Origin of the sequence: Borrelia duttonii Ly, from assembly GCF_000019685.1 — a bacterium.
GTDB lineage: Bacteria > Spirochaetota > Spirochaetia > Borreliales > Borreliaceae > Borrelia > Borrelia duttonii.
Genome location: NC_011229.1, coordinates 461,372 through 576,714, shown reverse-complemented (window position 1 = coordinate 576,714; position 115,343 = coordinate 461,372). Strand labels below are relative to the sequence as shown.

The window sequence follows — 115,343 nt, the reverse complement described above, 5'->3', positions numbered from 1 at the left end:
ATTAATGTCTACACTAAATTTTGAAGATGGTGGGGATATTTCAAATAACCTATTCTCAATATACTCCTTTTTAAATAAAACATTAGAAAGTGTTACATTAGAAAAAAATATAGATAATATCCAAGAAGTCTTAAAGCACCTCAAAAATCTTCACACAGCTTGGAAAGCATTACTTAAAAAAGATAATAATATTATCATTAAAAAGAAATTAGGAATAAATATTGTCGGATAATACAAATGTAATCTTAAAAAAATATTTACAAGATCTAATACTTGAACTAAAAAAATTAAAAGCTATCTTAGAATTTGAAAATACAAAAATCACTCAAGAAATAATAGATATATTAGAAATCACAAATCCTAAAAAAGATCTAATTGTAAATTCAATCAACAACTATTATACAACCATAAATTCATGGTTAAAAACACAAGAACAAATACAAGAAGAAATTAACAAATTAATTAAAGATACTTTATCATTAAAAGAAATGATATACACTCAATATAAAAATACATATAAAATGTTAAAAAAAATATTTGCTCAAAAAAAAGCAATACCAAAAATACAATTTTTCAAAAGTTCATTTAACCATAAAGAACCAATTTTATTAGATGTTATAATATGAAAGAAATTTACTTAATAGATGCATTAAACATAATTTTTAGAAACTATCACGTTATGAAAAACAATCCTTTAACAAATAGTAAAGGAGAAAATGTCAGCGCATTTATTGGTTTTTTTAAAACTCTTTTCTTTATCATAAAGGAAAAAAAACCAGAAAATCTAATTGTCACTTTTGATTCAGAAACACAAACATTTAGACAAAAACAATACCCAAGTTACAAAGCAACAAGAGATGCTCCTCCAGACAACCTAATTCCACAAATTCATTGGATAAAAGAAGGATTAATAAAAGCAAATATCCCAATGTTTGAACTACAAGGATATGAAGCTGATGATCTTATAGCCAGTTTTACAAAAAAGGCAGAACAAAACAATTACTTGACTTATATTATCTCTCCAGATAAAGACTTATTACAATTAATATCAAATCAAACCAAAATATTTAAAATTGAAAATAGTAGCTTTTTAGAAATGAACAATGATTATGTTATAAAAAAATTTGGAATAAATAAATCTCAAATCAAAGACTATTTATCCATTGTTGGAGACCCCTCAGACAACATCCCAGGAATTAAAGGAATTGGACAAAAAGGTGCTTCTAAATTATTAAATGAATTTCACACATTAAATGGAATATATGAAAACTTATCTTTAATAAATAATAAATACAGAGAAATCTTACTACGAGAAAAAGAAAATGCTTTTTTAAGTTATAAACTTATAAGTCTTGTAGAAGATCTAGAATTACCATCACTTGAAACATTTAGACTAGAAAATTTAAAAGAAGATATTATTTTACTATTTGAAGAATATTCTGCAACAACCCTCATTAAATCTTACAAATCTCTATTAAAGAAAAAAAATATTATAAATACAATGCAAAAATCAATCTTTGATATCAATAAAACAAAAGCAAATAAAGAAAATACAAAAGATTTACAATCAACAACATTATATGCAAATACTCTTAAGACAATACAAGAAGAAAATGTCAAATATAAAACAATATTAAAAAAAGAAGAACTGGATTTACTAATAGAACAACTAAAAAAAGCAAGCTATATAGCAATAGACACAGAAACAACTTCTATTAATGTTTATGAATCAAATATAATTGGAATTTCAGTTTCATTTAAAGAATTTGAAAGTTACTATATTCCCATAGAAACCAAAGAAAAAAATTCTATTGGAAAAGAGTACATAATACAAAAATTTAATGAATTGTTTAACTCACAACCAAAATTAATTGGTCAAAATTATAAATTTGATTACAAAGTACTAAAAAGACATGGATTTAATGTCATCTCTGCATATTTCGATACAATGATAGCAGCATATGTTATTGATCCAAACACAAAAGTATCTCTTGACTTTTTAGCAGCAAAATATCTAATGCATAAAAACATTAAATACGAAGAAATAGTACCACAACATAGTACTCTTAAAGATATACCACTTGAAATAGCATCCAACTATGCTGCTGAAGATGCTGACATTACCTTCAGATTATTTAATATCTTGAGAAAAAAGCTCAAAGAAGACAATCTTGAAAGCCTAATGAAAAACATAGAAATGCCATTTAGCAATGTCATTATAGAAATGGAAGAAAATGGCATTTACCTTGACAGCAATTACTTAACACAATATGGCCATGAACTTGAACAAGAATTAAAAACAATTGAGAATGAAGTAATACAAAGTATAGGCATTGAATTTAATCTAAATTCAAGCAAACAATTACATACGATTTTATTTGAAAAATTAAATATTATAGTACCAAAAAATGTTAAGCAAGATTCAACAGATATCAAGGTGCTAGAGACAATAAAAGATCAGCATGAATCTATAGAAAAACTCATAAACTACAGACAACTTGCAAAACTAAAAAATACATATACCGATAATTTAATAGAATTTATAAACGAAAAAACAAACAAAATACATACGAACTTTATACAAACAAAAACAGCAACGGGACGAATTTCAAGTACTGCACCCAATCTACAAAACATACCAATCAAAAATGAAAGAGGAAGAAAAATAAGAGCAGCATTCAAACCTACTAAAGGCAATATTTTCATATCTGCAGATTATTCACAAATAGAACTTGTAATATTAGCACATCTCTCAGAAGACGAATCACTAATTGAAGCTTTTACACATAAAAAAGATATTCACATACAAACAGCATCAAAACTCTTTAAGGTAGATGAAGCCAACATAACACCTTCAATGAGAAGAATAGCAAAATCAATTAATTTTGGAATAATTTATAGAATGTCAGCTTTTAGACTTTCACAAGAGTTATCCATTAAAAGAGAGGAAGCACAAAATTTTATCGATTCATATTTTAATCTTTATTCTAAAATAAAAACTTTTATACAAAATCAAATAGATTTTGTAAAGCAAAATGGATACAGTGAAACCCTTTTAAAGAGAAGAAGATACATAAGAGAAATTAATAGTCAAAATTATTTAGAAAGAACAGGTGCTGAACGAATGGCAATAAATAGTATAATTCAAGGAAGTGCATCTGATATAATGAAAATTGCAATGATTAAAGTATATAATGAATTTAAAAATAACAATCTAAAATCAAAAATACTCTTACAAGTACACGATGAAATGTTAATTGAATCACCAGAAGAAGAATGTGAAAAGGCACAAATAATAATAAAAGAAATGATGGAAAATGCTTATCCTTTAAAGATTCCTTTAAAAACAAATATTGAAACTGGAAAATCATGGGGAGACATTCATCAATAATTGGAATAACTGGTAGAATATCAACCGGAAAAGACACTGTGTCAAAAATCATTAGTAACGAATATGATTTTTATGAAATTAATGCAGATAAAATAGGTCATATCATTTTAGAAGAAAAAAAAAATACAATAATTAAAACTTTTGGCAATAAAATATTAAATAATATAAATGAAATAGACAGAATAAAACTTCGCAATATAGTCTTTTATGATAAAGAAAAGCTACAAATATTAGAAAAAATAACACATCCCATCATACATCAAAAAATAGAACAAATAATATTAACAAATAAGTCTAACAAAATTATAATCAATGCCGCACTACTTTTTAAACTAGACCTTGCAAAATTTTGTAAACACATATTTATAATAAAAGCAAATGATGAGATAATAAAAAATAGGCTAAAATTAAATCGCAATATTGATGACAAATTAATTATAAACATACTTAAATGGCAAAAAGATATTTTTTTCAATAAAAATATTATAAATTCAAAAATAATAAATATAATTAACAATAAGAGTTATGAATATTTAAAAAGAAAAATTAGGGCTAAGATGAGAGAGGTAACATAATGAGAGATTTCAATAACAATAATAACAAAGGATTCTTAGTAGCATTAACTTCAATTGTAACTGTTTGTGCAATTATATTTCTTGGAATAATTATTTTTTTCCCAAATAAAAATTTGGCCTCTGACATTGCAGGCAAAAATATTATTTTGCAAGAAACAAAAAATGAAAAATCTACAGAAAATGAAAATAATCAAGATACTCTATCAATAACTGACAAACCAAATGAAATCATAATTGACCTTACAAAAACCAATAAAGAAGACACAAATTTCAATAATAATATGGATAAAAATAATAAAGAAATTATTCACAAAAAAGAAGCACAAATTGTAAAACCAAATATACCAAAAAAAACACAAACACAAGCAAAAACACTCAAACCAAAAAAAATTAATGCAAAGGCAAGTCAAGAAATCAAAAAAAAACAAAATTATAATAAACTTGAAAGCAAATATGATCCTCAAAAGGAATATTATATACAATTTGCATCGCTCTCAGATCCAATTACTGCTGACAATAATATCCAAGAACTAATGAAATATAAAATAAATGCAAAAATATATTCAGCAACAATAAATGACAAAGACACCTATAGGGTCAGATCTGGACCATATAAAACTATATCAGAAGCAAAGATTGATCTTAAAAAAATATCAAATTCAAATGAATTTAAGGATGCTTACATATTAACTATTAACAAATAGATTAAAATTAGAAACATAATTATGATATTTTTCCAAATAAATCTCATGCATATTGGCATTAAAGGACACAATACGCTTTATTTTAACAAGTTTTTTAAATGCATCCTCTAAATTATCAAATTCTTTCAAACAACAAAATGCCAAAATTGCATTACCAGCAATCTCAGAATGTTTAAATTCAAAAATTTTTAAATCTTTCCCAATAATATTAGCTTTAAGCTTATTTAAAAATAAATTATCTGAATTAGTCCCACTTACAAAAATATCTAAGATATCTCTTTTACAAGACTTAAGATTAAGCATCCTATTATAAAATGAAAAATAAGAAGACTCAAGAATTGCAATTCCTATCTGTAAAGGATCATCTAACTTTCCCACAATGCCTTCATTTAAATTATTCTTTATTTGTGGATCTATTAAAATATAATCACAAAAAAGTTCTTTTTTATTTAAATAAAAATAAATATTACTTGGCGTATATATTGCAGAAATTTTTTCAAGAAATTCTCCAAATGATTTTTCCTTCTGAAACAATCTATCTTTAAGTAATTGCAATAAATATCCAGAAGGAACTATTCTTCCAATAATAAACAAATTATCTAAGAAATAAGGATATATCAAAGAAAAATCTAATAAATACGTATCTGAGACAAAATTAAAACCTTCGCTAGTACCCATTCTATTTGATACTATTCCAGAAAAAAAAGCTCCACTTCCAATAAGAACACTTAAATAATCAATTCCAGCATTAATTACATTAATGCCACTATTAATACCAAATTCAATACTAGCACGCTTAGTAACCTGCCCAACAATTTCTCCCATTCTTAAAAAAGGAGGGAATTTACTTGTATCAAGATTATATTCTTTAAGTTCAATATTATTCCAAATAAAAGGAATATAAGACAAACTAGGATAGCTTGTAACCAAATTACCTGTAAGTAAATAAATTAAATATTCAAAACACGAAACGAAATATCTAACTTTATCATAAATTCCTCTTTCAAATGTACTAAGAACAAAGGGCAAAAAAGTTGATTTTCCTTTATAATTTTTAACTACTTTAGAAGAATTCCAATGTAACACTTCTAAAGGAATTAAATTTGAATCAAGAGCTATTAAACATGGAGAGATACCACTAATAGAAATACAATCAATTTTTCTATACATAAAATGAGACATTATTTTCTTTAAAGCAAAGATCCATATTTTATAATCAAAATTTTCAAAATTTACATTAAAATAATCAAAATAATTTATATCAAGACACCCTAAAATCCCATAATGAGAATTTATTAAAGCAGATTTTAAAGTACTAGTACCAACATCAATACTGAGTACATTCATAAAATTAACTCTTAGAAATCAAATTTTGAATGTCATGGCTTCTATCAAGAATTCTTTGCAAACTAACTCTATTATGAATTGCAAAAATTGCACCTGCAAAAAGATGTGCAACATTAGCTTCATAGTACCAAGGTTTACTAAGAAGTTTATCATCATGATAAACAGCATTTGTTCCAATTATCTTATAAAAATAACCTTCCTCATAGGCTTTATCAAAATACCTAATGGCATCTCCATTAAAAAATGGTAAACTTACTGCACATATAATCTTTTTAGCTCCCATACTTTTTAACAATTTCACTGCTTTAATAAAAGTACCACCAGTAGCCAAAATATCATCACTCATAAAAACATTTTTACCCTCAACATCTCCCAACAATTTAGTAACAGAAATGTTTGAATCAGTAACATTATGCGTTACCTTTGAGTAATCTCTCTCTTTATAAAGCAAAGCCAAGGGTCTCTTAAGATTAGATGCAAAAAACTTATTTCGATTAACAGCTCCTGTATCAGGAGATACAACTACTAAGTTAGAATCTCTAATATCTATAAGTTCAGCTAAAGCATCAAAAATTTCATAAGATGCATTCAAATTTTCAAAATACGACTTTCTAAAGACATTTTCAATAGCCTTTGAATGAATATCCAATGTTAAAATATGTTTTACTCTCAATTCTTCCAAAAATCTTCCAAAAAGACTTGCTGTGAGCCCTTCTCGTGAATGTTTTTTATCTTGCCTTGAGTAAGGATAAGAAGGAACAATAACACTAACAGAATTGGCCTTAGCCTGCATGCACGCGTCTACTGTAGTCATTAAGTTCATCAAATGATCATTAACTGTCATCACTACTTCTTCATTATTATTTACAGTAACTGGATAAGTATTAGAAACATCTTGTACAATAAAAATATCTTTATTTCTGATAGTTTTTAAAATCTCTGACTTAAACTCACCATTAGCAAATTTAACAAAATTTACAGGAATTTCCATAGTCTCATCAAACCTTAAATTAGAAAATTCAAGTCCCTCTAAAAAAGGAGATAAAATTCCTTCAAATTTCAAAACATCTTCCTTTGAACAATTAGAAGTTTGCGAAATTTGTTCAATAACTTTATTCTCAGCATCTAAAAATATTGTATTAAGTTCTGCCATTATTTTCTCTGCAAATACCCGACCTCCAGGACATGCAATAATTCCTATTGACTTTTTCATAAGCAAGCTCAATGTTAAAACTCCCTATTCAAACAGAAAATCTTTACTTTATTGTACATTAATATAAATAATTCATACAAGTTTAAAAAAATTTTCAAAAATAACAATCTCCATTACAAATAAAAAATACCCAAATTCTATCAATATTTATTAAAAATAAGAATTAACTATATAATGCCCTAAACAACGCCAAACTCAAGACCTACACCAAATTTAAAATCAGAAAATTTATTATTCAGAATATTCCAACAATAATATCCTTCAATTGTCAAAAAAGCACATGTAGCTCTTGCTCCCAAATCCCAACCAAAAATTCCAAATTCAGCTAAAATAGAATCTTGGATAGCAGTAGCAATATTAACCCTAGGTCCAGTAAAAAATGTAACAGCTCCTATAAAGAAATCTAATCTTGTATAAAATTTAGGTTCAATAGCTGAAACAAATGAAAGCAGATTATGCAATCGTCCTTTACTATTAATACTTCTAAATACATTAAAATCAAGTCCAAGTTCAAAACCAAGTGAACAAAAATCATCAAATTTTGCTCCCATTTGCACGTATCCTCCATAAGTCAAACCTGATTTAGAAATATTAACCATATCTGCAAAATTTCTAATAATCTTAGCTTTCTTTAAAATAGACATAGTGCTTTCAAGTTCTCTACCCACATCCAAAGCTGTTTTATAAAAATTTGAAATAGTGCTAACTGGAAAATCAAACCCAAAACCTAAGTTAAGTTCAAAATCAACACTTGACAAAACATTTACTGTAACAAATATCCACAAACTTAAAAACAAAAATTTTATTTTCATGACATTAAACCCTCCAAAATATCTAAATGAATTCACACATTAAGATCATGGAATATAGACATCAAAAGTAGTAAAAAAAGATCTCTAACCCTAATCCTTTAAAATAGAAGAAACTATATCACTAGCATTAGAAGGCACAGAATATTTAAATTCTTGATATTTTAAGATATATTTCTTCGCATTTTCCATGTCTTTATTCAAATGATAAATATAAAAAACATTAAATAACGCTTCTTGATTAGCAGGCGCTATTTCTAAAGTCTTTAAATATAATTTTAAAGCCTCTTCCAAATTATCTTTCTTAAAAAATAAATAGGCTTTTAAATTAATTAACAAAATATTATCTTTATCATTCTCCAATAAAGATCCAAGCTTTAATTCGGCCTCTTCATATCTCTTTAAATTAACGTAAGCCAAAATAAAATTGTAACCAGAAGCAGCATTTATATTAGAATCAAATTTAATAGCTTGTTCATAAAGCTCAACAGATGTTTGATTATTACCAAGTTCTTCATTTAACTTTGCAAGCTTATAATACTCATCTGCTATAGTTTGATAATCTTTATCAAAAGTTTTACAAGACAAAACAAAATAGAGTAGACAAAAGAACAACCCCTTATACATTAAAGCAAAACCTAAAACTAGCTTAAAAGCTAAATTAATAACATAGATAGCAACTATAGATATACATCATCAATAAAAAATATTTACGTATCTATATACCCATAAACAATGATGCTATTATCTAAATAATTATTGGTATTTCAAACCCAAGCCCAACTCTTAAGTCTCTATATTTAAAATCATTAATAGAAAATAACACTGATGATTCAAAATTAAGAAAAGCTAACCTTAATCTCAGACCCGTTTCAATAACACTAAAAGGATTGGTTATCTTATTCTTACTTGCTAAATTTCCCACATAAATAGGATCTACAACTAAAGACCTATCACCAAAACCTGAAAACAGAGTAGCTGCCAAATAGTAAATATCATATTTAACAAACAATCTTGGCATAATGCCCATTCCCAACTTAACAGGATAAGAAGATTCTAAAAGTCTTAAATGTGGCACAATAAGCCTTCCAAGATTCATCCCAAATCCAAGTTCGAAACCATAATAAAAATCACTTTGAAAAATAGGAAGTCCAACTTGAAAATAACCTTGAAATCCGCTACTAAACAAAGGTGACAATTTCTGTCTTAAAGCATCATTCAAATTAGTTCCAGGAGTGGAAATTTCATTCCATATCTTCATCAAGTCATCTTGATTATAGACTCCAAATTCATTTAATTGAGCAAACAGAGAATCCTTAAGACTAAGAGCCTGTTTTGCAGTATTTTCTAAATCCACGATAAGCTCTTTCAAATGCGAGCCACTTTCACCTAACTTCCTAAAAGTACCGTTGAGATGTAATTTACGCAATTCAATTAAAAATGATCTCAAATCATGAGTACTATTTAAAAGCGGTCCAAGTCCATCAAGATCAGAATCATTCATATTTTCTACCTGTCCAGTACCGCTTTTCCTGTTTTTATACAATTGAACAAAAAGAGATAAACTTTTTTGAAAAGAATTATGCAACTTATGTGCACTACTTTCAAATTCTTTTATCTGATTAAACAAATTAACCCTAATATTTTTCAATATAGGAAACAATTCAGAACTCATCAATTTATCCAATATTGTACCTGTTTTTTTCCCAAAAAAAGAAAGTGATTCAAGACTAATTTGTGTACTAAATCCTGCTGAAAAATATATAACTTTGGCATAAGATGTACTAAAAAGTGAAACTAATAATAATGTTATAAAAATTAATTTTTTCCTCATCTCTTACAGCCCCCATATAAATAAGTAATAGGTCACCAAATAACTTAAATTACATGATAAACTTTATTACAAAAAAAAGCAAATACAACCTTTCCTTCTTTAAAGAAACTATAAAGTAACATAATTGAAAAAAAAGATTTCTATACTAAGAAGGATTTTCATAACAAATCCTTCTTAGCCAATTAAAAAATAAACTTAAAATCTAAAGCCTTTCTTGATCATACTTGTTAAATATATGTTCGGTTAAATATTTCCCAACTGATTTTTTTTCTTGTACAAGTTTAGATATTATGTTAAAATGTCTTGGCTCAATTTTAAAATACTTATAAGCTCTTCCGTCTTTAAAAAATACAGAAAGTTCAGACAAAGCAGAATCATAATCAACCTGACATATCTTACTCAATTCATGAGATATTGTTAAAGTATTCAAACTTATATCCTCCAATAGTTATTCTTAGGAGTATAAAATATAAAGTAAAGAAAGAGTAAATTCATTAAATAATGTTAAGTATTTTTAATCAATAAAATCAAAATTTACTAAATGATATATTCCTTATAATTAAATGTATACGTTTAACACAACTTAGTCAAGCAAATCTCAATATAACAAACTTTCTTTACAAACTAACTTTTATAAAAGTATAAAACAGATATAATACCTAACAAAAAAATAAAACAAAATAATTCTTAACATCAAAAATCTTGTAATAACTTAACAAATAACATTAACACTCTCATAGTTTATACATTAGATAATATATGTAAATGTTAATATGAAAACTTTTGTGAAACAAAATCAATTTAAAATAGAAACATACCTAATTTATACTTCAATTAAAGTTATTTACTTATCTTAAAATAAAACTCTCTCAAGTCAAAGGCAACTTGAAGAGTTTAAAATAGACTTTTCTAAAAAAATCATGTAAAATACTAAAGACAATTAATGTTCTAAGTAATACACGCTCAGGAGGAAAATATTCCATGGACTACAAAAAATTGCGCAACATAGGTATTAGTGCCCATATCGACTCAGGGAAAACCACACTTACAGAACGTATTCTATTTTATTGTAACAAAATTCACGCTATTCATGAAGTTAAGGGAAAAGATGGTGTTGGAGCAACAATGGATTCAATGGAACTTGAAAAAGAACGAGGTATCACAATTGCATCAGCCGCAACTCATGTTGAATGGAAAAATCATCCAATCAATATTATTGATACTCCGGGTCACGTTGATTTCACAATTGAAGTTGAACGTTCACTTAGAGTTTTAGATGGAGCAATACTTATTCTTGATTCCGTTGCAGGTGTCCAATCTCAATCAATTACAGTTGACAGACAATTAAAAAGATATAATGTACCACGACTTGCTTTTGTGAATAAATGTGATAAGACCGGAGCAAATCCTAGTAACGTAAAAGATCAACTTAAAGATAAACTTGGCTTAAATTCAGTTTTAATGCAAATTCCAATTGGACTTGAAGATAAACACATGGGAGTTGTTGATCTTGTTGTTATGAAAGCCTATTACTTTGAAGGTAAAGATGGAACAGAAATTATAGAAAAAGAAATCCCTGCTGAATTGTTAAATGAGGCTGAAGAAAAGCGAAAAATAATGCTTGATGCCTTATCTGATTTTAATGATGAACTTATGGAACTACATATGGAAGGAAAAAATGTGGCTCTTGAGACAATATACGACGCAATTAGGACAGGAACCTTATCTTTAAAACTTTGTCCAGTATTTATGGGTTCTGCATATAAAAACAAAGGAGTACAACTTTTACTTGATGCTGTAAATAAATTTTTACCTTCACCTCATGATATTCAAAACATAGCACTTGACTTAAATGCAAATGAAAAAGAAATTAAACTTAAAACTGACGAAACATTACCAACTGTAGCATTAGCTTTCAAACTAGAAGACGGACAATACGGACAATTAACTTATGTCAGGATATATCAAGGAGTTTTAAAAAAAGGACAAGAATTAATAAATTCAAGAACTTCTAAAAAGTTTAAAGTTGGAAGACTCATTAGAATGCATGCCAATAATACTGAAGACATTGAATTTGGAAGCAGTGGCGATATTGTAGCTTTATTTGGAATAGAATGCGCATCAGGAGATACATTCTGTGACCCTTCTATTAATTACTCAATGACATCAATGTATATCCCAGAACCAGTAATATCTCTATCAATCAAACCCAAAGATAAAAAATCAGCTGACAATATGGCAAAAGCTCTTGGACGATTTACTAAAGAAGATCCTACATTTAAAACTTATGTAGATAATGAATCAAAAGAAACAATAATACAAGGAATGGGTGAATTACACTTAGAAGTTTATATTGAGAGAATGAAACGAGAATTTAAAGCCGAAGTTGAAACAGGAATGCCCCAAGTAGCATATAGAGAAACCATTACAGAAAAAGCAGAATTTAATTATACTCATAAAAAACAATCAGGTGGTGCAGGTCAATTTGGAAGAGTTGCCGGATTTATGGAACCACTTGATACAGAAGAACAAACTTACGAATTTGTCAATCTTATAAAAGGTGGAGTAATTCCAACAGAATATATTCCATCATGTGATAAAGGATTTCAAAAGGCTATGGAAAAGGGAACCTTAATTGGATTCCCAATCGTTGGAGTCAAAATTACAATTAATGATGGACAATACCATATTGTTGATTCATCAGATATTGCATTTCAATTAGCAGCAATTGGAGCATTTAGAGAAGCTTATAATAAGGCAAAACCTACAATACTAGAACCAATTATGAAAGTAACTCTTGAAGGACCAACAGAATTCCAAGGAAATATGTTTGGCCTACTCAATCAAAGAAGAGGAATAATTTTAGGTTCTTCTGAAGAAGGCACTTTCTCAAAGGTCGAAGCCGAAGTACCGCTAAGTGAAATGTTTGGATTTTCAACTGTTTTAAGATCATCTACACAAGGAAAAGCTGAATTTTCAATGGAATTTTTAAGATATGGTAAAGTTCCAAATGCAACATTTAATGAACTATGTAAAAAATTTAACGAACAAAACAATAAATAAGGAGGAATAATAATGCTTGAATTAACGCAAGATAAACAAGAAATAAAAATAAAAAATAAATTTTTGGCTCATGTTTTTGGATTAATGTCAGTTGGGCTTTTAATATCTGCAATATTTGCATACACAACATCTGAAAATGCAATAATTAGAGCCATAATATTCACAAATCCAATGTCATATATAGCCATAATACTTATACAATTCGGATTTGTTTATGCAATAAGTGGTGCAATTAATAGAATATCAAGTGGAACAGCAACAGCCCTTTTTCTCATGTACTCAGCTTTAACAGGAGTAACACTATCTTCTATATTTATGATATATACTCAAGGTTCAATATTTTATACATTTGGAATTACTTCTTTAACTTTCCTTGCAATGTCATTTTATGGACACACAACAAGTACAGATCTTACAAAAATGGGTAGCTATTTTATGATGGGATTATGGGGCATCATCATCGCATCTATACTTAACATGTTCTTTAGAAGTTCAGGGCTTAATTTTCTAATCTCAATTTTAGGTGTCATTTTATTTACAGGTTTAACAGCCTATGATGTTCAAAATATTTCTAAAATGGATAATATGTTAGAAGATGGTACTGAAATCAAAAATAGAATGGCAGTAGTAGCTTCTTTAAAACTTTACTTAGATTTCATAAATTTATTTTTATACTTACTAAGATTTTTGGGACAAAGAAGAGATTAAAATCTAAAAATCAATAAATTAAAATTTAAATGTAAAATAAAAAATGAATGCTTAAAATAAAAATAAGCATTCATTTTTAGGAGAAACATTGAGCATAGATACCCTAGAATTTGAAGAAAACAGTACCCAAAATGTCATAAAGAGTAATTTTAACTTTGAAGGATATATAGAAAGTAGTAAGCCTATAATCATTGATGGCATACTCAAAGGATTTATAAATTCTACAAGTTCAATATATCTAAGAGAAAAAGCCCATGTAGAAGCAGAAATTAAATGTAATAATTTTCTCAATCATGGTACAATGAAAGGAAATGTAGAGGCTTTAGAGACAATCAAAATTTATAAAACTGGTAAATTAATTGGCAACATAACAACAAAAGAACTATTCATAGAAGCAGGAGCCTCATTTAATGGAAATTGTGAAATGGAGAAAAATGACAAATAAACATTTTGACTCAAAATTAAGAATAATCCTTTTCTTGCCACTTTTGTGCCTAACAATCAAAATACAAGCACAAGTGAAAGAAGACTCCCTTTTACTCTACAGGCAAGGCAAATTTCAAGAAGCAATTATAAATACTCAAAATGAAATAAAAAACAATTCAAATAATTTAGATGCAAGAGTAATACTTATATGGAGCTTAATAGCAACAGGAGAATATAAAAAAGCTGAACTAGAATCTATTAAAGGACTTGAAATAAAAAAACATGATTCAAGAATAATTCAAGCATTAGGAGAAGCTTACTTTTTTCAAGGACAATATAAAAATGCTCTCAAACATTTTCAAAAATATATCGGACTTGATGCTAATGGAGCTCGAATAGCTAAAGTATATATCCTAACTGCAGATTCTTTTTATAAACTTGAGAGATATAATGAAGCTGATTTTGCATATGAAAACGCTTTAAGATTTTTCCCAAACAATCAAAATATACTATTAAAACTTGCAAAGTCAAGAATTAATGCAAAGAATAAAATTCTAGCAAAAGAAACTTTAACAAAACTGTTGACATTAAATCCTAATCATTTAGAAGCAAAAAATTTACTACAAAAGATAGAAAAAAATAATCACAATTCTTGACATTATGTCTTGAAGTATTTATTCTATTTAGTAGTTCATATAAACTACGGGCTGCTAGCTCAGGTGGTAAGAGCAGCGGATTCTTAACCCGCTGGTCACAGGTTCGAGTCCTGTGCAGCTCATTAAAATAATGATAGTGTTGCCCATCCTAAGGTGTTGACATTATTTAATATAAATGGTATAATTAGTTTTGATAAACTTGATTTTGTTTTCGGGCTCATAGCTCAGTTGGTAGAGCATCGCCCTTTTAAGGCGAGAGTCGTAGGTTCGAGTCCTACTGAGCTCAATTTTTTGTCCTCTTCGTCTAGTGGCCTAGGACTCCAGGTTTTCATCCTGGCAACAGGGGTTCGATTCCCCTAGAGGATGTAAAAAATTTGCTTAAATTTTCATTTATCACATTCTTTTCATTATAATATAGTATGTAATGAAAAGAATTTTAATGATGTTAATCTTCTTGACAAGGCTTTATGCAATCAATGAAACTAATAATCAAAAAAAATGCATAACAATCAACAATAATAAAAAAATAGTATACTGTCATAACGAAAAAATAGATCATCTCATATTAAATCTAAAAAGCAACAAAAATGCAAATATAAAAATTAACACCCAATACAAAAGTCACTCATACAATATCCCAACAATCATTAATCAAGATCAAACAATGATATTAGAAATCAAAATAAATAATATCAAATCTATCAATTTCAATAACATTGAAATACAAAAATCCAGTATACAAACAACAAAAACAGATCTCCAAAAATTTAAAATATTCATTGATAAGGATGGATATTCTATCAATTTTAATCTCAATAAAAACATGTTTCCAATAATAGGCTTTAAATCAAAAGAAACAATATTAAATCCCATAATAACAAATTTATATTCAAAAAAAGAATCACAAAAAATAGTACTATCAAATCTCATCAAGTACACATCACTAGAAAATCACAATGATGAAATAAAATCTACCAAAAACGACAATATGATTCAAATTAATGAAATTGGATACATTAATATGAATGATTATTATGAAATCAATAAACCAATAAATGCTGACTTAAAACTTATTTTCAATTATACAAAAAAAAATTACAGAAGAGATTCTTTTGAATTCTTTAATTTCATAGCAAATCCTAATGTATACATAATAAAATTTAAAACATTGCACGATCAAGCCTTAATGTTAAAAAGAATGGCATTCTTTCTCGAAAAAAAAGAATTTAGAGGAAGATTATTATCAAATACTGAACTAGAAAATAAAGTAGGATGGGGTGGTCATGATTATAGACTCCAAGATATAATTACATTTTTTAATGAAGCACAAAAATCAAATATTAAATTAAATAAAGAAGAAATAACTTTAAAAAACTTAATTATAGCCAACAAATTAGCATATATTGAAAATAACATAATAAAAATTAAAAACAAATCAAAAAACATTGCATTTGCAACTTACTCCGAAGATGAAATTATGTCAAAAACAGACCAAATGAGAATCTTTATGCATGAAATGCTACACATGTATTTTTTTACAGACAATAATTTCAATAAAGAAATTGTTAATTTTTGGAATAAAAATATTTCACCAAATAACAAAAAATCTTGGATTAATTTTTTAGATAACATAGGTTATGATGTCACATTTAATTATTTAGTAATGAATGAATTTTATGCATATACAACCGCGCTCCCAAAAGAAAATATAGCAAATTATTTAATTAACACCAATTACTTCTCCAAAACTGAATTTAAAGAATATGAACAATGGGCCATAAAATTAGAAAAATTATTATGGCAAACAAAAGGATTAATACCGGGAGAACTATTAATCCTTTTTAAAGACAACAGCAATTAAAAACAAAACAATATAATGAAAATTAATTATCATTACTTGGAATTAATACAATCTCTGTTCCTTGCTTAAAATCGATCTTCTTAAATAACATATTTATTGTATCTTTATTTAAATTATCATCAACAAATTTATTACTAAAAGTATCTATAATAGAATCATGCCACAAAACCGAATTTAATATCACTGAACTCCAATAACCATTGGACTCAGAAGCAATATTATTATTTTTAATAATATTTTTCTTAATATAATCAAAATCAGTATCTACAAAATCTATTTTTTGTCTCTCCAAAATATATTCATTAACAGATTTTAAAACACTATCTAAAGCCTTAGGCTCAACTGTAAAAGACACAACAATAAAACCATCTGAATCAGAATGCTTTCTAAAATAGTGATCAAAAGACGCATCTATTCCATAAACACTAGACTGTTCTCTTCTAATAGCTTTAACAAGACCTTCACTCAAAAGAGATGCCAACGCCCTATAATTTAGGACTTTTTCAGGTGTATAATTAAACGTGAAAGGATATGCAACATATACAGTACTACTTGCAGCATCCTCTTTTTTACCAACAACTATTCTTTTCGTATTTTTTTTATAAGAATAATCTAAATCTCTAAATTCATTTAGCTTTTTAGAATTTAAATTACCTAAATATTTACTTGAAAATTTTTTTATTGTATCTAAGTCAATATCTCCCACAAAAATAAATTTGAAATTGTCTGCATAAGTAAATCTCTTTTTATAAAAATCCAAAAGAATATCTTTTGATATATTTTGCAAATCAGATTCTTGAATATCTCTTAAACGATAATCATCATTATTATAAAATTTTTTAATAGCATTAGAAAAAAGATAATTAGAACTATTTTTCCTAGCCTTAATTGTTGCACTCATATCATCAATAGTAGTCTGCAAAACAACATCATCTATCTTGGCTTCATTAAATGTAAAATATATAAGCTTAAATAAAGTTTCAAGATCTTTAGCCTCAGCACCACCATTAATACGTGAACTTCTCTCAGAAACCGATGGCATCAATGTTACCAATTTATTTGATAAATATTTTTCAATTTGAAGCTTAGAATAATCCCCATATCCTGATTTAGAAACTATACTTGGAGCCAAAGATAAAACAGGAATCAATTCAGGATCCTCACTTAATAAACCACCCCAAGAAATTGCAGTAAAGTCAACTATATTTTTCTTATTTTCATTATGTTTAAAATAAACTTCAACGCCATTCTCCAAAGTAAAAGATGAAATTTCATTTATAAATTCTTTTTCATCAACAATATTTTTACTTTGCAAAGATTTTTTGAAGAATTCGCCCTGAATTGACACATCATCATAAGGTTTAATTTCTTTATTTAAAGCAATATCACGAAATTTTTGCAACTCTTCAAAAGTTAAATTAGAATGTAATTTTTTAGAATACTTATAAATAACAGTCATATTATCTATAAAGGCCTCACTACTAGCAAGAGCTGATATTGTATCTGGGCTAATATTATTCAAACATTTAATAGCAACGTCAAAAACTTCATTACCATCAAGCAAGTGAAAATTCGATGAAGCAACACCCACCAAATGATCTGCAATGATGGAAGACTTTTGTTTCTTAAGATTCTCTTTATCAACAGTATAAGAAGTTATCATTTCGGACTTAATTTTATCAATCTCTCCTTTCGTAAAACCAAACTTCCTGATTCTCTCAATTTCATAAAAAAACCCTTCAAAAGCTTCCTTAAAATGCTCTGGATCGATAGTTAAAGAAATATTTTTAATCAAAATATAATTATTATCTGATTTATAATTCGAACCAAATTTATTAAATGATCTAAAATAATTTGTTCCAATAACCTTTAATTCATAAAATCTATTTATAAAAAGACTATTTAATAGATTTTTCTCGATATATCTCTTAAGATCCCCAACAGTAACAATACCTCCTTTGGTCTCTTCTTTACAAATAAACTCAATACTAGGAAATAAGGTTTCATCATCATCTATACTTACAAATTTTTTATCAATTACAGTATCTAAATTTATTACAACTTTTTCAGGCTCATCTAATGGTTTCTTAAAAGATGCAAACAATTTTTTTATCTTCTCTTCAATGTCTTTTGGATCAATATCTCCAACAATAATGACACTGGTCAAATCTGGTCTATACCACTTATTATAAAATTTTTTAAAGTCCTCTGATTTAAAAGATAAAATCCTCTCTTCAATACCAATAGGAGATCGAATAAAATATCTACTATTACCTCCAACAACCTCAAACATTTTTTTGGACATTCTAGAAGAATAATTATCTCTATATTTTTTTTCTTCAATAATAACATTACGTTCTTTATCTATTTCTAAGTCATCAAACTTAATTTGAAAAGCCCAATTTTTCAATACATTTAAAGCTTCATCAACTTCACTCTCCTGACCACCATCTGGCAAATCAAGATAATAGTAAGTTTTATCAAAAGTAGTATAAGCATTAAGATCAGCTCCAAATTTCATTCCAAATTTTTTGAGAATTTCCAAAATATCTTCACTACCAGGATAATCCTCTGTACCTTTAAAAGCCATATGTTCAAGATAATGGGCTAAACCCCTTTCATTTTCCTCTTCGTTTAAAGAACCAACATTAAACAAAATTCCCATATGAACAAATTTACTTGGAATTTGATTTTTATAAATATAATATTTAAGTCCATTTTTAAGTTGACCATTTACTAAGTTTTTATCCAAACTTAACTTAGAAGATGAACAAGATAAAATAATAAAACTCAAAACAAAAAAAACAACTTTTAATATAGTAATATTATTAATGCGTTTACATCTCATTTTAATTTCCTTGAATTAATTCTTGTATTATAAACTTTTTTAATTTCTCTAATAATAGACGTAAATCCAAAATCATACCAATCCTTTATACCCTTTAATCTAGAAATAGGAAACAATTCATAAAATAAAAATAAAAGTTCCCCTTTAGACAATTTTACAATATCATTAAAATAAATTTTTTTATTTAATTCCCCAATATAAACAAAAAATCCCAATTTGTCTAAAATAAGTTTATTAAAATCAGGATTTAGAATACTTTTCTCATAAATTTCAATAGTAGAATGTTCACTTGCAACATTATCATAACCTTTAAAAGAAACCTGATCTAAGATAACAAAATTACCATCACTAAAACTTACTCTACGACCATCTAATGTTTTTAAAAACCCATCAATATCATCAAAAAACACAAAAATATTTAACGCCTTAGATGCTTGCAAGACAAACTTTGAACTATTATAATTATCCAGATTATCTCGTTGCAAAGAATTAATAAGTTGCATATCATCCAATTTATCATTGCCACCCAAAACCTGTGTACCTTTCTCAATCAAAGCCTGATTGGCTAAATCAATATATGTAAAGAGTTCATCCTTTTGATTTAAATATTTTTCACGTTCTAATAAATGAATTATAAATAATAAATCCTGCTTCTCAAGACTGCGATAAAAATCAATACTTTCTAAATTAATCAACTTTATTCCAAAAATCAGATTATGAATACACAAAAACAAAACCATTACAAAATACCGACTCATACATAACTCCCATACATATTAATCTATTGCTTTAATTTTAAAAAAACAGGACAATGATCACTACCCATTACCTTATTTAAAATTAAAGCATCTTTTACTTTAGATTGAAAAGCCTTATTTATAACAAAATAGTCAATTCTCCATCCTACATTACGTTCCCTAGCTCTCGTCTTATAATCCCACCAAGTATAATTACCTGGCTCCTTATTAAACATTCTAAATGTATCCACATAACCTCTATTTAAAAAATTATCCATCCAATTGGTTTCTTCAACATAAAAGCCAGCAGATTCTCTGCTAGTCTTAGGATTGGACAAATCAATTTCCGTATGTGCAATATTAAAATCCCCACAAACAATAAGATTTTTTCCAGAAGTTACAAATGAATTTGCAATAGATTCAAGACTCATCAAAAATTCAAGCTTATAATTAAGTCTTTTTCTTAAAGACTGTGAATTAGGAAAATATGCATTAATCAGAATAAAATCATGATAATGAGCAATAATGCATCTCCCTTCTCTATCAAATATTTCAATATTCATATTTTCCAATTTAATAGGTTCAATTTTTGAATAAATAGCAACACCACTATAACCTTTGATTATGGATTTTGAAAAATATGAATAATATCCCTCAATATCAATAAGTTCCCTAGGTAACTGTTCTTTTAAAGCCTTGGTTTCCTGCAAACACAAAATATCAGGACTATATTCTGCAATAAAATTAAGAAAACCCTTATTAGAAACAGCTCTTATTCCATTAACATTCCAAGAAATCAAATTCATCATTATATACCAATCTAAATATATATTTGTAAGCCATCATAAGCTAAATAAATATTATCCCTCCTCAAATAATCAAATTCATCATGCATAATATCATGTGCAATATGAGTGAAATAAGCAATTTTAGGATTGATCTTTTTAACTTCAAGAATAGCATCATCAAAATTTAAATGACCTGGATGAGGTTTAATTCTCAAAGCATCTATCACCAATACATCTAATCCCTCTAAATAACTATAAGAAATCTCGGGAATAGACTTAACATCAGTAAGATATGCTAAATTATTTATTCTATACCCCAAACTAATTATATCTCCATGTAGTAAAGGAATTGGAATTATCTTTATTCCTTTAAAAAAAATTTGCTCAAAATCAACTGCTAATCTAGGAAGAATATTGGCTTTTCCACTGATAGACATTCTTGATGAAAAATTATGTGGAAATGCATTTTTAATATGATGCATAGTAGTCTCTCGGGCATAAATAGGTAAAGGAACACACCTTGTATAAAATTTAATATCATCAAGTCCCATAATATGATCATAATGTTCATGAGTATACAATACCAAATCCAATTTCAAAATATTTTCCCTTAAAAGCTGTGTTCTAATATCAGGTCCCGTATCAATCAATAAGTTAAGACCACACAAACTTAACAAAAATGCACTTCTAAGTCTTTTATTTTTACAAAAATCTGAATTACATACTCTACAATTACAATTCAACATAGGAACACCACTTGATGCACCAGTTCCTAAAAATATTCCTAACATGTATTACCATTACCCCTTAAGAACCCCAATTATATCATAATAAAATTAAACGATAAAAGAAAAACCCTGGCTATATCATTAAAAGCTCAATGCAACTCAATAAATTATTTTGTAAATAAAGTTTTTATGCTTATAATTAGTTAAGGAAAAAATATTTTTTATGTACGAACAATCTTATGAAACAATATTTTTATTAAGTTTTGGTATATTTTTAATAATAAATTTATTTAATTTTAAAAAAGAATTTTCTTATGAAGATTATTTCATCATATTCCCAGGAACCTTCTTCATAATTACGCTATATCTTATAGAAGCAAGACCATTAATGTTATATACCGGCTCCATATTCCTATTTTTCTTAATAATAACTACTATTAAAACCATAAAAACAATCATTCTTAGAAGACAAAAACAAAGGAAACAAAACAACAAACTCAAAAGAATAATTTTCACTATTCCTTTTAAAATAATGATAGTAATACCATCAATAATAATAATATTTATTGCAACAATATTTTCATATCTCAGTTTCTTTATCAATTATCCAAAAGACATAAATGCAAACTATAAAATAGGATTTACAAAAATCAAAGATCACAAAAATAACTTAAATCTATCAGTCTGGTATCCAATTAATCTCACATTAGGACTAAAACGTCAAAACCCTTTTTTTTATTATGATTTTAATCCTTTTTTTATAAATGAAATGAATTATCTTCCAACATATGAAAATGTATATAAAGACGCACCAATTAGCACCAATCAAAAACTATATGACAGTATCCTAATTATTCTACCTTCTTATTCTCATGACTCAATGTTTAAATCACTTGTAAACAGACTAGTTAAAAAAGGAAATATTGTATATCTATATTCTCCAATATACAAACATATAAACATCCATAACTTTATTAAAAATAACAATACAACTTTACTAACACATATTTCAAACTCAATGATTAAATATTTGGTAGAACCAATCAAAATTTTCAGTCAAAGAAAAGACAAAACATCCGATATTACAGAAATTCAAAATGTAATAGAACTTGTAAAATCAAGTCAAAAATTAAAATTTTTAGATTCAAGAATGGATATAAATCAATTGGTCTTAATTACAATGGGAAATCAAATAAACATTGCAAATGAAATCATAAATCAAAATCAACAAATAAAAAAATATATAAATATTGGGGGTAAACCTCAAAAATTTAAAATCAAAACGTTACAATTATTAATAAAACAAGATGAAAATGAATGGCAACAAACAGAATCGGATATATCTTCTATAAAAATAATCAACATGAATCATATTGGTGAGATTTCTGATTTCATTTTTAGTAGAAGTTATTTATCAAGTTTCAACTTATTTAAAAATCAAGAATTAACATTACCAAGATTTGATTTCATGATAAATGAAATTGATCAATTTATTGAAGATAAAGGACATTAAAAATGCACAAGAAGTTTATACTGTTATTAATATCACAAATATTATTAACAGTAAAGAGTTACTGCATTGAAGAAATAATTGAAATAAACACCTCAACACAAAAAGAAAAATATATTCCCTTTTTACTAAGTAAAGGAAAAAGTCAAGTAGAGAATATTGTAAAATATACATTAAAAATGAATCCTTATCTTGAAGCAGAATATGTCAAAACAATTGCACAAATTTACATAGAAGAAGCTATAATTGAAGGAATAAATTATGATATTGCCTATGCCCAAATGTTACTTGAAACAGGCATTTTAAAATTTAATGGGATAGTATCAAAAGAACAACATAATTTTTCAGGATTAGGAGCCACTGACAATTTTACAAAGGGAAATTCTTTTTCTAATATGCAAGAAGGAATAAGAGCACACATTCAACATTTAAAAGCCTATGCCTCAAGCCAAGATATAAACTCAAATATGGTTGATCCTAGATTTTATTTCGTCAAAAGAGGATCTGCCCCAACAATATATGATCTCACTGGAAAATGGGCAACAGACAAACTTTATGATAAAAAATTAAAAAAAATATTGTTAGGGTTGTTAGAATTTGAGAATGCAAAAAAATAAGGATAACATATCAGAAATATTAGAATTTATATACAGTAAATATAATAAACGAGAATTTGTTCATCCAGACCCATTAGAATTTTTATATAAATATACAGAAAAAGAAGACATTGAACTTGTAGGTTTAATTAGCTCATCACTAGCATTAGGAAGAGTTGAGAGAATATTATCAGCAATTGAGTACATTTTAAAACCACTTGGAAAACAACCTTCAAAAACACTCAAAACATTTACAAGAAAAGATTTAAATGAAATATATAAAGACTTTACATACAGGTTTTTTACAACAGAAGACATTGTTAAATTATTAATGTCTATTAAAACAATAAAAGAAAAATATCTATCAATTGAAAATTTATTTCATAACATCTACAAAAAAAACAAAAACTTTATAGCAAGTTTAGACGAGCTTATAACACAAATGGAAAATGTTAATAAAGAGCCATTTGGAATGATACTCCCCAAACCATCAAAAGGAAGCGCTTGTAAAAGACTATTTTTATTCTTAAGATGGATGATAAGAAAAGACAATGTTGATTTGGGAATTTGGAATAAAATTAATCCATCAAATTTAATAATTCCAATGGATACTCATATGAGAGATATTTCAGCAAAACTATTTAATCTTCAAAATACAAAGAATGTAAGTCTCAAAAGAGCAATAGAAGTTACAAAATATTTTTTAAAACAAAACAAAGATGATCCTGTAAAATATGATTTTTCATTAACTAGATTTGGAATAAACAAAAGCTTCAACAAAAAAGAACTATTTACAAACATTTTTAATTTTAAGACAAATGATTTTCTTTAAAAGCATTTCCCAAAATTCTAATGCCTTCAAGCGTCAAATATAAATTAAATATAAAATCTACACTTATTAAAGGTAAAATCAAATTAGAATTTCCCCCCGTAATTATTAATTTAAATTCTCTATCATAATTACGAATAAGATCATGATAAACACCTTCTATTAAATACTTATACTGATAAATTACACCGCTATTGACACTATCAATAGTTGACAAACCCAATAAATTTTGAGGCACTACAAGATTAAAATCCTTTAAAAGATATGCATTTTCAATTAATGCAGTCAAACTTGTGAAAGGTCCACCATTAATTAAACCTCCAAGTATGCCATCTTTTCTACTAACTGCAAAAATAGTACAAGCTGTGCCAAGATCTGCAATCAAAGCATCATTAATATTATAATATTCAATAGCTCCAATAAGATTTGCAAAAACATCTGATCCTAAAATAAACTTACGACCATTATAAAATTCAAAACTTAAATCATAACTTAAATCATAACCAATAAATAAAGGAGTCACATTATAAAGAAAAATAATTGCATCAATAAGCACTTTATCGATAACTGGTACAACACTACTTACAAATACTTTACTAACTTTAAAGTTAAATTTGAGTTTAAGAAAGTTACAAAGCTCTCTAAAACTTAAATCAAGTTTTGTTTTAAGTTTACAAAATATTTGCATGCCTCCAACATCATATAACGCAAAAGATATACTTGTATTTCCAATATCAACAATTAACTGAGTTGAATCAACAATTTTACTCATCAATATCCCTAAATCCCATTATATTATCAAATCTTAAAAAAATTTTTGTATCATCGAGTTTTTTAGGTGTTATTTTTAAAACCAATGTTTTATCTCCAGCATAATATCTCCACCCATCAGAATATATATAAAATTGAATATCTGTAAACCAATTAATATTTCTAAATCTAACTAAAGTAGGACGTTCAACACCTTTAAAAAAGAAATATCCAGGAGAATTTAAATCACGATCAAATTCAATAGAATAAAAAGACTGAGAAAAATTAAAATTTACAATCTTTGACGAACTATATATCCAATGTCCAATTCCAAGATTGGGAAATAAATTAAATTTTGGAATATAATCATTATCAACAATATCAGCATAATAATTCTCATATGGAATACTATTACCATCAGAGTTCATCAAAGAATAGTAAATAGCATTACAAGCAAACTCCAATATTAAATTAGAATTTAACTTAGAAGCAAGTCTTTTAAGTAATCCAGCAATTTTAAGTGTATACTCAATATCCCAAGACAAATCCTTTTTATTCTCAGAAACATAAGCCTCTCCATCATTAGTTACAAAAAACAATGTAGAAATAAATTTTATTAACTCTTCTCTCAACTTATCCAATATAAAACTATCATTATCAAACTGCAAGAATATAATATAATTAGAGAGAATATTATAGGCTTGTGTTAAATCAAACCCAGAGCTTAATATTACTTCTGGAGTCCTTAAAATATTTAACGATTCATTTAAAATAGAAACATTTTCAGATAAAAAAATCTTTTCTAAAAGATACGCATCTTCCTTTAAATATTTCAAAATTTTATCTGGTTCAAGAGAATTAATAAAAGTCTTATTTACAGAGAGATAATGAAAAAACATATCTATTTTTTCAGCATCAACATAATAACTTGAACTTAAATAAGTTAAACTATCTTCATTAAGACTGATTAAAGGTTTAAGTTTTGGAAATATATCCTCATAGTTATGCCTTGTTAAAGATTCTGCCAAATAATAAATAAATATATCCTCATCAAAAGAATATACATTACCCTTACGCCATCCACCCTTTTTAATGCTAAAATTTGAACTGCTACTCCATGCATCATAAACTTTATCTCTAAATTTCATTAAGACTGAATCAAAATTTTTTTTACTTATCTTCTTAATTAATGAATAAACAGCAGAAAAATTCATATTCAAAGGAATATCTTTAGATACTACTTCATTTGCGATTTGAGGTTTTGCAACTAAATTTCCAATTTGAAAAACTTCTTGAGGACTAATTAAAATTTCCCTCTCTTTTAGTTTACTATGTTTGCCTAAAGAAACATCGAAATGGTTATTTGTAGAATCATTCACAATAATATTTTTGTCAAATAAAATTTTATAATCGCTCTCAATTTCATAACTTATTAAAAATTTTTTAGAAAGATTGGAACTAATCTGAAAATTATTATTTAAATCAAATACAAATAATAAAAAAATATTATTTTCAAAATAAACATAAATTGAATTATCTTGTACTTTATAAGAAATTGGATATAGCTTAAGACTATTTTCAGGAATAATAATAGGATAAGTTTTAGATAAATTTATCTTAATACCTCTTATATTAAGAACAAGATTATCTAAAACATAATGACTATCTTCAACTTTATTATTAACGAAAAATTTTAAATCATTTAATAAAAATATATTTAAACTCAAGTTTCTAAATTGAATCAATATGATTATAAATAAAAATAAAATACCAATTAACAAGTAAAAAAAACTCAAACTCAAATATCTCTTCATATCATTCAATATTAATAATAAAGAATTAAAATATCAATATTGGTTGTATAAAAGCAAAAAACTTAATAAAATTAATAAAAGCACACAGCAAATATAAAATAGGAGTAACAAGATAGATGAAAATTCCAAAAAATTATATTCCAGGAACAAACCCTTACAAATCTCTTCCTAAAAAGCCTATTATAGAATCAACAAAAAAAATATCAAAAAAACAAGAACAAATTAATGCAGAAATAATGAATTCACAAGAAAAAATACTAAAATTATACATGAGAAGACTACAAAAGAAAGAACAAATGATGCTTCAAACCTTCATTGTAGAAGGACATAAAGTTGGGTCTAAAATTTTTAACAATTTGCCAAAAAGCTTAAAAGAAATAATAACTATAATGAATATAGAATCTTTCAAGATATTACTTAAAAATACAAAAAACCCTATAAAAAAACTTTATATTAAATTTTCAAGCTGGACATTAAATAAACTTTTAAAATCTATCGACAATTCAAGCATCAAACAAGACAAAAAAACATCTATAAAAAATACACAAAAACAGAAAACCAAAAACAAATAATAAATCTTTTTATAAATAACTTAAAGAAAAATACACATAATTTCTATAAAAATAGAAATTATATCATCCCATTTAATGATTAAAGTTTAATACAAAACAACAATCAAAAACATATGCTATATTTAATTATATAAGAAGACCAAAACAGCTACTAATAAATAATAAACTCTAAAATAGAAAAATCATCTCTAAATACATTATATTTTGACAAATTTAACATTTTATTATACAAACGCTCTAAAACAAAGCTATCTAGATTTAATGTATTTTTTTTTAATATTTTATAAAAATCATCAATAGACATTATTATATCCTGATTATTTTCAATCTCATAAACACCATCACTAAAAAGTAACAGATGTGAAAATTTATTCAAATAACATTCACTCTCCTTGCAAGGATACATTTCTTCAATTCCAAGAATGGCACCTTTAGTCTTAAGATAAACATTACCTTTTTCACTCAAAACAACAGCAGGAGGTGCCCCTGCTGATGCAAATCTTAAATGTTTAGTCTTTACATTTAAAACACCATACCATAGCGTAATAAACATATCACTTCTGAATTTTACAAAATAAGTATTAACATAATTTAATACCTTATAAGGACTAATGTCATTATTATTCATAACATAAGAATTAATAACACTTGAAACATTAAGGGATAAGAGTGCAGAACCCACTCCATGCCCAGAAATATCTATTAAATAAATTATTAAATTATCATCATTAACAAAATAATAATTAAAAAAATCACCCCCTATTCTTTTTGATGGAACAAAGATCCAATTAGAATGAAAAAATTCGTTTCGGATCTTCTTGGGTAATAAATTTTCAATATAATTTCCAGCCTCAATAAGCTCACTCTCAACACATTCTCTACCATGCAAAACAAGATCTAAATATTTTTGTCCCTGTTCTATCACCTTTTTCTTTTTAAGAAAACTAGTTATTCTAATATCCAATACCAATAAATCCAAACTTTTAAAGAAATAATCATCAACTTGTTCTTCAATAAAAGTTTGAATAATATCTTTTCTGGTTATCTGAGAAATAACAATAACAGGAACCATTTCATAAAGACTATTACTCTTAATATTTCTAAGTAAATCTAAAATCATCTGAATATTTTCATCCGAATTTAAATCAAGAATAATCAAATCATAAAAATTATCACAGAGTAACTGACTAAACAAATCTACAGTATTTGCAGATATAACAATATAGTCTTTTAAAATCAAATAATTGACAAGTTTTGTACTATAAGCACTCTCACAAGAAAAAATCAATAACTGATTACCACCCTTATTTGCATCTTTTCTATTCTTAAGAGCAGAAGAGAAAACCATATTCTCAAACTCAATCTCTATATAAGATATTACCGATAAAATTTTACACGAAATGGCCTTAAAAAAGGCAATACCAGCATCTCCAATTCCACTATAATGCATAGAATTATCTATTAATTCCAAAGACAAATATAAATAAGACATTAAATCGCACTTCATGCTTCTAAGCATAAATTTACCCAACTTCAAATCTTTAGAATCTGCAAACTCTCCCTGAAATTTATTAGCAATATCTAAAGTTAATTCAAGGTAATTAGTAATATCATCATAAAAATATCTAGGAGTTTCTTTATAGAGTGCATAAGAATAAGTATTGATAAGTAAAAAAATCTCTTCTATTTTTAAACCAAATTCATTTAATACATTAATAACATTATTACTATTCATCCTCAATCAACGCAACTCTTGAAATAGGAAGAAAAATATCGCTACCAAACGCCTTTTTGGAAACTTTAACTATCATAGGACCTTTCCTTCTCTTATACTCACTCCCAGAATAAAGATCTAACACTCTTACAACCACTTCTTTCCCAAAAGATTTGTAAAGCAATTCCAAAGGCTCATTTTCAAGTAGATACCTATTTAATATACCATCAAGAACTTCATACGTAGGAAGAGAATCACTATCTTTTTGATCAGCTCTAAGTTCTGCAGAAGGTTCTTTTAAAAGGATATTACTAAAAATAACTTCCCTACCTTCTTTTTTATTTACATATCTTGCAAGATTATAAACATCTAGCTTAAATAAATCTCCAATCAAAGAAATTCCACCACAAGAATCACCATAAAGCGTACAATAACCAACAGCAATTTCACTCTTATTACCAGTATTCAAAAGTAAAGATCTATTTGCATTACTATAAGACATTAAAAACAATCCTCTAAGTCTAGCTTGAAGATTCTCTTCAGTAACTCCCTTTGTATTTAAATACCCATCAAGATAATCCAAAGAAAATTGAAACATGCTCTCAATTGGCATATGAATCAATTCAAATCCCAATTCATTAGCAAGTCTTTCTGCATCCAAAACAGAACCTTTTGATGAAAATCTACTAGGCATAGAAATACCTACAACTCTATTAGCACCTAAAGCTGTACATGCAATATAAGCAACAAGAGCAGAATCAATACCACCAGAAACACCCAAATGAACTTTTTCAAAGCCTGCAAGAGCAACATACTCTCTCAAGCTAATAACCAATGCTCCAAGAAGTTTATCAAAAATTTTGGATTCACAATCAAACTCTAAATCATAAAATTCTTCATTAAATAAAATATCATATTCAAATTCTTTGGCTTGTTTTATTTTTCCATATTTATTAATAAAAAAACTCAAACCATCAAATACGATAGAATCATAAATGCCATATAAATTGGCATAAGCAATTTCCAAATTATTTTTTATAGCTACATCTTTAAAAAACTCAAGTCTTAAATTATTTTTTTCACAAGTAAAATAAGATTTTGATGGAATTACAAGATAATCAATTTTACTAAAAGAATCATGAAATTTGTACTGAGACTTATGAAACAAGAGTTCATCATCTAAATTTAAAACAGCAATACTTTGACCTTTATAACTAAATAATACTGGGACATTAACTTCTCTAGTTGTCAAAATATACTGATGATCACTTACCACAGATATACAATCAAATAATTTGCCATCATAAAAATTATAATGTCCAAATACAACACAAAGTCCAGCATCAACTTGTCCTTTTATAAAATCAATACAATACAAAATCTTTTTAACGTATTCGGGCCTATAAAACAAATTTTCATATTCAATACCCTCAATAAAAATAAAAGGAAAAACTAAAATATCAACCTTATTTTGAATAGCATACTCACAATTTACCTTAAATTCATTTAAAATTTCATTAAACCTAAAAATTCGACACTTTATCTGAGCTACACATATTTTCACAAAGTAAATAATAAGCAATAACAGAAAAAATTACAAGAAAACCCCAAAACACATGAAATAAATTATATAAAAATTAATCTTTAATATAGAAAAACTAAATTAAAATTATAATAATCCATTAAACAATACATATTTCCTAGTATTAACGTCAATTGCATTTTTAAGAAAAAATTAAAACATTTTTTTATTTTGACAAAAAAATACACATAAGAATTTATTAAGCTTAAAATATGTGTCAATATTATACTAGTATAGTTTTATAGTCAACATAAACCCTTTTAAAGATAATTAAAATGAATCAAATTTAAAAAAATTTTCATAAAGAAAAAATTTGTAAAATATTTTTTTTATAGATAAAATGCTTTATAAAAGGAGGCTAAAGTGGACGAAAAGGAAAAATGTGAAGACCCCGAAAAAATTAAAGAAAATGAAAATGAAACATTCCAAAGTGAAGATAACCCTAACATGGAGAAAAAGATTATTGAACTTGAAAATGAAATTTCCAATCTAAAAGATTTATATTTAAGAAAACAAGCAGAATTTGAAAATTTTAGAAAAAGACTTGAAAAAGATAAAGAAAACTTTATTAAATTTGCAAATGAAAACATAATGAAAGATATAATTACTTTCCTTGACAATTTAGAGAGAGCAATAGATTCATCAAAGCAGTCAAAAGATTTTGATACCCTATTATCAGGAATTAGTATGATTGAAAATGAAATACTCTCAAGCTTTGACAAAAAATATAATCTAAAAAAATTTGGAAAACTAGGAGATGAATTTGATCCAAGTCAACATGAAGCAATAAGTATAGAAGAAAAAGAACAAATTATAAATCCTCAAATTGTAGAAGTATATCAAAAAGGATACTGCTACAATAATCGAGTATTAAGAACTGCAAAAGTTAAAGTTGCACAAAGTAAAAATTAATTAGAATAATTAGAAATCAAAAAATAACAAAAGGAGGCCTTATATGGGAAAGATTATAGGAATTGATCTTGGAACAACAAATTCATGTGTAGCCATAATGGAACATGGAAAACCTGTTGTTATACAAAATTCAGAAGGAGGAAGAACTACTCCATCAATTGTAGCTTATACAAACAAAGGTGAGCGACTTGTAGGACAAGTAGCAAAAAACCAAATGGTTACAAACCCTGAAAATACCATATATTCAATAAAAAGATTTATGGGAAGAAGATTTGAAGAAGTTGCAAGCGAAATCAAAATGGTTCCTTATAAAGTCGAAAAAGGACAAAATGGTGATGCACGTGTAAATATCTCCAATATCAAAAAACAAATGTCACCACCAGAAATATCAGCAGCAACTCTCACAAAAATGAAAGAAACAGCCGAGGCCTATTTGGGAGAAAAAGTTACTGAAGCTGTAATTACTGTACCAGCATATTTCAATGATGCACAAAGACAAGCAACAAAAGATGCTGGAAAAATTGCAGGACTTGATGTTAAGAGAATTGTCAATGAACCAACAGCTGCAGCTCTTGCTTATGGAATTGAAAAAAAACACGAAGAAATCGTTGCTGTTTATGACCTAGGTGGTGGAACATTTGATATCTCAATTCTTGAGCTTGGAGATGGCGTTTTTGAAGTTAAATCAACAAATGGAGATACCCATCTTGGAGGAGATAACTTTGATGATGAAATCATTAAATATCTAATTACTGAATTTAAAAAAGATAGTGCTATTGATTTATCAAACGATAAAATGGCACTTCAAAGACTTAAAGAAGCAGCAGAAAAAGCAAAAATAGAACTCTCAGGTGCCCAAGAAGCATCAATAAATCTTCCATTTATCACAGCCGATGCAAATGGTCCTAAACATTTACAATATACTCTTACAAGAGCAAAATTTGAACAAATGGTAGATCACTTGGTTCAAAAAACAAAAGAACCATGCCTAAAAGCCATTAAAGACGCTGGGCTTAAAGCTTCTGATATTAATGAGGTAATACTTGTTGGAGGTTCTACAAGAATACCAGCTATTCAAAAAATCGTAAAAGAAATATTTGGACAAGAACCAAATAAAGGTGTAAATCCTGATGAAGCTGTGGCAATAGGTGCTGCTATTCAAGGTGGAATACTTACAGGAGAAGCCAAAGATATGGTACTTCTTGATGTTACACCTCTATCACTAGGAATTGAAACACTTGGTGGTGTCATGACAAAATTAATCGAAAGAAACACCACAATTCCTACAAAAAAAAGTCAAGTATTCTCAACAGCAGCAGATAATCAAACTTCTGTAGATATCAAAGTTTTACAAGGTGAACGAGAAATGGCATCACAAAACAGAGTACTGGGCAACTTTATTCTTGATGGAATACCAGCAGCTCCAAGAGGTGTTCCACAAATAGAAGTTAGCTTTGACATTGATGCTAATGGAATAGTTCATGTTTCTGCTAAAGATATGGGAACTGGTAAAGAACAAAAAATTAGAATTGAATCATCATCAGGACTATCTGAAGAAGAAATTGAAAGAATGGTCAAAGATGCTGAAAGTCATGCTGAGGAAGATAAAAAATTAAAAGAAGGCATAGAAGCAAAAAACATAGCTAACTCATTAATCTATCAAACAGAAAAATCTTTAAAAGAATATGGAGAGAAAATAACAAATCAAGATAAAGAAGCTATTGAAAACAAAATAAAGGAACTTAAAGATGCATTAGAAGGTTCAGACATATCTTTACTTAAATCAAAAACAGAAGAACTACAACAAGCTTCTTATAAAATAGCTGAAATGATGTACAAGGATGCTCAAGCAAGTTCACCAGATCAAAACAATGCTCAAAACAATGCAGGTAGTGAAAGCAAAGAAGCTGATTACGAAGTTGTTGATGAGGATAAAAAATAGTGAAAAGAGATTACTATGAAATTTTGGGGCTCTCAAAAGGAGCCTCAAAAGATGAAATAAAAAAAGCATATAGAAAAATAGCAATTAAATATCATCCTGATAAAAATAAAAATAATAAAGAAGCTGAATCCATATTTAAAGAAGCAACAGAAGCTTATGAGGTTTTAAGCGATGACAATAAGCGTGCACAATATGATCGATTTGGACATACAGCATTTGAAGGAGGAGCATCAGGATTTAGTGGATTTTCTAGTGGATTTAGTGGATTTTCTGACATTTTTGAAGATTTTGGAGATATTTTTGATTCATTTTTTACTGGAAAACGTGGACAAGACAAAAATAGATATCAAGAGAGAGGTCAAGACTTAACATATCAAATTGAAATATCTCTTGAGGATGCCTACTTAGGATATAAAAATAACATTAACATATCAAGAAACATATTATGTGAATCATGTTTAGGTAAGAAATCTGAAAAAGGAACATCTCCTTCGGTATGTAACATGTGTAATGGTAATGGCCGAGTAATGCAAGGAGGGGGATTTTTTAGAGTAACAACCACATGTCCAAAATGTTATGGAAATGGAAAAATAATATCAAATCCTTGCAAATCATGCAAAGGAGCTGGAGGGATTAAACATAAAGAAACGCTTGAACTCAAAATTCCAGCAGGAATTGATGACTCCCAACAAATTAAAATGAGAGCAAAAGGAAGCATAAATCCCGATAGTCAACAATACGGAGACCTCTATATAAAAGTATTAATAAAACCTCATAAAATTTTCAAAAGGAATGGAAAAGACCTATACGCAACTCTACCAATAAGCTTTACTCAAGCAGCACTTGGAAAAGAAATTAAAATACAAACAATAGCAAATAAAAAAATTTCAATAAAAATTCCAAAAGGAACAGAAAATGATGAACAAATCATTGTCAAAAACGAAGGAATGCCAATATTACATACAGAAAAATTTGGAAATCTAATTTTAATCATTAAGGTCAAAACTCCTAAAAATCTAAATAATAATGCTATTAAACTACTAGAAACTCTAAGCAAGGAAGTCAAAGACATTGATGAAGTTACCTTAAATAAAATTTAATATGTATATTACACACGCTAATTCAATAATTGAAAGCATCAAAAATAATAAAGGACTTGAACTATATATTTCAAAAACAAGTCCAAAAACCATAAGTATTGAACAATTAGCAAGACAACATAACATTAAGATTATCAAAATAAATGATCTTACAAAAATACTTGGCAATAACAATCATAGGGGTTTTGCATTAAAATTACAAAATCTAAAAGATTATAATACAATCAATAAAAATAAAAACTTAGAAGAATACTTAAAAGAATTTCAACATAAAAATAATATACTTATTTTAATACTTGATAGTATAGAAGATCCTCAAAATTTTGGAGCAATTCTTAGAACCGCAGAACAATTCAATATTGATCTTGTAATTACTAACCAGAGAAAAAGCGTAAAAGACAATGAAACTGTCTTACGCACAAGCTCTGGAGCAAGTCAATATGTAAACAAATTAACAGTTCCAAATATAAACAATGTAATTAGATATTTAAAAAAACAGGGATTTTGGATATATGCCAGTGATATAAAAGGACAAGCAATAAATAACACTAAAATAACTGACAACAAAATTGCATTAATTATGGGCAATGAAGGCAAAGGAATACATAACCTACTAAAAAATAATTCTGATTTTTTAATTAAAATACCAACTAAGGGAAAAATAGATTCTCTTAACGTATCAGTCTCAACAGGAATTTTAATATTTGAAATAAAAAGGCAACTTAACTTGCTTTAGTTTATTCTATCCAATTAAATAAACTCACTTATCCCAAAAAATTTCTAACTTCCACAGAAGCCAAAAACCCTTCAGCAGCAGCCGTAATGGCTTGTGCATAAAGCTTATTGCTAACATCACCGCATGAGAATACTCCATTAACACTAGTTTTCACAATATCTTGAGTAGAAATATATCCATCATCATCTAATTTCAAAAATCCTTTTACAAACTCTGTATTTGGTTTATAACCAATAGCTATAAATATTCCATCTACATTTAATTCAAAAGCAGAATTATGCTTATTATCCATAATATGAATTTTGGAGACAATATTCTCCCCACTAACCTCTCTAGCCTCACAGTTATATAAAATATTAACATTAGATAATGTTTTAATACTTTTTTGTAACATATCAATAGCTTTCATATAATTCTTTCTTACAATAACATACACCTTTTCTGCTAGTTTACTTAAATAAATAGCTTCTGAAATCGCCGTATTACCCCCACCAATTACAGCAAGAGTTTTTCCCTTAAACAGATGACCATCACAAATCGCACAAACAGAAATACCTCTATTCCAAAATAAATCTAAATTCTTAAGAGTATCTAATTTTTTAGGTATAGAGCCTGCTGCAATAACAATAGATTTGCTCTTATAGATATAATTATCCGTATAGAGACAAAAAATATCACCTCTTTTTTTTATAGATCTCACAGTTTCAAAATAAGTAGTAGCACCTAAATTGATAGCTTGCTCCTTCATATTTAACATTAACTCTCTTCCATTTATACCATTTTTAAATCCCGGATAATTATAAACTTCTGTGGTTGTTGTAAGCTGTCCTCCAGGTTCAGGTCCTTCCAAAATACTTGTCTTATATCCACTCATAACAGTATAAATTCCAGCAGTAAGTCCTGCAGGGCCTGATCCAACAATAATCACATCTTCAACAAAATCTACCTCTGTTCTTATAATCTCTCTATTACATTTCTTTATATCTAATACCTCAAAATTTAACATAAAACCTCTTAACTCAATTTAACTTTAAACGATATAAAAAAAATTCTTCAATATACTAACTAATTCACTCACATCAAAATATGCTGACACTAATGCAAAAGACCATTAATATTAATCTCTAAGACACAACATGGAACCATAATTCCAAAATTGCTTAATATGTAAGGTGACACTTCTCCAAAACTGCCTAAAACAATATCATTGACTAAAATATCAGCGCCTCTGCCATCTATATAAAGATTTTTACTTGATTCTTTTACTTTAAATCCAATATTTAAATAATAAAAAAGAGATGAAACTAAAGAATTAATTTCATTAAATGAAAATTCCTTATCGGCCATTAAAAAAGCCAAATTATCATAAGTAACAGTACCCTCATCACTAACTAAATCTTTTAAAGCTACCTTACCAATCTCAAAAATCTTATGGGGATAAGGGAAATTTGAACTAATGCTTTCAGATTTAAGCAAATCAGATATTATTGAACCTCTAATATACTCATAACTTTCAGTCATTGGATTAGAGACACTTAAAAGTTCAGAACCTTTAATATTCATCTTTTCAATAAAATCTACCTTAGAACCCAGATAATTATAAATCATCTCCTGAAATCCCATTCCTATCATCAAATTTCTAACACTTCTTGAAAATTCTTCTATTGGACTTAATTTTCCTATAGTAAAATCTTTGGGAAGCTCTGACTTAAAATTATCCAATCCTTTTCCTATCATTACCTCTTCGATAACATCTACTTCATGCAGAAAATCATTCCTATAAACAGGAGGCATAATATAAAATGTATCTGATTCTTCAAAATAAGCTGAAATTCCTAATTTTTTTAAATCAAGACACATATCATTTGCCGTAAAATTACTTCCAAGTAGTTTATTAACACTATCAACATTAATCTTTAAACTATTTTGAAAATAATAAGGACAAATTATCTCCTTCCCAAATAAAGTTTCTTTAGGAAAAACAGTCTTTACTGGCAAAATTTTAAAACCCATATCATACAAATCACAAGCAACAATTGATAAAGACAACAAAGTAGCTTCAAGATCAGTTCCTGTAACCTCAATAAATAAATTAGTATCACCTACTTTTAAAGTTCCAATATCACGTGAATTAATTATAGGAGGATAAGAGAGTACATTGTTCTTATAATCTAACAATAAAGAATATTGATCAACATTTTCAAAAATTGGCGAATATTCTATTCCTTTTGGATGTTTTTCATTTATTTCTTTAATGGACATCTCAATATCCATGCCTAAAGGAACAAACTTATAATCAGAACTACATGTAACATAATTTATAGGAAAATTAATCAAATTTGACGAATACATTCCCATTGCAACTCTTTTTCGTTTTTGCCCATAATTATGAGAAAGCTTTTCTTGTAACTGAATTAAAATCTCAAGCATACGCTCATCACAAATCATCCCTTTTGCTAAAAATCCAAAAATAAAAGGTCTAATCCCAAACACTTCAGGACTGACAAAAATTTCACCATAAAATTTTTGCAAATTATCTGTCATTGAAAAAAAATCAAATGAAGGTACGTTACCAGAAAGATATGTCTTAATATGACGTGCAAGTCCTGCAGAAGACCACAAATCAGGTCTATTTGTATCATTAAATTCAATTTTGATCTTATCATTAACTATATCAATTTCACAAATTTCAGCTTTAGCAGTCTCAATAATAGATTCAAGCTCATAATTCGTCAAATTTTTTCCTATTTTTTCTAATAAAATACTTTTATAAATTTCAACCTTAGGCATTGCTCTTTCCTCGCCTTAACGCAACATCACCAATACTATGAGTAAAAAGTTCCCTTAAATCACTTAATCCTAAATGCATCAACGCCATTCTATCAATTCCAATACCCCAAGCAATAACAGGAACATCAATTCCAAAAGGTTTTGTAACCTCTGGTCTAAAAATACCACTTCCACCCAGTTCAAACCAACCAAGAATAGGATGCTTAACATGAACTTCAATTGAAGGTTCTGTAAATGGAAAATACGCAGGAACATATTTAAAATCAGTAGCTCCAGCCAACTCCTTAGCAAAAATTTCAAGAAGACCTAGTAAAGTTTTAATATTAACATCTCCAATAACAATTCCTTCTGTTTGATAAAAATCAGCTCCATGAGTAGCATCAACTTGATCATATCTAAAACATCTAACAATGCCAAAATATTTACCAGGATTTTTTGCATTAATTAATTGTTTTGCCGAGAGAACTGTACCTTGTGTTCTTAAAACTAATCTTTTTGAAATACTCTCACTAAAATTATATTTCCACCCCCTTGAGCCTGCAATATACCCATTTTCATGAACAGCTTTCACATTAGAAAAATAAGGCTCAGGCAAAGACTTTAACGAATTTGGTTCCTTAATATAATAAACATCTCTTATATCACGTGCAGGATGAAATTGTGGCATAAAAAGAGCATCATTATTAAAAAATTCACTCTCAACCAAAGGACCATCAAACTCTTCAAAACCAAGACTTACAAGCTTATCCTTAACTTTAGATATATACTCTGAATAAGGATTTGCACGTCCAATAAAAGTTTTATTTGATGACACATGAATGTTATAAGCCCGAAAATTTTTATTCTCATAAGACTTATTTTTGAGCATTTCAGGTGTTAATTTTACAATTTCATTACCCGTTAAATCATTTTTTTCAAGATAAGATTTTATTTCTAATCCAAACTTAGTAAATTCAAATCTTAAGTCCAATTTTTCTATGATTTTAAAGAGCACGTCATTAGCGCCTTTCTTTTTTGAGTAATTGGAAATAATTAATAATTCATCCTGCGATAAAGCATCTTCCAATAAATCTTGATCTCTAGCTCTCTCAACCAATATCTTAACCATTTTATAACTAGCACACTCTAAATTTTTAATAATAATTTCTTTATTTGATCCTAAAGATAAAACACCCTCTCTAGATAAATTACCAAATGCCTTACCCACATCCCTAAAATCAATTTTTAACTCTGATGCCAAATTGGAAACCAAAACCATTTTTTGAGATACAAGAGTAACTATTCTCTCTTCGATCAAACCATTATTGAAAGCATCAACACCTTTCTCAGTTAAACGATAAAAAACATTAAGTTTTCTAAAAGTTTCCTTAAGGATGCCTTTAGACAAGAGCCATTCAATCACTTTATTTGACTGCCCTTCATTATAATTTAAATCCTTAGAAAGTCTCAATGCAAAAACCGAATCTTCCTCTTTATAATTCAAAATCACTCTCACTTCAAGAGGATGCAATGTTTTAGCTATATCAAATATATTCCCCACAAACTATTCCTTAATCATCACTTTTGCTAACAATCCCAAGTTCTAAAATAAGCTCAACTTCTCCAACAGATAATTTAGTAGCTCTTGAAATTTCTAAGGCACTCCATCCCTGCCGCATAAGTTTAATAACAGAATCCCTAACTGTTGCATTATTAAGACCAATATTATCTTTATACTTAGATTCTGTTTTAACAAGAATACCAAGAGTCTTAATTCTCTCTTCAGCAGCAACATTTAAATTTTCTAATCTAGTTTCAGATTTTGCAACTTTTTCTCTTACATTTTGAATGTATCCTAATTTATCCTCAATCTCCAACAACATCTCTTTAAGATTTTGAACATTATTTAACGCTTCCTGTGATAAATCTTTATTGGCTAATAATTCTGACACAATGTCTTTTAATTCTCCAATATTATGTGTAAGTCCAGAACTTTCTTTAAATAACACATTCATTTTGCTTTCTATTTCACTTATTAAATCAAAATTTCTATCAACAGATTCTAGCGTAGACTTTAATATAGTATCCTTATTACCAATCCTATCATAATTATCAAGAATAGTATTTTGATCGTCCTTTATTTCCTTCAGTTTAGTTTTATAAATCTGAATCTCATCATAAGATTCTGTAAATTTCTTATACCTTTCTTTAAAAGAAGAATAAAAATCAAGGAATTCAACAAAATCCTTCTTAATTCCTTTAATATCCATTTGATGCGTCTTTAAATCATTAAATACTTCAATAATATCTGATGTTCTAATTTTAACATCTTCAATTTCTCTAGTAACACTTTCAAAATCACCCTTATATTTTTTTACAAGATCTATTTCATCTATTAAAGTTTTTCGTAAATCTTCTAATTTATTCTTAAAATGATAGACTTCCTTAATTAATTCATAATTTTTTTCGAGCTCTGCTTCAAGTCTTTCAAAATTTTCAATCTTAGTATTAATAACATTGTAACGACCATCAAGTTCTTTCATCAAATTAGTTTTATATGCAATTAAATTATTCTTGGTTTCACTTACAAAATTATTAAATTCATTATCATAGTTTAGAGCTTTAAGTTTAAGTTCTGATATATTTTCATCAACACTTTTAGTTATCAAATTATATCTATCCTTAAATTCAGTTTCTATATTACTAACTTGAATCTGCAAATTATTTTTCAAAGTTCTTATTTCTTCTTCTGAATAGTTTAAATTATCCTTAATTTCATTTTCAAAAGCACTATATTCTTCTTTCATAATACTAGAAAAAGAATCATAACTCTCTTTAATAGTACCCTCAATGTCAGATCTATACGTATTCACTTGCTCAGAAAGCTTTGAAACATCATTCTGTATCAATTTAATTTGAGATTCAAAGCTATCTTTACCATTCAAAAAATTATCCACAACACTTTGTTTTTCTCTCTCAATTTTAGAAGTTACTAAATCGTACTCATATTTCAATTTTTCATTAATCTCAAAAATTTTATCTTCAAGATCTTTTTGTTGACTTAAAAACTTAATCTCAATTTGTGTTGCAAGCTCTTCGGTACTCAAATTTATCTTTTCATTGATAGAACTAATCTTAAAATTCATGTTATTTTCAATATTTAAAACTTTACCTTGAACCTCATTTGAAATATTTTTTAAATTAAAATAAGTTCGATCTTCAAAATCCTTAATATCGGTATGCAAATTTTCAAAGGTTTCTTTAGTTTGTTGAGTTACATTACTTTTAACAATTGCTAAATCATTCTCAATAATATCAATATCATTCTTAATCTGATTTAAACTTTCTTTTGTAATACCCGATCTCTCTTCAAATTCTTTATAAGCATTCTTTTGCCAATTTAACATATCATCCTTAACTTTTACAAACCAAGAATCAACATTACTTTGACGATTATCTATAAGTCCAATAAATTCATCTACCCTATTTGTAAAATTGGTTTCCATCAAAACTATTTTACTCTCTATATCTCTTTTTTTAACATCAAACTCTTTACTAAATTCTAAATAAAAATTTTCCTTATTCAAAATAAATTTTTGTTCAATTTCTCTTCCAAAATCCTTGATAAGATTTTCTTTATCTTCCAGGTTTCTAATTATTTCCCTTTCTAAGTTTTCAATCCTTTGATCTGAAGATGTCACAAAATTCTCTAAAGAACTTCTTAAGTTATCACCTCTCTCCTTTAAGTCTCTAAAAAAATCTTCCTCCAGAAGTTTAAGATGAGATGAAACATTATGATATGAATCTTCTTTAAGTTTTAACACATCCCCTTCAATATTACTTAAATTTAATTTAAGTTTAGTAAGATTATCTAACTGTTCCTTAATATCTCTATCCATCTTTTCACTTGAATTTGCAAGTTTTAAATTTAACTCAGAAATAAACGTATTTAATTTATTTTCTACATCAAAATGCATACTTGAATATTTATTATCAATCTCAACATATTTATTTGATATTAACTCCTCAACCACATTAGTCTTATCATCTATCTTCCTATCTATAAGTGAATGTTTCTCATTATATTTGTCTTCAAGTTCAGCATATTTATTTGATATTAACTCTTCAACCACATTAGTCTTATCATCTATCTTCCTATCTATAAGTGAATATTTCTCATTATATTTGTCTTCAAGTTCAGCATATTTATTTGATATTAACTCTTCAACCACATTAGTCTTATCATCTATCTTCCTCTCTATAAGTGAATGCTTCTCATTATATTTGTCTTCAAGTTCAGCATATTTATTTGACATTAACTCTTCAACCACATTAGTCTTATCATCTATCTTCCTCTCTATAAGTGAATGTTTCTCATTATATTTGTCTTCAAGTTCAGCATATTTATTTGATATTAACTCTTCAACCACATTAGTCTTATCATCTATCTTCCTCTCTATAAGTGAATATTTCTCATTATATTTGTCTTCAAGTTCAGCATATTTATTTGATATTAACTCTTCAACCACATTAGTCTTATCATCTATCTTCCTCTCTATAAGTGAATGTTTCTCATTATATTTGTCTTCAAGTTCAGCATATTTATTTGATATTAACTCTTCAACCACATTAGTCTTATCATCTATCTTCCTCTCTATAAGTGAATGCTTCTCATTATATTTGTCTTCAAGTTCAGCATACTTCAAATCAAAAACTTTGTCGCAATCATTATTATATTTCTCCATTTTTTCTTTTAAATTTTGTTCTATAATTTCACAGTTATTTTCAATAGATTTAAGAACATCTATTTTTTTATTAATTCCATACTCATACTTTTCAATTTCATCATTAATTGCAGAGGTAACCTTCATCATATATGCATCAAATTGAATTTTCATTTCTTTTTCAATATCAAATTTCACAATATCAAATTGCTCATAAATGCTATTATTATTCTCTTCTATTTTTTTTCTTAAACCTTCTTCAAACTCTAAAATTTCTTTTGATCTTGCATCTACTATTTCAAAATTACGATCCATTTCAGCAATTTTTGCTCTTAAACGATCATCATTATCTGTAAGGATCTTATATATCTCATCTCTAATTCTTGAAATAGCCCCTTCACTCTCAACAAAAAACGTTGAATATCTCTCATCAAAATTATTCTCAACAATTTTAAATCTCTCTTTATAAAGCTCATTTAAAAATTCAGACTTATCCTCAATATTATTCTTAAGCTCATTTATCACTCCTATAAACCTTTCTTTTAATTGAATAACATCATTATCCATAACTTTTCTATAATCAATTGCCTCTTCACGTCTCATTTTATATTGATATTCAATTTCTCTAAGAAGTTCACCAATCCTTACCTCTTCTTTTTCTACTATATCCTTAATTCTAATTTCAAAGTTTTCAACTTGATATCTAGATATATCAAAAGATTCTTTAAATTTTTCTATATTTTCATCCATATTTTTACTAAGAACATCTATTTTATCTGTTAACCTTCTATTTACATTTTCTATTTCATATCCTATTTCATTTTCCAATTTATTAGCAAGAGTCTCTGAATACTCTCTAGAATCAGATATGACTTTACTATATTTTTCATTAATCTCTCTATTTAGATCATTAAATCTTGAATTAAGAGAATCAATAGTAATATCAATATTTGCTTGGAATGAAGCAATGTCTGTCCTTTTGTCCTTAAGCAAACTATCAACTTCCTTAACAAATTCTTCTGATTTATCTAAAACAATAGCAAATTTTTTAGACAAACTCTCTTCAAGTTCTTTAGTATCCGTATCAAAATGACTCATAATATTTTGTAAAAGCTCATCTGCATATACATTTCCTTGATTTCTAAATTCATCTATTTTTTCAAGATAATAACTCTCAAGTCCCTTAAAAGTAGTCTTTAGATCATTAATTTTTAATGCCATTTCTGAATCAATAGAATCTATATCCATCTTTCCTGAAGAGAGCACATTTTCAATATTAACTGATATCTCACTCAATTTATCTTGCCAAGTATTAAGTTTGCCATCTATTTCATTATCAAGCATATCTTTTTTACTCAAGATATCCTCCGAGATTTGAGTTAAAAAATCATCTATTTGTTTTTGATTATCCATCTTAATTGCAGCAATCTTTTGAACTCTTGTTTCAATAAATTCATCAAGATCTGATCTTAAATTGTTTAAAACATCTTCACATTCAATCTTAAAGTCCTTAAGACTATAATTAAGTTCCTCTATCTTGTTTTTAATCACTTCCTCTCTATTAGAAAAGTCATCATTAAAACCATTAAGCATCATAATAACCTTGTCATGAATTATTTCGGCTTGATTATCAATAAATTCTTTAATTCCCAATAAAACTTCTTCACTATTCTTACTTGACATATCCTTTAATTCTCTATATCTATCTAATACTGAACCTTCAAAAGTCTCTGTTTTAGATACAACATATTCAAGTCTCTCATTAACATCTTTTTCAAAAGAGTCGATTTTAGAAGAAGTTGACGATAATAATTCTTCACTCGAAATCTTAATATCAAGCAAAGATTTATTTAAAATAATAAGTTCATCTTTCCAGTTAGTATGCATATCCATTGCTTTTTTGTGAATATGTTCTGAGAGTTCATTAAAAATATTCTCACTAAGCTCTGTTCCCTTCATTCTTTGAGTCTCAATTAAATTTAAAAATTCTTCATTAGCTGAATTTAAATTAGATTTCACCTCTTTTAAATTAAGTTCAACTTCTTTTTGCCAATTTTCATATTGCAATTTATTAGCTTCCATTGCCCTTACAAAGTTGCCTATCTCTTCTCCATAGTGATTTTTTAAATTTAAAACCTCATTATCAATATCAGAATTGATACCATGTAATTTAGATTCAAAATTTCTTTTTAAAGTCTCAAAGTTTTGCTCTAACAAAACATTCAGCGAATTTATACCTTCATTTACCCTTTTACTAGTAGTTTCAAAATTTTGATAATCATAATCTGATTTTTCAGCAATATTACTAAATCTTTCATCACATTCAACAGTAAAATCATTAATACTACGCTCAAATTTATCTGCAATACCTTTATATTTACTCTCTAACTGAATTTCCAATTCATTACTTTTTAAATTTAAAGATTCCAAAAGCATTGCATACTTCGAATTAACATTTTCATGTAAATCTGAATATTCATTAACAAATTTTTCATTAAGCTCTTTAAGTTTTAAATATAAAACATTATCTAACTTGGAAACTTCATCTTGAATATTTGTATTAATATTTAAAAGTTTTAAATCTAAATCATTTCCAATATTATTCATTCTTGAAAATACATCTTCATTAAAACTATCAATATCCCCTTTAACTTTTTTCTTAAATTCAAGATATATATTATTCGAACCATCTTCAAGATCATCAAGTAAGCTCTTAACTCCACTCTGAACACTTTCTATTTTAGAATTGGCATCCTCCAAGCTATAATCTATTCTCTCTCTTATCTCTTTGTCAAATTGATTTATTTTACTATCATACTCCCTATAAATATCACCCACATTAGACTCAATTTGCACCCTAAATTGCTCTAAAATATCTGCAAATTGCTCTTCATATTGCCTCATTTCTTGTCTAATAGTTTCTTCAAGAGAATTCAATCTAGAATAAGTATTGTCCTTAAAAACAGAACTTAAAGACAATACCTCATTGTCTACTAATACCAATTTACCTTCAAGTTCATCTTTTATCCGATTAGAACGATCATCAACATATATAAAAACTTCATTAAACTTTCGCTGCAACTCTTCATTTAACTTAGTTAAAATAAAATCTTCCTTATCATTAATTTTAATTTTAGCCTGCTCTACAATAAGATCAAGAGAATTTTCAATCGATTTAGACTTAGACTCGTAAATATCAAAAGATTTTTCCATTCCTCTATTATAATTATCTATATTAGATTCAATTTTAAGCAAAAAGTCCTTAAACTCATTTTCAAGTTTTTCATTACCTTTATCCAAAAGGTCTCTCTTTTTTTCCTCAACCATTAATAAAGACTCTTGATAAGACATAAGATTTTTATCAAGATTATCCATTCTAACACTAAAATCTCTAATAGTATTATCAAATTTTTCCCAACTCTCAATCTTGATAGATTCAAGATTTTCCTTATTTGTTTTAGCAAATTTTTCAAAAATAGTATTTAATTTAGAATCAACAGAATCAATCTGAGTATTAAAATTTTTTAAAGTCTTTGCAAGTTTATCTACTACCTTGCCATCTACTTGAAGTCGTTGTATATTATCCTGCACTTTAAGAGCCATATCATCTAAATCTTTAAGCATAGAATCATGGTAAGCAATTTTTTTTTCAACTTCTGCAAAATCATCACTCTTATTTTTAATCTTTTGTTGAACTTCATCTATCTTTTTTATAATTTCTATACTAGAACGTTGATATGCTTCCATATCAACAGCAAGATTATTGATCTCTTTTGTCTTCTCATCAATAAAATCTTCAAGATTATCTTTAGCAAGATCAACAAATTTTTTAATCTTATCTAAAGCTCTTGAACGTCTATCATACTGCCTATAAATAAATAAAATTAAAAAAACCGTTAAAAGATTAACCAAAATGGTTACAAAATCTATCATAAAATCTTTTACCCATACTTATATATTTAAAAGTATATATCTTTGCAAGTCTTTATAATCACTAAAAATAAAATCACACTTCATATCTTTAAGTAATTTTTTCTTAGAAAGATAAGCTGTTTGCATACACAAGCTATTAGCTCCTAAAATATCATACTCATAAGAATTTCCAACATATAAAACATGCTTATTATCTAAACCTAGTTCATCTAAAATTCTTAAAAAAGCTACTTTATTTGGTTTTAAATAACCAGTATCTTCTGATGAATAGAGAATATCCCAAAAACTATCATCAATATTTAATAAATTACTTACACGGGTTGCAATCGGAAAATCTGACATTACTCCTAATTTTATTCCATTAGATTTAAGAGAATAAATCAAATCATGAACACCAGAATATGGTTTAATCTTCCTAAATTTATCACTAAAAGATGTACCATAATATATTTTATTCAATAAAAATTCACATTTATTTTCATTAAAACCTAAACGGTTGGCAAGCATATTAACTTGTCTAGAAACCAATTCATCTCTACTTGAAGGAACACTTTTCCCTCTCTGTAAAATCCTTATTTCTTTTCTTACCTTCTTAAAAGCCAAAAAAAATCTAATATTCTTTAAAAATTCAGGAAACATTATTAAATTAATACTTCTCTCAGGATAAAGAGTTCCGTCAAGATCAAATACTACAGCTTTTATCATAATATTTAATTCTTGATCCTTCTTGGTATTGAAACTACAGATATATGCTTAGGAACTTTGACTTTAACTAAATGAATATACGAATTTGGATATCTATCCTTCAATGACTTAATTGAAGTTTCATCATTAATTTCCATTAAAGATACTCTAAAAATAGAATTTTGATCAATAAAAGGAAACAAAACCACAATATGTTTATGAAAAATCTTGCCTGGAAATCCATCAATTGTCGTGTTAAGAGATCCTAAATATATATGACCGGGATCTTTTACAGCTAAATAATATAAAATAAACTCTAAATTATCAATCTCATATCCACGATTTTCAATATACTTTAAAAATCCAATATTATTTACATCAAACTCCTTAATCTTAGATAAATCCAAATTAACATTAACATTATGAAGCTTATATGCAATATTACGCGTCCAATCAAGCCCAAAAAAAGGATCCCTACTAAATTCATGATATTTTGTAAAAGCATTACCTCTAACCCCAATATGCCTCACTTTCAGATCCTTTATTTTCAACAGTTTTTCTGTTTTTACCTTATAAATTGAATCTGCAACCCACTTACTAAATCCAGAACAATTAAATCCTATAGGCTCTCTTTGAGGTTCACCCGTTTTAATATATACCATCTCTCCAAACTCATTCATCGCCCCATCATGTACTTCAAACATTAAAGGAGAAATTTTTAAAAATGACTTCAGACTATCAACCATATTAGAAACATTATCATAAACTTCAAGATATTTAGGATTAAAAAGCTCAAAATCAATAAAATTATCAATATATCTAACTACTTCTATAAAAGAACCAGTAGCAATATCACTAATTTTAAAAGGCAATTTAATATCTTTATGAATCAAAGTATTAATTAAATAAAAATCAGCATTAGAATGCACATCACCTGCTTTTATTCTAATAAAAGTATCTGATCTATTTAGAAAAAATATTTTCACTTGTTCAATGCCATGTTTTCCAACTTTAATTACATAAGAACCTGGAAAAATATAAGATACGCCATTTTTTCGATTAAAAAAAGAATAGTAAACATAATCTCCCACTATTGAATTTGACACTTCAATATAATAATTATCTAAAATATGATATTTTGTTGTCTCTATCTTAATAGCATCATCACTTGAACTAAAATAGTTTGAATAACTTGATCTAACACTAAAATCATAGAAAAAATTTTCAAATGCAAAAAGACCTAGATTCCCAACCATTAAAAATAAAAATATATATCTCACTTTAATTCTCTTGTTTTCTCTCTAAGTTCTATTAAAATTGGAACATTATAGTAACCAATTTTACGAATATTATTTACTAAATAATTATAATAAGAATTCGGAAAATTGGTTATCTTATTTGCAAATAAAATAAACTTAATAGGATTAACACTAATCTGAGTTATATATTTAACTTTATATGAAGAATTCAAATGATAATCCTTAACCCACAAATTTAACATCTTATTTAAATCAGAAGTATTTATTTTAAGATCAAGTTGCTCTTTTAATTTAATTGTCTCCTTAAACAGATTATCTAACCCCATTCTATTATGAACAGATATTTTTAATATAGGAGAAAAATTTAAAACTGGAAAGAAAAATTTAACACGATTCTTTACAGCCTCAAAATAACCGCTTCTATATTTTACAAGATCCCATTTTGTAAATACAATAATAATTCCTTTACCCCGCTTAGCTGCATAATGAGCAATTTTTTTATCTTGAGATGTTAAATCTTCATTAACATCAACTAATAAAAAGACAACATCCACCATATCAATTACTCTTAAAGCCCTACTTACAGAATAATGTTCAATAATTTCATTTATTCTTGCACGTCTTCTTATTCCAGCCGTGTCAATAAGTTCAAATGTCTTAGAATTCCTCTGAAATTTTGCTTTAATAAAATCTCTTGTGGTACCAGCCATAGAAGACACAATAGAAACTTCATCTCCTGACAAAAAATTAACAAGAGTAGACTTTCCTGAATTTGGCTTACCTATAATACCAATTTTAACATCAATATGCTCATCATCTGATAATTTACCTACTGAATCTCTTAAAAAAATCCTTAAATCATTAATTCCCTTTCCATGAGTTGCACTAACTAAAAAACTCTTTCTAAAACCCAATTTTTGAAATTCATAAGCTAAAACTTCCTTATGACTACTATCCACTTTATTTAATATTAAAACTACTTTATCACTATATTTCCTCAATCTATCAATAAGTTCATAATCTTCTAACAATATCTCATTCACATCTAAAACAAGTAAAATTAAATCCACACTATCAAGCAATCCTATAACTTTATTAACCACAACCTGACTAAGTTCATCCTTTAAAAGGGTAAATCCACCAGCATCAATCAAATAAAACTTATAAGAATTTATTTTACAGATTTCTCTTACTAAATCTCTAGTCACTCCATAAACTTCATTCGTAATACTTCTATTTGAACTTAAAAGTTTATTAAACAAAGTAGACTTGCCAACATTTGGTCTGCCAACAATAAGAACACTGCTATAATTTTGAATTTTAGAACCAATCAAAGTCAATCTACCTCTTCCTTTATGTGGACATTTATATTATAATAGCAAATATTATAGCTTTATGCCAATTACAAGCGGATATTCAATTGATAAGAAAAAAAAAGAACAACAGGCGCAAAACAAGCAGCTTTAATCAAGTAGATATGTTTTTAGTATTATTTGCCATATTTTTAACAGCAATATGCTTATTGCTAATAATTAAAAGTTCACTACTTAACAATATATTCAACAATGAACAAATTAACAACAATTTTGAACTTCTCAAAGCAAAACCTAAGGAAATAGAAGTAAAGATAGACAATACAAAAAGCGAAACTATAAAAATACTTAATAATGAAAAATTTTTAATAAAACCACCCGAAATAAAAAAAATCAAAGAAGAGCTTCAAGAGCAAGAACACAAACATTTACAAAATCAAAAAGAAGTTAAACTACACTTTATTAAAGTCACTTCTGAAGGACATTTCTTAAAACAAGGTGTCAAAAGAAATATTCATTACGATAAAAATATTCTTGAGAAAACATTAAAAGCACTATTTAATGGACCAAATGAATATGAACTTAAAAATAATTTTCTAAGCCTAATTCCTATTAACACTCAAATATTAAATTTGAGTGTTAATGAGGGTATTGCTCATATTAATTTATCAAAGGAATTTTATGAAAATAGTTTTGGAATAGAAGGAATAATTAACCAAGTAAAACAAATTATTTCAACATGTCTTGAAATTCAAGGTATCAAAGGAATAACTTTAAGCATTGAAAACAATCCAATAATACTTGAAGATCTAAATTTAAACTTTTCAGGAGTACTAGATAATACAAAACTTGCTAAATATTAAAAATCAATATCATCAAGAAATGCCAATGATTGCATCAAATTCACTCCACTATTTTTAGAAACTAAAAACATAAATTCTTGATTTCCTTTGCGACCTTTAGTTGTAAGTTTTAATATGCCCTTAATTTGTAAATAATTATCATAAAACTTTTTAATAACCTTATTTAGTATTTCATTTAAATATTTATGTTCAACTATACCATTAAAATCCCTAATATTTAAATCTAAATCTTTAAGCTCAAATTGAGGCTTAACAAGCGCAATAATAAGTTTATCAGAAAGCTTATCAATTAAATTTGCACATATGCTAATCACAGATCTAAAAGACACATCAATAACGGCTAAATTAGGTTGAATGTCAAATTTTTTAATATTAAAAATATTAGTTTTCTCAAAAACTTTAACTCTTGGATCAATTCTTAATTTATAAGAAAGTTGATTCAATCCAACATCAACTGCATAAATTAATTTTGCACCTTCCTGCAAAAGACAATCCGTAAAACCACCGGTTGAAGCACCAACATCAACACAAATTTTATCTTTAACCACAATTTTAAATATCTCTAAAGCTTCAAAAAGTTTATCTCCCCCTCTTGAAACAAACTGTTTAGATTTGCTCTCAACCAGCTCTATCTTACTATTTTTTAATACTAAAACTTTAGGATTTTTTTCCTTGTGAGAATTAACATATACTCTACCTGTTACAATTAAGATTCTCAATTCATCTCTTGTTAAACTTGGATAATTCCTACAAAGAACATTAAGCAAGCTATTTTTGTATTCTCTCAATTTTCAAAGCACGTCCTGTGTATAAATGAGAAGTAATAACAACTCCCTGTATAATCACATCTTCCTCAACAGTTTCTGTTCGCAAAGAAATATATTCAAGTAACCCTTTAAGAGAAATTTCAGGGTTAAAGCCTATTACAGAATTTAAACTACCAGTCATACCAAGATCAGTAATATAAGCAGTACCCTTATCCAAGATTCTCTCATCGCAAGTCATTATATGTGTATGAGTACCAACAACTCCCGTTACCAATCCATTTAAAAAATATCCAAAACTTTCCTTTTCATAATTACTCTCAGCATGAAAATCAACAAAAATCGTCTTAACCTTATTCTTAATCATATTTATAACTTTTTTTACATTTTCAAAAGGATTTTTCACAATAAAAGTCATTCCCAAAAATCCTTGAATATTTATAACAGCAACTTTTTCACCCTTGACATTTAAAATGCAATGACCATGTCCTTCAAGTAAATCTGAAAAATTATTTGGCCTTAATATATATTCCTGTTTATTTAAATACTCCCTTATACTCGGATCAGCATAAATGTGATTACCCGTAGTAATCACATTCACACCTGTTTTAAAAAGATTTTCAGCTATCTCTGGAGTAATCCCAAAACCACCAGAAGAATTTTCTCCATTAACAATTGTCAAATCTATATTATACTTATCCTTAAGACTCTTAAGATGGAAGAAAATCTTCTTAAGTCCTCCATTGCCTACAATATCTCCAACTATTAAAGTCCTAATAACATCACTATCTTGCATATTCAATAACCCGGGTCTCACGAATAATAGTAACTTTTATCTTTCCAGGATATCGCATTTCAACTTCTATCTTCTTTGCAATATCTCTTGCAAGCATAGTAGCTTTCTCATCATTAACCAACAAATTGTCAACAATGATTCTAACTTCACGACCCGCCTGAATTGCATAACATTTTTGAACACCTGCAAATCCATAAGCAATCTCTTCAAGTCTCTTAAGTCTTGTTATATAATTATTTAAACTCTCACGTCTTGCACCAGGACGCGATGCAGAAATAGCATCGGCTATTTGAACAACTATAGCCTCAAAGCTCTCAGGTTTTATTTCATTATGATGTGCAGCAATAGCATTAACAACAATATCACTCTCACCACAGCTCTGAGCAAGTTCAGCACCTGTAATAGCATGTCCCTCACTATTCTCAGAAATACTTTCCATTCCTTTTCCAATATCATGCAAAAGACATGCCCTTTTGACAACAACAGGATCCAACTTCATCTCTTTAGCTAAAATTTCTCCAATTATAGCTGTTTCTTTTGAATGACTTAAAACATTCTGACCATAACTGCTTCTAAAATAAAGCCTTCCAAGACCTCTAATCAGTCTTTTATCAAATCCATGTATATTTAAATCAAATACTGCCCTTTCACCTTCCTCAAGAATAATATTGTTAATCTCATTAGTAACACTATAAACAATCTCCTCAATTCTTGCAGGGTGAATTCTCCCATCTGAAATCAGCCTCTCAAGAGTTCTTTTTGCTACTTCTTTTCTTACTGGATCAAAACAAGATATCACAACAGCCTCTGGAGTATCATCAATAATAATATCTGCACCTATTAATGTTTCAAGAACCCTAATATTACGCCCTTCTTTACCAATGATTCTACCTTTCATCTCATCATTAGGAAGTTCAACAGAAGTTACTGTAAACTCAGAACTAACTTCTGTTACTATGCGTTGCATAGTAGACACTAATATATCTTTAGCCACTTTATCTGCTAAGAGCTGAGCCTCTTGTTCAGACTTATTAATAATAATTTGAGCATCCCTTTTAGATTCATTTTCAACCTTTTCAATTACAATCTTTCTTGCTTCATCTTTTGTAAGACCAGCAATATTTTCAATTTTTTTAACAAGAGATAATTCCTTCTCACGTATTATTTTTTCTTTCTGTTCAAATTCTTTAAGTTTAAAATCAATTCTACTTTGCTGTTTATCAAGGGCTGCTATTCTTTTATCTAAGGTTTCTTCCCTCTGTAATAACCTTTTTTCTAAATTAAAAACCTCATTTTTTCTCTCTCTTATTTCCCTATCTTGCTGGTTTTTATCTTTAAGCATCTGAGCTTTTGCATGTGAAATAACTCGTTTTCTTTCATTTTCTATTTCTAAGATTGCTTCTTCTTGTACCTTCTTTAGTTTTTTATCTAAATTTAATAAAGAAAATCTACCTAAAATAATTCTTATTATAAAACCTAATATAACACCTAGGACACCAGCAAGAATAGAAGAAAAAGTAATATATGACATACAATTACCCCCCTATTCCAACAAACAAATAAGTATAAACCCTTTAAAAGGATTAACTTAATATGTAAAGAATATTACTTTTCTCCTAAGGTTTTATCCACTAGTTCCAGAATTGCCATTTCAGCTGCATCTCCATACCTTTGTCCTAGCTTAATAACCCTAGTATAACCACCCTTTCTTTCTTTAAAGATAGGGGAAATTTTAGTAAATAATTTATTAAGGATATACTTATCATGTATAAATTTTGATATTTCTCTCCTATTATGCACGCTATCAACTTTGGCTCTCGTAATTAACTTCTCAGCAAATCTTCTAACTTCACTTAATTTTGCCTTAGTAGAAGTTATTCTCTCATGCCTAAAAAGAGAAATTACCATATTTTTTAAAAGCGCCTTTCTATGACTTGATTTTCTATCTAATCTATTAAATCCTACCTTAGTCTTCATATAAAAATGATCTCCCTTTTAATGAGATATTTTATCGTGTTTACTTAATACTTTAAGAGCTTCTACCTTAGACATTCCCAAAAATAACCCATAAGCATTAAGCTTTTCAACTATCTCTTCTAAACTCTTTTTTCCAAAATTTCTTGCCTTTGAAAGCTCTACAGGACTTTTGCTAATAAGTTCCCCTAAAGTCTTAACATTTTCCTTAATTAAACAGTTAAGAGATCTAACAGACAAATTTAATTTTTCAACATTCATACTAAGTATGTCAGAATCTCTAAATTCAGCATAATCAACAGAATGAATAACTTTATCTTCAAAATTAACTAATGGAAGTAAAAACTCTCTTACTACAGAAGCTGCCTTTTTAATTGCATCCTTAGCACTAATTACACCTGTTGTCCAAATTTCCATAACAAGTTTATCATAATCAGATCTCTGTCCAACTCTAGTATCCTCAACAGAATATGTTACTTTTTCTATTGGAGAGAATATAGAATCAAGAGCAATAGTATTAACTTCTTCTAAATATTTTGCATTTTGTTCAGAAGAAACATATCCTCTTCCATAATTAACTTGAAATTCAAAATCTAAATTTGCATCACTTGAAAGTGTGGCAATAACTAAATCTTTATTAAAAACTTCAACACCTTCTCTCTCAAGATGACCTGCTTTTAAAACATTATTATCCTTCCCATTAACAGAAAGATTTATTGTTGTATTTGTAACTCCTTCATCCAACTTTAAATGAACATTTTTAATATTAGCAATTACTTCAAGAGTATCTTCCATAACTCCAGGGATTAAATCAAATTCACTTGAAACAATCTTTAAAGACTCTTCTTGATTAGATTGAATTCTCATAGCCGAAATAGCATATCCCTCAATAGAAGACAATAATACACGTCTTAAAGTATTTCCAATAGTAACACCAAAACCTTTCTCAAAAGGATATATTATAAATTTTCCATAAGAGCCATCATCCTCTCCCCTCACAAATTCAATCCTATCAGGTATAGTAAAATCTTTTAAAAGCTTTCCTAAAGACATTAATAGCTCCTCTAACTAAACTCGTCTGGTTTTTTTGGGTCTACACCCATTATGTGGTATTGGAGTAACATCTGAGATTGACTTAACAATGATACCTGATGATCCAACAGCTCGTATGGCAGATTCTCTACCAATTCCTGGACCTTTAACAAAAACATGAACATAATTAATACCAAAATCCTTTACCTTTCCTAAAGCTGCCTCTGCTGTCATTTGAGCAGCATAAGGGGTTGACTTTTTAGCACCTTTAAAGCCCATTCCACCTGCACTTGCCCAAGCTAAAGTATTTCCTCTTATGTCTGACACAGTTACAATTGTATTATTAAAAGTAGCCTGTATATAAACATTACCCTCACCAATACTTCTTTTTACCTTTCTTTTATTAGTTGATACTTTCGCACTCAAATTTCTCCCTCCTCCATCAATAAAACAACCTTATTTAGCGGCTATCTTTTTATTAGCCACAGTTTTTCTCTTTCCTTTCCTAGTTCTTGCATTAGTTTTGGTTCTCTGACCTCTTAAGGGCAACCCTTTTCTATGCCGAAGTCCTCTATAACATGCAATATCCATAAGCCTTTTAATAGACATAGCTAATTCACTTCTAAGCTTTCCCTCAACAACATAGTCACTCTCAATTATCTTTCTAAGCTTATTAACTTCTTCATTGTCTAAATCTTTAGCTCTCTTTTCTGGCAAAATACCTGTTTTTTTGCAAATTTCTAAAGCTCTAGATCTTCCTATTCCATAGATAGAAGTAAGAGCAATTTGAAGTTGCTTATTATTTGGCAAATCTATTCCTGCTATTCTAGCCATTTTTTCCCCTTATTTTTGTCTTTGCTTATGTTTAAGATTATCACAAATAATTCTTAAAACACCTTTCCTCTTTATTACTTTACATTTTTCACAAATTGGCTTGACACTAACCCTAACTTTCATAAATCACTCCTAAATTTTCTGTAAAAATGCATATTTTTTACCAGGCCCACGTGACAATCCTTGAGTCTTTAAATATGCATCAATCTGAATTAATGTATCAAGCGCTACTCCTACCATGATAAGCAACGAAGAACTACCCATAATTCTTGAGACATCATAAGGAAATCTAAAAATATTTTGCACTAAAAAAGGAATAATTGCAATCATGGATAAAAAAATAGAGCCTGAGAATAATGTTCTATTCATAATTTTATCCAAATAAGCTTCCATCTCATCTGCCTTGATACCCGGAATAGTACCACCATTCTTTAGAATATTATTACTTATATCTTTTGGACTTAATTGTATTTTGGAATAAAAATATGTAAATCCTATTATTAAACATACGTTCAACAACGTATAATAAAGCCCATTAGGTCTTAAATAAGATAAAATTTGTCTTGATAGAACAGAAGTACCAGCAAATCCACTTAAAATTTGCAAAGGTAAAGTAATAAGTACAGATGCAAAAATAACAGGCAAAACACCTGAAGGATTAAGCTTAATTGGCAAATATGAACTAACAGTATTTTTTGAATTTGCCCTCGCATAATGAATAGAAATACGTCTTTGTGCTTTGTATTCATATATAATTAATATAACAACCAAAATAAAAATACTTAACACTAATATTACAAAAACAGGATTGATATTTTGAGATGGATCTCTCATACTTTGAAATAAATTAAACAAAGCTGCCTGCAATCTCACTACTATCCCTGAGAATATTATTAAAGACACACCATTTCCAATTCCTCTCTGATTAATTTGTTCTCCAAGCCATAAAAGAACAAAAGTACCAGTAGTAACTGTTAAAATAGCAACAAAAATATATCTATAAAAAGGTATATTCAATGCCCCTGGAATACTCTTAGCATAAAGACTAGTAGCATATCCTTGAGCCATTGCTGCAACAATAGTTAAATATTTCGTATATTTTTTTATTTTCTTCCGTCCATTATCCCCTTCTTGCATTTTTTTTAAAGAAGGGAAAGAATAAACAAGAAGTTGGATAATAATTGATGCTGAAATATAAGGACCTATGCTAAGCATAAATATGGAAAAATTACTAAAAGCACCACCTGAGAAAAAATCAAAATAATTAGTAATTGAAAAATCCGATTGAGATTTAAAATAACTTCTAAGAGCCACAGGATCTATTCCTGGAATTGGCAAATATGAACCCACTCTAAAAATAAAAAGAATAAATAGAGTAAATAAAAATTTGCTCCTTAAATCTTTAATCGTCAATAAATTTAAAAACAAACCTTTCATTTCATTACCATTCTAGATCAATTTTATACTGCAGCCAATTTTTGTTGCCAACTCTTCAGCAAATTTTGAAATACGAGAAATTTCAAAATTTACCTTTTTAGTAAGTTCACCATTAGCTAAAATCTTAATATTTTTTTTATTTTTATTTACAAGCCCTTTTTGAAATAAAGTATCATAATTTACTAAATCACCGGTTTCAAACTTTCTATCTATATCACCAAGTCCTACAACCTCATATCTTATCTTATAATCATGATTAGAAAAGCCTCGCCTTGGCAGTCTTCTATAAAGAGGAGTTTGACCTCCTTCAAAGCCAATTCTTGGTGAACTATTTCTAGCTTTTTGTCCTTTCTGTCCTCTACCAGAAGTTTTACCAAGACCAGATCCTTGACCTCTACCAACAATTTTTTTAGATTTATTAGCCCCTAAAGGTCTCTTTAGCTTAATCATCTGTCACCTCACTTATAAAAACCATGCTAATTACACTATTAAGCATTCCCTGAAGAGATTTATTTAAAATATGAATTCTTTTATCTCCTATTCTCTTTAGACCTAAAGCCTTTAATGTCTTCACTTTACTATCCGATTTTCCAATAAGACTTCTCCTAAGTTCAACTTCAACCTTAATATCACTCTTAGCAATAACTTCTCTATTATATTCCATTCTTTTAATAAAAGCCTTATTTTTAAATCTAGACCTTGCAGCTTTAAATCTAATTTTCTTAAGCTGAAGTCGCAATTTTCTCTTAATCATATATTAACTCCATAACGTTCTTAAAGTCTTACCTCTTATATGAGCTATTTTCCTAGCATCTAACACTAACTCAAATGCTTTAAAAGTTGCTTTTACTACATTCATAGAATTATTTGAACCAAGAGATTTACTTAAAATATCATGTACTCCCAAAGCTTCCATGACAGCACGAACAGGCCCACCCGCAATAATACCAGTACCTTGAGTTGCAGGCTTAATTAAAACCTTAGCCTTCTTAAAATTCCCAATGACCATATTAGGAAGAGTACCTTTTTTAATAGGAACGGTTTTTAAATTCTTCCTAGCATTCGTTAAACTTTTTTTTATTGCATCACTAGCATCATTAGCCTTTCCAAAACCCCAGCCAACCTTACCCTCACCATCACCAACAACCATAAATGCAGAAAAAGAAAATCTTCTCCCACCCTTTACAACTTTAGTAACTCTATTTAGTGATATTAATTTTTCTATTTGCTTTTTATGAACTTGAGATTCCACTATAATTCCCCCTAAACATCAATACCAGCTTCACGCAAAGCAGTTGCAAAACCTGCAATAAGCCCATGATATTTATAACCATTTCTATCGAATATAAGCTTACTGATATTTTTATCTTTTAGTCTTTTTGCAAGAACTTCACCTAGTTTCTTTACATCACTAATATTTTTGTTCAAACTAAGCTCCTTTTCAATAGTAGAAACACTTGCAAGAGTATGACCTACTATATCATCAATGACTTGAGCATAAAAATATTTATTAGATTTGAAAATTGTAACTCTAGGTCTCTCTGCGACACCAAATCCAATTCTATCTCTTATTCTTTTTTTACGCTTTATATTTCTTTTTTCAGCTTCTTTCACTTTTTTCATAAAAATTCACCTAAAACCTACTTCTTTACTCCTGATTTTCCTACTTTTCGTCTGATTACTTCATTATCATATTTAATTCCCTTACCTTTATAAGGCTCTGGAACTTTTAAGCTTCTAATCTCTGCAGCAACCTGGCCAACCCTACATTTATCTATACCTTCAACAGCAATTTTAGTATTACCATCAAGGCGAATATTAATTCCTTCAGGAATTACATATTCAAACTGAGTTGAGTATCCCAAATTAAAAAATAGACTATTACCTTGTTGTTCAACCCTATATCCTATACCATTAATAGTAAGAGATTTTGAAAACCCATCTGATACTCCCTTAACCATATTAAAAATCAAGCTTCTATAAAGTCCATGAAAAGCTCTTGTCTGTTTATCATTAAAAGCTCTCTCAACAATAATATTGTTGTCTTCAATTTTAACCCGAATGCTACTATTTATCTCTTGACTTAATTTACCCCTTTTACCTTCAACTGTTATAAAATTATCCTTAATATCAACTTTAACAGAATCAGCGATCTTTATAGGAAGTTTACCAATACGTGACATATTTACCTACCTCTTAACCTTACCAAACTGAGCAGATTAGCTCACCACCTACTTTATTATCTTTGGCTTGCTTGCCAGTAATAACACCTTTTGAAGACGACACTATTAATATGCCATATCCATTTTTGATTCTTGGCATATTTTTGTATGAAGAATAAACTTTTCTCCCAGGAGTTGAAATAGCATCTATTCTATTTATAGCCGGATTTCTCTTACCATCATAATTCAACATTGCCTTAATAAAAGGAATACCTTTTTTATCAAAAATATTATAATTTTTAATATATCCTTCTTCCTTAAGAATATCTAATATAGACCTATTTATTTTAGACATCTTTAAATCTACAGACTCATGTTTCACCCTGCTCGCATTTCTTATCTTAGTTAACATATCTCCCACTGAATGTGTAACAGCCATAAATTCTCCTTACCAACTTGACTTTGAGACACCAGGAATCAATCCTGCAGATGCATGATTCCTAAAACATATACGACACATACTAAAATCTCTCATATAGCCCTTAGGACGTCCACATAACTTACACCTATTTTTTTGTCTCGTTTTATATTTTGGCTTTCGTAAGGCCTTAACTATCATTGATTTTTTAGCCATAAATAAAAACTCCTTTAATTACTAAATGGCATACCAAACTTAGCAAGCAAAGCTTTACCTTCCTTATCGTTTAAAGCCGTGGTTACTATTGTAACATTCAACCCAGATATCCTCTCTATTTTATCATAATCTATCTCAGAAAATATTATTTGCTCTGCTATTCCAAAAGAACAATTGCCATTCCCATCAAAAGCATTGCCATTTATACCTCTAAAATCTTTAACACGAGGCAATGCTAAATTAACAAGCTTATATAAAAATTCATACATCATGTTACCACGAAGTGTAACTTTAGCACCTATTTCTTGACCTTGTCTAATCTTAAATCCAGAAATAGCTTTTTTAGCCTTTGTCTTTACAGCTTTCTGTCCAGTAATCTGACTAAGTTCCATAACAGCTGAATCTAAAAGCTTTTTATTCTTAACAGCATCACCTACACCCATAGAAACAACAATTTTTTCTATTTTTGGAGCTTGCATAATAGATTTATATTGAAATTCGCTAACAAGTTCTTTTACAATATTATCTCTATAACGCCTCTTCAACTCAGGAATATAACTCATAATCTAAACATTCTCCCCACTTTTTTTAAGATATCTCTTTTTCTCATTATTCTCAAATTTAATTCCTACTCTTGAAATCACACCATTAGAAAATAACATCACATTTGAAATATCCATAGGTGCTTCCTTATCAATTATTTTTCCTTTCTCTTGAGGAGTTCTTGCCTTTATAACCTTCTTAATCATATTACAAGATTTAACAGTAACTTTAAACTTTTTTCTATCTATGCTAGCAATTTCACCAACTTTACCTCTATCTTTACCACAAAGGATCTTTACTTTATCACCAACTCTCAACTTTGTTTTCATAAATAGCCCCTTATATCACCTCTGACGCCAAAGAGACAACTTTCATAAAATTAGCATCCCTTAGCTCTCTTGCAACGGGTCCAAAAACTCTCTTACCCCTTGGATTTAAATTAGCATCAAGTATAACACATGCATTGTCATCAAATCGAACATAAGTGCCATTCTTACGTCTTATCTCTTTAGACGTTCTAATAATTACGGCTTTATGCACATCTCCTTTCTTAACAGGAGAGTTAGGAATTGCTTGCTTTACAGCAATAACTATTATGTCTCCAACCTTAGCATATCGCCTCTTGCTTCCACCAAGAACTTTTATGCATTGTGCTATTTTACCACCTGTATTATCAGCAACAGTTAAATATGTCTGCATCTGTACCATAATTAATCTCCTCTATCTCTGTATTTCTAATATAAAAATAATCGAAATTATTTTGATCTCTCCAAAATTTCAATAAGTCTCCATCTTTTCTCTTTACTAATAGGTCGGGATTCAACAATTTTCACCTTATCACCAAGTTTCGATTCCTCTCTCTCATCATGCGCCTTAACTCTTCTGCTAACTTTTAAGTACTTATGATAGATAGGATGCATTTTTCTTTGAACAATCTCAACAACTACTGTTTTGCTCATTTTATCACTAACAACCTTTCCAATCAGTTCTTTCTTATTTTCCCTTGCCATAACACTTAAACCTTCCTAATACCTATTGCATACTCATGAATTATCGTATTAAGCCTTGCAATATCTCGCCTCAGCTCTCTTTTTTTTAAAGGATTCTCAACATGCCCAACCACAGTCTTAAATCTTAAATCCATATATTCCTTCTTTAAAGTTAATCTTTTTGCTTTCATATCTTCAAGAGTAAGATCTTTTAAATTTTTTAACATAACTCACCTCAAATCTCGTCTTACAACAAATGTAGTCTTAACTGGAAGTTTAGAACTAGCAAGCATCATAGCTGATTCAGCAAGTTCTCTAGGTACACCAGACATTTCAAACATAACAGTACCAAGTTTTACAGGAGCATTCCAATGATCAACTCCTCCCTTACCTTTCCCCATCCTAGTTTCAGCTGGCTTTTTAGTATAAGGTATATCTGGAAATATTCTAATCCAAACCTTACCTCCCCTCTTAACCCTACGAGTCATAGCAACACGAGCTGCTTCAATTTGTCTTGCAGTAATAAAATCTGCCTCAAGAGAAACTAGCCCATATTCCCCAAAAGATATTTTATTACCCTTCTGAGCCTCTCCAGAAAGTCTTCCCCTTTGTTTTTTCCTATATTTAACCTTTCTAGGACTTAACATCTAACGCTCCTTAAAATTCTAGATATCAGAATCATTTTTATTTTTAAAATCATTCTTAGATCTAGATCCAATTTCTAATTTCTCTCTAGAAAATTTATCGTCATTTACAACCTTTCTACCCTTATCATCGATTTTACCCTTATCAAAACGCTCAACCTTATCTTTTGAAGGTTTCCTATTAATTACTTGTCCCGCATCTGAATTGATTTGCTTTCCTAAAATTTCGCCCTTAAATAACCAAACTTTAACACCAATAACACCATAAGTTGTATAAGCTTCGGCAAAACCATAATCTATATTTGCTCTAAGAGTATGCAAAGGAATTCGTCCTTCTTTAACTTCAAAACTTCTAGCAATCTCAGCCCCACCAAGTCTACCTGAAACTTTAATTTTTATACCTTGGATACCTTTAGAAATAGAAGACAAGAGTGAAGATTTTAAAAGTTTCCTATAAGAAGCTCTATTTTCCAACTGTTTTGCTATGCCATTAGCAACAATTTGTGCATCAAACTCTGGCTTCTTAATTTCTTTTATTTTAATATTAATTTTTTTAGATACTTTTCTAGTTAACAATTGACCAATTTTTTCAAGATTAGCACCTTTAACACCAATAACAGAACCGGGTCTTGGAGTAGAAATTACTACAGTCACTCTTTGAAGATTATTTCTAATGATTTCTATATCAGAAATATCAAATTTAATTCCTTTAAGAAATTTCATAGTTTCTCGTCTTATTAAGAAATCCTCGTGAAGAATTTCAGAATATAATTTCTTATCAAAATACCACTTTGATTTCCAATCCCTATTAATTTTAATTCTTAAACTGTAAGGATGTACTTTTTGACCCATATCCTATTCTCCACCATACATCTTTTCATAAACTTCAACAAAAATATGACAACTTCTATTAATAAGCCTATCTGCTCTACCTCTAGCTCTAGGCCAAATGCTTCTACGCTTTCTCCCATCATCTACCATAACTGTCTTTACAAATATCATATCTTCAGAAAGATTTCTATTATGATACATAGCATTTGACGCTGCCGATTTAACTACTTTTCCCAAAAGTTTAGCTCCTTTATTAGGCATAGAGCACAATATTGCAACAGCTTCGTTATAAGGCTTGCCTCGTATATTATCAGCTATAGGTCTCACCTTTTTTGGAGAAGATGGCAAATTTTTGCCCTTAGCAGTATATTTTTTATTCACAAACATAAACCTCTATTTCCTCCCCTTCTTATCTGATTTAGCATGCCCTCTAAAAATTCTTGTAGGTGAAAATTCTCCAAGCTTATGCCCAACAAGATCCTCAGTAATATACACAGGAATAAAAGATTTCCCATTGTAAACAGATATAGTAAGACTTACCATTTCAGGAATTATTGTTGAGGTCCTAGAATAGGTTTTAATTACAACCCTTTTCTCCTTACCAGAAGAAGCTAAAACTTTCTGATAAAGACTCTTTTCTATAAAAGGTCCTTTTTTAATAGATCTTGCCACTACACACTCCTAATTATTTCTTCTTTTGACGATAAATTTATCTGAATACTTATTCTTTTTTCGAGTCTTATATCCCTTAGCTGGCTGCCCCCAAGGAGATACAGGATGTCGACCACCAGAAGTCTTACCTTCTCCACCTCCATGTGGATGATCTATAGGATTCATGGCAACACCTCTAACTTTAGGTCTTCTACCAAGCCACCTACTCTTACCAGCTTTACCAATAGAAACATTCATATAATCTTCATTACCAACTTCTCCAAGAGTCGCTATGCACTTCTTAAAAATCATTCTCATTTCACCTGATGGAAGCTTAACTGTTACATAATCTCCATCAGAAGCAATAATCATAGCATATCCACCAGCACCTCTTACAAGCTGTCCACCCTTTCCAATATTAAGTTCAATGTTGTGAACCATCTTACCAACAGGAATATTTTCAAGCGGCAATGCATTACCAATCTTTATTGGGGCATTTGGACCACTCTCCAAAATATCACCAACCTTAACTCCTTTTGGAGCAATAATATACCTTTTATCTCCATCTCTATATACAAGCAAAGCTATATTAGGGCTTCTATTTGGGTCGTACTCAATAGCTGCAACTCTAGCAGGTATACCAAATTTATCCCTTCTGGCAAAATCAATTTCCCTATAACGTCTCTTATGTCCTCCACCTCTTCTCCTAACACTAATTCTTCCAGAAGAATCTCTCCCAGCCCTAGATACCTTCCCTTTAGTTAAAGACTTCAAAGGGTCATTACCCTTACTTAACTCATCAAAAGATAAAGTTGTCTTATAACGTAAAGACGAAGTTTTTGGCCTATAAGTCTTAATCCCCATATTTTTTCTCCAAAACCACTAAAAAATATCTATCTTATCTTCTTTTTTAAGATAAACATACGCTTTTTTCCATGAAGAAGTTTTCCCTCTGCCAATAGGATAACCTTTTCTTGAGACAACTGTTTTAACCTTGCTCTTAACATTAAGCAAATTACATGATATTGGGGTAACATTAAAAAGCTCTTTAATTGCAGCACCAATTTCCTTCTTATTTGCCTGTTTTTTAACTTTAAAAGCATAAACATTCATATTTTCTCTTTGAATATTAGTCTTCTCAGTAAGCATAGGCGAAATTATTATATCATAAGCTTTCATAAATCATCCTTACTATCCATTTTATTTAACATAAAGCTCATTAAGCCCATTAATAGCAGATTCAAGAGCTATTAAATTTTTAGTATAAAATAAATCAACAACCCTAAGTCTATTAAAAGATAAAATCTTCAAATCCCTTATATTCTTTCCTGCTCTCTTGATCATCTGATCGTCATTACCCAATAAAATAACTGTTCTTCCATTATGTTTTATAAAATTCTTTATTATTAAAGCAAGCTCTTTTGTCTTTCCTGAGTCAATAGTAAAATTTTCAACAACTTTAAGTCTATCATCCACAGATGCACATAGACTTAAAACAGATTTAAAAGCAAGTCGTTTAACTTTTTTTGGAAGCTTATAACTATAATCCCTTGGCTTTGGACCCAAAGCTATACCTCCACCAACCCAAACTGGATTCCTTCTAGTTCCAACTCTAGCACGTCCCGTACCTTTTTGTTTCCAAGGCTTTTTTGAACTACCTCTAACCTCAGCTCTAGTCTTAGTTGAAGCTGTACCAACTCTAAGATTAGCTAGCTCATTATTAATAGCATTATATATAGAACCATAACTAACATCTATATTGAAAACTCCATCATCCAAATCTATAGTTCTAAGTTCTTGTCCATCTTTAGAAAAAACTTTTCTTTCCATACTAAATACCTACTTTTTTTGCCTTTTTAACAATAACAAAAGAACCCTTAACTCCTGGTACAGCTCCTTTAACCAAAATGGCTCTTTTTTCCTCATCAATAAAAACAATTTCAAGATTTTGAATAGTTTGTTGTTCACCACCCATTCTGCCAGCCATTTTAGTTCCCTTAAAAGTTCTAGCAGGTGTAGTAGCTTGACCTGTACCACCAAGATGCCTATGAAATTTAGAACCATGAGAAGATGGACCACCACTAAAATTATGTCTTTTCATAGCTCCCTGAAAACCTTTACCCTTGGTAGTACCAGTAATATCTACATATTTAATCTCTCTAAAAGCATCAAGTCCAACCTCATCACCCGCATCATAACCTTTAAGACCTTTAAATTCTATCACATATCTTTTAGGTTCAATATTTTCTAATTTTTTATATTGACCTTTTATAGGTCTTGAAACTTTAGAACCCTTAAGATCGACAGAACCCATTATAAGAGCATCATACCCATCTCTCTCCATTGTTTTTTTGCCTATAACATAATTGGGTTCAAACTCTATCACCGTCACAGGTACCACAATTCCATTGCTTTGAAAGACCTGCGTCATGCCAACTTTTTTTCCAATCAATCCGAACATTAAAACACCTCAAATTCATAACTTAAAAATCTATTACTGTTTAATATCAACCTCCACTCCTGCAGGAAGCTCCAATTTCATCAAAGAGTCCATCAAAGCAGAAGTAGGCTCTAAAATATCAATAAGCCTCTTATGGGTTCTCATTTCAAACTGTTCTCTTGATTTTTTATTAACATGAGGAGAACGCAAAACAGTATACTTCTTTATTTTTGTCGGCAAAGGAATTGGACCTTTAATCTGTGCTTTAGACTTTTGAACAGCCCTAACAATAGACTCAGCACTCTGATCTAATATCTTAACATCAAAACTAAAAAGCCTTACCCGTATCTTATCTTTAGTAATCAATTTATTCTCCTAAACTTTAGAGACAAAAAATCTCTAAACCCTACACTATTCCAATATTTCCAGAATTCTTCCTGAAGCAACTGTTCTACCGCCCTCTCTAACAGCAAATTCAACATTTTTATCCATCGCTATTGAAGATATAAGCTCAACAACAATATCAACATTATCTCCAGGCATAACCATCTCTTTACCCTCAAGACTAACCATACCTGTAACATCTGTTGTTCTAAAGAAAAATTGAGGTCTATATCCTGAAAAGAACGGTTTATGTCTTCCACCTTCTTCTTTAGTTAAACAATATATAGAAGCCTTAAATTTTTTGTGAGGAGTAATTGTACCAAGAGCAGCAATAACCTGACCTCTCTCAATATCTTTTTTATCAACACCTCTTAATAAAAGACCAACATTATCCCCTGCTTCACCTTGTTCAAGAATCTTTTGAAACATTTCAACACCAGTAACGGTTGTCTTTCTGGTTTCTCTAATTCCAACAATCTCAACTTCTTGTCCAACCTTAATAACACCTCTCTCAATACGACCAGTAGCAACTGTACCACGTCCAGAAATAGAGAAAACATCTTCAATAGCAAGCAAAAATGGTTTATCAATATCTCTTTCTGGAAGATCAAAATAATTATCCATAGTTTCAAGAAGTTCTTTTATGCATTTTGTAGCTTCAGGATCATCAGGATTTGACATAGCTCCAAAAGCTGAACCTTTTACTATTGGTGTATCACTAGGAAATCCATATTTCTCAACAAGTTCTAAAACCTCAACTTCAACAAGCTCCACAAGCTCAGGATCTGCCAAATCTAGTTTGTTTAGAAACACTATTATTTTCTTTATTCCCATTCTTTGTGCAAGGAGCAAATGCTCTTTTGTTTGAGGTTCTGCACCACTATCAGCAGCAACCAATAATATTGCAGCATCCATCTGAGCTGCACCTGTAATCATGTTTTTAATATAGTCAGCATGCCCAGGACAATCAACATGGGCATAATGTCGATTTGCAGTTTCATATTCAATATGTCTAGCATTAATTGTTATTCCTCTTGCCTTCTCTTCAGGCGCATTATCAATATCTTCATACTTAAGAGCTTTAGCATCTTTATTTACCTTTGAACAATAAATACTAATAGCCGCTGTTAATGTTGTCTTACCATGGTCAACATGCCCTATTGTACCAACATTCATATGTGGCTTTGTTCTTTGAAAAATTTCCTTAGCCATGAATCACCTCCCAAAAATTTGCACTCTAAATCTTCATCTATTCTTCAAAATTCTTAACTTAAGAATTCCAATTTGTTCCTTTACTAAAGGATAATAACATTATATAAAATAAAACCATTATTAAAAAAACATATTTTCTTAGAAATTGACCCGATTACCGTGTTTTTCTAAAAGAATTCTTAACAACTCCATTAGTGTACACATTATTCAAAATATAGTCAATATGTAATATATTGATATTAAATATTAGTCAATAAAAAAGAATTGAGCAATCAATGCTATAACTAAATTATTAAAATTCAAAATATATCTAAGATTAATATTAAAGGCTAAGATAATATAACACTATGTCACAATTTAAGTTAAAATACAAACTATTAAGGAATAGCATAATACTTATTATTTTCATAAATATCTCATGCATCAAAAATAATGATGTCAAATCAAAAGAAACAGGCAGAGAAATTACTTATATTGTTAATATAAAGAAAAATACAGAAAAAATTGAAATTATAAGATTTAATACTAATAAAAAAAACAAATTAATTATCACTCTTAAAAACAACAAAAAAATAGATATAAAGCAAAACTCACTAGCAATCTTTAAAAAAGGAAATAAAACCGGGCATATAATTCAAGAAGGCATTAAAGCAGGAGAAGAAAAAACATTTAACTTAAATATCAATGTCAATAAGCAACAAAAAAACATATTTTATATCTTTCTAAAAGAAGATTAATATTCAAAAGATCACTTTTATGAATATTCAATTAAATAAAAGTATGTATAAAATACTGCCTCACAAAAACAACGATACAACTTCACATATTACTCTTATTGCATATCTGTCCATATCTAGTTAAAGTTACAAATAATAAAATAATTAAAGCCAAATAGTTTGAAATTATAAAAGCATAACCTAATGAATCTTCCACAATTCCAAAATATTGCAATATAAAAACAGTTGGTAAACGAATAATCCAGAGACGAATACAAACAACAATCATAACCAGCTTTGTCAGCCCTGAACCTACTAATACACCTAAAAAAACTTGTTGCAAACCAAATCCAACAGTTCCAATAACTGCCAATGATAAATAACCATTAGCATACTTAATAACTTCTAAATCAGATGTAAAAAGAGCTATTATAACATCTTTAAAAGACATGATAAAAGATGCAACGGTAAGCATTATTACTAGAGTAACAAAAAATCCTTTTTTTAAAATATCTCCTACTCTCATTATATTTTTTGCACCAAGATTTTGTCCAACAATTGAAATAATTCCAGTACCAATACTCATTCCAGGAAGAAGTAAAAAAGAAATAATATTATTTACCATGCCATAAGCAGCTAAAAATTTGGAACTAATTTGAATTACAATATGATTAAAAATCAAAAAAGATAAAGAGGCCATAACTTGACCAAAAGCTGCCGGCAATCCCAAACTAATAATTTTTCTTATTACATTAATATCTGGAATAATATCTTTAAAATGCACTTTAAGTCCACAATTTAATCTATATGTAAAAAAAAGATAGGACAAAACTGTAATTAATTTAGATAAAAGCGTAGACCAAGCAGCACCAGCAATACCTAAACCCAAAGTAAACATTAAGATTGGGTTAAGAAAAAAATTAATAATATTTGCGACTAAAATCAAAAACATCGCAACAACAGTTTCTCCTTGAGAATTCAATATATACACAACGGAAATACTGAGAAACATAACGGGTATTCCATAAACTATAACATAAAAATACGACCTTGTAAGTTCTTTAAGCTCACCCCTTACACCCACAAGTTCTAAAATAGAATCTATAAATATAAAAATTAAAATTGCAACAAATAAAGAAAATATAAAATTTAAAAAAATTAACTGACCAGCATATTTTGAAAATTTAGAAAAGGTCTTCTCTCCAATAGATCTAGACATTAATGACACACTTCCTGTAGCCATTCCCATGGCAAAAACCATAATAAGGAAATTAATAGGACCAGTAAGAGACAATGCTGCAAGAGGCATAGCACCAAGTTTCCCAACATAAAACATATCTACAAGTTCATAACAAGACTGAAGAAGATTGGTTACCATAATAGGAAAACTTATAAACAAAAATACTAAGTACAAATTACCTTCTAATATTAATTTTCTAATTTTTGTTTTACTTGTTGACATAAAAAATACCTTTTATCCTATTATACTGGCAAATTATTAATTTTATGAAATTAAATATCTATATCTTACCTTATAAAATTAATAAAATAAATTATACAACCCATAAAAAATTTTTTCATACAAAAGCAACACATCACAATTGTTAAAAATAATTTAATATCATAATGATAACTAAAAATTATTTAAAAGATAAAAATCAATTTATAAGCAAAATTTAAATATATAAAATGAAGTCTTTATTCATCTCTTACTCTTTTAATTCTTGCACCAAGAAAGCTCAACTTAGAAACAACATCTTCATATCCCCTCTCAATTTGATAAATATTATGAATACGACTCTTACCCTCAGCACAAAGAGCTGCAATAAGCAAAGACATACCTGCTCTAACATCAGGAGAAGATACATCACTTCCCTTAAGAATAGTTTTCCCTGTAACTACCACACGATGAGGATCACAAAGAACAATTTGAGCTCCCATTTTAATAAGTTTATCTACAAAAAACATCCTTGATTCAAACATTTTTTCAAAAATAAGCACAGTCCCTTGAACTTGAGTCGCAGTTACTATCATAATACTCATAAGATCTGTTGGGAAAGATGGCCAAGGACCATCATCAATTTTAGGAATATGTCCTCCAAAATCCAACCTTACTTTTAAATACTGTTTTTCTTTAACATATATATTTTCATTATCATATTCAAAATCAATACCAAGTTTTGAATATACATGCTTTATTAAAATAAAATTACCAGGATCAGCCTTATTAATTTCAAGCTCACCTCCCGTTAATGCAGCAAGACTAATTAATGAACCTATCTGCATAAAATCAGCACCTATCATAAATTTAGCCCCTCTTAATTTCTTAACACCTCTTATTTTAAGCAAATTAGAACCAATTCCAGAAATGTCAGCTCCCATCAAATTCAACATATTACACAAATCTTGCACATGTGGTTCACATGCAGCATTCATTATCACAGTTTCTCCAAAAGCAAGAACAGAAGCCATAATAATATTCTCAGTAGCCGTAACTGATGCCTCATCCAAAAACATCTCAGCACCAATTAAATTATCTACCTCTAAAACAATACGTTCATTCTCTATCAACTTAGCACCAAGCTTACCAAGACCATAAAAATGAGTATCAAGACGCCTTTTACCAATAACATCTCCACCCGGAGGAGCAATATCAATTCGCCCACACCTAGCAAGCATAGGTCCTACAAATAAAATTGAAGCTCGAATTAAATCCGTTAAAGAAGAATCTATTTCTGTTTTCGCAATATTTAAGGCCTTAATTTTAAGGATATTACCATCCCTTACAACATCAACGCCTATGTCTTCTAAAATTTTTAAAATAACCTCTACATCTCTAATATTTGGAACATTTTCTAAAATCACTTCTTCATCTGTAAGCAATGCTGCTATCATGCAAGGTAAAGCCGCATTTTTATTTCCACTCGCCGTTATTTTTCCACCTATTTTAAAACCACCTTCCACAAGATAGCTATACATTATTACCTCCCAACCAAATAAAATTTATGTAAAAAACACTTAAAAATTAAAGTAACACCTAAATATCAGTACTATTTGCAATACTACTGTCAAAATCAATATATTCCCTTATAGCCTCAACAAACACAGCTTTACCATCATCAATATCAACTATAATGCCATTAAAACCAAGCCCATCCCACGATTCAGTAAATTTATTATTTAAAAAACCTTTTAAAAATTTATCTATTTCAAATACAGTAGAATATCCAACAACACTATCTAAACTTCCAACTCTACCAAGATCGGTAATAACTGCGGTATTATCAAAAATTCTAAGATCTGCTGTTAATATTCTCTTACCAATACCCAAACAAGCACTAACTCTAGATTTGAGATAAAAAAACATAGCATTAACTTCAGCTGTGGTATTAGAATCAAAAAGTACGATTATATTATTGGTAATTGACTTAATTCTTTCATAAAAATAATCAAAAGTAAGAAAAGGATTATTAAAATTATATTTCGTAATTCCTGTCTGTCCCACAAGTCTTAGCACAGCAAGTTTAATTCCATTTATATTATAAATAAAATAAGAATAACCTTTTAACCTAGCAGGGCAATTTAAAGGTTTTAAAATAAAATTATACCTATCAAGTTCGTCACTAAGCCCAGCCCTTACAAATGCATTTTCTCCTAAAGTTAAAACATCAACACCATATTTCTTTAACAAAAATGCATGTCTCTTACATAATCCTCTAAATCCTGTAGTAAAATTATTGCCAGATATAACAAAATCAATTTTATTTTTTTGTTTAAAAGAATGTAAAAAATTTTTTACCACAAAAACGCCAGGCTTACCTACAATCTCTCCAGAAACCAAAATCCGCAAACTCACAAAATCTTCTCCTATTAATCCAGATCAAAAAACTTAGAAATAATATTCCTAAAAATAACACTTGACAAAAAATAGCTTATTGCAATTGAAATAAAAATCATCACAATAATTAAAACATACTGAAAAATAGGAGAAACTATAATATTCAATCTTGAAACAAAAAGAAATTCAAGAAAAAAAATAAAAAACATTAAAGATAAATTAATTAATGAACATAAAACAAAATATAAAAAATTCATAAATTAGTACTTTTATCTTTAGTAAATAAATCATAAATTATAAACACGATCATCCCAACAACAACATAACTGTCTGCAAAATTAAAGGTTGGCCATCTCTGAAGTCCAAAAATACCAAAAAACTTCACATCCAAAAAATCCACAACACCCAAAGGCCTAAAAAGTCTATCAATAATATTCCCAATACCACCAGATAAAATCAAAATAAGAGCAAACCTCGATACTTTGTTATTTTCTTTTAATGAAAAAGAAAAAACAAAAACTAAAATAATAATAGGAATTATAAGAAAAAATAAATTTTTCAAGCTAGAATCAATATTCGAACCTAATGAAAATAAAACACCAGTATTTCTTACATGTATTATCTTAAAAAGATCCCCAAAAAAAGATAGATATTCGGTTCCAAGCCTAACATAAGTAACAACTAAATATTTAGACCATTGATCAAAAAAAACTAAAATAGAGATAAAGATCAAATTACTAACTAATCTGTTTCTATTTATATTCATATTAAATCCTTATAAATTGGTATCTTGTAAAATAAAATCAACTTCTAATCCTCGTTGATTTTTTAAATATTCCATTAATTTTAACAAACCAAACGTTTCGGTAAAATAATGACCAGCAAATATCAAATTTACACCCCTCTCTTCAGCCAAAGAATATATCTGATGAGAAGTATCTCCAGTTATAAACAAATCAATATCATATTCTAATGCTTCTTCAAAAAAAGAATATCCAGAACCACTAACAATAGCCACTCTTGATACGTACTCTTTAAATTTCTTATAAAAAAGAATATGTTTATTATGGGCTTCAATCCTTTTTAAAATTTCAGAAAACCCAAATTCAGCAATAGAAATAATACCCAAATTAATACCTTTATAATTTGCAAAGGGAATAGGATTATGAAATCCAAGAAAATCAGACAACACTCTGCTGTGAGAATAAATAGTATGAGCATCCATTGGTAAATGAACACAATAAAGCGACAAATCATTATTAATAAGCCATTTCACTTTATCATACATACCAGCAATAATTTTATCTGATTTTGACCAAAAAATACCATGATGAGTTATTAAAAAATCATAACCCTTTACTTCTCTTAAAGTTGCCATACTTGCATCAACAGCCAAAGCAACCTTTTTAACCTCAAGCTCCAAATTACCAACTTGAAGTCCATTAAGACTTTTATCAATATCCTTATGATCATTGACTTTAAATATTTCATCCAAATGCAATGATAATTCTTTAACAGTCAAACTAAGTTCTCCAAATTACAGCATAACTCCTTTTGCCTTTAAATTTTCTATGAGAATAAAGATTACAATTGCAATAAGTACAAAGACCTGAATCCTCAACTTTTAAATTAAAATTAGAAATTAAACCTAAATTAAAATTAGCATTATCAAAATATATTTTATCATCCTTTTTACAAAAAGACATATCCAACAATTTTTTACTAAATTGTAAATTTATTTTTGACACAAATTCTGATGAAACTTCATAACAACATCCTCTGTTATAAGGTCCAAATATAATTCTCAAATCTTCAAAATTTGAACCCATATCTTGAAATTTAAATAACATTTTTAAAAGAATAAGCTGAAAACTACCCTTATACCCACTATGAGCAAGTCCTATATATTTTTTTGATTTGTCAAATATATATATAGGAAGACAATCTGCATAATAAGCAAGAAGAGCAACATTAAAAGAAGAGGACACAAGCCCATCTCCCCTTTGAAAATTAACAAAATCATCAGCAACTTCATAAACAATATTTGTATGTAATTGCTTTAAATATTTTATTTCTTTATTCTTTGGAATAAAACTTAAATTATCATTACTAATATTTTTTATCTCTAAATCAAAAGGTTTTTTAGTATAAATCAACTTAACACTAGAATCTACTTCAAATTCATAATAAAGTTCTCTCTCCAATACCTTCATAATCTAAACTCTTCACCAAGATAAAGTTTTTTAGCCTTCTCACTATTTATAATATAATCAACATTCCCCGAATCAAGCACTTGTCCTTGATAAATAATATAAGCTCTATCTATTATATCAAAAGCATCTCTTACATTATGATCCGTAATTAAAACACCAATATTCTTACTCTTTAAAATCCTGATTATATCTTTTATATCTCCAATAGCAATAGGATCAATACCTGCAAAAGGTTCATCAAGCAACAAAAAATATGGACTTACAGCTAAAGCTCTAGCTATCTCAGTTCGTCTTCTCTCTCCACCAGAGAGTGTATAAGCCTTTTGATATTGTATTCGTTTAATTTCAAAATCTTTAAGAAGATTTACAAGTTCAATTTTACGTTCGGCTTGAGATAAATCTTCTCGTCTCTCAAGAGCAACTAAAATATTATCTTCAACTGTAAGTTCCCTAAAAATAGATGGCTCTTGGGGCAAATAAACAATTCCCAATCGTGCTCGCTCATACATATTAAGTTTAGAGACATCATGATTATTGATTAAAACACGCCCACCATTGGCTTTAATAAAACCTACAATAGTATAAAATGTAGTGGTTTTTCCTGCACCATTTGGACCAAGCAAACCTACAACCTCACCCCGATGAACATCAATAGTCACACCATTAACAGCTACTTTCTCTCCATACTTCTTAACAATACTATCTGCCTTAAGAACAATATCAGTAACAGCATTAAGACTAAGTTTTTCTTTAATTGATTCTATTCTATTTTTCTTGTTGAGGAACATTTTCCTCCACTTGAGTAAATTTACCTTCAACATCACCCTCAAGATTATATTTTTTTGTTTCCGTATTTAAAACTATCCTTGAAGCAGAATAATAATTATCATCTTGATAAATAACGGGAACACCCTCAAGAACAATTTCTTTTTCTTCCTTATTATAAATTCCATTTTCAGCTCGTGCAAAAATGTCACCTTTATATATCTTAACAGAATACTGCATAATATAAACACTTGTCTTACGACTACCTTCAATCCTTTCAGCCTTAACAACAAGTTCATTTTCTAAATCTTCAAGTTCAACACCTTTTTGAAGATAAAAATTATCTAATTTTCTATTAACAAATAAAAATTGTGATTTCACATTCATTTTATTAGTATAATCTTCATAATAAACATTACCACGTGCCTCAATATAAGAACTCCCTTCCCCATAAATTTCAATCTCATCAGCCCTAAGCTTAAAATCAGAAGAAATCACCTCAGGATTTCCCTTTAAAATAATCCTTCTATAAAGAGGAGACAAAATACCATGAGAAAAATCAGCTCTAAAAGTAAACTCACTCTTTTTTTTTGAATTGTCTTTTTCTTTTAATTTTGAAGAGTCATCCAAACCGTTTTTACTCTGTGCATAACCAAATAAAGAAATACAAATTAAACAAAGAATTAAACTTTTCACTTCACAAGCCCTTCAATACCAGAATAAAAATAAAAATTATTACTCTTGAAAAAATACGAAAAACCCTTTCCTGTTATATTACTCTCATCAAATCTAATAAATACTAACTCATTTGGAGGAGAAAATAACTTTTTCTCATTATCTCGCCATAAAAGTCTATTGGTATTAATGAGATAATAATTATTCATATCTTCTATCTTCAATTCCACAGAATCTTTCATATCTAAATCTTTAGTAACATGAGAACCTTCTAAATTACTAAACTTACCCGAAATTCGATTTTCTAAGGCATGATACAAAAATCTCCCATTTTCAACTTTATAAAGTTTATAATAATTAAAATAATTAAAACTTAAAGCTTCCAATATGGTTTGTTTCTTACCGCCCACAATATTATGATAGCTAATTTTTAATATTTGTATTGTAGGAGCTTCTTTAGCAGCACCTGTCCTATTAGAATATTCCTCATAATTAAAGGTACAATTAAATAACAGAAAAAGTGGTAACAAATAAAACAAAGCATATCCTATCATACAAGTCCCTAAATAATTTATACAAAAATATCTCTAAACTATCTCAAATTCCAAACACTCAATATATTTCTTATTCATTAATTGAGATAATCACCATAAATAAAACTTACACCTAAGAATTTCACAATACAGACACAACATATAAAATCCTTATTTTTTTTGTTAAAGGACCTTATGGCTATTAACAAGCACTACAATAATTATGCAATACTACTAAAAATTTTTCACTAAAATTTCTCTTATATTGCCACGTCCAATTGGATTTGCATTAATCAACCTTTTAGAATCAACAAAAATAATGTTGTAATTTTTATAAAGCTCAAGACTAGATGTGGTATTAGAATTTGAAAGCAAAAATTTAGCTCCTTTCTTATCTATCTTGTCACAAAAACGTAATAGTCTCTCATGCATTGAAAAATCAAATCCATATTTATTATAACTTGTAAAATTACTTGTTTTTGAATAGGGTATATAAGGTGGATCAAGATAAACAAAATCATCTTTTTTAATAAAATTAAGTAAACAAAAAAAATCTAAACTTAAAACCCTAACTTCTCGCAAAAGTTTAGAAGCTAATCGCAAATTTTCAATTTCAAAAAGATTAATCTTTTTATATTTACCAAAAGGAGTATTAAATTGTCCACTACCATTTTCTCTGTAAAGACCATTATAACAAGTTTTATTTAAATAAAGAAAAATACAAGCCTTTTCCAAATTAGTTAAATTTGCATTATTAAAACTATTCCTTATATCAATATAATACTCCTTAGTTAAAGGAGCATTATTATACTTTTCTATTCTTAACAAAAAATTATTTAAATTATGGGCAACTTCCATATAAAAATTAATCAAATGAAAATTTATATCATTAATAATTGAATTTTTTAAATTTAATGCAAAAAACAATGCCCCTCCACCTATAAAAGGTTCAATATAATTATTAAAAGAAAGAGGAATATTATTTAAAATAGAGTTCAATAAATTTTTCTTACCACCAGCCCATTTCAATATAGGCCGTATCACAACACTCATAATCAATAACTAATAATAATGTTCAAACTCATCATCTCTTTTATAAGTAAAAATTTCATCTTTTGTAAACCAGATAGGTATTTCACGATTTGCATCAATAAGACTTGCAGAAGAATGAATCACATTATAAACTGCAAAATTTTTTGCATTTGCATAATTAAAACTATGATAAGAAAAATCACCTCTTATTGTCCCAGGTACAGACATCTTAGGCTCTGTAGAGCCACAAAATTTTCTAACAACCTCAACAGATTCAACACCTTCAATAACAAATGCAAAAACCGGAGAACTCATTAAAAAATTAACTAAAGACTTCCAAACAGACTCACCATGCCTTGCAGCAATATCATCATACAAATAATGTTCTTCGGCCATCTTGCGATCAACCAAAACCATTTTAGCAGCCACAATTTTTAATCCTACCCTCTCAAACCTAGAAACAACATTACCAATTAAACCTCTTCTAACCCCATCAGGTTTAACAATACATAAAGTTTTTTGTATTAATGTAGACATAAACAACCTCCCAATGTTTTTAATACAATGCAAACTAATAATAAGACATAATTTATTTAATTCATGAATATGCATTTAAAAACAACTTATTTTAAAATGCTAATTTTTTGCAATTAAAATTAAAACTCAATGTATCTCTTAAGCACTTTATTATAAGTTCAAGTAATTTAAAAACACACTATTTATATTACCTTATATAAATAATTTTAACTATTGGTTATAAATTAAAATTCTAAACTAAATACAAATACAAAAAAAGCATTCAAAAAAAATTCTTTAAAAAGCTATAAAAACAAACTATTTTGCAAAAAATGACTTAAGAACAAAATCACATTTTAAGTCTCAAACGTAATGCCCTAAGAGTAGTCACTTTATCTGCATTACTAATACTACCCCCAGCAGGAAGACCAGATGCTATTCTTGTAACATTAATATCTAAGTCCTTTAAAAGATTACTGATATAATTTGCGGTTACATCTCCCTCAATACTAAATTCAGTAGCAATAATTACTTCTTCTGCTTTTAACAGTTTAATATAATTCTCTAATTTATTAAGATTCAACTCATCTGGTCCAATATTTCTTAAAGGATCAAGATGACCATGAAGAACAAAATAAAATCCATCATATTCCTTAGTAGCCTCAATAACTTCCAGATCTTGAGGCATTTCTACAACGCAAATTATACCTTTATTTCTATTTAAATTCGTACAAATATTACAAAGTTCTTCTTCAGCAAAATTGTAACAATTTTTACATTTTTGTATCTCTAAATGAAGTCTAATTAAAATTTGTCCCAATGTTCTTGAAAAATTTTCACCGGTATACAAAATATCATAAACCATTCGTGCTGCTGTTTTTTTTCCTATGCCTGGAAGTTTAGAAACTAATTCAATTAAATCTTGTATAATCAAACTTTAAATCCCAAATGGAATAGAACCCATTGTTTTTGATTTTATTTCTTCTTTCACTTTAAAAACAGCATCATTAAAAGCAGATTTTATCATATGTTCAAGTGCTTCATTATCCAAATCATTAAAAAAATCTTCTTTAATTAAAATTTTTTTCACAACAAATTCCCCATTCATTTCAACAACAACAACATCACTTCCTGCCCTACCACAAACAACAATTTGAGATATTTCTTTTTTAATATTATCAATATTATCTTTAAAATTTGACATATTTTTCAAAAAATCTAATGGATTTACTGCCATATTTACTCCTTTACTTCACTTGCTCCAAAAATGTTTTTGACTCTCAGCACCTCATTATCAAACTCATCATCATTATCCTTAAATTGCTTTTGAAATATAACATTTAATCTAGGAAACTCTTTACAAAATTCCGCCCTTATCTCATTTTGATAAGCCTGTAGTTGATTATATTCAAATCCACTAAAAATTTTATAATAAAGCACCCCACCATCAATTAAAACCTCTCCTGAATACACTAAAGTTTGAACATACTTAGACACTAAGTAAATAAAAGTTTCTTTAATTCTATCATTATCATCGATCTTATCAAAATTATCCTTTGTTTCTATAAAAATTTTATCAATATCATCATCCTCAGAATCACAATGTACATCAGGCTCTTGAATCTTAACTTTCAATGGTATCTCTTCTTCAGTAGCATTATCTGGTTCCATCAAAGGCACATCACTTAGCTCTGATTTTAAATTGACATCACAATTTATTTTATCTATATCACAATTTATTTCATTTAGTGCTTTAGTTTCAATATCCTGAATTTGCTTAATTAAAAGATGATTAGGGATATAATTTTTAAGTCTAAGTATCTTAATAAAATTAATCTCAATTTCATATTTAGGATTTATCGAAAATTGCAAATCCCTATAAGTTTCAAGCAATACACTAATACTTCTCTCAACATGTTTTAAATCAAAATTTAATAAAGATTCTTTTAAACTTTCAAATTTAACACCAATAAACATAATATTTTTGATGTCTAATTTCAAAAATAATATTTCTCTAAAAAATTCAATTGCATCAAGAAGAAATTGTTCACATGAAATACCTGTTAAAAATACAGTATCTAAAACACTAAGTAACTCTTTTAAATCATCATTAAGAATGCTCAATGCTAATTTTTCCAAGAATTCGTCACTGGTTAATCCCATCTTAGATCTGATTTGATCAAATTTTATATCAGAATTACTCAATGACACAATTTGATCAAAGAGAGTATAGGCATCCCTTACGCTACCTCCACTCTTATAAGCAATCCACTTTAAAGCTTCATCCTCGTACTTAATGTCATCTTCTAAACAAACACATTTTAACATCTCATAAATTTTATCTAAAGGCAAAAGCCTAAAATTAAAATGTTGACATCTACTTTTTATCGTGTCTGGTAGTTTGTGTACCTCTGTTGTTGCAAAAATAAAAACAATATAATTTGGGGGTTCTTCTACGGTTTTCAAAAGAGCATTAAAAGCAGAATTTGAAAGCATATGAACTTCATCAATAATATAAACCCTATACCTAGAATTGGCAGGAGGAAACATTATTTCTTCTTTAATTTGCCTAACATCTTGAACAGACGTATTTGAAGCACCATCAATCTCAATAACATCAAGACTATTATCGTTATCAATAGATTTACAATTAAAACATGTACCACAAGGCATAATTGTTGGACCTGTTTGACAATTTAAACATCGTGAAAAAGCTCTTGCAGAAGAAGTTTTGCCAACTCCTCGTGGTCCTGAAAATATATAAGCATTTGCTATCTTATTACTTTCTATTGAATGTTTTAAGGTTTCAACTACAAAATCTTGTCCTTCAAGAGAAGTAAAATCTCTGGGACGCCTCTTAATGGCAGTACCCCTTGCAGATATCATCCCATCCCCCATAAATAACAATAATTTTACTTAAACCTTAAATTAAATCTAAATTTAAAAAACAAAAAATTTATTTTATATTAATTACAATATACATAATATAACAATAATACCTATTTAAGTATTATTTCATAAAAACGTACTTACATATCTAAACAAAATAAATTTATCCTAAGATTACACGCACTCATTGAGTAATCACTTACCGCTGCTACCTTCCAGTCCTGACGGGATTAGGCAACACTCAATAGTGCGGATCCTAGGAACCGGAGAAAATGGGATTCGAACCCATGATACATTCTCATGTATACACGCTTTCCAAGCGTGCGCCTTCAGCCACTCGGCCATCTCTCCAAAACTACATACTTTCGTGCCCAAGGGGACTTGAACCTCTGACCTTCAGAACCGCAATCTGATGCTCTATCCAGCTGAGCTATGGGCACAAACATTTAACTTCAATTGTAATAAAAATTATTATTTATTACAATAAAAATAAATTTATAACAAATAATCAAAAATACTCTTAAAAGTTAATAGTAATTCATTTATAAGAAAGGAGCAATAAATGACATCTAAATTTTCAATAAGCATAATAATAATTTTTTTAATAACAATAGCATGCACCAAACACGACAAAAAAACAGAAAGTGCTGAAATCAATATCGAAACAAAAATTATCAAAGAAGATACCACCAATGAAGACAACATTATTTTTCACATTGATGCTCAAATTCCCACTATAGAAGGAATAGAATTTGGTTTTGAAGAATTAATAAAAAAATGGAAAAATGATACAATCGAACTTTTTAAAACAATAAAAGAAAAAAAAGAGCCCCATGAATCTTTCTATTATTCTGATTTTGAAATATTTAAAAATCCAAACCTTAACATAACATCCATTCTATATAATCAATTTCAAATAGATAAATACGCTGCAAATGGCCTTACAACATATCATTCCATTAATTTAAGAGGAAAAGAAAAAATAGAACTTGCAGAAATCATTTCAAAAGACCAATTGGATTCTTTGATACAAGTATTAAGAGAAGAAGTAAAAACAAAATTTGAAAAAATTGCAACTCATTATGACAATAAATCCACATTTGAAATAGAATTTGAAAAAATTTTTAAACAATATCAATACTATTTTAAAAACAATGAAGTTGTAATTTTCTATAATCCATTAATAATAGGTCCACACTCAGATGAAAAAATTGAATTTACATTTCCAATAAACAATAATTCTGAAGGTGACATTACTAAAAAGAAAAAAACCGACTGTCCAATTTGTTCATAATAAAAAATACAACGGAGAGGGTGAGATTCGAACTCACGGTAGGCTACACCTACGACGGTTTTCAAGACCGTAGCATTAAACCACTCTGCCACCTCTCCTAGAGATTATTATATTCATAAAGTAAAGAAATCTTCATAAAGACAAGCTTTAATAAAAATCTCTACGGAGAGAATGGGATTCGAACCCATGGTCCCCTTTTTAAAAGGACAACTTCTTAGCAGGAAGCCCCATTCGACCACTCTGGCATCTCTCCTTAATCCACATTAATACATAGTATATTAGAGCCATTGCAATTGTCAACAAAAGAAACTTATTAAGTTTAATAATTGATCTTAAAATCTTTATAAGCCTCAATTAAATCCTTAATCTCCTTAATTGTAACACTCAAGTGCACTTGAGTAAATTCATCTGATAAAATTTCTTTAGTAATCTCAAACTCACTATTACTAGCTCTAAGTTCAATATGTTCATCTTTAACTTTCCAAATATATGGACAAATTCTAGTATAATAATCAAATACAAAGACAGGCTCTCTTAAATCTAAAGAATTGTCAACAAAAAACAAATATTCCAATATCCACTTACCCTTTAAAATCAGGGCACATTCATCCAATAACTCTTCAATGAAAATATCTTCTCTAGATTCAAGTAAGTTTAAAAATCTAGAATAAGTATCAATATTCATTACACAAAGTTTTTTTATGTAAAAATAAGCATCTTCAAGTTCACGATTTCTTAAAAAAAATAAAAATGCATAGAAATAAACCAATTCCATATCAGGATAATCTAACAACATTCTATCAATAGCTTTTTTAGAATCAAAATTTAAAAGTTTTATTGTCGCAATATGCATATTATATATAGTATAAACATTAGGAAAACTTAAAATAGATTTTACATAAGACTTGGTAGCCTGTGTCATATTACCTATTTTATGCAAAATAGTTGCTCTATTATGCCAAATATATTTTGAATAATTCGAATCTGTTAAAAACTTCTCAGAAAGCTTAATTGCACCATCAATCTCTCCCATAAAATATAAATAATACATTAAATAATTTATAATAAGAGAAAGATTAACATTTAAAAAACTACCATCTAGTTTAAATGGACGAACACTCTTGAATGCACAAGTATTATTTAAAAACCAAGTATTCAATTTAATAAGGGCATTGTCTTTATCTATACCTGTAGCTTTAACAAGCATCTCTAAAGCATCATCTCTATTACCTAACATTTCAAACAAAACAGCAGCATTATTAAAAGCTTGAATTAAATTAGGATATTGCTTAATAGATGTTAAAAAACAATTTAAAGATTTCTCATAATTTTTAAGGCCAAAATAAAAAACACCAAGATTATAATTTTGAAAATAACTTAAATTAGCTTCATCGCTTTTAAACTCACCATCATACAAAAGCTTAATTAAAAAACTATATTCACTTAAAACGGGGTAAGTATCCAATACATATAAAAGTGCTTTATAATCCTTTAACCTAAAATAAAGTAAAGATTTAAGAGACAAAGAATCAAAACTATCATCAAAAACATCCAAATTCAAAAGTGCATTCTTAAAATCACCCTTTTTATAAAGCTCCAAAGCTTTTTCAAAATTAATACTATTCATATTGCTTAAAAAACTCCATAGGTCTAACAGAAATTTCTTTTGAAAAAGACTCTTCATTCACACTTTTATCTAGATTATAAGAAGCAACACTAATATAATAAAGCCTCCCATTTTCAAGTCCTGTAATTTTAAAAGAAGTTTGATTACCAACATCAATTGGAGATTTTAAAATATTTCCTGCATTGCCATGATAATTTCCAGGACTAACACCAATATAAATATAATAGCCACCAATATTACTGCTAATTACAGGAAACCATTCAATCAATATTTCACTCGATCCTGGCACAGCTTTTGTAATTAAAGGGGGAAAAGGTGCAGATTCAGGTATATAAGTCACAACCATGCTATAAAGAGATGGACTTTCTATAGGATTGCCACTTGGATAAAATTCAACCTTAAATTGAATATATTTTGATATATCAAATTTGGGTAATCCATTCTTAGAATCAAAATGAATCCAATCTCCTGTTAAATTCCTTTTTATCTCTCCATTTTTATCTATTTCATAAAAAACCTTATTATCTAACCTATAATAATAAAAAATATCTGTATCTTTTGGCTTTAAACTATCAAATTCAATAGACAAAATTTGAGAATAATCTTTAGATAATTCAATTGGTTTTGTAATGATATATCCTTTATCTCTTGAGAAGAAAGCACTACGTACTTCCTCAAAACTTTTATAAATTTCAAAATTTTCAATAGCTCCTGTAAAATACTGCCCCAATGCAAAATCAATAAAATTACCAATATTTAATAAATATCCAGAACCTTCTCTTTTATCAAAAGTAACATATTCTATAGCTTGAGGTTTGGAATCTATCAAATATTCCAACAACCCATCTTTTTGCCTATATCTAACTGTATGCAAATGCCACTCTTTAGGAACAAAATCATCATCACTCTTAAGCTTAATTTTAACAGGATCACCATTATCATTTAAAAACACATTATTAAAATTCCAAACAAAAGTGCCACCCTCACTTTCTAATCGAATTGCTTGATCTACCCAAACACCTTTAATATTTTTATATCCATTCCAACTTACAATAACTTCTCCAGTAACAGAAGTAGAACGATATACCCAAAACTGAATAGTAAAATCAGCAATCACATTACCTGAATAAAAAAAAGCCTTCCTTGTTAATGGTTTAAGTTTAACAGTATTGCGACTTGAATAAAAAATTAAAGAATTTCCTGAAATATTGTGAAAAGAATTTGAAATTTTTGCATTATTTGAATCAACAAAATAATTTAAAGCAGCATCTTTTAATAAATTATCCTTTTCTATCTCCAATCGAAAATCAATATTGTTATAATCCAAAATGCCCTTATACCTATCCAAATAAATTCCAAGAATACCTCTATTGTCTCTTGCAAAATTAACATTATGAGCTTCCTGAATAAACTTAAATCCATCCTTATAATCAAGAATCAACTTAAGCTCTTGAGAAAAAGCACTAAAGACATACAAGCAAAATAGAGAAAATATAAAAATCAATCTCATTACAGACCTTTATCAATAAAAAAATCAAAAATACATAATGTTTAAATATGATATAATATTATATCACAAAAACAATAATGATTATTTAAAAGCAATAATAGACAATAAAAATGAGAAAACACTTAAACGATTTATATAAACAAATAGAAAAATTTCCAAAAACAAGTGGTTGCTATAAAATGTACTCGAAAGACAACAAAATATTATATATTGGAAAAGCTAAAAATTTAAGGTCAAGGGTAAAAAACTATTTTTCAAAACGAACTAGCCATAAAACCAAGATATTAATGAATAACGTAACAAATATAGAAATAATTACTACAAACAGCGAATATGAAGCGCTACTATTAGAGTGTAACTTAATCAAAAAATACAAACCAACTTATAATATCAAATTAAAAGATGATAAAGGATATCCTATGATAAGAATAACTTGTGAAAAATATCCAAGAATTTTTAAAACTAGAAAGATAATAAATGATGGAAGTGAATATTTTGGACCATATGTTAATGTTAAAAATTTAGATTTAGTATTAGATCTTATTAACAAAACATTTAAAACAAAAAAATGCAAAAAAAAATCAAAAAATCCTTGTCTTTATTTCCATATGGGTCAGTGTCTAGGAGTATGTTATAGAGAAGATCTTGAAGACGAATATAGAAAAGAAATAGAGCAAATCAAACATATTTTAAATGGAAACATATCGAAACTTTTAAATGACATTGAAATCAAAATGAAAGAAGTCATTATGAAGGAAAATTTTGAAGCAGCAATAAAACTAAAAGAAACTAAAAAATCATTAATTGAAATAAGTCAAACTCAAATAATTACAAAGATAGATAAACTTAGTGAAGACTATCTATACATTCACAAAACTAATAGCTTAAATACAATAGTAATACTTAAATACAAAGACGGTAAATTAACAGAAAAAGACATTCATTTTGATGAAAGCATATATGAAGAGGATGAACTAATAGAAAAATTTATAACACAATATTATACATCTCCAAACATGATAGTACCAGATAAAATACACATTTTTAAAAAAATTGACACTTCAAACATTACAAAATTAATAAATGAACTTAAAAATATAAAAACTGAAATCATATATAAAGAAACTCAAGATAACATTAAAATAATTGAAATGGCAACTTCTAATGCAAAACTTGCATTAATAACATATAATCATGAAAAAAATAAGGCTATTGAAAATCTAAAAACCATTCTTGAAATGAAAAAATTACCAAAAACAATTGAAGGCTTTGATATTGCTCATATAAATGGATATAAAACAGTAGCATCACTTGTTACGTTTAAAATGGGAAAACCTTTTAAAGACGGATATAGGGTTTATAAAATTAACTCACTAAGTAATGGAGAGATTGATGATTGTAAGGCAATAAAAGAAGTCATATCAAGAAGATATTCAAAATTAATCAATGAACAATTAAAATTGCCGGATTTAATACTAATTGACGGTGGCAAAGGTCAGCTTAACGCTGCTTATTCCATTTTAAAAGGACTAAGGATTGAAGAGAAAATAGCCATTTGTGCATTGGCAAAAAAGGAAGAAATAATATTTTTACCAAATAAAAATCAAGGCATAAAATTACAAAAAAGAAACTCTGCTCTTCAAGTATTACAAAATGTTCGAGATGAAGCTCACAGAAGGGCAAATAATTTTAACAACAAACTACACAACAATATCAAATTAAATTACACCAAAATAAAAGGCATTGGAGAACAAAAAGCAAAAAAGATCTTAAAAGTTCTTGGAACATATAAAGACATATTACTTCTAAATGAAGATGAAATAGCCACAAAAATGAAAATTAATATTACAATGGCAAATAAAATCAAAAAATTTGCAGAAGAACAAAATTTAAACAATAAACAAAACAATCATATCTAACTATTAAAAATCACACTTAAATTTTAAAGAAAAATTCTCCAAAATAGTATCATCTTGATTTAACAAGATTACTACCATAAAATATGACAAATTTAAATGCATATTTTTGCCATAAACCCTCGCATACAAATCAAACTTATGTAATATTTTAAAAATAAATTTAATATCCAAGACTGAATAATTACAAAGCCCTATTTTATAAGTTTTCTCTAGTGAAAAAAATATCTTATGCTTTTTCAAAATAGATGAAATGTTATTTGTATTTTCACAATCTATTTTAATTTTTAAAAATTTTTTAAACTGCCATCCAAGGCTCATAATAATACCAACAAGCTCTTCCCCCTGTTCCAAAATGGCCTTCACTTTAACTAAAGCACGTTCCATATCTTTCTTTAAGATTGACTCAAATAAAGAAAAAACATTCTCAAGACGCACAAAACTAAGCCAAGCAGTGACATCATCCTCATCAATAGTTTTATCTTTAATCACAAGAGCAAAAGAATTTATATAAGATTGTAAAATCTTAGTATCTGCATCTAACATAAAAAGCATCAAATTTATTGCTTTATCTGTAATTTTAATTCCAAGTTGAAAAAAACTTTTCTTTACAAATGAAAACTTGTCACTATCAGACAATTCATAAAAAATTTTTTTAATTACATTTACAGAAACTTTAGGTTCAAAACTGATTGAATTCTCATCAGAAATAAAAATAATAATCTTATTTAAAGGTTTCAAAAGTGTATTATAAATTAATTCTAAATCTTTTTTATTTTTTAAATTTTCAATCTCATAAATAATAAAAACTTCTCTTTTGGCAAAAAAAGAATTACTCAAAAATCGTTCAGAAAGTTCTATTGATGATAATTCTGACATAAAAAGCTTAGTAATATGTATATCATCAGCATTCAACTTGCTAAAAATATCATTTAAATAAGCTTCCTTTAACCCTTGTTCTTTTCCTAATAATAGATAAAATTCTTGCATTCAAAGATATTATAATCTAAAAAAATAAATATACCCCTATGTTATACTTTAATTATTAGGACAAAATATGAAAATAGCAATATTTACAGATACATATCTTCCAGATAAAAATGGAGTAGCAACATGTATCAAACAAATTAAAGAAGGATTTGAACAAAAAGGTCATACCGTTTATATCTTTTGCCCACAATATCATAAATCAGACTTAAGTAAAAAAAATATTTACAGATGCTTTTCAATTAAATTGAATCGCACAGTAGATGCTAAAATATCATTCCCAAATAAAGCAAAAATAAAAAAAATAATAGCTGAATATCAACCTGACATAATTCATACACATTCAGAATTCACTATGGGAAACATAGGGAAAAAATTAGCATTAGAATATAATATACCAATTGTCCACACAAACCATACAATGTGGAATTACTATTTACATTACTTAGGAGCTATAAAATATTTCATTAATCCAGACAAAATGATGAAAAAATTTTATAATCAAATTCATCATTTTATTTATCCATCAATTAAAGCACATGATAAATATTTTCATCTTGCCAAAGATGCTGATTATAAACTAATTCCAAATGGAATAGATAGAAAACTATTCATCAAAGAGTTAACTCAAGAAAAAAAACAAGAAATTCTGAGTAAATATGACATAAAAAAAAATGATAAAATCATAATCTTCGTTGGAAGAATTAATAAAGAAAAAAATATATACGAATTAATACAAAATTTAAAAAAACTTCTCATTGAAAACAAACACTGTAAACTTATTCTCATAGGAAAAGGAAAAGAAGAGAGAAATGTAAAACAATTTAGAAAAAAATATGGACTTAAAAATCAAATAATACTTGTTGGAACAATTCCATGGGAAGAAATGTACTATTATTACAAGATATCAGATGTATTTGCAAGTTTATCCAAAAGTGAAGTATATCCAATGACAATTATTGAGGCCTTAACTGCTGGAATACCAGCAATACTTAGTAATGACATTATATACAAAAACGTAATTCATCAAGGAAAAAATGGATTTTTAATAGATAATGATGAAGACATGTACAAATACATGAAAGAAATCATAGAAAACGATGAAAAATTACAAACTTTAAAAAAATATACAGAAGAAACATCCATCATACACTCAAGCACATCCTTTGTAGAAAGGATTGAAGAATATTATGTTCAAATTATTCAAAATCACAAAAATCTTAGCAAAGTTTACTAAGATTCACAACATGAATGGGAAATTCTACTCCCATATCAATTAAAACATCTTTAATCTTTTCTCCCATAAAATATTGAAAATCCCAAAAAAACTCAGTTCGAATAAAACATCTAATTTCTACAATTATGTAATAAGGTGTATATTCTGTTACAATCAGACTGGGTTGACTAACATTATATGTTTCCCTATTAAAAGAAAAAGCCAAATTTTCCATTTCAGTTTTAAGCAAATTAAAATCTATGCTATAAGGTACTTGAAAACTAAATACAATTCTTCTCTCAGGATTTGCGGTAAAATTAACAACTAATGTACTTGTAAATTTGCTATTTGGAATCTTAATAATCTCACCATCCACAGTTTTGAGTGTAGTAAAAAATATTTGAATATCCGTTACTTCCCCCTCAGCATCATCACAATTAACATAATCACCTATTTTAAAAAAATTAGAATTTAATATAACAAATCCACTAACAAAATTAGATAACATACCCTGAGCAGCAAAACCAACTGCAAGACCCAGAGATCCAAACACAGCAAAAATAGAGGCTGTAGAAACTCCAAGATAAGGCAAAATCATTAAAATTAATACTAAATTAATTACAACTTTAAAAAACGATTTAAAAAAATTAAGAACAGTAGAATCTAATTTTGTTTCCAATTTAGATCTCTCATAAGCCTTTAAAAAAATAGTTCCCAATCTCTTAACAATAAATCTTAAAATACACCATGCAAATAAAGCAACAACAATTCTCAATCCATAATCTATTATCATTTGAAAAATTTCATGAACATAATCCGGCAAAATAAATACCCTTTTCAATACATTTGATATTTTTAGTTGTTTATCCATAAGCAAATGTAGTATAGTACAAAAATAACAAAAAAATAAGACCCTTATTACCAATTAAAAAATAAAAAATTAACAAACAAAATACCTATACCAATAGGTATCACACAATCATCATGATAAAATATAATTTAATAAGCCATTATGATAAAATGTAATTTAATAAACCCTAAACATCATTTAGTTTGGAACATAAAAATTAATGAACGAAAAAAAAGAAACATCATATGAATTATTAAAGCTATTTTATCTTGTATTTAAAATAACAACAATTACAATTGGTGGAGGATTACTCATAATATCTGAACTTAAAAAAGCAATTGTAAATAAAAGAAAATTAATATCTGAACAAGAATTTAAAGAAATATTAACAACATCAAGTATAATCCCTGGAGTAACAGCTATCAATTTTGCCTTTTTAATTGGGAAAAAAATTAAAGGGTTTAAAGGTGCATTTGTATTAACTATTGCGGGAATACTACCATCCATATTCGTAATTACAATAATAGCTCTTTATATAAATTTAAATTCAAATAACATTTATTTTCAAAAATTTATTGAAGGTGCAAAAATATCATCAACAATAGTAATGTCAATGATCATTATTGAATTTTCAAAAAAAATGTTAAATCGATCAATAATAAAATGGGGAACATGTGTATTGATAACATATGTACTTTATAAATTTCATATAGACCTATCATACATACTACTAATATTTTTACTCATATGCTCTATAACATACACAATGAAAAAAAAATTTTTTAAAAGCAAGGTATAAATTTGATTTTACTAAATTTATTCATCACATTTTTTAAAATAGGAATTTTAAATTTTGGGGGAGGAAACGGCATTACTGCCACAATTCATAAAGAAATCATTGAACGTAAAGAATGGATAACGCAAGAAGAGTTTATTAATATCATTACAATATCTAGAATTACTCCTGGCCCCATAGCCACCAATATAGCAACATATGTAGGAGCAAAGATAGCCGGCATTACAGGCGCAATAATTGCAACAATGGCATTAATTAGCGCACCAATATTAATTATTATCTTTATAATATCAACAATACATAAAATAAACTTTTTAAAATATTATCTTGAACAGCTAAAGCCCGTAATTATAGCACTATGGATAATAACTATTATAATCTTATTTGAAAACATATTTTTCAAAATAGATTATAATAATATAAAACTTTCAAAAAGTTTTGCACTTGCAGGATTAAACTTACTTATTTTATTATTCTACAAAAATGTTTCCCCTGCAATATTAATTATATCTAGTGGAGTACTATATATTTTTATGTAAAGATGCTAAAACAAAACTTAAAATTAACACACAAATTACAATTAACACAAATTAACACAATTAAAATGTTAAGTCTTGATAAGCAAGAATTAATACAAATTATATCAGACGAACTTGACAATAATGAATATATTAAAGTGGATTCAAATAAAATCTTTTTTGAATCACTAAAAACCTATAAGTTTAAAAAATTTTTTTATAAAGAAAATGAAAATAACAAAACACAATATGAAATTGCACTGGCTAAAACATCACCTAAAATTTCACTTAAAGAACATCTTTTATTACAACTTAGAATCCAAAGACTTAATGAAGAAGAAATTAATATAGGAGAAATCATAATAAACAATCTAAATCGAAAAGGACTATACATAATCAATCCTTATGATTTCTTTAATAAAGAAGAGTGGCCACAGGTCACTAAAATGATCAAATTGATTCAACAATTTGATCCAATAGGAATTTGCGTACCCAATATCATAGAATCATTAATATTACAAGCAAAATACCATAACTTAGATACAAATATAATTAAAATTCTTCAAAAAGCAGATTTACTTACAAATACTAAAGAAAAATTACAAAAAGAATTAAACATTAGCACACAAGATTTAAATGACGCCATTAACACAATGAAACTTAAACTTAATCCCAATCCAACATTTGAATTTAAAGACAAAGATGATACTAATGACTATATTGAACCAGATATTATTGTTATCAATAAAGGCAATAAACTCAAAATCAAAATTAAAGAAGTCAGTATTTTTAAAACAGAAATTAATAAACAAGAAGTTAAAGACTTGTGCAAATACAAACAAGCAAAATGGCTCATTGAAGCTTTAAGATATAGAGATGAAACACTAGCTAAAATAGGAATAGCAATATACACATTACAAAAAGAATTCTTAAAAAGAGGATTTAAGAGATTAAGACCAATGAACTTAGATGATATATCTACAAGAATCAATCTATCAAAATCAACTATATCAAGAGCAATAAAAAATAAATATTTAAAATTTGACTGGGGCACAATAGCAATTAGAAAATTATTTAATTCAATAGGTGGTGCTAAAACAAATGAATTTTCCAAATTAAGCATTAAAATAATAATAAAAGGAATACTAGCACAGAATAAAAATATGGTAGATAGTCAAATTTCTGATATACTAAAATCTAAAGGAATCACTATTTCAAGAAGAACTGTAAACAAATATAGGAATGAATTAAAATGTGAAGGAGAAATTTATGGAACCTAAAATACAAGCCATCAATTATCATTTAAATGATGATATGAAAGATTTTATTTTAAAAAAACTAGATAAAATTGGAACACACATTAAACAACATGCAGAAAGTCTTAAAATCACAATAAAAAAAGAAAATGATATTTTTGATATAGATGCTCACCTCCACTTTAACTGGGGCAAAATAATACATATTACAGAAGAAGGAAAGGAATTACATGCCTTAACAGAAAGATTAATAGAAAGATTACAAAACACAGCAAATAAAGAAAAAAGTAAAAAAGATACAATAAAATAAACAAGTAAAATTAAATGCAAACAACAATTGAAATAACAAACAAAGAGGGACTACATGCAAGACCATCAAGTATGATTTCAGAACTTGCAAACAAATATTCCTGTTGCAATATAAAACTAATTACAGAGGATGGAAGAGAAGCTGATGCAAAATCTACAGTTGAAATTATGATACTTGGCATTTTATATAAAGAAAAAATAACAATTGTTGCAAATGGTAAAGACGAAATTGAAATAATTGATGAGCTAAAAAAATTAATACAATCAAACTTTAAAAAAGAGATTCAAAAATGAGAAAGAAACTTTTATATACAATATTGTTTAACATAAATCCTATTCTTTCATTTGGAATGGTAGACTATATGAAAGACACGGGACATAACATTGATGCCAAAATCTCTTCTTTTATAATGAGTCTAGCAATCATTGTAATATCAGCAAGTCTTCTTGGCAATTTGGTAAATAGATTTGGAATTCCAAAAGTAATAGGACAAATAACAGCAGGAATACTTTTAAGTCCAACATGTCTTGGTAAAATTAAAGTACCTTTATTATTTCCATTAGGAATCATTAATAGCGGAGAAAATTATCTAATAAATGAAGACATATTTGCAATATCAACAATAGCTTCAATAATACTACTATTTATGGCAGGTCTTGAGACAGATCTAAAATTATTTCTTAAGTTTTTACCACGTGGAGGATTAATAGGTATAACAGAAGTAATTGGTACTTTTACAAGTTTTGCACTAATATCCACCATTTTATTTGATGTACAATTAATAAATCCCACATCTCTTTTTATAGGAATTATTGCAACACCTTCTTCTGCAGGCATTGCTGCAAGCATACTCTCAGCAAAGAAAAAAATGAGTACATCAGAAGGAGTTACAATAATATCAACATCAATAATTGATGATGTCCTCTCAATGATTATGCTCACAAGTGTAATTACAATATCGAGATCTCTATCTGATCTTGACATTACAATTTCAATTAGATCTACAATTCAAAACATATTAATTTGGTTTTGTTTAACATTCATACTGATCTTACTATCAAAACCAATTTCACAATTACTAAAAAGCTTTAATAGTGTAACCTTAGCAACTGTAATAACTCTTACATTTACCTTTATTATTTCAAGTATTTTTCAAAATTTAGGAATGTCATTTGTAATTGGAGCTTACATATTTGGGCTTGCAATGTCAAAAACAGATATTGTATATGTAATTCAGGATAAATTAACACTATTTGAAAGATTTTTTATACCAATATTCTTCACATCAATAGGAATGATGGCCGATATTAACGTAATATTATCAAAAGAAGTTTTAATAATTGGCACTTTGCTTAGTTTGATAGCAATAGCAACAAAAGTAGTATATTGCTTTATCCCATCATACTTTTTAGGATTTAACAAACTAGGTGCACTAAGAATAGCTTTTGGAATGGTTCCAAGAGGTGAAATATCACTAATTATTGCAAATGTAGCTCTCTCTTCCGAATTTATAAGCCAAAAAATATTTGGAATAATAATAATTATAGTTTTTCTTCCAACAATTATCGCAACACCAATAATAAATATCTTATTTCAAATAAATAAAAATGGATTAAAGAAAGAAATGAAAATAGAACAAAATACTCAAATTACAATAGCACTGAAATATGATAATCTAACAAAAATATTTGTATGGGACTTAAAAAACGAGTTAAGAAACGAAGGATTTTTTACACAACAAATAAAAAATGATTTCTCACAATACATAAATGCAAGACGAAATGATATATCACTTTCAATTAAAAGAGAAGGAAGCAAAATCACATTTGAATGTCCAAAAAAACATTTAATAATCATACAAGATCTACTAAGAGAAACTATTTTAAATTTAGAAAAAATCACAGAAGAAGTAAAAATAGTTTCTGTAAAAGCACAAAAATTAAATTACTCAATAAACTACGATAAAATACGCAGTAATATTGCTTTAGATAAAAGAATAAAAAAAGAAAATATAATATTAAATTTAAAAGCAACAAATAAAATTGAAGTACTAAGAGAATTACTTAGTATAATAAAAGTTGACATTGACAAAGAAACAATATTACAAGACCTCATGGAGAGAGAAAAACTTATAACCACAGCTCTCAAAGAAGGATTTGCAATACCTCACTTAAAAACTAATTTAATAAAAAAAATGCACATTGCAATCGGAATCAGCCACGATGGAATTGACTTTAATGCTATTGATAAAAATTTAAGTTATATCTTTATATTAATATTATACCCAGCAAAAGAACATGTTAATTATCCACGCATTTTATCATCTATTGTAGGTAAAGTAGATTCTAATAAAAAAGCAATGCTTAAAGCTAAAACTGACAAAGAAATTTATAACATATTAATAGGATAGGTTATGTTTAAAATCATTAAATGCAATCAAATAAATAATAAACTTATAAATAAAAAGATAGAAATAAATGGATGGGTAAAAAAAATAAGAAATCATGGAAAAGTCACATTCATCAATATTAGAGACAGATATGATGAAGCACAAATACTTGTAAGTGATGAGAAACTTTTAAAAATAACATCTCAAATAAAAATGGAATACTGCATTAAAATTCAAGGAAAATTAAATTTAAGACCCTTAGAACTTGTAAACAGAGAAATGAAAACCGGAGAACTTGAAATAATTGCAGAAAATATAGATATAATTTCAAAATGCAATGAATTACCCTTTATGATTGAAAACAATAATAATGCCAGTGATAACTCCAAACTTGAATATAGGTATTTAGATTTAAGACGAGAAGAACAAAAACAAAAAATAATATTAAGAAGTAAAGTAATACATATCATTAGAAATCATCTAACAAAACAAGATTTCTTAGAATTAGAAACACCGACATTTGTTAAGTCAACTCCAGAAGGTGCCAGAGATTTTCTTGTTCCATCAAGAATACATAAGGGTCATTTTTATGCACTACCACAATCACCACAAATTTATAAACAACTTGCAATGATAGCCGGACTTGATAAATATTTTCAAATAGCTAGATGCTACAGAGATGAAGATTCAAGAGGCGATAGACAACCAGAATTCACACAACTTGACCTTGAAATGAGTTTTATAAAAAAAGAAAATATATTTAAACTAATAGAAAATCTTATTTTTACTATTTTTAAAAACTCATTAAATATCACATTACCAAAAAAATTCAAAAAAATTACCTACAAAGATGCAATGAATATATATGGAAGTGACAAACCAGATACTAGATATGAATTATTAATACAAGACATGAGTAAAGCTTTAAAGCAATCTCCATTTGACGTCTTTAAAGACACATTACAAAACAAAGGAACAATAAAAGCACTTATTATAAAAAATCAAGCACATAATTTCTCAAGAAGTAAGATCAATTCATTAGAAGAACATGCCAAACTTTATAAAGCACGTACTCTTTACTTTACAAAAATAGAAAATAATGAATTTACAGGTGGCATTGCAAAATTTATAAATCCAATTAAAAAAACTCTAATTGAAACTTATTCACTTAAAAATAATGACTTAATATTTTTTATAGCAGACCTGTGGGAAACCGCTTGTAAAGCCATAGGGCAAATTAGAATTAAAATTGCAACCGAACTTAATCTTATCAACAAAAATATATTTGAGTTCCTATGGATTTATGATTTTCCTTTATTTGAATATGATGAGGATACACAAAGTTATAAAGCAGCTCATCATATGTTTTCAATGCCGCAAGCAAAATATATAAATACTCTAGAGAGTAATCCAAGTGAAGTCTTAGGAGAAGTTTATGATCTTGTATTAAATGGAACAGAACTTGGTTCAGGCTCAATCAGAGTACATACCAAAGAACTGCAACAAAGAATTTTTAATATAGTAGGATTTAACGATAAAATAGCTGAAGAAAGATTTGGTTTTTTTCTAAAAGCATTAGAATATGGGGCTCCCATTCATGGAGGAATAGCAATTGGAATTGACAGGCTTTTAATGTTAATGACAAATTCAAATTCAATAAAAGATGTAATACTTTTTCCAAAAAATTCATTTGCTGCAAGCCCACTTGATAAATCTCCTTCTAAAATTTCAAATGAACAGCTCAAAGAACTAAATTTAACAATTGAAAATAATAAAAATTAAGGATGCAAAAGCATCCTTAATTAAGGGAGCAGAAAATTTATTCAATTACAATTTTTTTCTCCTTAGATTTTTCAATAACTTCTGAGTTTTTTGGAAGTTTAATAAGCAAAACACCATTTTTTAATTTCGATTTGATCTTATTTTGTTCAATATTTCCCGATAATCTAAAACTCCTTGAAAAAGAAATATCTCTTCTCTCTACCCTTAAATAATTATCATCCCTCTCTTCTCTCTCATCTTTATTTTCATAACTGATTGTCAAATAATCATTTTTAATTGAAATTGATATATCTTCCTTCTTTATTCCTGGAAGATAAGCCTCAAGAACAAATGAATCACCCTCATCCTTAATATTAACTGGAACATCTTGAATACCTCTAGAATTAACAAAATCAAAGTCATCATTCAAAAAATCCAAAAAATTTTTCTTATAATTTGTTAACCACATATAAATCTCCTTTTTTATCAATTTATAAAAAACCTATGCAAAAAACGTACCAAAGATCTAACTTAGATATTAAATAAATACCAAAACAAAAAAACAAAAAACACAAATATGATTATATATGATGATACGAGATGGAACACTATATATAATAAGAAGTTAATTTATGTATAATAAATACACAAAAATAAAAAGTCGCCTACAAAGGCGACAAAACTTAAATTTTTCAATAATTCTTACTTGTCTTAATTTCTATTAATTTCTATTAATATTATTAAGATTCTTGCAAGCAATTTTTACACGTTCCTTTATACTAATCTCAGATTCTCTAAGCCATACTCTTGGATCATAAAATTTTTTATTTGGAACATCAGCATCCTTCCCATCACCAAGCTGTCCTTGAAGTCTATTTTCATTCTTTTTGTAATAATTTAATACACCTTCCCAAGCAGCCCATTGAGTATCTGTGTCAATATTCATCTTAACAATACCATAAGAGAGTGCTTCATGAATTTCTTCTAATGTTGATCCAGAACCTCCATGAAACACATAAGACACAGGCTTTGGATTAGTTGAATTAATCTTTGATATCACATAATTCTGCCCATCTCGTAATACTTTAGGAGTAAGTTGAACATTACCAGGCTTATAAACACCATGAACATTTCCAAAAGCCGCTGCAATTTGGAAATTAGGGCTAATCTTAATAAGTTCAGAATAACCATAATAAATATCTTCAGGGGTTGAAAATAACTCATGATGTGCTCTTTCTGAATTATCAACACCATCTTCTTCACCACCAGTAATTCCAAGTTCAATTTCTAAAAACATCTCTATCTTAGACATTCTCTCTAAAAATTTCTTAGACATTTCAATATTTTCTTTAATTGGCTCTTCAGATAAATCTAACATATGTGAAGAAAACAAAGGTCTATTATGCTCTTTATAATATTTCTCTCCATATTCCAAAAGTCCCTCAACCCAAGGAATTAAATTTTTTGCACAATGATCTGTATGTAAAACAACAGGTATCCCATAATGCTCTGCCAACAAATGAACATGCATAGCACCAGAAATAGCTCCAAATATAGAAGTCCCTTGAGACTTTTCAACTTTTAATCCCTTACCAGCAACAAAAGAAGAACCACTATTTGAAAACTGTATCATAATAGGAGAATTAATTTCTTTAGCTGCTTCTAAGACAGCATTAATTGAATTAGTCCCTACACAATTAATTGCAGGAATTGCAAATCCTTCACTTTTACATATCTCATATAAAGTATGTAGATCCTTGCCATAAACCACTCCGGGTTTAATTTTATTTAAAACACTCACCTATAAACCTCCTTACTAAAACTAAATATATATTTCCATTATATCTGTAAAAATTCAAAATTAACTCTACATTTAAAAAACAAAATTATAAAAATCAAATAAAGACAAACAATGTCATAAAAACAAAGCAAAAATAAATTACTTAGATATCTTCGATTTATACCAAATTGCAAATTTTCGAATCCCGTCCTTAATAGAAGTTAAAGCTTCATAAGCAAAATCATTTTTAAGTTTTGAAATATCACAACAACTCTCTACAACATCTGCTTTTTGCATAGGCAAAAAATTTTTACAAGCTTTATTCTCAAGATTTATTTCAAGCTCATTAATAAATTCCATAAGCTTAACAGCCTGTCCAGTACCCACATTATATATTCTATATGGAGCAAATGAACTTGAAGAATTGGGATTTTGCGTATCAAAATTACTATCACTCCTAGCCGGTTTTTTGAGTACATTACAAACACCATTTACAACATCATCAACATATGTAAAATCTCTAGCCATATCTCCATTATTAAAGACATTAATTGTAGATTGTCTCATAATACCATCTGCAAATAAATACAATGCCATATCAGGTCTCCCATAAGGTCCATAAACTGTAAAAAATCTTAATCCTGTTGTTGGAATATTAAAAGATGAACTGTAAGCATGAGCTATTACTTCATTAGACTTTTTGCTAGCCGCATACAAATTTAAAGGATGATCTGTAATGCTATCTTCACTTGATGGCATTTTTTCATTCAAGCCATAAACTGCAGAAGTAGATGCATAAACAAAATGTTCAATAGAATCTTTATATATCCTACATGCATCTAAAATATTAAAAAATCCAACAATATTAATAGCAATATAACTATCTGGATTTTCAATGCTATCTCTAATACCTGCCTGAGCTGCTAAGTGACAAATATGAGTAAATTTATAATTATTAAAAAGAGACAAAACTTGCTCTTTATTCAAAATATCAAGATTAACAAAACTTAAATTATTATATTTATGACTATTCACAACCTTTTTATTATCTATATTTTCACTATTAAATCCTAAAATTTCCAATCTCTCATATTTCAAACTAGGATCATAATAATTATTTAAAATGTCTATGCCTAAAACTTCATGTCCATCATCAGCAAGTTTCTTAGCAACATGAAAACCAATAAACCCTGCAATTCCTGTTAATAATACTCTCATACATACCTCAAAAATTATAAACTCCCGACTTTACACAACCAAGAGAATAAAATTTCCTATTTTTTAGAATTAGCATCCTTTTTATGATAAGTTCGAAAATTATTATTATATTTACTATTTCTAACATAAGAAATTCTAACCCTTTTCAAGTTTCCATCTCCCTCACTTTCCGTTTTAATATCACTATAACGATTTAAGGTAGTATGAATAATCCTTCTCTCAAAAGGATTCATTGTTGGTAACAAAATAGAACGTCTACTCCTTTTTACCTTATGTAGAGAATTTATTGCTAAATTAATAAACCTTGATTTAAATCTCTCCCTATAATCTTCAATATCTAATATTACTCTATTAAAATTACCAGTATCTCCAATAAGTCTAGATATATAAATATTTGCTAAAAGTTGCAAAGCATCTAAATTTCGACCTTCTCTTCCAATCAAAATATTTGGACTGTCTGTTTCAATAACAATCTTAACATAATTACCCTCTCTAGATTCAACCTTTAAATTAACAGAATAACCCATTTTATTGATGATTTCCTTAACAAAATCCAATACTTGATTATAAATATCCTCATCAAACTGAATGTCAGACTTTACTTCTTCCTCTTTAGCATGGGGAGACACTTTTATCCTAATCATCTCTTTTTTAAATAAAAATCCAACCTTCTCTTTATCTAAAATCTCCACATCAAATTCACCTTCTCTTAAATCAAGATCTCTCATAGCTTTTTTAATTGCTTCTTGTTCTGTCTTTCCATAAAATTCATAACTCATTTGTTCCTCCTTTCAGATAAATTCATCTTTATATAGTATTGTTGTAAAATGGTAAAAATATTGGTTGTAATCCAATATATTAAAAGTCCTGATGGCATATCATATAATATGAAAAAAAACATAATAGGCATACCAAAATATAAAAACTTTTGTTGTGCTCCAAGACTTTTAAAACTAACATTAGAACTCACTATCGTAGATAATAATTGAGTAATCATCATAATAAAAGGCAAAATCCTAATATCAGTCCATGCAAAAACTTTATATCCAAAATAATATATGCTATCACCAATTGACAAATCATCAATCCAACCAGGAATAAAACTAGCTCCTCTTAACACAAAGAAATTATTCACAAGACCATAAAGAGCAAAAAATACAGGTAGTTGTAAAAGAATAGGAAAACATCCTCCAATAGGATTAACACCTTCCTCTCTATAAAGTTTACTCATCTCTTCATTTAATCTCTTAGGATCACTTTTAAACTTCACTTGTATTTCTTTCATTTTTGGCTGTAATTTAGAAAGCTCTGCTGTAGCCCTAAAACTTTTAAAAGTCAAAGGAAATATCAGTATCCTTACAACAATTGTCAAAAACATTATTGAAAGACCCCAATTGGGAATAACATTATAAAAAATTTGCATTATCAATTGCATAGGAACTTGAAGAAAATACAATAAACTTTTCTCTACAGACATTCCAAATTCAACATTAGATAAACCAAAACTATTTAGTTCTCTCTGATTAAAAATATCTAAATATTTATTGTCTCTAGGCCCAGCATAGATATAAAAAACATCACTAACATTTTTGTTATCCAATTTGTTTAAAATAAAAGCATTTAAAACCTTATTTTCATGCTTAAATTCAACCTTCATATTCTCTTTTGAAACCAAAACTTCAAAATATTTAGTTCCAGCACCAACCCATTTAGGATTTGCAATATTTAAACCATCCTTACCATATCTCAGCTTAGTGTCATAATAAATAGCATGGGATAAATAATTATTATATTGCAACTTACCCTTAGCACTTAATTCTTCAATACCAGAATTTAATACAAATTTATAAAAATCAATACCAATATCATCATTAACATCAATGTTATTTAAAAAAATTTCAAGCTTAATTAAATATTCATTGCTTTTAGAAAATGTATATCTTTTTATATATTCATAATATTTACCATTAACTTCAACATTGGTCTTAAAATCATGTACATGACTATCTATTTGCTCATATAAAAACAGACTTTTGCTTAATTTATCTAAGGTAATATAAAAAAGACTTTGATTTTGTGGATGCATCTTAACTATTTCTGTTGGCTTCTTATCTAAATTCAAATGATTCTTAAGTTTTAGAGAAATCAAATTTCCACCAAATGTTGCAAAAGTAGCATGATATATATCTGTATCAACATTAATATCTTCAGAATTATCACTTAAATTAAAAGTAAAATCTTCATCGATTAAAGAATTATCAATATCAAAATCCTTATTTAAATCAAATTTAATCTCCTCATTCATAAAAGAAGAAGCTTTTCGAGAAAAAAGAAAATCATCAAGAAGCATAAAAATACCTATAAAAAATAAAGATAAATAAACAGCTCGTAAAATTCTTTTATTTGGGCTCACACTTTCCTCTTTATAACATAAACAATCATATTTTTTAGTATTGTCTTAACTTCATGGTAATTGATATTTGCTTTTTGAGGATAAACTACGAAAATAAAATCAGCACACCCATCCTTTAACAAAGTAAAATATTCTCTAAAGCATTCTTTAAAAACCCTTCGAACACGATTTCTCTTAACAGCACCTTTAAAGACCCTAGGAAAAGTAATAAGTATTCTAGAGATTGCTAAACTTGTAAATCTATAAAATATATTAATCCCTTCTATCTTAACAAATTGACCTTTTTTAAAAAGTTCTTGTATTTCTAATCTGGATTTTATATTAATATTTCTTTTTTTCATCAGAAACAGTTAATTTTGATCTTCCCTTAGCTCTTCTTCTAGCAAGAATAAGTCTTCCACTTTTAGTTTTCATTCTAGCTCTAAATCCAAATTTTCTGTTTCTCTTAACCCGACTCGGCTGATAAGTTCGTTTCAATCAAGTCCTCCAACTAAAAACATTCTACACTCATAAGATATAACTTAAACAATACAATGTTATATTATACAATTATAATTGTCAATAAAATCAATCACCTTATTAAAACCTTTATATCTAATATCTCAAGACCTGCAGACTCCTTTATTGATTGTATTATCTTTGCTTTATTACAAGAAATATTATATAAAATACTTGAATTCTTAACAGCAACAAATAATATTTTATTATCTTTCAAATTTAATAATTTTACTTTATCTGCAAGCTCTTTAAATATAACTTGCCAGTTCTGAGAGAGTAATAAATTTGCACTTAGCTTTTCATTAGAACATATATTGGTATTTAAATAATTTTTTAACACATCAGCTACTTTTTTAAAGCTCAAATCTTCCATTATTCATCCTATATACTATAAAATTACTCTCCCTATTAACATCATAACAATCATCTAAAAATGTAAAAAAACACTGAGAATCTTTTGGCAAAATTTCAAACACTTTTTTCCTTTTTATACTATCTAACTCCAAAAACACATCATCAAATAATAAAATAGGTGACATGTTAAACTTATCATTAAAAATAATTACTTGAACAAGCCTATAAATCAAAGCAAGCACCCTAATTTGTCCTGTTGAGGCATGATCAGTAAAAACTCTATGCTCACTCAAGATTTCATACAAATCTCTATGAGGACCTATTAAAGTAGTCTCACTATAAAGTTCATCCTTTTCCCTTAAACACAAAATCTCGAAAAATTCATCTTTGCTACAACATGTAACAGAAGGAAAGTATTTAATCTCTAAATTACACGAAACATCAAAAATTAATGAACAATAATATTGAAAAAATCTACAAAAATGTTCAACAAAATTTTTTCTCATTTCTGTTATTTCCAAAGCACAATCAACAAAAGTTTCATTGTAAATTTTAAGCAAATCTTTATCACGCTGTTTTAGAATCAAATTTCTTTGTTTTAAAATTTTTCGATACTTCCTAAGTGAATCCAAATAACTTAAAGAAATAAAACTCATTGCCTGATCAAAAAACCATCTCCTTTTCATTGGAGTACCAATGATAAAATCAATATCATGATTTGAAAAAATAATTGCTGGAATATTTAATATTAAATCCCTTCTATCTCTTACAATGCTATTGTTAACCTTTATTTCTTTTTTATCATTTCTAACTGATAAATTAATCTCTCCATTTTTTTCTTTAGTCTGATAAAAACATTTCAAATAAAATTCTCTCTCGCCATATGTAATAAGCTCTTTATCGGTATTAACTAAAAATGAAGACGCAAAAGCAAGACAATAAATAGCATCAAGAATATTGGTCTTTCCAGAACCATTTTCTCCACAAAAGTAGATGTTATCAAAATCGAAATTAATAACCTGATTTTCTATATTTTTAAAATTAAAAAATTCAATCTTTTTTACCATCTTGCCAATAAAAAATAATTTTAGTTAAACATCAGAGGCATTATCAAATGAATAAAGTCACACTTATCCTCTTCATTTAATTTTAACAAACCCCCAGAACTAAATTTTATCTCTAATTTTGGAGTATCAAACACACCCATTGCCTCTGTTATATAAACACTATTAATCGCCAACATTTCTTCAGTTCCTGCATAATCGTAATTGGAACCTTGCATAAAAAATTCACCTTTCCGTCCTGTAATTGGATCTTCTGCCATAAGTTTTAACTGATTAACGGAAAAATTTAAAATCACTTTTTTAGACCTTTTGTCAGTATAAGAGTTTACTCTTGAAAGTCTGTCTTTAAACATAGAAACATCTATTAATGCTCTATTTGTATATTCATTAGGTATTATGCTCTCATAATCAGGATAGTTTCCACTAATCAAGCTACAAGCTATTTTATAATTATTAAACTCAACATAAAATTTCTTATCAGAAACTTTAAATTTTATTACCCCTTCTCCTGTTATCATCTGTTTTAAAAGATTAAACATTTTAACGGGAACAATAAAGTTGACATCTTCTTCAAATATCAAATCTGTTTTATATATAGACATTCTGTATGAATTAGTAGAAACAAGTGTTAATACAGAATTACTATCTTTTGTAAAATAAATGCCGTTTAAAGCATTTTTAGACTCATCATGTGATGCAGAAAATGCCACTTTGTTTATGATCCTCTTTAAATCTTTTTGATTTAGTTCGAATGCAAAATTATAAACCTCATCGTTTATATCATAATTGTAATTTTCGATCTCTTCAGTAGAAAAAGTAGGTTCACTTAAATGGTCATTTGTATAATTCTCGTTATTGTTGTCTGATTCTCCAATTATATCCAGTTTATTTTCATCTTCTTTAAATTTCATTTTTAGTTCATCGTATAAATTGAGCGCTTTCACGGCATCTGCAAGGTTGGAAGCGTTTATTAGCACATTGAAATTGTCTGTAGAGACAATTGGTATTGTACTTTCAAAAAAGATGTTTCTGTCTGTTGCTTTGATTGTAAGATTAGAACTTTTTATCTCAAGCAATATTGCACTCCAAATATCGTTTATGTTTCTATTTAGGATTATGCTTTTTGCTTTGTCAATTTCATCTGAAATTTGTTCCGTATCGCATAGTATAAATTTTTCATTCAACTTTTTACCCTCCCTTTTATTATATTATTATCTTTTAACTTTTATAAAGGTAAAAGATTTCTTTTTATTTGACATGCTTTTTATTTCGTATTTTTATTATATTTAATAGTTGTATTAGTAGGAAGGTGTCTAATTGTTCAATTCTATTTATATTGTTATATTATAAGCAATAATATATGTTCAATTCTTTCTATTTTTTGATGAATTTTTTGTTCAATTTGTTAAACATTGTTCAAAAATATTTTTGATTTTGAACAATGTTACTAATTTTTGTTTATTTTGTTCATAAGTTCTATGATTAAATTGTTAATTTCTAGATTTTTATTCCTATCCTTATCTATCTTATTTATTGAATAAAGTACTGTTGAATGGGTTTTTCCTCCAATTATTTTACCTATTTCAATTGTTGAAAGTTCTGTAAAATTCCTTAAAAGATAAGCATAAATATGTCTTGCTTTTGTGATTTCAGGTTTTTTGCTATTTCCTTCAATATCTTTATTTGTAAGTTTTAATTCCCTTAATATAACTTTTTTGATATTTTCGATATTTATTTTATTAGGTGTGTTTGTATTATCGTTTTCATAAGCTATTATTTCCTTAATTATTTTGTCTACTATGTTAGTGTCAATTTCTATGTCTTCAAGGTCTATGTGTGCTTTTAATTTTGTTACAGCAGCTTCGAGATCCCTTATATTGGTTGTAACTTTCTTTGCAACTAAATTGAGAATGTTTTTAGGGACTTTAATGCCATCTTCTTCTGCCTTTTTTTCTATAATAGCTACTCTTAATTCAAAATTTGGTTTTGATATATCGACATTTAATCCTCTTGTAAATCTACTCTTAAGTCTGTCTGTAAAATTTACAAGTTCTGAAGGCTGTCTGTCGCAGGTAAATACCATTTGTTTGTTATCTTCATAAAGGGCATTAAAAGTATGAAAAAGCTCTTCTTGTATACCTTCTTTTTTCTGTAAATCATGAATATCATCTAGTAATAACATGTCTAGATGCCGGTATTTTTTTTTGAATCTTTTTGTTTCATTTGTTTTGATGCTTTCTACAAATTCGTTTAAAAAATTTTCTGCAGTTACGTAAAGTATTTTGAATTCTTTGTGTAATTCTTCTGTTTTATTTCCTATACTTTGAAGCAAATGTGTTTTTCCAAGTCCAACTCCGCCATAAATTAAGCATGGGTTATATTTTTTCCCAGGGTTTTTTGCGATTGATAAGCTTGCATTATATGCAAGCTTATTGTTTGTTCCTATAATAAAGTTTTCAAATGTATATTTTTTTTTGAGAAAAGGATTTCTATATTTTATGTGAATTTCTTCTTTAATACTGTATTGTTTTGTGTTATTTATTATATTTTTTGCATGGGTTTTAATGTCTTTGTTTTTTGTTTGTAAGTCTTGTTGATGTGTAATTGCTTTTAATGAAATATCTTTTGATTCTGTATTATGATCTTTTAATTCATTTTGAGAATGTATAAATTCGACATTAATTGTACTATGTCCTTTTTCTATAAGAATTTCTTTTATTCTTTTTGAAAATCTTTTCTCTACTTGATTTTTGTGAAAAGAATTTGGTGTAGCTATCTTTATGTTTTCACCAATTGCATCTATGAAATATAAATTTTCAAACCATATATAAAATTCTTCTTCAGAGAGTTCTTTTCTTATTGCTGCTAAAATTAAGCTCCATATGTTTTTTCCTTCTTGCATATCTTATCCTCATTGTTTTTGGCTTTTTTTTATAGCTTTTTGATTTATTAGCATATGTATGTATAAGTATTATATAGTATAATAATGAACCGGAATATGATCTTAACAATTTATAGGTATTGAAATTTTATTATTTTTAGGTCAAGCTAGATGTGTTTTGTAGTTTGTGTCATTTAATGGATATTATATTGTTTTTAATGTAGAATTTGCTTATGTCGTATATTATGATTAATTGTGTGGAAGGTTTATGAGTTATGTTGCTAGTAATATTCAAGTTTTAAAGGGTCTTGAAGCTGTTAGAAAACGTCCTGGTATGTATATTGGCTCTGTTTCAATTAATGGATTGCATCATTTAGTTTATGAAATTGTTGACAACAGTATTGATGAAGCCTTGGCAGGATTTTGTGATAGGATAGAGGTTGTTATAAATTCAGATAATTCTATAATGGTGAATGATAATGGTAGGGGAATTCCTACAGATATTCATGAAGAGGAAGGAATTAGTGCACTTGAACTTGTTTTGACAAAATTACATTCTGGAGGGAAATTTAATAAGGGTACTTATAAAGTTTCTGGTGGGCTTCATGGAGTTGGAGTTTCGGTTGTTAATGCTTTATCATCTTTCTTAGAAGTAGTTGTTAGCAGAGAAGGAAAGCTTTTTAAACAAACGTATTCAAGAGGTATTCCGACGTCTGAGGTTGAAGTTGTTGGAGTAAGTTCTACTACTGGTACGAAAGTTACTTTTTTTGCTGATTCTGAAATTTTTGAAACTTTAAAATATGATTTTGAGACTTTGTCAAGGAGGCTTAGAGAACTTGCATTTTTAAATGATAAAATACGGATTTCGATTGAAGATAGGAGATTAGGCGAAGAAAAATTTTTAGAATTTTATTTTGAAGGTGGGATAAAAGCTTTTGTAGATTATATAACTAATAATAATAAAAATATTCAAAGTAGTCCTTATTTTATTGAAGGAGTTTGTAATGATGTTATTGTTAGTGTTGGTCTTAAATGGACTGAAGGATATTCTGATAATACTTTATCTTTTGTAAATAATATTAATACTAAGGAGGGAGGAACTCATGTTGCTGGCTTTAAGAGTGGACTTTTAAAAGCAATGAGTGAGGCTTTTAGAGATTCAAAAATAAGCAAAAAAGATATTCCCAATCTTACATTAGATGATTTTAAAGAAGGACTAACAGCAGTAATTTCTATTAAAGTGCCAGAACCTCAGTTTGAGGGTCAAACCAAAGGAAAATTAGGAAATTCTTATATAAAAAAAATTGTTGAAACCATTGTATATGATGGACTTTTAAGGATTATTAATGAAAATTTTGTAGAAATAGATATTATTCTTAATAAGGCAATAAGAGCTGCTCGTGCTCGTGAAGCTGCAAGAAAAGCAAGGGAATCTGAGAGAAAGAAAAGTGCATTTGAAAGTTTGGCATTGCCTGGTAAATTAGCGGATTGTACATCTAAAAATCCAGCAGAGAGAGAAATCTACATTGTAGAAGGTGATTCTGCAGGAGGAAGTGCAAAAATGGGAAGAGATAGGTTTTTTCAAGCTATTTTGCCATTATGGGGTAAAATGCTTAATGTTGAGAAAACCAGAGAAGATAAAGTTATTACAAATGATAAGCTGATTCCAATAATTGCATCTCTTGGAGCTGGTGTTGGTAAAGCTTTTTATATTGAAAAGCTTCGCTATCATAAAATTATTATTATGGCTGATGCTGATGTTGATGGATCTCATATTCGAACATTACTTCTTACATTTTTCTTTCGTTATATGAGAGAATTGATTGATAATAAGCATGTATATATAGCTATGCCACCTCTTTATAAGATTAAACATGAAAATAAGGTGCATTATTTTTATGATGATTTTGAAAAGGAAACTTTTTTAGGGTCGATTGATGTTGTTAAAAGGAATAAAGTAAGTTTACAAAGATATAAAGGATTAGGAGAGATGAATCCTACACAACTTTGGGAAACTACTATGAATCCTGCTACTAGAAAAATGAAGTTAATAGAAATAGATGATGCTATACAAGCTGAGAAAATTTTTGTTACTCTTATGGGGGATGATGTTGAACCTAGAAGAGAATTTATTGAGCAGAATGCACTTGATGTAGTAAATCTAGATGTGTGATTGGAGCACTAATGGCAATTGAAAATAATAAAGAGCAAGTATTAAATATAAAGATAGAAGATGAGGTTAGGACTTCGTATTTAAATTATGCAATGTCTGTTATTGTTTCAAGGGCTCTTCCTGATGTTAGAGATGGTCTTAAACCTGTTCACAGAAGAATTTTATATTCAATGCATGAAATGGGTCTTAAGTCTGATAAGTCGTTTAAGAAGGCTGGGCGGATTGTTGGAGATGTTCTTGGTAAGTATCATCCTCATGGTGATCAGTCAATTTATGAGGCTCTTGTAAGGCTTGCACAGGATTTTTCGTTAAGATATCCTATAGTTAGTGGACAGGGAAATTTTGGTTCTATTGATGGCGATCCTCCTGCTGCTATGCGATATACTGAAGCTCGAATGGCAAAAATAGCAGAAGAACTCGTTATAGATATAGATAAACAAACTGTTAATTTTAAGCCCAATTATGATGATTCTTTGCTTGAACCTGAGGTTTTACCAGCAGCTTTTCCATTTCTTTTAGTTAATGGTTCTAGTGGTATTGCTGTTGGGATGGCTACAAATATGGCTCCTCATAATTTGAGAGAGGTTTGTGATGCCATAATTTATATGTTGGAGCATGATGATGTTTCTATTTACGATTTAATAGCAATAATTAAAGGTCCAGATTTTCCAACTTATGCTGAGATCATTTATAATGAAAATTTAATTAAGGCTTATACTACGGGAAAAGGTAGCGTTGTTATTCGAGCACGTTATCATATTGAAGAAAAGTCGGAAGATAATATTTCTATTATAATTACACAAATACCTTATGCTGTTAACAAATCTTCTTTACTTATGAAGATTGCATTGTTAATAAAAGAAGAAAAATTGGAAGGTGTATCTGATATAAGGGATGAGTCGGATCGTGAAGGTATTAGAATTGTTCTTGAAATAAAAAAAGGTTTTGATCCTCATGTTGTGATGAATTTACTTTATGAATATACCGAACTTAGGAGGAATTTTAGTATAAATAATTTAGCTCTTGTTAATGGTATTCCTAAACAATTAAATTTAAGAGAGCTTATATCTGAATTTATCGAGCATAGAAAGAATATTCTTAGACGGCGTGTAGAGTTTGACTTAAAGAGAGCACAAGAGAAGGCCCATATTCTTGAAGGGTTGAATATTGCACTAAGAAATATTGATAGAGTAATAGAAATAATACGATTTTCTAGACTTGTAAAAGATGCTAGAGAGTGTATTATGAGAGAATTTCAACTATCGGAAATACAGGCTAATTCTATACTGGATATGAAGTTACAAAAGTTGACATCTCTTGAGGTGGCAAAAATAGAAGAAGATTTTCAAGTTGTATTAGCTTTAATAAAAGATTATGAAGATATTCTAATAAGTCCATCAAGAATTGTTAATATGATAAGAGAAGAGATTATTAATTTAAGTTTAAAATTTGGCGATGATCGCCGAACAAAAATAATTTATGATGAGGAGGTTTTAAAAACTAGTATGTCAGATTTAATGCAGAGGGAAAATGTTATTGTTATTCTTACAAAGCAAGGTTTCATTAAAAGGGTCTTACAAGATGAATATAAACTTCAAGGTATAGGTGGTAAGGGCCTTGGTTCTTTTGATTTACAAGATAGCGATCAAGTTAATGTTGCTTTATGTGTAAATACTCATGACTTTTTATTGATGATTTCGAATGAAGGTAAGCTTTATGTAATTAATGCTTATGGGATTAAAGATTCTTCTAGAACTTCAAGAGGACAAAATATTCGTGAACTTATTAATTTAGGAGAAAAAGAAGAAATATTAGCTATTAAAAATTGCAGTGAATTGTCTGTAGATAATTATTTGTTAATAACAACCGCAAATGGAAAAATAGCACGTATTGAGACTGAAGGGTTTAAAACTGTTAAATCAAGGGGCGTTATTATTATGAAACTTGATGATAAAGATTTTGTTACAAGTGCGGAGATTGTATCTAGAGATGATAAAATTATTTGTATTTCCAAGAAAGGTAATGCTTTTGCATTTAGTTCTAATGACATTAGATTGACACATAGAGGAACTCAAGGGGTGTCTGGAATGAAAGTAAGAGAGGGAGATATGCTTATTAAGGCTTTAGCCATAAAACAAGGATCTCATCTTTTAATTATGTCTGAGAATGGATATGGAAAGCGATTAGAAGTGTCTAAAGTAACTGGGCTTAAGAGAGGTTCTACTGGGTATACTTGCTATAAGAAGTCTGATGAAAAGGCAGGTGAAGTTGTTGATGCTATTACAGTTTCTCAAGATGATGAAATATTGCTTATAAGTAAAAGTTCAAAAGTGTTACGAACATTAGTTGACAAAATATCTGAACAAGGTAAGGATGCTAGAGGAATGCAGGTATTATCTCTTGATGAAGATAAATTAGTAGCTGTTTCAAAATTTATTAAATAATAAATCGATATTAATGATATTGTTAGAATGTTCCACGTGGAACATTCTTTTTTTTTGTGATTGTTTAAATTGAAAGTTAAATTAACATGGAACAACTTTATAAAATTTTGTATTATTACAGGAGGGCTTTGATAAAATGGATGAATCTTTAAAAATGGTAGATATAAATCTTTTAGATATAGATAAATCACAGCCTAGAAAGTCTATCAATCTTGCTGAACTTGAAGAATTAAGTATTTCTATAAAAGAAAATGGAATATTACAGCCTATTATTGTTTATCCTAATAATGGTAGGTATAACATAATAATAGGGGAGAGGAGATTTAGAGCTGCTAAACTTTCAGGTATGAGTCAGATTCCTGTTATAGAGATAGAGGCTAGTACAAAAGATAAAGATTTTATGTCATTAATTGAAAATATTCAACGTGAAAACTTAACTCCTGTTGAAGAAGCGTATGCTTATAAAAATCTTATGGACAAACATGCTTTAACCCAAAAAGCTTTATCTGAAAAAATAGGTAAAAATAGATCTCATGTTGCCAATTTAGTTAGGATTTTAGAACTTGAACAAGAAATATTAAATTCTTTGCATAAAAAAGAAATATCATTGGGTCATGCTAAAGTTTTATTGTCGTTAAAGGATAATCAAGATAGATATGCCCTTTATCTTTTAATAATTAAAAAGAAATTGTCTGTGAGAGATGCGGAAAATTATGTTAAAAATCTTTATAAAACTATCAATGATAAATCAGAAATTTCTAGAGATCCTTTTTTAAATAGTATTAAAGAATTTTTAATAAGCAGAATACAAACTAAAATAAGTATTAAAGGAAGTAAGGAAAAGGGAAAAATAGAAATAAGTTATTTTACATCTTCTGATTTAAAGAGAATCATCTCTATTTTTGAAAATATTAAGTAATTTTTTTTATATTTTTTATTTTTTGTTTTATTTCTTGTAAAATAATCAAAAATTCTTTTTTGTTATTTATTTGATCTAAATCAATCTTTTTGATATTTTCTAATTTTTGTAAAAGTGATTCTATTAATTTTATAATATCTTCTTTTTTAAGTTGTATTTTTGTATTGTTTTTATTGTTGTTGTTTTGTTGATGACGTGATTTAAATTCTTTTAAAGTTTTTATCTTTCCATTAAGAACTTCCATTTTTAAATTAGTAGGACATGATTTTTTAGAAATTTCATATGATAATGATAGTGGTAAATTTTTTATTATGGATTGCTTATCGGAATTTTCGACAAGCAATTCATATCGTGATATTAATGAATAGACTTTGTCTTTTTTAAATCCCATACTAGTAAACCATTTATAAAAAAGTCCGTCATATTGGTTGCTTCCACGTAATTTTTCTTGTGCTTCTTTTAGTATTCTTCCAATTTCTGTGTATGTATTGTGAAATATGTTAAAGATTTCATATTGTTTCTTTTTTAAAAAATTGGCTATCTCTTGATCTAAGTTTTCATATTTAAAATTTTTATTTTGAATTACTATTAATTCTTGTTTGGCTAAATTATTGTCGTTGTTTTGATTTTTATCTAACTTTTGACCCATTAAGGTCATTAGGGTATCTAAATTATCTGACATTTTTACCTTCTATTTTTTCAATTATTTCTTTTGTAAGTGCTAAAAAATCTTTTGCTGCATTGCTTTCTTTGTTATATACGTGTACTGGGATATTTGCTTCTTGAGATTTGGAAATACTTATATTTTTTCTTATTTTGGTATTTAAAAATTTTTCTTTAAATACTTTTTGTAATAAATCTATATATTTTTCTTTGCTTTTATTTCTAATATCGTATTTATTTATAAATACCCCAGCAATTTCTAGATTTTTGTTAATCTGTTTCACAGCTGTTATTGTATCTAGTAATAAATTTATTCCTTCAAATGCAAAAAATTCTGTTTCTATTGGTATTAAAAGGTATTTACTTGCAACAAGAGCATTGATTGTGAGTATTGACAGGGTGGGAGGACAATCAAGAATAATAAAATCATAGTTATCTTTTTTATATTGTTCTAATGCATTCTTTAAAAAATTTTCCCTTGCAATTTCATTTATTAGTTCTTTTTCAAGTAATGCTAATTTAAGACTTGAAGGAATGATATCTAAGTTGAAATTTTTGATAGGTTTAATTTTTTTCTTTTTGTAAATAAGCTCATAACTTGAATTTTTAGTTTCTTTTTTGGCAATATTGACTCCACTACTAGTATTTCCTTGTGAGTCAATATCTATTAATAGAGTTTTTTTGTGTAGTAATGTTGTTGCATAGGCTATAT

The 115,343-nt window shown here is 27.9% G+C and carries 116 protein-coding genes, 7 tRNA genes and 1 other RNA gene (2 of these 124 running past the window's edge); 36 read left to right on the top strand and 88 right to left on the bottom strand.

Going from position 1 to position 115,343, the window contains the following annotated elements; all coding sequences use genetic code 11:
- The 5 genes in view from fliS to BDU_RS02725 are tightly spaced (each overlapping or abutting the next) and all read left to right on the top strand, a layout consistent with a single transcriptional unit that may run on beyond the window.
- Positions 1–232 carry the 3' portion of a flagellar export chaperone FliS gene (fliS, locus tag BDU_RS02745; protein WP_012538299.1) on the top strand. Its footprint begins 191 nt before the window's first position, so 232 of the gene's 423 nt are visible here — the last part of the coding sequence; its start codon lies beyond the left edge, outside the window; its stop codon occupies positions 230–232.
- The gene (locus tag BDU_RS02740) at positions 222–626 is read left to right on the top strand and encodes a hypothetical protein (RefSeq protein WP_012538298.1); all 405 of its coding nucleotides are present in this window, start codon (positions 222–224) and stop codon (positions 624–626) included. The genes fliS and BDU_RS02740 overlap by 11 nt, the downstream gene beginning before the upstream one ends.
- A complete protein-coding gene (gene polA, locus BDU_RS02735; RefSeq protein ID WP_012538297.1) occupies positions 623–3,391 on the top strand; it encodes a DNA polymerase I in 2,769 nt (922 codons plus the stop codon). Before BDU_RS02740 ends, polA begins: the two co-directional genes overlap by 4 nt.
- Positions 3,370–3,966 carry a dephospho-CoA kinase gene (gene coaE, locus BDU_RS02730; protein ID WP_012538296.1) on the top strand — a complete coding sequence of 199 codons (597 nt, stop codon included), beginning with the start codon at positions 3,370–3,372 and terminating at the stop codon, positions 3,964–3,966. Before polA ends, coaE begins: the two co-directional genes overlap by 22 nt.
- Entirely contained in the window at positions 3,966–4,670 is a 705-nt protein-coding gene (locus tag BDU_RS02725) for an SPOR domain-containing protein (RefSeq protein ID WP_012538295.1), read from the top strand. Before coaE ends, BDU_RS02725 begins: the two co-directional genes overlap by 1 nt.
- On the opposite strand, the gene BDU_RS02720 is transcribed toward BDU_RS02725, so the two are convergent.
- The 6 genes from BDU_RS02720 to BDU_RS02695 form a co-directional block, all read right to left on the bottom strand.
- Positions 4,653–6,017: an FGGY-family carbohydrate kinase gene (locus BDU_RS02720; protein WP_012538294.1), complete on the bottom strand. Its 1,365-nt coding sequence runs from the start codon at positions 6,015–6,017 to the stop codon at positions 4,653–4,655. The two genes, BDU_RS02725 and BDU_RS02720, sit on opposite strands and share 18 nt — an antisense overlap.
- Positions 6,018–6,021: 4 nt before the next feature.
- Positions 6,022–7,242, bottom strand: a complete 1,221-nt coding sequence (locus tag BDU_RS02715) for a ribose-phosphate pyrophosphokinase (protein WP_012538293.1) — start codon at positions 7,240–7,242, stop codon at positions 6,022–6,024.
- Positions 7,243–7,409: 167 nt separating this feature from the next.
- On the bottom strand, positions 7,410–8,042 hold the full coding sequence (locus tag BDU_RS02710; RefSeq protein WP_041177722.1) for a hypothetical protein: 633 nt from the start codon (positions 8,040–8,042) through the stop codon (positions 7,410–7,412).
- A gap of 90 nt (positions 8,043–8,132) precedes the next feature.
- Complete coding sequence (locus tag BDU_RS02705) at positions 8,133–8,666, bottom strand: hypothetical protein (protein ID WP_012538291.1); 534 nt, start codon at positions 8,664–8,666, stop codon at positions 8,133–8,135.
- 121 nt (positions 8,667–8,787) lie between these two features.
- On the bottom strand, positions 8,788–9,873 hold the full coding sequence (locus BDU_RS02700) for a hypothetical protein (RefSeq protein ID WP_012538290.1): 1,086 nt from the start codon (positions 9,871–9,873) through the stop codon (positions 8,788–8,790).
- A gap of 202 nt (positions 9,874–10,075) precedes the next feature.
- Positions 10,076–10,303 carry a KTSC domain-containing protein gene (locus BDU_RS02695; protein WP_014696373.1) on the bottom strand — a complete coding sequence of 76 codons (228 nt, stop codon included), beginning with the start codon at positions 10,301–10,303 and terminating at the stop codon, positions 10,076–10,078.
- A gap of 551 nt (positions 10,304–10,854) precedes the next feature.
- On the opposite strand from BDU_RS02695, the gene fusA reads away from it, so the two are divergent.
- The 8 genes from fusA (at position 10,855) to BDU_RS02655 (ending at position 16,587) form a co-directional block, all read left to right on the top strand.
- Positions 10,855–12,936 carry an elongation factor G gene (fusA, locus tag BDU_RS02690; RefSeq protein WP_012538288.1) on the top strand — a complete coding sequence of 694 codons (2,082 nt, stop codon included), beginning with the start codon at positions 10,855–10,857 and terminating at the stop codon, positions 12,934–12,936.
- Between the two features lie 12 nt (positions 12,937–12,948).
- On the top strand, positions 12,949–13,644 hold the full coding sequence (locus BDU_RS02685; RefSeq protein WP_012538287.1) for a Bax inhibitor-1/YccA family protein: 696 nt from the start codon (positions 12,949–12,951) through the stop codon (positions 13,642–13,644).
- Positions 13,645–13,732: 88 nt separating this feature from the next.
- Positions 13,733–14,089, top strand: coding sequence for a bactofilin family protein (locus BDU_RS02680; RefSeq protein WP_012538286.1), 357 nt, complete (start codon positions 13,733–13,735; stop codon positions 14,087–14,089).
- Complete coding sequence (locus BDU_RS02675; protein WP_012538970.1) at positions 14,079–14,726, top strand: tetratricopeptide repeat protein; 648 nt, start codon at positions 14,079–14,081, stop codon at positions 14,724–14,726. The genes BDU_RS02680 and BDU_RS02675 overlap by 11 nt, the downstream gene beginning before the upstream one ends.
- Before the next feature lie 48 nt (positions 14,727–14,774).
- Positions 14,775–14,848, top strand: a tRNA-Lys gene (locus tag BDU_RS02670).
- Between the two features lie 91 nt (positions 14,849–14,939).
- Positions 14,940–15,012, top strand: a tRNA-Lys gene (locus BDU_RS02665).
- 7 nt (positions 15,013–15,019) lie between these two features.
- Positions 15,020–15,092, top strand: a tRNA-Glu gene (locus BDU_RS02660).
- A gap of 58 nt (positions 15,093–15,150) precedes the next feature.
- Positions 15,151–16,587: a hypothetical protein gene (locus BDU_RS02655; RefSeq protein WP_012538284.1), complete on the top strand. Its 1,437-nt coding sequence runs from the start codon at positions 15,151–15,153 to the stop codon at positions 16,585–16,587.
- Positions 16,588–16,609: 22 nt separating this feature from the next.
- On the opposite strand, the gene BDU_RS02650 is transcribed toward BDU_RS02655, so the two are convergent.
- The 4 genes from BDU_RS02650 to BDU_RS02635 are packed head-to-tail and all read right to left on the bottom strand — an operon-like array spanning position 16,610 to position 21,751.
- Positions 16,610–19,435: a M16 family metallopeptidase gene (locus BDU_RS02650; protein WP_012538283.1), complete on the bottom strand. Its 2,826-nt coding sequence runs from the start codon at positions 19,433–19,435 to the stop codon at positions 16,610–16,612.
- On the bottom strand, positions 19,432–20,193 hold the full coding sequence (locus BDU_RS02645; RefSeq protein ID WP_012538282.1) for a hypothetical protein: 762 nt from the start codon (positions 20,191–20,193) through the stop codon (positions 19,432–19,434). The genes BDU_RS02650 and BDU_RS02645 overlap by 4 nt, the downstream gene beginning before the upstream one ends.
- 23 nt (positions 20,194–20,216) lie before the next feature.
- Complete coding sequence (gene xth, locus BDU_RS02640) at positions 20,217–20,978, bottom strand: exodeoxyribonuclease III (RefSeq protein ID WP_041177721.1); 762 nt, start codon at positions 20,976–20,978, stop codon at positions 20,217–20,219.
- Positions 20,979–20,992: 14 nt separating this feature from the next.
- Positions 20,993–21,751, bottom strand: a complete 759-nt coding sequence (locus tag BDU_RS02635) for an MBL fold metallo-hydrolase (RefSeq protein ID WP_012538280.1) — start codon at positions 21,749–21,751, stop codon at positions 20,993–20,995.
- A 160-nt stretch (positions 21,752–21,911) separates the two neighbouring features.
- On the opposite strand from BDU_RS02635, the gene BDU_RS02630 reads away from it, so the two are divergent.
- The 3 genes from BDU_RS02630 to BDU_RS02620 are packed head-to-tail and all read left to right on the top strand — an operon-like array spanning position 21,912 to position 24,626.
- Positions 21,912–23,201: a hypothetical protein gene (locus BDU_RS02630; protein ID WP_012538279.1), complete on the top strand. Its 1,290-nt coding sequence runs from the start codon at positions 21,912–21,914 to the stop codon at positions 23,199–23,201.
- A gap of 2 nt (positions 23,202–23,203) precedes the next feature.
- Positions 23,204–23,815, top strand: coding sequence for a glucosaminidase domain-containing protein (locus tag BDU_RS02625; RefSeq protein ID WP_012538278.1), 612 nt, complete (start codon positions 23,204–23,206; stop codon positions 23,813–23,815).
- Positions 23,802–24,626 (top strand): TIGR02757 family protein, encoded by an 825-nt coding sequence (locus BDU_RS02620; RefSeq protein WP_041177785.1) that lies wholly within the window; start codon positions 23,802–23,804, stop codon positions 24,624–24,626. Before BDU_RS02625 ends, BDU_RS02620 begins: the two co-directional genes overlap by 14 nt.
- Here the strand turns inward: BDU_RS02620 and BDU_RS02615 are convergent.
- A complete protein-coding gene (locus BDU_RS02615; RefSeq protein WP_041177720.1) occupies positions 24,604–25,395 on the bottom strand; it encodes a type III pantothenate kinase in 792 nt (263 codons plus the stop codon). The two genes, BDU_RS02620 and BDU_RS02615, sit on opposite strands and share 23 nt — an antisense overlap.
- Positions 25,388–27,187 (bottom strand): hypothetical protein, encoded by a 1,800-nt coding sequence (locus BDU_RS02610; RefSeq protein WP_041177719.1) that lies wholly within the window; start codon positions 27,185–27,187, stop codon positions 25,388–25,390. The genes BDU_RS02615 and BDU_RS02610 overlap by 8 nt, the downstream gene beginning before the upstream one ends.
- Before the next feature lie 116 nt (positions 27,188–27,303).
- On the opposite strand from BDU_RS02610, the gene BDU_RS02605 reads away from it, so the two are divergent.
- A complete protein-coding gene (locus BDU_RS02605) occupies positions 27,304–27,759 on the top strand; it encodes a hypothetical protein (protein WP_012538274.1) in 456 nt (151 codons plus the stop codon).
- 151 nt (positions 27,760–27,910) lie between these two features.
- Here BDU_RS02605 and BDU_RS02600 read toward each other — a convergent pair whose 3' ends face one another.
- Positions 27,911–29,494: a PP2C family protein-serine/threonine phosphatase gene (locus BDU_RS02600; protein WP_041177718.1), complete on the bottom strand. Its 1,584-nt coding sequence runs from the start codon at positions 29,492–29,494 to the stop codon at positions 27,911–27,913.
- Positions 29,487–31,037, bottom strand: coding sequence for an NAD(+) synthase (gene nadE, locus BDU_RS02595; protein ID WP_041177784.1), 1,551 nt, complete (start codon positions 31,035–31,037; stop codon positions 29,487–29,489). The genes BDU_RS02600 and nadE overlap by 8 nt, the downstream gene beginning before the upstream one ends.
- Positions 31,038–31,418: 381 nt before the next feature.
- Between nadE and grpE the strand changes: the two genes are divergently transcribed.
- Genes grpE through rlmB form a run of 4 tightly spaced genes read left to right on the top strand, consistent with a single transcriptional unit; the run spans position 31,419 to position 35,745 of the window.
- Positions 31,419–31,967, top strand: coding sequence for a nucleotide exchange factor GrpE (gene grpE, locus BDU_RS02590; RefSeq protein WP_012538271.1), 549 nt, complete (start codon positions 31,419–31,421; stop codon positions 31,965–31,967).
- A gap of 43 nt (positions 31,968–32,010) precedes the next feature.
- Positions 32,011–33,909, top strand: a complete 1,899-nt coding sequence (dnaK, locus tag BDU_RS02585) for a molecular chaperone DnaK (protein WP_012538270.1) — start codon at positions 32,011–32,013, stop codon at positions 33,907–33,909.
- Positions 33,909–35,009: a molecular chaperone DnaJ gene (gene dnaJ / locus BDU_RS02580; protein ID WP_012538269.1), complete on the top strand. Its 1,101-nt coding sequence runs from the start codon at positions 33,909–33,911 to the stop codon at positions 35,007–35,009. The genes dnaK and dnaJ overlap by 1 nt, the downstream gene beginning before the upstream one ends.
- 1 nt (position 35,010) lies before the next feature.
- Positions 35,011–35,745, top strand: a complete 735-nt coding sequence (gene rlmB / locus BDU_RS02575; RefSeq protein ID WP_012538268.1) for a 23S rRNA (guanosine(2251)-2'-O)-methyltransferase RlmB — start codon at positions 35,011–35,013, stop codon at positions 35,743–35,745.
- A 28-nt stretch (positions 35,746–35,773) separates the two neighbouring features.
- Here the strand turns inward: rlmB and trxB are convergent, their stop codons facing one another.
- From trxB to der, 7 genes are all read right to left on the bottom strand, one after another.
- Entirely contained in the window at positions 35,774–36,751 is a 978-nt protein-coding gene (gene trxB, locus BDU_RS02570) for a thioredoxin-disulfide reductase (protein WP_012538267.1), read from the bottom strand.
- Positions 36,752–36,840: 89 nt separating this feature from the next.
- Positions 36,841–38,535: a phenylalanine--tRNA ligase subunit beta gene (pheT, locus tag BDU_RS02565; protein WP_012538266.1), complete on the bottom strand. Its 1,695-nt coding sequence runs from the start codon at positions 38,533–38,535 to the stop codon at positions 36,841–36,843.
- Positions 38,528–40,075, bottom strand: a complete 1,548-nt coding sequence (gene pheS, locus BDU_RS02560) for a phenylalanine--tRNA ligase subunit alpha (RefSeq protein ID WP_012538265.1) — start codon at positions 40,073–40,075, stop codon at positions 38,528–38,530. The genes pheT and pheS overlap by 8 nt, the downstream gene beginning before the upstream one ends.
- 10 nt (positions 40,076–40,085) lie before the next feature.
- Positions 40,086–47,171, bottom strand: coding sequence for a SpiroCoCo family coiled-coil protein (locus BDU_RS02555; protein ID WP_012538264.1), 7,086 nt, complete (start codon positions 47,169–47,171; stop codon positions 40,086–40,088).
- An 18-nt stretch (positions 47,172–47,189) separates the two neighbouring features.
- Complete coding sequence (locus BDU_RS02550; protein WP_012538263.1) at positions 47,190–47,876, bottom strand: HAD family hydrolase; 687 nt, start codon at positions 47,874–47,876, stop codon at positions 47,190–47,192.
- A gap of 5 nt (positions 47,877–47,881) precedes the next feature.
- Complete coding sequence (locus tag BDU_RS02545) at positions 47,882–49,135, bottom strand: hypothetical protein (RefSeq protein ID WP_012538262.1); 1,254 nt, start codon at positions 49,133–49,135, stop codon at positions 47,882–47,884.
- Positions 49,132–50,433 carry a ribosome biogenesis GTPase Der gene (gene der / locus BDU_RS02540; RefSeq protein ID WP_041177783.1) on the bottom strand — a complete coding sequence of 434 codons (1,302 nt, stop codon included), beginning with the start codon at positions 50,431–50,433 and terminating at the stop codon, positions 49,132–49,134. The genes BDU_RS02545 and der overlap by 4 nt, the downstream gene beginning before the upstream one ends.
- A 158-nt stretch (positions 50,434–50,591) precedes the next feature.
- Here der and BDU_RS02535 point away from each other — a divergent pair, with 158 nt between their 5' ends.
- Entirely contained in the window at positions 50,592–51,290 is a 699-nt protein-coding gene (locus BDU_RS02535) for a GerMN domain-containing protein (protein WP_049752256.1), read from the top strand.
- Here the strand turns inward: BDU_RS02535 and BDU_RS02530 are convergent.
- From BDU_RS02530 to tuf, 31 genes are all read right to left on the bottom strand, one after another.
- Positions 51,287–52,078: a TlyA family RNA methyltransferase gene (locus tag BDU_RS02530; RefSeq protein WP_012538259.1), complete on the bottom strand. Its 792-nt coding sequence runs from the start codon at positions 52,076–52,078 to the stop codon at positions 51,287–51,289. The two genes, BDU_RS02535 and BDU_RS02530, sit on opposite strands and share 4 nt — an antisense overlap.
- On the bottom strand, positions 52,059–52,850 hold the full coding sequence (locus tag BDU_RS02525) for a TIGR00282 family metallophosphoesterase (protein ID WP_038366789.1): 792 nt from the start codon (positions 52,848–52,850) through the stop codon (positions 52,059–52,061). The genes BDU_RS02530 and BDU_RS02525 overlap by 20 nt, the downstream gene beginning before the upstream one ends.
- The gene (rny, locus tag BDU_RS02520) at positions 52,840–54,381 is read right to left on the bottom strand and encodes a ribonuclease Y (RefSeq protein ID WP_012538257.1); all 1,542 of its coding nucleotides are present in this window, start codon (positions 54,379–54,381) and stop codon (positions 52,840–52,842) included. The genes BDU_RS02525 and rny overlap by 11 nt, the downstream gene beginning before the upstream one ends.
- A gap of 74 nt (positions 54,382–54,455) precedes the next feature.
- On the bottom strand, positions 54,456–54,827 hold the full coding sequence (gene rplQ / locus BDU_RS02515; protein WP_012538256.1) for a 50S ribosomal protein L17: 372 nt from the start codon (positions 54,825–54,827) through the stop codon (positions 54,456–54,458).
- A gap of 18 nt (positions 54,828–54,845) precedes the next feature.
- Positions 54,846–55,877, bottom strand: coding sequence for a DNA-directed RNA polymerase subunit alpha (locus BDU_RS02510; protein ID WP_012538255.1), 1,032 nt, complete (start codon positions 55,875–55,877; stop codon positions 54,846–54,848).
- A 15-nt stretch (positions 55,878–55,892) separates the two neighbouring features.
- Positions 55,893–56,282, bottom strand: coding sequence for a 30S ribosomal protein S11 (gene rpsK, locus BDU_RS02505; protein WP_012538254.1), 390 nt, complete (start codon positions 56,280–56,282; stop codon positions 55,893–55,895).
- Between the two features lie 30 nt (positions 56,283–56,312).
- Positions 56,313–56,690 (bottom strand): 30S ribosomal protein S13, encoded by a 378-nt coding sequence (rpsM, locus tag BDU_RS02500; RefSeq protein WP_012538253.1) that lies wholly within the window; start codon positions 56,688–56,690, stop codon positions 56,313–56,315.
- A gap of 9 nt (positions 56,691–56,699) precedes the next feature.
- Complete coding sequence (gene rpmJ, locus BDU_RS02495; protein ID WP_002557090.1) at positions 56,700–56,813, bottom strand: 50S ribosomal protein L36; 114 nt, start codon at positions 56,811–56,813, stop codon at positions 56,700–56,702.
- A 9-nt stretch (positions 56,814–56,822) separates the two neighbouring features.
- Positions 56,823–58,127, bottom strand: a complete 1,305-nt coding sequence (gene secY, locus BDU_RS02490) for a preprotein translocase subunit SecY (RefSeq protein WP_012538252.1) — start codon at positions 58,125–58,127, stop codon at positions 56,823–56,825.
- 12 nt (positions 58,128–58,139) lie between these two features.
- The gene (rplO, locus tag BDU_RS02485) at positions 58,140–58,577 is read right to left on the bottom strand and encodes a 50S ribosomal protein L15 (protein WP_012538251.1); all 438 of its coding nucleotides are present in this window, start codon (positions 58,575–58,577) and stop codon (positions 58,140–58,142) included.
- A complete protein-coding gene (rpmD, locus tag BDU_RS02480) occupies positions 58,570–58,881 on the bottom strand; it encodes a 50S ribosomal protein L30 (RefSeq protein WP_012538250.1) in 312 nt (103 codons plus the stop codon). The genes rplO and rpmD overlap by 8 nt, the downstream gene beginning before the upstream one ends.
- Positions 58,882–58,884: 3 nt before the next feature.
- Entirely contained in the window at positions 58,885–59,379 is a 495-nt protein-coding gene (rpsE, locus tag BDU_RS02475) for a 30S ribosomal protein S5 (RefSeq protein ID WP_012538249.1), read from the bottom strand.
- Positions 59,380–59,390: 11 nt separating this feature from the next.
- Entirely contained in the window at positions 59,391–59,750 is a 360-nt protein-coding gene (gene rplR / locus BDU_RS02470; RefSeq protein WP_012538248.1) for a 50S ribosomal protein L18, read from the bottom strand.
- 17 nt (positions 59,751–59,767) lie between these two features.
- The gene (gene rplF, locus BDU_RS02465; RefSeq protein ID WP_012538247.1) at positions 59,768–60,310 is read right to left on the bottom strand and encodes a 50S ribosomal protein L6; all 543 of its coding nucleotides are present in this window, start codon (positions 60,308–60,310) and stop codon (positions 59,768–59,770) included.
- A 19-nt stretch (positions 60,311–60,329) separates the two neighbouring features.
- Entirely contained in the window at positions 60,330–60,728 is a 399-nt protein-coding gene (gene rpsH, locus BDU_RS02460; RefSeq protein WP_012538246.1) for a 30S ribosomal protein S8, read from the bottom strand.
- Between the two features lie 9 nt (positions 60,729–60,737).
- Positions 60,738–60,923: a type Z 30S ribosomal protein S14 gene (locus BDU_RS02455; RefSeq protein WP_012538245.1), complete on the bottom strand. Its 186-nt coding sequence runs from the start codon at positions 60,921–60,923 to the stop codon at positions 60,738–60,740.
- A gap of 14 nt (positions 60,924–60,937) precedes the next feature.
- Positions 60,938–61,486: a 50S ribosomal protein L5 gene (gene rplE, locus BDU_RS02450; RefSeq protein ID WP_012538244.1), complete on the bottom strand. Its 549-nt coding sequence runs from the start codon at positions 61,484–61,486 to the stop codon at positions 60,938–60,940.
- 3 nt (positions 61,487–61,489) lie between these two features.
- Positions 61,490–61,795, bottom strand: coding sequence for a 50S ribosomal protein L24 (rplX, locus tag BDU_RS02445; protein ID WP_012538243.1), 306 nt, complete (start codon positions 61,793–61,795; stop codon positions 61,490–61,492).
- A gap of 10 nt (positions 61,796–61,805) precedes the next feature.
- A complete protein-coding gene (gene rplN / locus BDU_RS02440; RefSeq protein ID WP_012538242.1) occupies positions 61,806–62,174 on the bottom strand; it encodes a 50S ribosomal protein L14 in 369 nt (122 codons plus the stop codon).
- Positions 62,175–62,221: 47 nt separating this feature from the next.
- Positions 62,222–62,476, bottom strand: coding sequence for a 30S ribosomal protein S17 (rpsQ, locus tag BDU_RS02435; protein WP_012538241.1), 255 nt, complete (start codon positions 62,474–62,476; stop codon positions 62,222–62,224).
- Positions 62,477–62,481: 5 nt separating this feature from the next.
- Complete coding sequence (gene rpmC, locus BDU_RS02430) at positions 62,482–62,682, bottom strand: 50S ribosomal protein L29 (RefSeq protein WP_012538240.1); 201 nt, start codon at positions 62,680–62,682, stop codon at positions 62,482–62,484.
- Between the two features lie 3 nt (positions 62,683–62,685).
- Positions 62,686–63,102 (bottom strand): 50S ribosomal protein L16, encoded by a 417-nt coding sequence (gene rplP / locus BDU_RS02425; protein ID WP_012538239.1) that lies wholly within the window; start codon positions 63,100–63,102, stop codon positions 62,686–62,688.
- 18 nt (positions 63,103–63,120) lie between these two features.
- The gene (rpsC, locus tag BDU_RS02420) at positions 63,121–63,951 is read right to left on the bottom strand and encodes a 30S ribosomal protein S3 (protein ID WP_012538238.1); all 831 of its coding nucleotides are present in this window, start codon (positions 63,949–63,951) and stop codon (positions 63,121–63,123) included.
- 3 nt (positions 63,952–63,954) lie between these two features.
- A complete protein-coding gene (gene rplV, locus BDU_RS02415) occupies positions 63,955–64,317 on the bottom strand; it encodes a 50S ribosomal protein L22 (protein ID WP_012538237.1) in 363 nt (120 codons plus the stop codon).
- A gap of 6 nt (positions 64,318–64,323) precedes the next feature.
- The gene (rpsS, locus tag BDU_RS02410) at positions 64,324–64,602 is read right to left on the bottom strand and encodes a 30S ribosomal protein S19 (protein WP_012538236.1); all 279 of its coding nucleotides are present in this window, start codon (positions 64,600–64,602) and stop codon (positions 64,324–64,326) included.
- 9 nt (positions 64,603–64,611) lie between these two features.
- The gene (gene rplB / locus BDU_RS02405) at positions 64,612–65,445 is read right to left on the bottom strand and encodes a 50S ribosomal protein L2 (protein WP_012538235.1); all 834 of its coding nucleotides are present in this window, start codon (positions 65,443–65,445) and stop codon (positions 64,612–64,614) included.
- 18 nt (positions 65,446–65,463) lie between these two features.
- Positions 65,464–65,760 carry a 50S ribosomal protein L23 gene (gene rplW, locus BDU_RS02400; protein WP_012538234.1) on the bottom strand — a complete coding sequence of 99 codons (297 nt, stop codon included), beginning with the start codon at positions 65,758–65,760 and terminating at the stop codon, positions 65,464–65,466.
- Between the two features lie 21 nt (positions 65,761–65,781).
- A complete protein-coding gene (rplD, locus tag BDU_RS02395) occupies positions 65,782–66,411 on the bottom strand; it encodes a 50S ribosomal protein L4 (RefSeq protein WP_012538233.1) in 630 nt (209 codons plus the stop codon).
- Position 66,412: 1 nt separating this feature from the next.
- Complete coding sequence (rplC, locus tag BDU_RS02390; RefSeq protein WP_012538232.1) at positions 66,413–67,042, bottom strand: 50S ribosomal protein L3; 630 nt, start codon at positions 67,040–67,042, stop codon at positions 66,413–66,415.
- Positions 67,043–67,075: 33 nt separating this feature from the next.
- On the bottom strand, positions 67,076–67,387 hold the full coding sequence (gene rpsJ, locus BDU_RS02385; RefSeq protein ID WP_011772424.1) for a 30S ribosomal protein S10: 312 nt from the start codon (positions 67,385–67,387) through the stop codon (positions 67,076–67,078).
- A 45-nt stretch (positions 67,388–67,432) separates the two neighbouring features.
- Positions 67,433–68,617 carry an elongation factor Tu gene (gene tuf, locus BDU_RS02380; RefSeq protein ID WP_012538231.1) on the bottom strand — a complete coding sequence of 395 codons (1,185 nt, stop codon included), beginning with the start codon at positions 68,615–68,617 and terminating at the stop codon, positions 67,433–67,435.
- Positions 68,618–68,964: 347 nt separating this feature from the next.
- On the opposite strand from tuf, the gene BDU_RS02375 reads away from it, so the two are divergent.
- The gene (locus BDU_RS02375) at positions 68,965–69,354 is read left to right on the top strand and encodes a hypothetical protein (RefSeq protein WP_012538230.1); all 390 of its coding nucleotides are present in this window, start codon (positions 68,965–68,967) and stop codon (positions 69,352–69,354) included.
- An 82-nt stretch (positions 69,355–69,436) separates the two neighbouring features.
- Here BDU_RS02375 and BDU_RS02370 read toward each other — a convergent pair whose 3' ends face one another.
- The 17 genes from BDU_RS02370 to BDU_RS02290 all read right to left on the bottom strand — a co-directional run bounded on the left by BDU_RS02370 (position 69,437) and on the right by BDU_RS02290 (position 82,234).
- Positions 69,437–70,795, bottom strand: coding sequence for an MATE family efflux transporter (locus BDU_RS02370; RefSeq protein ID WP_012538229.1), 1,359 nt, complete (start codon positions 70,793–70,795; stop codon positions 69,437–69,439).
- A 236-nt stretch (positions 70,796–71,031) separates the two neighbouring features.
- On the bottom strand, positions 71,032–72,312 hold the full coding sequence (murA, locus tag BDU_RS02365; RefSeq protein ID WP_012538228.1) for a UDP-N-acetylglucosamine 1-carboxyvinyltransferase: 1,281 nt from the start codon (positions 72,310–72,312) through the stop codon (positions 71,032–71,034).
- 58 nt (positions 72,313–72,370) lie between these two features.
- Entirely contained in the window at positions 72,371–73,189 is an 819-nt protein-coding gene (locus BDU_RS02360) for a YmdB family metallophosphoesterase (RefSeq protein ID WP_012538227.1), read from the bottom strand.
- A gap of 235 nt (positions 73,190–73,424) precedes the next feature.
- Positions 73,425–73,937 (bottom strand): signal peptidase II, encoded by a 513-nt coding sequence (gene lspA / locus BDU_RS02350; RefSeq protein ID WP_012538225.1) that lies wholly within the window; start codon positions 73,935–73,937, stop codon positions 73,425–73,427.
- Between the two features lie 9 nt (positions 73,938–73,946).
- A complete protein-coding gene (locus BDU_RS02345; protein WP_012538224.1) occupies positions 73,947–74,693 on the bottom strand; it encodes a Nif3-like dinuclear metal center hexameric protein in 747 nt (248 codons plus the stop codon).
- Position 74,694: 1 nt separating this feature from the next.
- A complete protein-coding gene (gene pgeF / locus BDU_RS02340) occupies positions 74,695–75,384 on the bottom strand; it encodes a peptidoglycan editing factor PgeF (RefSeq protein ID WP_012538223.1) in 690 nt (229 codons plus the stop codon).
- The gene (gene lptB, locus BDU_RS02335) at positions 75,381–76,172 is read right to left on the bottom strand and encodes an LPS export ABC transporter ATP-binding protein (protein WP_025400755.1); all 792 of its coding nucleotides are present in this window, start codon (positions 76,170–76,172) and stop codon (positions 75,381–75,383) included. Before lptB ends, pgeF begins: the two co-directional genes overlap by 4 nt.
- Positions 76,150–76,779: an LptA/OstA family protein gene (locus BDU_RS02330; protein WP_404801586.1), complete on the bottom strand. Its 630-nt coding sequence runs from the start codon at positions 76,777–76,779 to the stop codon at positions 76,150–76,152. Before BDU_RS02330 ends, lptB begins: the two co-directional genes overlap by 23 nt.
- 62 nt (positions 76,780–76,841) lie before the next feature.
- Positions 76,842–77,378 carry a hypothetical protein gene (locus tag BDU_RS02325; protein WP_012538220.1) on the bottom strand — a complete coding sequence of 179 codons (537 nt, stop codon included), beginning with the start codon at positions 77,376–77,378 and terminating at the stop codon, positions 76,842–76,844.
- A 213-nt stretch (positions 77,379–77,591) separates the two neighbouring features.
- Positions 77,592–78,410, bottom strand: a complete 819-nt coding sequence (locus BDU_RS02320; protein WP_041177716.1) for a DNA adenine methylase — start codon at positions 78,408–78,410, stop codon at positions 77,592–77,594.
- Positions 78,411–78,419: 9 nt separating this feature from the next.
- Positions 78,420–78,926: a nucleoside-diphosphate kinase gene (locus BDU_RS02315; RefSeq protein WP_041177715.1), complete on the bottom strand. Its 507-nt coding sequence runs from the start codon at positions 78,924–78,926 to the stop codon at positions 78,420–78,422.
- 328 nt (positions 78,927–79,254) lie between these two features.
- Positions 79,255–79,839, bottom strand: coding sequence for a recombination mediator RecR (gene recR / locus BDU_RS02310; protein WP_012538217.1), 585 nt, complete (start codon positions 79,837–79,839; stop codon positions 79,255–79,257).
- A 3-nt stretch (positions 79,840–79,842) separates the two neighbouring features.
- Positions 79,843–80,142, bottom strand: coding sequence for a YbaB/EbfC family nucleoid-associated protein (locus BDU_RS02305; RefSeq protein WP_012538216.1), 300 nt, complete (start codon positions 80,140–80,142; stop codon positions 79,843–79,845).
- Positions 80,143–80,144: 2 nt separating this feature from the next.
- Positions 80,145–81,791 (bottom strand): DNA polymerase III subunit gamma/tau, encoded by a 1,647-nt coding sequence (gene dnaX / locus BDU_RS02300; protein WP_025400750.1) that lies wholly within the window; start codon positions 81,789–81,791, stop codon positions 80,145–80,147.
- A gap of 166 nt (positions 81,792–81,957) precedes the next feature.
- Positions 81,958–82,056, bottom strand: an RNA gene (ffs, locus tag BDU_RS07700) — signal recognition particle sRNA small type.
- Between the two features lie 2 nt (positions 82,057–82,058).
- A tRNA-Ser gene (locus BDU_RS02295) sits at positions 82,059–82,145 on the bottom strand.
- A gap of 15 nt (positions 82,146–82,160) precedes the next feature.
- A tRNA-Arg gene (locus BDU_RS02290) sits at positions 82,161–82,234 on the bottom strand.
- 122 nt (positions 82,235–82,356) lie between these two features.
- On the opposite strand from BDU_RS02290, the gene BDU_RS02285 reads away from it, so the two are divergent.
- Positions 82,357–83,088 (top strand): RsiV family protein, encoded by a 732-nt coding sequence (locus tag BDU_RS02285; RefSeq protein ID WP_012538214.1) that lies wholly within the window; start codon positions 82,357–82,359, stop codon positions 83,086–83,088.
- Between the two features lie 12 nt (positions 83,089–83,100).
- On the opposite strand, the gene BDU_RS02280 is transcribed toward BDU_RS02285, so the two are convergent.
- The 4 genes from BDU_RS02280 to BDU_RS02265 form a co-directional block, all read right to left on the bottom strand.
- A tRNA-Ser gene (locus tag BDU_RS02280) sits at positions 83,101–83,186 on the bottom strand.
- A 65-nt stretch (positions 83,187–83,251) separates the two neighbouring features.
- Positions 83,252–83,341, bottom strand: a tRNA-Ser gene (locus tag BDU_RS02275).
- A gap of 66 nt (positions 83,342–83,407) precedes the next feature.
- Positions 83,408–84,715 (bottom strand): tetratricopeptide repeat protein, encoded by a 1,308-nt coding sequence (locus BDU_RS02270; RefSeq protein ID WP_041177714.1) that lies wholly within the window; start codon positions 84,713–84,715, stop codon positions 83,408–83,410.
- Positions 84,708–86,225 carry a LamG-like jellyroll fold domain-containing protein gene (locus BDU_RS02265; RefSeq protein WP_012538212.1) on the bottom strand — a complete coding sequence of 506 codons (1,518 nt, stop codon included), beginning with the start codon at positions 86,223–86,225 and terminating at the stop codon, positions 84,708–84,710. The genes BDU_RS02270 and BDU_RS02265 overlap by 8 nt, the downstream gene beginning before the upstream one ends.
- A gap of 110 nt (positions 86,226–86,335) precedes the next feature.
- Between BDU_RS02265 and uvrC the strand changes: the two genes are divergently transcribed.
- A complete protein-coding gene (gene uvrC, locus BDU_RS02260; protein ID WP_012538211.1) occupies positions 86,336–88,144 on the top strand; it encodes an excinuclease ABC subunit UvrC in 1,809 nt (602 codons plus the stop codon).
- Between the two features lie 3 nt (positions 88,145–88,147).
- Here uvrC and holA read toward each other — a convergent pair whose 3' ends face one another.
- Entirely contained in the window at positions 88,148–89,131 is a 984-nt protein-coding gene (holA, locus tag BDU_RS02255) for a DNA polymerase III subunit delta (RefSeq protein ID WP_012538210.1), read from the bottom strand.
- 67 nt (positions 89,132–89,198) lie between these two features.
- Between holA and BDU_RS02250 the strand changes: the two genes are divergently transcribed.
- A complete protein-coding gene (locus BDU_RS02250; RefSeq protein WP_012538209.1) occupies positions 89,199–90,365 on the top strand; it encodes a glycosyltransferase in 1,167 nt (388 codons plus the stop codon).
- Here the strand turns inward: BDU_RS02250 and BDU_RS02245 are convergent.
- Entirely contained in the window at positions 90,349–91,215 is an 867-nt protein-coding gene (locus tag BDU_RS02245; RefSeq protein WP_041177782.1) for a mechanosensitive ion channel family protein, read from the bottom strand. The genes BDU_RS02250 and BDU_RS02245 overlap by 17 nt on opposite strands.
- A 199-nt stretch (positions 91,216–91,414) precedes the next feature.
- On the opposite strand from BDU_RS02245, the gene BDU_RS02240 reads away from it, so the two are divergent.
- The 7 genes from BDU_RS02240 to aspS are packed head-to-tail and all read left to right on the top strand — an operon-like array spanning position 91,415 to position 98,245.
- A complete protein-coding gene (locus BDU_RS02240) occupies positions 91,415–91,993 on the top strand; it encodes a chromate transporter (RefSeq protein WP_012538207.1) in 579 nt (192 codons plus the stop codon).
- Between the two features lie 2 nt (positions 91,994–91,995).
- Entirely contained in the window at positions 91,996–92,529 is a 534-nt protein-coding gene (locus BDU_RS02235) for a chromate transporter (protein WP_012538206.1), read from the top strand.
- Between the two features lie 2 nt (positions 92,530–92,531).
- Positions 92,532–93,788 carry an RNA polymerase factor sigma-54 gene (gene rpoN / locus BDU_RS02230; protein WP_012538205.1) on the top strand — a complete coding sequence of 419 codons (1,257 nt, stop codon included), beginning with the start codon at positions 92,532–92,534 and terminating at the stop codon, positions 93,786–93,788.
- Positions 93,778–94,074: an HPF/RaiA family ribosome-associated protein gene (locus tag BDU_RS02225; protein ID WP_014696303.1), complete on the top strand. Its 297-nt coding sequence runs from the start codon at positions 93,778–93,780 to the stop codon at positions 94,072–94,074. The genes rpoN and BDU_RS02225 overlap by 11 nt, the downstream gene beginning before the upstream one ends.
- 14 nt (positions 94,075–94,088) lie before the next feature.
- Positions 94,089–94,367 carry an HPr family phosphocarrier protein gene (locus tag BDU_RS02220; RefSeq protein WP_012538203.1) on the top strand — a complete coding sequence of 93 codons (279 nt, stop codon included), beginning with the start codon at positions 94,089–94,091 and terminating at the stop codon, positions 94,365–94,367.
- A 56-nt stretch (positions 94,368–94,423) separates the two neighbouring features.
- Positions 94,424–96,484, top strand: coding sequence for a cation:proton antiporter domain-containing protein (locus BDU_RS02215; RefSeq protein ID WP_376984132.1), 2,061 nt, complete (start codon positions 94,424–94,426; stop codon positions 96,482–96,484).
- A gap of 3 nt (positions 96,485–96,487) precedes the next feature.
- Positions 96,488–98,245, top strand: a complete 1,758-nt coding sequence (gene aspS, locus BDU_RS02210; RefSeq protein ID WP_012538201.1) for an aspartate--tRNA ligase — start codon at positions 96,488–96,490, stop codon at positions 98,243–98,245.
- 37 nt (positions 98,246–98,282) lie between these two features.
- On the opposite strand, the gene BDU_RS02205 is transcribed toward aspS, so the two are convergent.
- From BDU_RS02205 to dnaA, 11 genes are all read right to left on the bottom strand, one after another.
- Positions 98,283–98,693, bottom strand: a complete 411-nt coding sequence (locus BDU_RS02205; protein WP_193333506.1) for an Hsp20/alpha crystallin family protein — start codon at positions 98,691–98,693, stop codon at positions 98,283–98,285.
- 252 nt (positions 98,694–98,945) lie between these two features.
- Positions 98,946–100,025, bottom strand: a complete 1,080-nt coding sequence (gene fbaA / locus BDU_RS02200; RefSeq protein ID WP_012538199.1) for a class II fructose-bisphosphate aldolase — start codon at positions 100,023–100,025, stop codon at positions 98,946–98,948.
- A gap of 138 nt (positions 100,026–100,163) precedes the next feature.
- Positions 100,164–101,222, bottom strand: a complete 1,059-nt coding sequence (locus BDU_RS02195) for a GDP-mannose 4,6-dehydratase (protein ID WP_012538198.1) — start codon at positions 101,220–101,222, stop codon at positions 100,164–100,166.
- A gap of 56 nt (positions 101,223–101,278) precedes the next feature.
- A complete protein-coding gene (jag, locus tag BDU_RS02190; protein ID WP_012538197.1) occupies positions 101,279–102,001 on the bottom strand; it encodes an RNA-binding cell elongation regulator Jag/EloR in 723 nt (240 codons plus the stop codon).
- The gene (yidC, locus tag BDU_RS02185) at positions 101,998–103,635 is read right to left on the bottom strand and encodes a membrane protein insertase YidC (RefSeq protein ID WP_012538196.1); all 1,638 of its coding nucleotides are present in this window, start codon (positions 103,633–103,635) and stop codon (positions 101,998–102,000) included. The genes jag and yidC overlap by 4 nt, the downstream gene beginning before the upstream one ends.
- Complete coding sequence (gene rnpA, locus BDU_RS02180; RefSeq protein WP_012538195.1) at positions 103,632–103,976, bottom strand: ribonuclease P protein component; 345 nt, start codon at positions 103,974–103,976, stop codon at positions 103,632–103,634. Before rnpA ends, yidC begins: the two co-directional genes overlap by 4 nt.
- Positions 103,957–104,112: a 50S ribosomal protein L34 gene (gene rpmH / locus BDU_RS02175; RefSeq protein ID WP_012538194.1), complete on the bottom strand. Its 156-nt coding sequence runs from the start codon at positions 104,110–104,112 to the stop codon at positions 103,957–103,959. The genes rnpA and rpmH overlap by 20 nt, the downstream gene beginning before the upstream one ends.
- Before the next feature lie 94 nt (positions 104,113–104,206).
- Positions 104,207–104,506 (bottom strand): DciA family protein, encoded by a 300-nt coding sequence (locus tag BDU_RS02170; RefSeq protein WP_012538193.1) that lies wholly within the window; start codon positions 104,504–104,506, stop codon positions 104,207–104,209.
- Entirely contained in the window at positions 104,487–105,554 is a 1,068-nt protein-coding gene (gene recF, locus BDU_RS02165; RefSeq protein ID WP_012538192.1) for a DNA replication/repair protein RecF, read from the bottom strand. Before recF ends, BDU_RS02170 begins: the two co-directional genes overlap by 20 nt.
- 20 nt (positions 105,555–105,574) lie before the next feature.
- Entirely contained in the window at positions 105,575–106,735 is a 1,161-nt protein-coding gene (gene dnaN / locus BDU_RS02160; RefSeq protein ID WP_012538191.1) for a DNA polymerase III subunit beta, read from the bottom strand.
- A 263-nt stretch (positions 106,736–106,998) separates the two neighbouring features.
- On the bottom strand, positions 106,999–108,453 hold the full coding sequence (gene dnaA / locus BDU_RS02155; protein WP_012538190.1) for a chromosomal replication initiator protein DnaA: 1,455 nt from the start codon (positions 108,451–108,453) through the stop codon (positions 106,999–107,001).
- Positions 108,454–108,700: 247 nt separating this feature from the next.
- Here dnaA and gyrB point away from each other — a divergent pair, with 247 nt between their 5' ends.
- The 3 genes from gyrB to BDU_RS02140 all read left to right on the top strand — a co-directional run bounded on the left by gyrB (position 108,701) and on the right by BDU_RS02140 (position 113,968).
- Positions 108,701–110,605, top strand: a complete 1,905-nt coding sequence (gene gyrB / locus BDU_RS02150; protein WP_040236353.1) for a DNA topoisomerase (ATP-hydrolyzing) subunit B — start codon at positions 108,701–108,703, stop codon at positions 110,603–110,605.
- 11 nt (positions 110,606–110,616) lie between these two features.
- Positions 110,617–113,049 (top strand): DNA topoisomerase (ATP-hydrolyzing) subunit A, encoded by a 2,433-nt coding sequence (gene gyrA / locus BDU_RS02145; RefSeq protein ID WP_041177713.1) that lies wholly within the window; start codon positions 110,617–110,619, stop codon positions 113,047–113,049.
- Between the two features lie 136 nt (positions 113,050–113,185).
- Entirely contained in the window at positions 113,186–113,968 is a 783-nt protein-coding gene (locus BDU_RS02140; RefSeq protein ID WP_012538187.1) for a ParB/RepB/Spo0J family partition protein, read from the top strand.
- Here the strand turns inward: BDU_RS02140 and BDU_RS02135 are convergent.
- Positions 113,961–114,650, bottom strand: a complete 690-nt coding sequence (locus BDU_RS02135) for a hypothetical protein (protein WP_012538186.1) — start codon at positions 114,648–114,650, stop codon at positions 113,961–113,963. The genes BDU_RS02140 and BDU_RS02135 overlap by 8 nt on opposite strands.
- A protein-coding gene (locus BDU_RS02130) for a ParA family protein (protein ID WP_012538185.1) crosses the window boundary here: on the bottom strand, positions 114,640–115,343 show its 3' portion. 61 nt of this gene lie beyond the right edge of the window; 704 of the gene's 765 nt are visible here — the last part of the coding sequence; the start codon falls outside the window, past its right edge; it ends in the stop codon at positions 114,640–114,642. The genes BDU_RS02135 and BDU_RS02130 overlap by 11 nt, the downstream gene beginning before the upstream one ends.

What these genes read in the sequence shown, in the direction of transcription:
- polA (WP_012538297.1), top strand. Translation starts at nt 623, where the DNA reads ATGAAAGAAATTTACTTAATAGATGCATTAAACATAATTTTTAGAAAC.
- coaE (WP_012538296.1), top strand. Translation starts at nt 3,370, where the DNA reads ATGGGGAGACATTCATCAATAATTGGAATAACTGGTAGAATATCAACC.
- BDU_RS02725 (WP_012538295.1), top strand. Translation starts at nt 3,966, where the DNA reads ATGAGAGATTTCAATAACAATAATAACAAAGGATTCTTAGTAGCATTA.
- BDU_RS02720 (WP_012538294.1), bottom strand. Translation starts at nt 6,017, where the DNA reads ATGAATGTACTCAGTATTGATGTTGGTACTAGTACTTTAAAATCTGCT.
- BDU_RS02710 (WP_041177722.1), bottom strand. Translation starts at nt 8,042, where the DNA reads ATGAAAATAAAATTTTTGTTTTTAAGTTTGTGGATATTTGTTACAGTA.
- BDU_RS02705 (WP_012538291.1), bottom strand. Translation starts at nt 8,666, where the DNA reads ATGTATAAGGGGTTGTTCTTTTGTCTACTCTATTTTGTTTTGTCTTGT.
- BDU_RS02700 (WP_012538290.1), bottom strand. Translation starts at nt 9,873, where the DNA reads ATGAGGAAAAAATTAATTTTTATAACATTATTATTAGTTTCACTTTTT.
- fusA (WP_012538288.1), top strand. Translation starts at nt 10,855, where the DNA reads ATGGACTACAAAAAATTGCGCAACATAGGTATTAGTGCCCATATCGAC.
- BDU_RS02685 (WP_012538287.1), top strand. Translation starts at nt 12,949, where the DNA reads ATGCTTGAATTAACGCAAGATAAACAAGAAATAAAAATAAAAAATAAA.
- BDU_RS02675 (WP_012538970.1), top strand. Translation starts at nt 14,079, where the DNA reads ATGACAAATAAACATTTTGACTCAAAATTAAGAATAATCCTTTTCTTG.
- BDU_RS02655 (WP_012538284.1), top strand. Translation starts at nt 15,151, where the DNA reads ATGAAAAGAATTTTAATGATGTTAATCTTCTTGACAAGGCTTTATGCA.
- BDU_RS02650 (WP_012538283.1), bottom strand. Translation starts at nt 19,435, where the DNA reads ATGAGATGTAAACGCATTAATAATATTACTATATTAAAAGTTGTTTTT.
- BDU_RS02645 (WP_012538282.1), bottom strand. Translation starts at nt 20,193, where the DNA reads ATGAGTCGGTATTTTGTAATGGTTTTGTTTTTGTGTATTCATAATCTG.
- xth (WP_041177721.1), bottom strand. Translation starts at nt 20,978, where the DNA reads ATGAATTTGATTTCTTGGAATGTTAATGGAATAAGAGCTGTTTCTAAT.
- BDU_RS02635 (WP_012538280.1), bottom strand. Translation starts at nt 21,751, where the DNA reads ATGTTAGGAATATTTTTAGGAACTGGTGCATCAAGTGGTGTTCCTATG.
- BDU_RS02630 (WP_012538279.1), top strand. Translation starts at nt 21,912, where the DNA reads ATGTACGAACAATCTTATGAAACAATATTTTTATTAAGTTTTGGTATA.
- BDU_RS02625 (WP_012538278.1), top strand. Translation starts at nt 23,204, where the DNA reads ATGCACAAGAAGTTTATACTGTTATTAATATCACAAATATTATTAACA.
- BDU_RS02620 (WP_041177785.1), top strand. Translation starts at nt 23,802, where the DNA reads ATGCAAAAAAATAAGGATAACATATCAGAAATATTAGAATTTATATAC.
- BDU_RS02615 (WP_041177720.1), bottom strand. Translation starts at nt 25,395, where the DNA reads ATGAGTAAAATTGTTGATTCAACTCAGTTAATTGTTGATATTGGAAAT.
- BDU_RS02610 (WP_041177719.1), bottom strand. Translation starts at nt 27,187, where the DNA reads ATGAAGAGATATTTGAGTTTGAGTTTTTTTTACTTGTTAATTGGTATT.
- BDU_RS02605 (WP_012538274.1), top strand. Translation starts at nt 27,304, where the DNA reads ATGAAAATTCCAAAAAATTATATTCCAGGAACAAACCCTTACAAATCT.
- BDU_RS02600 (WP_041177718.1), bottom strand. Translation starts at nt 29,494, where the DNA reads ATGAATAGTAATAATGTTATTAATGTATTAAATGAATTTGGTTTAAAA.
- dnaK (WP_012538270.1), top strand. Translation starts at nt 32,011, where the DNA reads ATGGGAAAGATTATAGGAATTGATCTTGGAACAACAAATTCATGTGTA.
- rlmB (WP_012538268.1), top strand. Translation starts at nt 35,011, where the DNA reads ATGTATATTACACACGCTAATTCAATAATTGAAAGCATCAAAAATAAT.
- trxB (WP_012538267.1), bottom strand. Translation starts at nt 36,751, where the DNA reads ATGTTAAATTTTGAGGTATTAGATATAAAGAAATGTAATAGAGAGATT.
- pheT (WP_012538266.1), bottom strand. Translation starts at nt 38,535, where the DNA reads ATGCCTAAGGTTGAAATTTATAAAAGTATTTTATTAGAAAAAATAGGA.
- BDU_RS02555 (WP_012538264.1), bottom strand. Translation starts at nt 47,171, where the DNA reads ATGATAGATTTTGTAACCATTTTGGTTAATCTTTTAACGGTTTTTTTA.
- BDU_RS02550 (WP_012538263.1), bottom strand. Translation starts at nt 47,876, where the DNA reads ATGATAAAAGCTGTAGTATTTGATCTTGACGGAACTCTTTATCCTGAG.
- BDU_RS02535 (WP_049752256.1), top strand. Translation starts at nt 50,592, where the DNA reads ATGTTTTTAGTATTATTTGCCATATTTTTAACAGCAATATGCTTATTG.
- BDU_RS02525 (WP_038366789.1), bottom strand. Translation starts at nt 52,850, where the DNA reads ATGCAAGATAGTGATGTTATTAGGACTTTAATAGTTGGAGATATTGTA.
- rny (WP_012538257.1), bottom strand. Translation starts at nt 54,381, where the DNA reads ATGTCATATATTACTTTTTCTTCTATTCTTGCTGGTGTCCTAGGTGTT.
- rplQ (WP_012538256.1), bottom strand. Translation starts at nt 54,827, where the DNA reads ATGAAGACTAAGGTAGGATTTAATAGATTAGATAGAAAATCAAGTCAT.
- BDU_RS02510 (WP_012538255.1), bottom strand. Translation starts at nt 55,877, where the DNA reads ATGTCTTTAGGAAAGCTTTTAAAAGATTTTACTATACCTGATAGGATT.
- rpsM (WP_012538253.1), bottom strand. Translation starts at nt 56,690, where the DNA reads ATGGCTAGAATAGCAGGAATAGATTTGCCAAATAATAAGCAACTTCAA.
- rpmJ (WP_002557090.1), bottom strand. Translation starts at nt 56,813, where the DNA reads ATGAAAGTTAGGGTTAGTGTCAAGCCAATTTGTGAAAAATGTAAAGTA.
- secY (WP_012538252.1), bottom strand. Translation starts at nt 58,127, where the DNA reads ATGAAAGGTTTGTTTTTAAATTTATTGACGATTAAAGATTTAAGGAGC.
- rplO (WP_012538251.1), bottom strand. Translation starts at nt 58,577, where the DNA reads ATGATTAAGCTAAAGAGACCTTTAGGGGCTAATAAATCTAAAAAAATT.
- rpmD (WP_012538250.1), bottom strand. Translation starts at nt 58,881, where the DNA reads ATGATTAAGAGAAAATTGCGACTTCAGCTTAAGAAAATTAGATTTAAA.
- rplR (WP_012538248.1), bottom strand. Translation starts at nt 59,750, where the DNA reads ATGAAAAAAGTGAAAGAAGCTGAAAAAAGAAATATAAAGCGTAAAAAA.
- rplF (WP_012538247.1), bottom strand. Translation starts at nt 60,310, where the DNA reads ATGTCACGTATTGGTAAACTTCCTATAAAGATCGCTGATTCTGTTAAA.
- rpsH (WP_012538246.1), bottom strand. Translation starts at nt 60,728, where the DNA reads ATGGCTGTTACACATTCAGTGGGAGATATGTTAACTAAGATAAGAAAT.
- BDU_RS02455 (WP_012538245.1), bottom strand. Translation starts at nt 60,923, where the DNA reads ATGGCTAAAAAATCAATGATAGTTAAGGCCTTACGAAAGCCAAAATAT.
- rplE (WP_012538244.1), bottom strand. Translation starts at nt 61,486, where the DNA reads ATGAGTTATATTCCTGAGTTGAAGAGGCGTTATAGAGATAATATTGTA.
- rplX (WP_012538243.1), bottom strand. Translation starts at nt 61,795, where the DNA reads ATGAAAACAAAGTTGAGAGTTGGTGATAAAGTAAAGATCCTTTGTGGT.
- rplN (WP_012538242.1), bottom strand. Translation starts at nt 62,174, where the DNA reads ATGGTACAGATGCAGACATATTTAACTGTTGCTGATAATACAGGTGGT.
- rpsQ (WP_012538241.1), bottom strand. Translation starts at nt 62,476, where the DNA reads ATGGCAAGGGAAAATAAGAAAGAACTGATTGGAAAGGTTGTTAGTGAT.
- rpmC (WP_012538240.1), bottom strand. Translation starts at nt 62,682, where the DNA reads ATGTTAAAAAATTTAAAAGATCTTACTCTTGAAGATATGAAAGCAAAA.
- rplP (WP_012538239.1), bottom strand. Translation starts at nt 63,102, where the DNA reads ATGTTAAGTCCTAGAAAGGTTAAATATAGGAAAAAACAAAGGGGAAGA.
- rpsC (WP_012538238.1), bottom strand. Translation starts at nt 63,951, where the DNA reads ATGGGTCAAAAAGTACATCCTTACAGTTTAAGAATTAAAATTAATAGG.
- rplV (WP_012538237.1), bottom strand. Translation starts at nt 64,317, where the DNA reads ATGTTTGTGAATAAAAAATATACTGCTAAGGGCAAAAATTTGCCATCT.
- rplB (WP_012538235.1), bottom strand. Translation starts at nt 65,445, where the DNA reads ATGGGGATTAAGACTTATAGGCCAAAAACTTCGTCTTTACGTTATAAG.
- rplW (WP_012538234.1), bottom strand. Translation starts at nt 65,760, where the DNA reads ATGAAAGCTTATGATATAATAATTTCGCCTATGCTTACTGAGAAGACT.
- rplD (WP_012538233.1), bottom strand. Translation starts at nt 66,411, where the DNA reads ATGGAAAGAAAAGTTTTTTCTAAAGATGGACAAGAACTTAGAACTATA.
- rplC (WP_012538232.1), bottom strand. Translation starts at nt 67,042, where the DNA reads ATGTTCGGATTGATTGGAAAAAAAGTTGGCATGACGCAGGTCTTTCAA.
- tuf (WP_012538231.1), bottom strand. Translation starts at nt 68,617, where the DNA reads ATGGCTAAGGAAATTTTTCAAAGAACAAAGCCACATATGAATGTTGGT.
- BDU_RS02375 (WP_012538230.1), top strand. Translation starts at nt 68,965, where the DNA reads ATGTCACAATTTAAGTTAAAATACAAACTATTAAGGAATAGCATAATA.
- BDU_RS02370 (WP_012538229.1), bottom strand. Translation starts at nt 70,795, where the DNA reads ATGTCAACAAGTAAAACAAAAATTAGAAAATTAATATTAGAAGGTAAT.
- murA (WP_012538228.1), bottom strand. Translation starts at nt 72,312, where the DNA reads ATGTATAGCTATCTTGTGGAAGGTGGTTTTAAAATAGGTGGAAAAATA.
- lspA (WP_012538225.1), bottom strand. Translation starts at nt 73,937, where the DNA reads ATGAATATAAATAGAAACAGATTAGTTAGTAATTTGATCTTTATCTCT.
- pgeF (WP_012538223.1), bottom strand. Translation starts at nt 75,384, where the DNA reads ATGAAGGTATTGGAGAGAGAACTTTATTATGAATTTGAAGTAGATTCT.
- lptB (WP_025400755.1), bottom strand. Translation starts at nt 76,172, where the DNA reads ATGTTCCTCAACAAGAAAAATAGAATAGAATCAATTAAAGAAAAACTT.
- BDU_RS02325 (WP_012538220.1), bottom strand. Translation starts at nt 77,378, where the DNA reads ATGATAGGATATGCTTTGTTTTATTTGTTACCACTTTTTCTGTTATTT.
- BDU_RS02320 (WP_041177716.1), bottom strand. Translation starts at nt 78,410, where the DNA reads ATGAGTGTTGTGATACGGCCTATATTGAAATGGGCTGGTGGTAAGAAA.
- BDU_RS02315 (WP_041177715.1), bottom strand. Translation starts at nt 78,926, where the DNA reads ATGTCTACATTAATACAAAAAACTTTATGTATTGTTAAACCTGATGGG.
- BDU_RS02305 (WP_012538216.1), bottom strand. Translation starts at nt 80,142, where the DNA reads ATGGCAGTAAATCCATTAGATTTTTTGAAAAATATGTCAAATTTTAAA.
- dnaX (WP_025400750.1), bottom strand. Translation starts at nt 81,791, where the DNA reads ATGATATCTGCAAGGGGTACTGCCATTAAGAGGCGTCCCAGAGATTTT.
- BDU_RS02285 (WP_012538214.1), top strand. Translation starts at nt 82,357, where the DNA reads ATGACATCTAAATTTTCAATAAGCATAATAATAATTTTTTTAATAACA.
- BDU_RS02270 (WP_041177714.1), bottom strand. Translation starts at nt 84,715, where the DNA reads ATGAATAGTATTAATTTTGAAAAAGCTTTGGAGCTTTATAAAAAGGGT.
- BDU_RS02265 (WP_012538212.1), bottom strand. Translation starts at nt 86,225, where the DNA reads ATGAGATTGATTTTTATATTTTCTCTATTTTGCTTGTATGTCTTTAGT.
- uvrC (WP_012538211.1), top strand. Translation starts at nt 86,336, where the DNA reads ATGAGAAAACACTTAAACGATTTATATAAACAAATAGAAAAATTTCCA.
- holA (WP_012538210.1), bottom strand. Translation starts at nt 89,131, where the DNA reads ATGCAAGAATTTTATCTATTATTAGGAAAAGAACAAGGGTTAAAGGAA.
- BDU_RS02250 (WP_012538209.1), top strand. Translation starts at nt 89,199, where the DNA reads ATGAAAATAGCAATATTTACAGATACATATCTTCCAGATAAAAATGGA.
- BDU_RS02245 (WP_041177782.1), bottom strand. Translation starts at nt 91,215, where the DNA reads ATGGATAAACAACTAAAAATATCAAATGTATTGAAAAGGGTATTTATT.
- BDU_RS02240 (WP_012538207.1), top strand. Translation starts at nt 91,415, where the DNA reads ATGAACGAAAAAAAAGAAACATCATATGAATTATTAAAGCTATTTTAT.
- rpoN (WP_012538205.1), top strand. Translation starts at nt 92,532, where the DNA reads ATGCTAAAACAAAACTTAAAATTAACACACAAATTACAATTAACACAA.
- BDU_RS02225 (WP_014696303.1), top strand. Translation starts at nt 93,778, where the DNA reads ATGGAACCTAAAATACAAGCCATCAATTATCATTTAAATGATGATATG.
- BDU_RS02220 (WP_012538203.1), top strand. Translation starts at nt 94,089, where the DNA reads ATGCAAACAACAATTGAAATAACAAACAAAGAGGGACTACATGCAAGA.
- BDU_RS02215 (WP_376984132.1), top strand. Translation starts at nt 94,424, where the DNA reads ATGGTAGACTATATGAAAGACACGGGACATAACATTGATGCCAAAATC.
- aspS (WP_012538201.1), top strand. Translation starts at nt 96,488, where the DNA reads ATGTTTAAAATCATTAAATGCAATCAAATAAATAATAAACTTATAAAT.
- BDU_RS02205 (WP_193333506.1), bottom strand. Translation starts at nt 98,693, where the DNA reads ATGTGGTTAACAAATTATAAGAAAAATTTTTTGGATTTTTTGAATGAT.
- BDU_RS02195 (WP_012538198.1), bottom strand. Translation starts at nt 101,222, where the DNA reads ATGAGAGTATTATTAACAGGAATTGCAGGGTTTATTGGTTTTCATGTT.
- jag (WP_012538197.1), bottom strand. Translation starts at nt 102,001, where the DNA reads ATGAGTTATGAATTTTATGGAAAGACAGAACAAGAAGCAATTAAAAAA.
- rnpA (WP_012538195.1), bottom strand. Translation starts at nt 103,976, where the DNA reads ATGAAAAAAAGAAATATTAATATAAAATCCAGATTAGAAATACAAGAA.
- BDU_RS02170 (WP_012538193.1), bottom strand. Translation starts at nt 104,506, where the DNA reads ATGGAAGATTTGAGCTTTAAAAAAGTAGCTGATGTGTTAAAAAATTAT.
- recF (WP_012538192.1), bottom strand. Translation starts at nt 105,554, where the DNA reads ATGGTAAAAAAGATTGAATTTTTTAATTTTAAAAATATAGAAAATCAG.
- dnaA (WP_012538190.1), bottom strand. Translation starts at nt 108,453, where the DNA reads ATGCAAGAAGGAAAAAACATATGGAGCTTAATTTTAGCAGCAATAAGA.
- gyrB (WP_040236353.1), top strand. Translation starts at nt 108,701, where the DNA reads ATGAGTTATGTTGCTAGTAATATTCAAGTTTTAAAGGGTCTTGAAGCT.
- gyrA (WP_041177713.1), top strand. Translation starts at nt 110,617, where the DNA reads ATGGCAATTGAAAATAATAAAGAGCAAGTATTAAATATAAAGATAGAA.
- BDU_RS02140 (WP_012538187.1), top strand. Translation starts at nt 113,186, where the DNA reads ATGGATGAATCTTTAAAAATGGTAGATATAAATCTTTTAGATATAGAT.
- BDU_RS02135 (WP_012538186.1), bottom strand. Translation starts at nt 114,650, where the DNA reads ATGTCAGATAATTTAGATACCCTAATGACCTTAATGGGTCAAAAGTTA.